The 115343-nt window shown below is 42.0% G+C and carries 104 protein-coding genes, 3 tRNA genes and 1 riboswitch (2 of these 108 only partly in view); of the genes, 61 read left to right on the plus strand and 46 right to left on the minus strand.

The features are described 5' to 3' along the window. Positions 1-723 carry the 5' portion of a glutamate--tRNA ligase gene (gltX, locus tag WKR92_RS08145; RefSeq protein WP_375557332.1) on the minus strand. The gene continues 807 nt to the left of window position 1, outside the view, so only the first 723 of its 1530 coding nucleotides appear in the window; the start codon lies at positions 721-723; the stop codon falls past the left edge of the window. A gap of 85 nt (positions 724-808) precedes the next feature. On the opposite strand from gltX, the gene WKR92_RS08150 reads away from it, so the two are divergent. The 3 genes from WKR92_RS08150 to WKR92_RS08160 all read left to right on the plus strand — a co-directional run bounded on the left by WKR92_RS08150 (position 809) and on the right by WKR92_RS08160 (position 4071). Beyond that, complete coding sequence (locus WKR92_RS08150) at positions 809-2044, plus strand: sensor histidine kinase (protein WP_375557333.1); 1236 nt, start codon at positions 809-811, stop codon at positions 2042-2044. Further along, on the plus strand, positions 2025-2531 hold the full coding sequence (locus tag WKR92_RS08155) for a DinB family protein (protein ID WP_375557334.1): 507 nt from the start codon (positions 2025-2027) through the stop codon (positions 2529-2531). The genes WKR92_RS08150 and WKR92_RS08155 overlap by 20 nt, the downstream gene beginning before the upstream one ends. A 244-nt stretch (positions 2532-2775) precedes the next feature. Beyond that, positions 2776-4071 (plus strand): sugar MFS transporter, encoded by a 1296-nt coding sequence (locus WKR92_RS08160; RefSeq protein WP_375557335.1) that lies wholly within the window; start codon positions 2776-2778, stop codon positions 4069-4071. A gap of 142 nt (positions 4072-4213) precedes the next feature. On the opposite strand, the gene WKR92_RS08165 is transcribed toward WKR92_RS08160, so the two are convergent. Further along, positions 4214-4411 (minus strand): hypothetical protein, encoded by a 198-nt coding sequence (locus WKR92_RS08165; RefSeq protein WP_375557336.1) that lies wholly within the window; start codon positions 4409-4411, stop codon positions 4214-4216. Positions 4412-4424: 13 nt separating this feature from the next. On the opposite strand from WKR92_RS08165, the gene ffh reads away from it, so the two are divergent. From ffh to WKR92_RS08180, 3 genes are all read left to right on the plus strand, one after another. Continuing rightward, positions 4425-5765: a signal recognition particle protein gene (ffh, locus tag WKR92_RS08170; protein ID WP_375557337.1), complete on the plus strand. Its 1341-nt coding sequence runs from the start codon at positions 4425-4427 to the stop codon at positions 5763-5765. A gap of 34 nt (positions 5766-5799) precedes the next feature. Then, positions 5800-7356 carry a YifB family Mg chelatase-like AAA ATPase gene (locus WKR92_RS08175; RefSeq protein ID WP_375557338.1) on the plus strand — a complete coding sequence of 519 codons (1557 nt, stop codon included), beginning with the start codon at positions 5800-5802 and terminating at the stop codon, positions 7354-7356. Between the two features lie 89 nt (positions 7357-7445). Beyond that, positions 7446-8438: an aspartate-semialdehyde dehydrogenase gene (locus WKR92_RS08180; RefSeq protein ID WP_375557339.1), complete on the plus strand. Its 993-nt coding sequence runs from the start codon at positions 7446-7448 to the stop codon at positions 8436-8438. A gap of 103 nt (positions 8439-8541) precedes the next feature. Here WKR92_RS08180 and WKR92_RS08185 read toward each other — a convergent pair whose 3' ends face one another. Continuing rightward, positions 8542-11046 carry a zinc-dependent metalloprotease gene (locus tag WKR92_RS08185; protein ID WP_375557340.1) on the minus strand — a complete coding sequence of 835 codons (2505 nt, stop codon included), beginning with the start codon at positions 11044-11046 and terminating at the stop codon, positions 8542-8544. Between the two features lie 180 nt (positions 11047-11226). Here WKR92_RS08185 and pyrH point away from each other — a divergent pair, with 180 nt between their 5' ends. Further along, positions 11227-11931, plus strand: coding sequence for a UMP kinase (gene pyrH / locus WKR92_RS08190; protein ID WP_375557341.1), 705 nt, complete (start codon positions 11227-11229; stop codon positions 11929-11931). Between the two features lie 45 nt (positions 11932-11976). Then, positions 11977-12540, plus strand: coding sequence for a ribosome recycling factor (gene frr, locus WKR92_RS08195; RefSeq protein ID WP_375557342.1), 564 nt, complete (start codon positions 11977-11979; stop codon positions 12538-12540). A 110-nt stretch (positions 12541-12650) separates the two neighbouring features. Here frr and metG read toward each other — a convergent pair whose 3' ends face one another. Further along, positions 12651-14723, minus strand: coding sequence for a methionine--tRNA ligase (metG, locus tag WKR92_RS08200; protein ID WP_375557343.1), 2073 nt, complete (start codon positions 14721-14723; stop codon positions 12651-12653). Positions 14724-14821: 98 nt separating this feature from the next. Between metG and WKR92_RS08205 the strand changes: the two genes are divergently transcribed. Both WKR92_RS08205 and WKR92_RS08210 read left to right on the plus strand, forming a co-directional pair. Further along, positions 14822-15718 carry a S66 peptidase family protein gene (locus WKR92_RS08205; RefSeq protein ID WP_375557344.1) on the plus strand — a complete coding sequence of 299 codons (897 nt, stop codon included), beginning with the start codon at positions 14822-14824 and terminating at the stop codon, positions 15716-15718. Position 15719: 1 nt separating this feature from the next. After that, entirely contained in the window at positions 15720-16130 is a 411-nt protein-coding gene (locus tag WKR92_RS08210) for a DoxX family protein (protein WP_375557345.1), read from the plus strand. 32 nt (positions 16131-16162) lie between these two features. Here the strand turns inward: WKR92_RS08210 and lipA are convergent, their stop codons facing one another. After that, the gene (gene lipA, locus WKR92_RS08215; RefSeq protein ID WP_375557346.1) at positions 16163-17044 is read right to left on the minus strand and encodes a lipoyl synthase; all 882 of its coding nucleotides are present in this window, start codon (positions 17042-17044) and stop codon (positions 16163-16165) included. 103 nt (positions 17045-17147) lie between these two features. Here lipA and WKR92_RS08220 point away from each other — a divergent pair, with 103 nt between their 5' ends. Further along, the gene (locus WKR92_RS08220) at positions 17148-17558 is read left to right on the plus strand and encodes an OsmC family protein (protein ID WP_375557347.1); all 411 of its coding nucleotides are present in this window, start codon (positions 17148-17150) and stop codon (positions 17556-17558) included. Here the strand turns inward: WKR92_RS08220 and WKR92_RS08225 are convergent. After that, entirely contained in the window at positions 17545-18312 is a 768-nt protein-coding gene (locus WKR92_RS08225; protein ID WP_375557348.1) for an MBL fold metallo-hydrolase, read from the minus strand. The two genes, WKR92_RS08220 and WKR92_RS08225, sit on opposite strands and share 14 nt — an antisense overlap. A 71-nt stretch (positions 18313-18383) precedes the next feature. Here WKR92_RS08225 and recJ point away from each other — a divergent pair, with 71 nt between their 5' ends. The 3 genes from recJ to WKR92_RS08240 are packed head-to-tail and all read left to right on the plus strand — an operon-like array spanning position 18384 to position 22390. Further along, entirely contained in the window at positions 18384-20108 is a 1725-nt protein-coding gene (gene recJ, locus WKR92_RS08230; RefSeq protein WP_375557349.1) for a single-stranded-DNA-specific exonuclease RecJ, read from the plus strand. An 11-nt stretch (positions 20109-20119) separates the two neighbouring features. Further along, positions 20120-20854: an LPS export ABC transporter ATP-binding protein gene (gene lptB / locus WKR92_RS08235; protein WP_375557350.1), complete on the plus strand. Its 735-nt coding sequence runs from the start codon at positions 20120-20122 to the stop codon at positions 20852-20854. Between the two features lie 9 nt (positions 20855-20863). Further along, positions 20864-22390, plus strand: coding sequence for a GH3 auxin-responsive promoter family protein (locus WKR92_RS08240; protein WP_375557351.1), 1527 nt, complete (start codon positions 20864-20866; stop codon positions 22388-22390). Between the two features lie 44 nt (positions 22391-22434). Here WKR92_RS08240 and WKR92_RS08245 read toward each other — a convergent pair whose 3' ends face one another. The 11 genes from WKR92_RS08245 to WKR92_RS08295 form a co-directional block, all read right to left on the minus strand. Continuing rightward, positions 22435-23502, minus strand: coding sequence for a TerC/Alx family metal homeostasis membrane protein (locus tag WKR92_RS08245; RefSeq protein WP_375557352.1), 1068 nt, complete (start codon positions 23500-23502; stop codon positions 22435-22437). Between the two features lie 4 nt (positions 23503-23506). Next, the gene (locus WKR92_RS08250; protein ID WP_375557353.1) at positions 23507-24478 is read right to left on the minus strand and encodes a polyprenyl synthetase family protein; all 972 of its coding nucleotides are present in this window, start codon (positions 24476-24478) and stop codon (positions 23507-23509) included. A gap of 109 nt (positions 24479-24587) precedes the next feature. Further along, on the minus strand, positions 24588-25187 hold the full coding sequence (locus WKR92_RS08255) for a chemotaxis protein CheB (RefSeq protein ID WP_375557354.1): 600 nt from the start codon (positions 25185-25187) through the stop codon (positions 24588-24590). After that, positions 25147-25974 (minus strand): CheR family methyltransferase, encoded by an 828-nt coding sequence (locus WKR92_RS08260; RefSeq protein ID WP_375557355.1) that lies wholly within the window; start codon positions 25972-25974, stop codon positions 25147-25149. The genes WKR92_RS08255 and WKR92_RS08260 overlap by 41 nt, the downstream gene beginning before the upstream one ends. Beyond that, a complete protein-coding gene (locus WKR92_RS08265; RefSeq protein ID WP_375557356.1) occupies positions 25952-26341 on the minus strand; it encodes a response regulator in 390 nt (129 codons plus the stop codon). Before WKR92_RS08265 ends, WKR92_RS08260 begins: the two co-directional genes overlap by 23 nt. Before the next feature lie 27 nt (positions 26342-26368). Then, a complete protein-coding gene (locus WKR92_RS08270; RefSeq protein WP_375557357.1) occupies positions 26369-30439 on the minus strand; it encodes a response regulator in 4071 nt (1356 codons plus the stop codon). Positions 30440-30441: 2 nt separating this feature from the next. Next, on the minus strand, positions 30442-31557 hold the full coding sequence (locus tag WKR92_RS08275) for a hybrid sensor histidine kinase/response regulator (protein WP_375557358.1): 1116 nt from the start codon (positions 31555-31557) through the stop codon (positions 30442-30444). 135 nt (positions 31558-31692) lie between these two features. Further along, positions 31693-32016, minus strand: coding sequence for a hypothetical protein (locus tag WKR92_RS08280; protein ID WP_375557359.1), 324 nt, complete (start codon positions 32014-32016; stop codon positions 31693-31695). A 73-nt stretch (positions 32017-32089) separates the two neighbouring features. Continuing rightward, positions 32090-33304 (minus strand): bifunctional 3,4-dihydroxy-2-butanone-4-phosphate synthase/GTP cyclohydrolase II, encoded by a 1215-nt coding sequence (locus WKR92_RS08285; RefSeq protein WP_375557360.1) that lies wholly within the window; start codon positions 33302-33304, stop codon positions 32090-32092. A gap of 68 nt (positions 33305-33372) precedes the next feature. Further along, a complete protein-coding gene (locus WKR92_RS08290; RefSeq protein ID WP_375557361.1) occupies positions 33373-34818 on the minus strand; it encodes an LptF/LptG family permease in 1446 nt (481 codons plus the stop codon). A gap of 25 nt (positions 34819-34843) precedes the next feature. Then, a complete protein-coding gene (locus WKR92_RS08295; RefSeq protein WP_375557362.1) occupies positions 34844-35221 on the minus strand; it encodes an START-like domain-containing protein in 378 nt (125 codons plus the stop codon). Positions 35222-35340: 119 nt separating this feature from the next. Here WKR92_RS08295 and WKR92_RS08300 point away from each other — a divergent pair. The 8 genes from WKR92_RS08300 (at position 35341) to WKR92_RS08335 (ending at position 40255) form a co-directional block, all read left to right on the plus strand. Then, positions 35341-35414: transfer RNA gene (locus WKR92_RS08300), tRNA-Met, on the plus strand. A 115-nt stretch (positions 35415-35529) separates the two neighbouring features. Next, complete coding sequence (locus WKR92_RS08305; RefSeq protein ID WP_375557363.1) at positions 35530-36066, plus strand: DNA-formamidopyrimidine glycosylase family protein; 537 nt, start codon at positions 35530-35532, stop codon at positions 36064-36066. A gap of 11 nt (positions 36067-36077) precedes the next feature. Further along, entirely contained in the window at positions 36078-36686 is a 609-nt protein-coding gene (locus tag WKR92_RS08310; RefSeq protein ID WP_375557364.1) for a hypothetical protein, read from the plus strand. Positions 36687-36783: 97 nt separating this feature from the next. Continuing rightward, positions 36784-37296: a hypothetical protein gene (locus WKR92_RS08315; protein ID WP_375557365.1), complete on the plus strand. Its 513-nt coding sequence runs from the start codon at positions 36784-36786 to the stop codon at positions 37294-37296. 97 nt (positions 37297-37393) lie between these two features. Further along, on the plus strand, positions 37394-38011 hold the full coding sequence (locus WKR92_RS08320; RefSeq protein WP_375557366.1) for a hypothetical protein: 618 nt from the start codon (positions 37394-37396) through the stop codon (positions 38009-38011). A gap of 564 nt (positions 38012-38575) precedes the next feature. Further along, a complete protein-coding gene (locus tag WKR92_RS08325) occupies positions 38576-39112 on the plus strand; it encodes a hypothetical protein (RefSeq protein ID WP_375557367.1) in 537 nt (178 codons plus the stop codon). 56 nt (positions 39113-39168) lie between these two features. After that, entirely contained in the window at positions 39169-39696 is a 528-nt protein-coding gene (locus tag WKR92_RS08330) for a hypothetical protein (RefSeq protein ID WP_375557368.1), read from the plus strand. A gap of 103 nt (positions 39697-39799) precedes the next feature. Then, complete coding sequence (locus tag WKR92_RS08335) at positions 39800-40255, plus strand: hypothetical protein (RefSeq protein WP_375557369.1); 456 nt, start codon at positions 39800-39802, stop codon at positions 40253-40255. A gap of 483 nt (positions 40256-40738) precedes the next feature. On the opposite strand, the gene WKR92_RS08340 is transcribed toward WKR92_RS08335, so the two are convergent. Next, a complete protein-coding gene (locus WKR92_RS08340) occupies positions 40739-41365 on the minus strand; it encodes a hypothetical protein (protein WP_375557370.1) in 627 nt (208 codons plus the stop codon). A 175-nt stretch (positions 41366-41540) separates the two neighbouring features. After that, a complete protein-coding gene (locus WKR92_RS08345) occupies positions 41541-41756 on the minus strand; it encodes a hypothetical protein (RefSeq protein WP_375557371.1) in 216 nt (71 codons plus the stop codon). A 105-nt stretch (positions 41757-41861) separates the two neighbouring features. Here WKR92_RS08345 and WKR92_RS08350 point away from each other — a divergent pair, with 105 nt between their 5' ends. Then, the gene (locus tag WKR92_RS08350; RefSeq protein WP_375557372.1) at positions 41862-42041 is read left to right on the plus strand and encodes a hypothetical protein; all 180 of its coding nucleotides are present in this window, start codon (positions 41862-41864) and stop codon (positions 42039-42041) included. Positions 42042-42069: 28 nt separating this feature from the next. Here the strand turns inward: WKR92_RS08350 and WKR92_RS08355 are convergent, their stop codons facing one another. Beyond that, positions 42070-42630, minus strand: coding sequence for an AAA family ATPase (locus WKR92_RS08355; RefSeq protein WP_375557968.1), 561 nt, complete (start codon positions 42628-42630; stop codon positions 42070-42072). Between the two features lie 123 nt (positions 42631-42753). Continuing rightward, entirely contained in the window at positions 42754-43572 is an 819-nt protein-coding gene (gene metQ, locus WKR92_RS08360) for a methionine ABC transporter substrate-binding lipoprotein MetQ (protein ID WP_375557373.1), read from the minus strand. Positions 43573-43791: 219 nt separating this feature from the next. Between metQ and WKR92_RS08365 the strand changes: the two genes are divergently transcribed. After that, positions 43792-45357, plus strand: a complete 1566-nt coding sequence (locus WKR92_RS08365; RefSeq protein WP_375557374.1) for a calcineurin-like phosphoesterase C-terminal domain-containing protein — start codon at positions 43792-43794, stop codon at positions 45355-45357. A gap of 12 nt (positions 45358-45369) precedes the next feature. Here WKR92_RS08365 and metI read toward each other — a convergent pair whose 3' ends face one another. Together metI and metN are read right to left on the minus strand one after the other, a co-directional pair. Continuing rightward, on the minus strand, positions 45370-46023 hold the full coding sequence (metI, locus tag WKR92_RS08370; RefSeq protein WP_375557375.1) for a methionine ABC transporter permease MetI: 654 nt from the start codon (positions 46021-46023) through the stop codon (positions 45370-45372). Beyond that, complete coding sequence (gene metN / locus WKR92_RS08375) at positions 46016-47047, minus strand: methionine ABC transporter ATP-binding protein MetN (RefSeq protein ID WP_375557376.1); 1032 nt, start codon at positions 47045-47047, stop codon at positions 46016-46018. The genes metI and metN overlap by 8 nt, the downstream gene beginning before the upstream one ends. 72 nt (positions 47048-47119) lie before the next feature. Between metN and rocD the strand changes: the two genes are divergently transcribed. Continuing rightward, positions 47120-48367 (plus strand): ornithine--oxo-acid transaminase, encoded by a 1248-nt coding sequence (gene rocD, locus WKR92_RS08380; protein ID WP_375557377.1) that lies wholly within the window; start codon positions 47120-47122, stop codon positions 48365-48367. 2 nt (positions 48368-48369) lie between these two features. On the opposite strand, the gene WKR92_RS08385 is transcribed toward rocD, so the two are convergent. After that, positions 48370-48972, minus strand: coding sequence for an RNA polymerase sigma factor (locus tag WKR92_RS08385; RefSeq protein ID WP_375557378.1), 603 nt, complete (start codon positions 48970-48972; stop codon positions 48370-48372). A 237-nt stretch (positions 48973-49209) separates the two neighbouring features. Between WKR92_RS08385 and uvrA the strand changes: the two genes are divergently transcribed. The 11 genes from uvrA (at position 49210) to WKR92_RS08440 (ending at position 61468) form a co-directional block, all read left to right on the plus strand. After that, positions 49210-52008, plus strand: a complete 2799-nt coding sequence (gene uvrA, locus WKR92_RS08390) for an excinuclease ABC subunit UvrA (protein ID WP_375557379.1) — start codon at positions 49210-49212, stop codon at positions 52006-52008. Between the two features lie 23 nt (positions 52009-52031). Then, positions 52032-52469 (plus strand): RrF2 family transcriptional regulator, encoded by a 438-nt coding sequence (locus WKR92_RS08395; protein ID WP_375557969.1) that lies wholly within the window; start codon positions 52032-52034, stop codon positions 52467-52469. A gap of 241 nt (positions 52470-52710) precedes the next feature. Next, complete coding sequence (locus tag WKR92_RS08400) at positions 52711-54816, plus strand: ferredoxin-like domain-containing protein (RefSeq protein ID WP_375557380.1); 2106 nt, start codon at positions 52711-52713, stop codon at positions 54814-54816. Position 54817: 1 nt separating this feature from the next. Next, complete coding sequence (gene cobA, locus WKR92_RS08405) at positions 54818-55582, plus strand: uroporphyrinogen-III C-methyltransferase (RefSeq protein WP_375557381.1); 765 nt, start codon at positions 54818-54820, stop codon at positions 55580-55582. After that, positions 55563-56225: a precorrin-2 dehydrogenase/sirohydrochlorin ferrochelatase family protein gene (locus WKR92_RS08410; protein ID WP_375557382.1), complete on the plus strand. Its 663-nt coding sequence runs from the start codon at positions 55563-55565 to the stop codon at positions 56223-56225. The genes cobA and WKR92_RS08410 overlap by 20 nt, the downstream gene beginning before the upstream one ends. Positions 56226-56227: 2 nt before the next feature. Further along, positions 56228-56938 (plus strand): phosphoadenylyl-sulfate reductase, encoded by a 711-nt coding sequence (locus WKR92_RS08415; protein ID WP_375557383.1) that lies wholly within the window; start codon positions 56228-56230, stop codon positions 56936-56938. Between the two features lie 42 nt (positions 56939-56980). Continuing rightward, positions 56981-57871: a sulfate adenylyltransferase subunit CysD gene (cysD, locus tag WKR92_RS08420; RefSeq protein ID WP_375557384.1), complete on the plus strand. Its 891-nt coding sequence runs from the start codon at positions 56981-56983 to the stop codon at positions 57869-57871. 21 nt (positions 57872-57892) lie between these two features. Continuing rightward, the gene (locus WKR92_RS08425; protein WP_375557385.1) at positions 57893-59134 is read left to right on the plus strand and encodes a sulfate adenylyltransferase subunit 1; all 1242 of its coding nucleotides are present in this window, start codon (positions 57893-57895) and stop codon (positions 59132-59134) included. A 127-nt stretch (positions 59135-59261) separates the two neighbouring features. Beyond that, positions 59262-60431 (plus strand): trans-sulfuration enzyme family protein, encoded by a 1170-nt coding sequence (locus WKR92_RS08430; RefSeq protein ID WP_375557386.1) that lies wholly within the window; start codon positions 59262-59264, stop codon positions 60429-60431. Between the two features lie 3 nt (positions 60432-60434). Then, on the plus strand, positions 60435-60851 hold the full coding sequence (locus tag WKR92_RS08435) for an OsmC family protein (RefSeq protein WP_375557387.1): 417 nt from the start codon (positions 60435-60437) through the stop codon (positions 60849-60851). Between the two features lie 86 nt (positions 60852-60937). Next, positions 60938-61468, plus strand: coding sequence for a YceI family protein (locus tag WKR92_RS08440; RefSeq protein ID WP_375557388.1), 531 nt, complete (start codon positions 60938-60940; stop codon positions 61466-61468). Positions 61469-61507: 39 nt separating this feature from the next. Here WKR92_RS08440 and WKR92_RS08445 read toward each other — a convergent pair whose 3' ends face one another. The 5 genes from WKR92_RS08445 to WKR92_RS08465 are packed head-to-tail and all read right to left on the minus strand — an operon-like array spanning position 61508 to position 65117. Next, positions 61508-62482, minus strand: a complete 975-nt coding sequence (locus WKR92_RS08445; RefSeq protein WP_375557389.1) for a bifunctional riboflavin kinase/FAD synthetase — start codon at positions 62480-62482, stop codon at positions 61508-61510. Further along, positions 62479-63195 carry a tRNA pseudouridine(55) synthase TruB gene (truB, locus tag WKR92_RS08450; RefSeq protein WP_375557390.1) on the minus strand — a complete coding sequence of 239 codons (717 nt, stop codon included), beginning with the start codon at positions 63193-63195 and terminating at the stop codon, positions 62479-62481. The genes WKR92_RS08445 and truB overlap by 4 nt, the downstream gene beginning before the upstream one ends. Position 63196: 1 nt before the next feature. Next, complete coding sequence (locus tag WKR92_RS08455) at positions 63197-63991, minus strand: undecaprenyl-diphosphate phosphatase (protein WP_375557391.1); 795 nt, start codon at positions 63989-63991, stop codon at positions 63197-63199. Positions 63992-63994: 3 nt separating this feature from the next. Then, positions 63995-64231, minus strand: a complete 237-nt coding sequence (locus WKR92_RS08460) for a DUF3098 domain-containing protein (protein ID WP_375557392.1) — start codon at positions 64229-64231, stop codon at positions 63995-63997. Positions 64232-64238: 7 nt separating this feature from the next. Continuing rightward, positions 64239-65117, minus strand: coding sequence for a cell division protein FtsX (locus WKR92_RS08465; RefSeq protein WP_375557393.1), 879 nt, complete (start codon positions 65115-65117; stop codon positions 64239-64241). A gap of 118 nt (positions 65118-65235) precedes the next feature. On the opposite strand from WKR92_RS08465, the gene leuS reads away from it, so the two are divergent. Both leuS and WKR92_RS08475 read left to right on the plus strand, forming a co-directional pair. Next, positions 65236-68016, plus strand: a complete 2781-nt coding sequence (gene leuS, locus WKR92_RS08470; protein ID WP_375557394.1) for a leucine--tRNA ligase — start codon at positions 65236-65238, stop codon at positions 68014-68016. 119 nt (positions 68017-68135) lie between these two features. Further along, on the plus strand, positions 68136-70583 hold the full coding sequence (locus tag WKR92_RS08475) for a TonB-dependent receptor domain-containing protein (protein WP_375557395.1): 2448 nt from the start codon (positions 68136-68138) through the stop codon (positions 70581-70583). Positions 70584-70662: 79 nt separating this feature from the next. Here the strand turns inward: WKR92_RS08475 and WKR92_RS08480 are convergent, their stop codons facing one another. Then, complete coding sequence (locus tag WKR92_RS08480; RefSeq protein WP_375557396.1) at positions 70663-71037, minus strand: GreA/GreB family elongation factor; 375 nt, start codon at positions 71035-71037, stop codon at positions 70663-70665. Positions 71038-71301: 264 nt separating this feature from the next. On the opposite strand from WKR92_RS08480, the gene WKR92_RS08485 reads away from it, so the two are divergent. From WKR92_RS08485 to WKR92_RS08500, 4 genes are all read left to right on the plus strand, one after another. Beyond that, positions 71302-72378 (plus strand): aminotransferase class V-fold PLP-dependent enzyme, encoded by a 1077-nt coding sequence (locus WKR92_RS08485; RefSeq protein WP_375557397.1) that lies wholly within the window; start codon positions 71302-71304, stop codon positions 72376-72378. A gap of 88 nt (positions 72379-72466) precedes the next feature. After that, a complete protein-coding gene (locus tag WKR92_RS08490; RefSeq protein WP_375557398.1) occupies positions 72467-73816 on the plus strand; it encodes a M16 family metallopeptidase in 1350 nt (449 codons plus the stop codon). A 19-nt stretch (positions 73817-73835) separates the two neighbouring features. Then, a complete protein-coding gene (locus WKR92_RS08495; RefSeq protein ID WP_375557399.1) occupies positions 73836-75662 on the plus strand; it encodes a M16 family metallopeptidase in 1827 nt (608 codons plus the stop codon). A gap of 20 nt (positions 75663-75682) precedes the next feature. After that, complete coding sequence (locus WKR92_RS08500; RefSeq protein WP_375557400.1) at positions 75683-75877, plus strand: LolA-like protein; 195 nt, start codon at positions 75683-75685, stop codon at positions 75875-75877. Between the two features lie 232 nt (positions 75878-76109). On the opposite strand, the gene WKR92_RS08505 is transcribed toward WKR92_RS08500, so the two are convergent. Next, positions 76110-76631: an NADPH-dependent FMN reductase gene (locus WKR92_RS08505; protein WP_375557401.1), complete on the minus strand. Its 522-nt coding sequence runs from the start codon at positions 76629-76631 to the stop codon at positions 76110-76112. Between the two features lie 178 nt (positions 76632-76809). Here WKR92_RS08505 and WKR92_RS08510 point away from each other — a divergent pair, with 178 nt between their 5' ends. From WKR92_RS08510 to lepB, 5 genes are all read left to right on the plus strand, one after another. Then, positions 76810-77610 carry a ParA family protein gene (locus tag WKR92_RS08510; protein WP_375557402.1) on the plus strand — a complete coding sequence of 267 codons (801 nt, stop codon included), beginning with the start codon at positions 76810-76812 and terminating at the stop codon, positions 77608-77610. Positions 77611-77612: 2 nt separating this feature from the next. Then, the gene (locus tag WKR92_RS08515; RefSeq protein WP_375557403.1) at positions 77613-78542 is read left to right on the plus strand and encodes a ParB/RepB/Spo0J family partition protein; all 930 of its coding nucleotides are present in this window, start codon (positions 77613-77615) and stop codon (positions 78540-78542) included. A 4-nt stretch (positions 78543-78546) separates the two neighbouring features. Continuing rightward, complete coding sequence (locus WKR92_RS08520; protein ID WP_375557404.1) at positions 78547-79239, plus strand: DUF5683 domain-containing protein; 693 nt, start codon at positions 78547-78549, stop codon at positions 79237-79239. Between the two features lie 64 nt (positions 79240-79303). Beyond that, positions 79304-80047 carry a 4-hydroxy-tetrahydrodipicolinate reductase gene (gene dapB / locus WKR92_RS08525; protein WP_375557405.1) on the plus strand — a complete coding sequence of 248 codons (744 nt, stop codon included), beginning with the start codon at positions 79304-79306 and terminating at the stop codon, positions 80045-80047. Positions 80048-80065: 18 nt separating this feature from the next. Continuing rightward, positions 80066-81484, plus strand: a complete 1419-nt coding sequence (gene lepB, locus WKR92_RS08530; protein WP_375557406.1) for a signal peptidase I — start codon at positions 80066-80068, stop codon at positions 81482-81484. Here the strand turns inward: lepB and WKR92_RS08535 are convergent. From WKR92_RS08535 to metH, 3 genes are read right to left on the minus strand one after another with little or no spacing between them, the layout of a single operon-like run. Continuing rightward, positions 81468-82568 (minus strand): Ldh family oxidoreductase, encoded by a 1101-nt coding sequence (locus WKR92_RS08535; protein WP_375557407.1) that lies wholly within the window; start codon positions 82566-82568, stop codon positions 81468-81470. The two genes, lepB and WKR92_RS08535, sit on opposite strands and share 17 nt — an antisense overlap. Positions 82569-82593: 25 nt before the next feature. Continuing rightward, positions 82594-83553 carry a methylenetetrahydrofolate reductase [NAD(P)H] gene (gene metF, locus WKR92_RS08540; protein WP_375557408.1) on the minus strand — a complete coding sequence of 320 codons (960 nt, stop codon included), beginning with the start codon at positions 83551-83553 and terminating at the stop codon, positions 82594-82596. Positions 83554-83579: 26 nt separating this feature from the next. After that, the gene (gene metH / locus WKR92_RS08545) at positions 83580-87275 is read right to left on the minus strand and encodes a methionine synthase (protein WP_375557409.1); all 3696 of its coding nucleotides are present in this window, start codon (positions 87273-87275) and stop codon (positions 83580-83582) included. A 91-nt stretch (positions 87276-87366) separates the two neighbouring features. Next, a riboswitch (SAM riboswitch) is annotated at positions 87367-87473 on the minus strand. Between the two features lie 134 nt (positions 87474-87607). On the opposite strand from metH, the gene WKR92_RS08550 reads away from it, so the two are divergent. Next, positions 87608-88771 (plus strand): formylglycine-generating enzyme family protein, encoded by a 1164-nt coding sequence (locus WKR92_RS08550; RefSeq protein WP_375557410.1) that lies wholly within the window; start codon positions 87608-87610, stop codon positions 88769-88771. Here WKR92_RS08550 and WKR92_RS08555 read toward each other — a convergent pair. After that, positions 88746-89321 (minus strand): DUF4833 domain-containing protein, encoded by a 576-nt coding sequence (locus WKR92_RS08555; RefSeq protein WP_375557411.1) that lies wholly within the window; start codon positions 89319-89321, stop codon positions 88746-88748. The genes WKR92_RS08550 and WKR92_RS08555 overlap by 26 nt on opposite strands. Before the next feature lie 12 nt (positions 89322-89333). Continuing rightward, the gene (locus tag WKR92_RS08560) at positions 89334-89900 is read right to left on the minus strand and encodes a hypothetical protein (RefSeq protein WP_375557412.1); all 567 of its coding nucleotides are present in this window, start codon (positions 89898-89900) and stop codon (positions 89334-89336) included. Positions 89901-90044: 144 nt separating this feature from the next. Between WKR92_RS08560 and WKR92_RS08565 the strand changes: the two genes are divergently transcribed. Beyond that, positions 90045-91664: a S41 family peptidase gene (locus WKR92_RS08565; protein WP_375557413.1), complete on the plus strand. Its 1620-nt coding sequence runs from the start codon at positions 90045-90047 to the stop codon at positions 91662-91664. Here WKR92_RS08565 and der read toward each other — a convergent pair whose 3' ends face one another. From der to WKR92_RS08590, 5 genes are all read right to left on the minus strand, one after another. Further along, the gene (gene der, locus WKR92_RS08570) at positions 91665-92966 is read right to left on the minus strand and encodes a ribosome biogenesis GTPase Der (RefSeq protein ID WP_375557414.1); all 1302 of its coding nucleotides are present in this window, start codon (positions 92964-92966) and stop codon (positions 91665-91667) included. 88 nt (positions 92967-93054) lie between these two features. Beyond that, positions 93055-93744, minus strand: a complete 690-nt coding sequence (locus tag WKR92_RS08575) for an SIMPL domain-containing protein (RefSeq protein ID WP_375557415.1) — start codon at positions 93742-93744, stop codon at positions 93055-93057. 52 nt (positions 93745-93796) lie between these two features. Next, the gene (locus tag WKR92_RS08580) at positions 93797-95260 is read right to left on the minus strand and encodes an efflux transporter outer membrane subunit (RefSeq protein WP_375557416.1); all 1464 of its coding nucleotides are present in this window, start codon (positions 95258-95260) and stop codon (positions 93797-93799) included. Continuing rightward, entirely contained in the window at positions 95253-98405 is a 3153-nt protein-coding gene (locus WKR92_RS08585; RefSeq protein WP_375557417.1) for an efflux RND transporter permease subunit, read from the minus strand. Before WKR92_RS08585 ends, WKR92_RS08580 begins: the two co-directional genes overlap by 8 nt. Before the next feature lie 65 nt (positions 98406-98470). Further along, complete coding sequence (locus tag WKR92_RS08590; RefSeq protein WP_375557418.1) at positions 98471-99634, minus strand: efflux RND transporter periplasmic adaptor subunit; 1164 nt, start codon at positions 99632-99634, stop codon at positions 98471-98473. A 239-nt stretch (positions 99635-99873) separates the two neighbouring features. Here WKR92_RS08590 and WKR92_RS08595 point away from each other — a divergent pair, with 239 nt between their 5' ends. Both WKR92_RS08595 and WKR92_RS08600 read left to right on the plus strand, forming a co-directional pair. Then, entirely contained in the window at positions 99874-100929 is a 1056-nt protein-coding gene (locus WKR92_RS08595) for a sugar phosphate isomerase/epimerase family protein (protein WP_375557419.1), read from the plus strand. Between the two features lie 50 nt (positions 100930-100979). After that, entirely contained in the window at positions 100980-102431 is a 1452-nt protein-coding gene (locus WKR92_RS08600) for an amino acid permease (RefSeq protein WP_375557420.1), read from the plus strand. A 67-nt stretch (positions 102432-102498) separates the two neighbouring features. Here the strand turns inward: WKR92_RS08600 and WKR92_RS08605 are convergent. Further along, positions 102499-102571: transfer RNA gene (locus WKR92_RS08605), tRNA-Met, on the minus strand. A gap of 189 nt (positions 102572-102760) precedes the next feature. On the opposite strand from WKR92_RS08605, the gene era reads away from it, so the two are divergent. After that, positions 102761-103639: a GTPase Era gene (gene era, locus WKR92_RS08610; protein WP_375557421.1), complete on the plus strand. Its 879-nt coding sequence runs from the start codon at positions 102761-102763 to the stop codon at positions 103637-103639. On the opposite strand, the gene WKR92_RS08615 is transcribed toward era, so the two are convergent. Then, entirely contained in the window at positions 103613-105277 is a 1665-nt protein-coding gene (locus WKR92_RS08615) for a L,D-transpeptidase family protein (protein ID WP_375557422.1), read from the minus strand. The two genes, era and WKR92_RS08615, sit on opposite strands and share 27 nt — an antisense overlap. 171 nt (positions 105278-105448) lie before the next feature. Between WKR92_RS08615 and WKR92_RS08620 the strand changes: the two genes are divergently transcribed. The 5 genes from WKR92_RS08620 (at position 105449) to WKR92_RS08640 (ending at position 110010) form a co-directional block, all read left to right on the plus strand. Then, positions 105449-105520 (plus strand) — tRNA-Glu (locus WKR92_RS08620). 512 nt (positions 105521-106032) lie between these two features. Further along, complete coding sequence (proC, locus tag WKR92_RS08625) at positions 106033-106863, plus strand: pyrroline-5-carboxylate reductase (protein ID WP_375557423.1); 831 nt, start codon at positions 106033-106035, stop codon at positions 106861-106863. Then, complete coding sequence (proB, locus tag WKR92_RS08630; protein WP_375557424.1) at positions 106796-107653, plus strand: glutamate 5-kinase; 858 nt, start codon at positions 106796-106798, stop codon at positions 107651-107653. The genes proC and proB overlap by 68 nt, the downstream gene beginning before the upstream one ends. A 10-nt stretch (positions 107654-107663) precedes the next feature. Beyond that, on the plus strand, positions 107664-108860 hold the full coding sequence (locus tag WKR92_RS08635; RefSeq protein WP_375557425.1) for a glutamate-5-semialdehyde dehydrogenase: 1197 nt from the start codon (positions 107664-107666) through the stop codon (positions 108858-108860). Between the two features lie 34 nt (positions 108861-108894). Next, positions 108895-110010, plus strand: coding sequence for an NAD(P)-binding domain-containing protein (locus tag WKR92_RS08640; protein WP_375557426.1), 1116 nt, complete (start codon positions 108895-108897; stop codon positions 110008-110010). Between the two features lie 4 nt (positions 110011-110014). On the opposite strand, the gene WKR92_RS08645 is transcribed toward WKR92_RS08640, so the two are convergent. The 3 genes from WKR92_RS08645 to WKR92_RS08655 are packed head-to-tail and all read right to left on the minus strand — an operon-like array spanning position 110015 to position 112495. Further along, entirely contained in the window at positions 110015-111289 is a 1275-nt protein-coding gene (locus WKR92_RS08645) for an SGNH/GDSL hydrolase family protein (protein ID WP_375557427.1), read from the minus strand. A 29-nt stretch (positions 111290-111318) separates the two neighbouring features. Next, positions 111319-111825, minus strand: coding sequence for a GNAT family N-acetyltransferase (locus WKR92_RS08650; RefSeq protein WP_375557428.1), 507 nt, complete (start codon positions 111823-111825; stop codon positions 111319-111321). A gap of 22 nt (positions 111826-111847) precedes the next feature. Continuing rightward, entirely contained in the window at positions 111848-112495 is a 648-nt protein-coding gene (locus WKR92_RS08655) for an NAD(P)H-binding protein (RefSeq protein WP_375557429.1), read from the minus strand. Positions 112496-112636: 141 nt separating this feature from the next. Between WKR92_RS08655 and WKR92_RS08660 the strand changes: the two genes are divergently transcribed. The 4 genes from WKR92_RS08660 to WKR92_RS08675 form a co-directional block, all read left to right on the plus strand. Then, positions 112637-113257, plus strand: coding sequence for a trimeric intracellular cation channel family protein (locus WKR92_RS08660; RefSeq protein WP_375557430.1), 621 nt, complete (start codon positions 112637-112639; stop codon positions 113255-113257). A gap of 182 nt (positions 113258-113439) precedes the next feature. Beyond that, entirely contained in the window at positions 113440-114369 is a 930-nt protein-coding gene (locus WKR92_RS08665) for a GlxA family transcriptional regulator (RefSeq protein ID WP_375557431.1), read from the plus strand. Positions 114370-114584: 215 nt separating this feature from the next. Continuing rightward, positions 114585-115160 carry a YceI family protein gene (locus tag WKR92_RS08670; protein WP_375557432.1) on the plus strand — a complete coding sequence of 192 codons (576 nt, stop codon included), beginning with the start codon at positions 114585-114587 and terminating at the stop codon, positions 115158-115160. 142 nt (positions 115161-115302) lie between these two features. Then, a protein-coding gene (locus WKR92_RS08675; RefSeq protein ID WP_375557433.1) for a metallophosphoesterase family protein crosses the window boundary here: on the plus strand, positions 115303-115343 show its 5' portion. Its footprint extends 1183 nt past the window's final position; the window shows 41 of its 1224 coding nt (coding positions 1-41); its start codon is at positions 115303-115305; the stop codon falls past the right edge of the window.

Genomic DNA, 115343 nt, shown 5'->3' on the forward strand with positions numbered 1-115343 from the left:
TTGCTTCCAGCCCAGATACTCCCATAACAGGATATGGACAGGTGCCGATGGTAGCCATTCCTCTCCGCGAAAAATATGACTAATCTTCATTAGGTAGTCATCCACAACGACAGCCAAGTGGTAAGTCGGCATGTTGTCTGCTTTGAGTAAGACCTTGTCGTCTACCAAATTAGTTTCAAAAGTAACAACGCCTCGGATCATATCGGTAAACTGGATTGTCTCGTCTGCTGGTATTTTGATTCTAATCACATGAGGCGTCCCTTTCTCCAATAGCGCTTGCACTTCGGCTTCAGGGAGACTCAATGAATTCTTCATTTTCATCCTTGTCGAATGACCGTAGGTAAAGTTGGGTGATTGTTCACGCGCAGCTTCCAGCTCTTCAGGAAGATCAAAAGCATAATAAGCCTTCCCTTCGCTAACCAGCTTCTCCGCATAAGCTCGATACGAAGCTTTTCGTTCACTTTGTCTATAAGGGCCAAATTCACCTTCCTTGAGCGGACTCTCATCCGGATGAATACCACACCACTTTAAGCAGTCATGGATATAGTCCTCAGCACCCTCTACAAAACGGGTCTGATCTGTGTCTTCAACGCGCAAAATGAAATCGCCACCGTTTTTCTTAGCAAAGAGGTAATTGAATAAAGCTGTACGTACTCCTCCTAAATGTAGTCCGCCTGTCGGACTTGGTGCAAAACGAACCCTAACTTTTCTATTTTCATTCATGATACAAAGATAAAAAATTGACGGCGGGATTCGTTGAATCCTCCATCTTTTCATATAAATATGTATTTTGGCTAAAACTTTGTCAATGAACCCTTACAGAAATAACCAACGATGGAAGTTTGCGCTACTGATTTTTGCAGCTCTCATTGCTGGCACCTCCTTGGTCTATACAAATTACCTAGTTAAGAATTTATCGGAAACAGAACGCACCAAGGCAGAGGTATGGGCAATGAGTACCCGGAACATTTTTAATATGCCGGATATCAACGATGAGTTCACCACCTTTATTTATGCAGTTCGTGATAGCCTCTCTATGCCGGCTATTATTGCAGACGAACAGGATAGCATCATCTATTGGAAAGGACTAGATACTGCTCGTACTAATATCAATATTGAGGATGAATTAATGATGGAAGGGCGGACAGGTCCGGTTTATGATCCGGAGTATTTCCGTGATCAACTAGAGATCATGAAAGAGCAGCATCCACCGATTATTGTTGAACTCTACAGCGGTGAGTCTTGGTATATCTATTATAAAGATTCCCTTCTACTAACGCAGCTAAGGATATTTCCTTATATACAGTTGAGTTTGATTGCGGTCTTTCTGATTATCGCTTATACTGTTTTTAATTCTATACGAAAATCGGAACAAAACCAAGTTTGGCTGGGAATGGCAAAAGAGGCTGCTCATCAATTGGGTACACCGATTTCGTCACTGATGGCCTGGGTAGAACTTATTAAAACCAAGTTCAATGCAGATAATGACCCGTTGATTGATGAAATGGAAACGGACGTTAAACGTTTGGAAATTGTTGCCGACCGTTTTTCTAAAATTGGCTCCAAGCCTGTTTTAGAGCCACACAAGCTCTATGAGGTAGCGAAGAACTTTGTCGATTATTTTAAAATCAGAATTAGTCAAAAAATAGAATTTGAGGTCAAAGGTGATAGAGAGGTGGAGGCCATGCTAAATGTGCCCCTGTTTGATTGGGTATTAGAAAATATATTGAAGAATGCCGCAAATGCCATTGAGTCAGAGGGGAAGATCGAATTGGAGATTATTGAAAACATTGCGAAAGAACAGATTTTTATCGACATTAGTGACACAGGAAAGGGAATCCCTCGTTCAAAATTTGATGCCGTATTTCAACCTGGGTTCACAACTAGAAAGAGAGGGTGGGGGCTGGGACTGTCATTAACAAAAAGAATGGTCGAGAACTACCACAACGGCCATATTTTTATTAAAGATTCCGAAATAGGTAAAGGGACAACCTTTCGAATTATATTAAAAAGTAGTTTAATTTATGAACCCGCTAAAATCTGATGAATTTCCGGCCGAATGGACCAAGTATATTGATACGGTTACCAGTGATTGTTTAGAGAGTCTTCGGGGACAGCTTGAAACCTTTCCGGCATTTTTGAGAAGCATTCCAGCAGGCAAATCAGAATATGCCTATGCGGAAGACAAGTGGAATATTAAGGAAGTAGTAGGGCATGTTTTGGACACCGAGCGAATTATGGCATATCGGGTTCTTTGTTTTGCAAGAAACGACACAAAAGAACTCCCCGGTTTTGATCAAGACGTGTATGTAGAGAACGGATACTTTAGTTCATTTAGTTTAGAGCATTACGCGGAAGAATTTATTCAAATGAGAACAGCTAATCTTATGTTTTTTGAGTCCCTACGTGACAATGCCTTATTAAGAAGTGGACTTGCCGGAGGGCGACTGATGAGTGTGCGAGCACTGCTGTTTATGATTGCGGGGCATTTAAATCACCATAGAACGATCATTCAAGAGCGATATCTGTGAGTCTTCCGAATTTCTGAAATAAAAATGTTAAAATATAAAACTAATAAATCACAGCTTTGTTACTAATATATCAGTCAAAGCCAATCGGTTTTGTGATAAGGTTTAGGTTTGGAATGCCCCGTTGCGATATCGGGGCATTTCTATGTTAGCGGCTTATGTCTTTCTTAAATCATTTTTTCTTTTTTTAACAGATTAATTTTATTAGTCTTGTATCTGAAAATTTTAAACTGTAAAAAATCGTCTAATGGTTCAAGAAAATTTATCTGGTCACGCCCCGAAGCAGGGAATTAATCCGATTGTGATTATCGGGGCCCTCTTCTTTATTTTTGGATTCGTTACTTGGTTAAATTCCTTGCTAATTCCTTATCTGGAAATCGCCTGTGAACTGACCAAGTTTCAATCATTCTTTGTGACCTTCGCCTTCTATATCGCTTATTTGGTGATGGCGCCAATTTCAACACGGGTTCTCAACAAATTTGGCTTTAAGAATGGAATGTCTGTGGCTCTGATCGTTATGGCAGTCGGCGCCGTTTTGTTTATTCCTGCAGCAATGACAAGGATCTATGGCTTGTTCTTGCTTGGTTTGTTCATCATGGGTAGTGGATTAGCCATTCTTCAAACTGCTTCAAACCCGTATATTACCATCGTAGGTCCACCCGAAAGTGCTGCTAAACGGATCAGTATCATGGGGATCTGTAATAAACTGGCAGGTGCTGCTGCACCTATTATTTTAGGTATATTCTTGCATTTAGAAAGCGCTGATCAGCTCAATAATGATGTTGCTAGCATGGCTGACGCTGACCGTATAGCTGCTTTAGACGCTATGGCTTTGCGGGTTATACCCCCTTATATCGGTATAATTGCGGTTCTGTTATTGCTCGCATTTTGGGTATATAAGTCTGGCTTACCGGAGGTGGATACAGATGAAGAAGACGAAGCTTTGGCATCGAGTAATTCTAGTAAAAAGAGTGTGTTTGATTTCCCGCATGTGATTTTAGGTGTCATCACGCTTTTCTTATATGTAGGTGTGGAAGTAATAGCTGGTGATACAATTATTAGCTACGGCGCCTCCCAGGGTATTGCACTTGGAACTGCGAAGTATTTCACTACAGGAACTATGGTGGCTATGGTTGTGGGTTATCTGATCGGTATCGTCACGATTCCAAAATACATTAAACAGGAAAACGCATTGCGACTTTGTGCTATCTTGGGCGTGCTGTTTACTTTAGGCGCGATCTTTACTGATGGCTTCATTTCCGTAGGCTTTATCGCACTCTTAGGGTTAGCCAACTCCCTAATGTGGCCGGCTATCTGGCCATTGGCTCTTGCGGGTGTTGGGCGCTTTACGAAAGCAGCTTCGTCCTTACTCGTAATGGGTATCGCCGGTGGAGCAGTAGTTCCATTATTCTACGGTGCATTAGCTGACTACTGGAACCCTCAGTCGGCTTACTGGATTGCTGTACCGTGCTATCTGTTTATCTTATACTATGCGGTAGCAGGTCATAATGTTGGGAGAAAAAGCAAAGAAATAAAATTTTAAATCATTAGGAAGCGTTTAAAGAACGCCTCCTTCCATCCTAGAATCCTCAGAAAGTCATACTTTCTGAGGATTTTTTGAATTATAAAATGCCAGCAGACAGGGTTTACGCATATCAATGAACAGGAGTTACATGTAACTCGTTTTAGGCCATTGAGCGGATATTGGCAATAGCCATGCTAATAGGTCCCGATTTTCGGCCGGATATTGGGGGGCAATAGGGAGTGAATTGATAACCAATTGGTAGTTGTCCCGACCAAGTCCCTAATCCGTTTTTTTGCAAAAACAGGGTTATAATGGGTTCTCCTGCATGATAAAGATTTTTTCTATCTTTGTGTTCCAAAATACAACTCTTTATGTTTGAGAATTTACAGGACAAGTTAGACAGAGCATTTAAAGTTCTAAAAGGCCAAGGCAGTATATCTGAAATAAACGTTGCGGAAACCATTAAGGAAATCCGTAAGGCTTTGTTAGACGCTGACGTAAACTATAAAACGGCAAAAGCTTTTACGGATGAGGTGAAAGAAAAAGCCTTAGGACAAAACGTATTAACCAGCGTTTCTCCGGGTCAGTTGTTGACGAAGATCATGAACGATGAACTGGCCCTGTTAATGGGAGGCACGGTGACGGAGCTGGAGCTAACCGGTAATCCAACCGTTATCCTCATCGCTGGTTTGAACGGTGCTGGTAAGACTACCTTCTCTGGCAAACTTGCTAATTTCTTAAAGACTCAAAAGGGTAAAAAACCTCTATTGGTTGCTGGCGACGTTTACCGACCTGCTGCGATCGATCAGCTTCAGGTTCTCGGTGAACAGATTGGTGTTCCTGTGTATGCTAATCTTGAATCAAAAGATCCAATTGCCATTGCTGAAGAAGGCGTTGCGGAAGCTAAGCGTAATGGAAATAGTGTTGTTATTATTGATACGGCTGGTCGCTTAGCAATCGATGAAGCGTTGATGACTGAGATATCAGCCGTAAGAGATGCTACCAAACCACACGAAATTCTATTTGTGGTTGATGCTATGACTGGTCAAGATGCCGTCAACACGGCGAAGATATTCAACGAGCGGCTTGATTACACCGGCGTTGTATTGACCAAGCTCGATGGTGATACAAGAGGTGGTGCCGCACTGTCTATTAAGTCGGTTGTCAATAAGCCTATCAAGTTCATCGGTACAGGTGAGAAGATGGAAGCGCTTGATGTGTTTCATCCAGATCGGATGGCTTCCCGTATTTTGGGAATGGGTGACGTAATCTCGTTAGTAGAGCGCGCTCAGCAGCAATTTGATGAAGAAAAGGCAGCTCAGCTTCAAAAGAAAATACGCAAGAATAAATTTGACTTTAACGACTTTATTAGTCAAATCCAGCAAATCAAGAAGATGGGTAATATGAAGGATTTGATGGGAATGATTCCAGGTGCTGGAAAGGCGATGAAGGATATTGAGATTGAAGATGATGCGTTTAAGCCTATCGAGGCAATTATTCATTCGATGACGCCGTACGAGCGTGAAAATCCAGATGTGATCAACCAATCGCGACGTCAACGGATAGCAAAAGGTGCGGGCACAGATCTTCAGGAAGTAAACAAGTTGATGAAGCAATTTAACGATATGAGGAAGGTGATGAAGCAGTTCTCAAATCCGGCAGCTGCAGCGAAGCTTATGAAGAATATGCCGAAGATGCCATTTGGCAAATAAATAGCAATTCATTTTTTTAGAGAGGGTATTTGCAATGCTTGTGAAAACACATGCTAGTTCCGTCTATGGAATCGAGTCTACGACGGTGACGGTTGAAGTTAAGGTAACTGCGGGCACGAAATATTATATTGTCGGTTTGCCTGATAATGCGATCAAAGAAAGTCTTCAACGCATAGAGAGTGCCATTCAATCTGCAAACTATCGGATGCCACGACAGAAGATCGTAGTGAACCTGGCACCGGCAGATATCCGGAAGGAGGGTTCGGCTTACGATCTGGCGATAGCGTTGGGTATCCTAGGCGCGTCCGGACAGATCCAGATAGAAAAGTTATCGAAATTTATCATTCTGGGCGAGCTTTCGTTGGATGGCGGTGTACAGCAGATTAAGGGTGCTTTGCCTATAGCCGTACAGGCGAGAAATGAAGTCTATGAAGGGCTAATACTCCCGAAAGGAAATGCAAGAGAAGCTGCCATCGTCGACGGAATAAAGGTCTATGGAGTTGAAAATATAAGTGAAGTTATTGCTTTTATTGATGGAAGGGAGGAGCTTGAGCCGACCTTGGTAGATACACGCGCAGAATTTCATAATAACATCAATAACTATGAATTCGATTTCGCAGATGTAAGCGGACAGTTGAATATCAAACGGGCTTTAGAAATAGCGGCGGCCGGTGGTCATAATGTTATTTTGATTGGGCCCCCTGGTTCTGGTAAGACCATGTTGGCAAAGAGGTTGCCAACAATCTTACCACCTCTTAATCTACGGGAATCATTGGAGACTACTAAGATTCATTCAGTAGGAGGATATCTGGCAGCGTCAGATTCGCTGATGACGATTCGTCCTTTTCGCGATCCGCATCATAGCATCAGCGATGCCGCGTTGGTTGGCGGAGGTGCAAATCCTCAGCCCGGAGAGATCTCATTAGCTCATAATGGAGTTTTGTTCTTAGATGAACTGCCAGAATTTAAGCGATCGGTACTTGAGGTAATGCGACAACCGCTGGAGGAACGTAAGATTACGATTTCTCGTGCTAAGCTAACGGTCGATTATCCCGCTAGCTTTATGTTGGTCGCGGCCATGAATCCTTGCCCTTGTGGTTATTATAACCATCCCGACAAAGACTGCATCTGCCCACCTGGTGTAGTTCAAAAGTATTTAAGTAGGGTTTCCGGACCCTTGTTAGATCGTATCGACCTTCATATTGAGGTGACTCCTGTTAACTATGATGAACTGAGCAATGGTGTGCAAGGGGAAAAGAGTGAGAGGATCAGAAAGCGGGTGATTAAAGCACGACAAATTCAAGCAGAACGTTTTTCGAGGAAGAAGCAAAATGTGGACACGGAGGATATTCACAGTAATGCGCAGATGAGAGTGAAGATGGTGAGAGAAGTGTGTGAAATATCGGAGGAGGGGAAGAAGCTATTACAAACTGCGATGGAGCGACTAAGCCTTTCTGCACGTGCATACGACAGGATTTTGAAGGTTGCGCGGACGATTGCAGATTTGGATGCGAGCAAGGACATTCGCACCGAACATTTAGCGGAAGCGATCCAATATCGTTCACTTGATAGAGAAAATTGGTCAGGATAGTAATAAAATAACTATATATTTGTATAATTGCTCAGTTATACTCGTTATGACTGTTTAATTTATAAATTATTTAAGTAAAATTAGAAAAAATGAAAATTGCCGTTGTTGGAGCCACTGGACTAGTAGGCTCCATGATTTTAAGGGTCTTGGAAGAGAGGAACTTTCCTCTCAATGAGTTGATTCCCGTTGCTTCAGAAAGAAGTAAGGGTAAGGAAATCACTTTCAACGGTTCGAAATATAAGGTGGTTACACCCGATGAGGCAATTGCATTAAAGCCTGATATTGCACTCTTTTCTGCTGGTGGTGCAACCTCGACGGAATATGCGCCGAAATTTGCAGAGGCTGGTACGGTTGTGGTCGATAACTCATCGGCATGGCGTATGGATCCGGACAAGAAGTTAGTCGTGCCGGAGGTCAACGCTTCTGTTCTAAGTTCGGACGATAAAATTATCGCTAACCCAAATTGTTCGACCATACAGATGGTTGTTGTGTTAAAGCCACTCCATGAAAAGTATAAAATAAAAAGGGTTGTCGTGTCGACCTATCAGTCGGTTACCGGAACGGGTGTTAAAGCTGTAGATCAGCTTAATAACGAGCGTGCCGGTATTGAGGGTGAAAAAGCATATCCGTATAAAATAGATTTAAATGTGATTCCTCAAATTGATGTGTTCATGGATAATGGATATACCAAAGAGGAGATGAAAATGATTCAGGAAACAAATAAAATCATGGGTGACGACTCTATTAAAGTTACCGCTACGACCGTTCGTATACCGGTGATGGGCGGGCATTCGGAATCCTTGAATATTGAATTCGAAAACGATTTTGATTTGGCTGAATTACGCGGTATTTTGGCTAAGCAAGATGGTGTGACCGTGGTAGATGATCCAGCTAATTTAAAATACCCGATGCCTTTAGATGCTCATGATAAAGATGAGATCCTCGTGGGAAGGATCCGTCGCGACGAGACGCAAGATAACACGTTGAACTTGTGGGTTGTTGCCGATAATTTACGTAAAGGCGCGGCGACCAACGCTGTTCAGATCGCAGAATACCTGCTCAAAGAGAAAATAGTATCCTAATAGGATGAGCACTTGCTCTAAATTAATATAAGCTAAATAATAAAGGCGCTCCCATTTGGAAGCGCCTTTATTATTTAGCTTATATTGTGTTGTGATCGTATGATTAACCTTCAGGGTTTAGTGCTGCAGAAATTCTTTTCTCCAAATCTCTGAAGTGATAACCGGTAACATTTCTACCAGAAGCAGCCGATCCTACCTTGCGCTGTAACTCTGCGAGATGACCTCGAGCGATACTCGTAATATCAGATTCAGTGGGATCAATGTTTATCCGGCCATAGCTTCCTGTTCTTTCTTTTGGAGGCGATAGCAGTTCGATCAGACTGGATACATAGGCCTTTTGCAGATTCCTTTTATAAATGTCGGAGCTTCTTAAATTGCTCCAGATACCCTGCTCTAATCCATTAAACAAGTCTTCTACACCGAATGCGTTTGCGTCCTGAATTTCAGCTTTAATCAGCTTGTCTAGCGTTCCGGCAGAAAGAAGACGCGTTACTACACGCTGCTGCACAGCTCCGATGCGGTCCACTGGATCTTGACCAATACGATTGTAGATAGAATAATCTATCAACCATTCAGGTGTTGTGAAGATGTTCGCGTTCAGGAAGTCGATCGCTCTCTGTTGTTTCTCGGCCGGAACCAACTCATATACCGGTCCCTCTTGTTCTACCGTCTTCGGTGTTTCGTAAATACCGGCGATGTTTTTAGTAACATGGCCTGCGTAGCGATTAAATTGCGTTACTACTTCACCATAAAGCTCTTCCAGGTTATCATATCCTTTGTTAGCCGTTGATGTCCACTCCATCAGATTAGGGACAATCCGCTGTAGATTTTTGATGCCGTACTCACTGGCCAACATGGAGTCGTCGCCCAAGTCTTCACTCTGCGAACGAGGGTCATCTGGATTAGATTCAGTTCCAAACCAGTATTTCGGATCTCCGGCTTTCGCTAGGATCCATTGGTTCAATGTGGGGGTTTCAGCATCTCTGCTCTTAGCCTCTGGAATGAGTTTATAGCCCCATTCAATCGCCCATTTATCGTAATAATTGATCTTAGGATACAAGTCGGATCCGCTGATTCCGTCGCCTGGTTGAGCGATGTAGTTAAAACGTGCATAATCCATAATCGACGGTGCTACGCCATGTTCTTTCACGAACTGAGCACTCCGAAGGCTGTCGACCGGATAAGCGGCGCTGGAACCAAAGTTGTGACGCAGACCCAATGTGTGACCCACTTCATGAGATGATACAAAGCGCACCAAATCGCCCATTAAGTCATCATCAAATTCCATTTTTCTTGCCCGTGGATCGTTAGGAGAAGCTTGAATAAAATACCAATTTCTAAGCAGCGTCATGACACTATGGTACCAATTGATATGGCTCTCCAAGATTTCGCCGGAGCGAGGGTCGTTTACATGCGGGCCACTTGCATTCGGAATAGAGGATGGTTTATAAACGATCGCTGAATAGCGAGCGTCTTCTAGCGACCATTCAGGATCTTCTTCTTTCGTAGGTGCCCGTTTTCCTACAATCGCGTTTTTAAAGCCAGCTTGTTCGAAAGCTGCTTGCCAGTCGTTTACCCCGGCAATTAAATGATCAACCCATTTCTCTGGGGTGGCGGGATCTATATAGAATACAATTTGTTTTTTGGGCTCTACCAGCTCTCCGCGCTTGTATTTTTCGATATCTTCTTCTTTAGGCTCTAGTCTCCATCTGGTAATCAATGATTTATGCTCGACGCCTTGCGGGTTCAAGTCAAAGTCGGTATACCGAACGGTGAAGTAGCCAACACGAGAGTCAAAATACCTTCCTTGCATAGGAACCTTCGGAAGAAGGACCATAGACGTGTTGAGTTCTAGCGTAGCTGTACCGCTTGACATGGCAGCAGCGGCAGCACCAGATACGCCAGGAGGCGCTGTGCGACCGTAGGTTTTAACAGTTTTAATTTCTGTGTTGGTTGGGAATGTTTTGACAGTGTCGATATAAGACATGTCTTTTTTGATAGATCCTAAACGTAGAACCTGCTTGTAGCGTGGACTGAAAAAGAAAATATCGTTGTCATCGTTAATGAATGAGGTCATGTCGACAATGACGCTTTCTTTGTCAGGGCCAAATGCCACAACGTCAAAAGCCGCCGCTATCGGCTGAATATTTGACTTCATCACTGTTGTATACATTGCTTGTGTGCTGTCTTTCGAGCGCTCTGAGAACGATATACGTTTCATAAACACCTTGTTATTCGGTCCTTTTTCGTAGCGGATTACATTTTCATTAATTTGGTCGCCGGCATATCCAGAGAAGCCACTTCTTAGGTCGACACCGCTGCGTGATATCCGGTTAACAACGATGATATCACGGCCCATAATACTATCGGGAATTTCAAAGAAATATTTCTCATCTTGGTTGTAAATTGTGAAAAGTCCTTTTTGTCCCTTTTCAGCATCTTTAATGAATTTTTCAAACGATTTCGGTTCTTTCTTATCGTCTTTTTTCTTGGTGGAGTCTGACTCCGCGGTTGTGGGTTTTTCTTTTGGTTTTTGGGCAAACACGAATGGCGAACTTGAAAGCATGACAAATGCCAAGGCCGCCGCATACAGTATGGTTTTTTTCATTTGAATATAATTTGTAATAGTTCTACATAAATAGGAATTTTTATTGGATAAAAGAACCTTTTCATACGTAAAAAAACAGCTATACAGAAGAATGTGTAAAGTTAATCCGTCTGAATTAAAAAAATGGCTTACCTTTGATGTCTGAATAGCAATATTTCTTCAACATTCAGAACTCTAATAATGAAATACAAACGCATTTTACTAAAGCTTAGCGGAGAAGCCCTTATGGGTGAGAAAAATTATGGGATTGATATCGATCGAGTTGCTCAGTATGCAAAAGACATAAGAAAGGTACATGATGAAGGAGTAGAAATAGCGATCGTTATCGGTGGTGGAAATATCTATCGTGGATTAAGCGCTGAGAAATCAGGTATGGATAGGGTCCAAGCTGACTATATGGGAATGTTGGCTACGGTTATAAACTCGATGGCATTACAAGATGCATTGGAGAAGGTTGATATCAAAACTCGCTTGCTTACAGCAATAAAAATGGAACAAATCTGTGAACCTTTTATTCGCAGACGGGCCGTGCGCCATCTTGAAAAAGGGAGAGTGGTGATTTTTGGTGCAGGTACAGGCAATCCTTATTTCACAACAGATACTGCTGCATCTCTTCGTGCTATTGAGATCAATGCTGATGTTGTACTGAAAGGTACGCGTGTAGACGGAATTTATACCGCTGATCCTTTAAAAGATCCGACAGCTACCCGCTTTGACGAGTTAAGCTTCCAAGATGTATATGATCGTGGCTTGAATGTTATGGATATGACTGCGTTTACACTTTGCCAAGAAAATAAGTTGCCGATCATCGTCTTTGACATGAATAAAGAGGGCAATCTGATGAAATTGACAAAAGGAGAAGATATAGGAACCTTGGTTCGATAATTTAGATACAGAAAAAATTGTATTTTTGATTTAAATAAAATATCCATGAACGACCTTATAAAATTACAACTTGACGATACTGCTGAAAATATGGAAAAGGCTGTATCATTTACAGAGAATGAACTGACAAAGATACGTGCTGGTAAAGCAATGCCTTCGATGTTGGATGGGATATCTGTTGAGTACTATGGGGCATCGACTCCGTTGGCACAGGTGTCGACCATTTCCACTCCTGACGCAAGGACATTGGTTGTGCAACCTTGGGAGAAAGCTATATTAAAAGATATCGAAAAGGCGATTATAGATTCAAATATTGGATTAAATCCGCAAAACGATGGAAACGTGATCCGTCTTCTCATACCACCATTAACCGAGGAAAGAAGAAGAGACTTGGTGAAAAAAGTAAAGGATGAAGCAGAGAAAGGTCGCGTTGCGGTCCGAAACCTTCGGAAAGATGCTAATGAGCAGATTCGGAAATTAAAAAATGACGGACTGTCTGAGGATGAAATGAAAGATGGAGAAGGTGAGATTCAAAAGCTCACTGATTCCTTTATTCAGAAAGTAGATAAACTTGCGGAATTAAAAGAGCAAGATATTATGACGGTTTAAGCCGAATGTTATACAAGATTAAAAAAAAGATGTAGGGCTAATTCTACATCTTTTTTTATGTTTAATCCTCAGTGCGGGATAACGATGAGCGCTGTACTATCTTAGACAGTTTATCGAATTGTGCTACCGGGACTAAGCTTGCTTGTCGGAGCCACAAACGAAAGTTTGCCCTGTTCGTCCTCAGCCATGAGGATCATGCCTTGTGATTCGATACCTTTTATTTTACGAGCTTCGAGGTTGAGAAGAACCGACACTTGTTGCCCAATAATATCTTCTGGTTTGAAGAACTCGGCGATCCCTGAAACGATTGTCCTCCGGTCTAAGCCCGTGTCTACAGTTAATTTTAATAGCTTTTTGGTTTTGGCAACTTTTTCTGCAGCAACAATTTCACCGCTTCGAATATCCATTGCCGTGAAGCTATCAAATGTAATAGCCGGTTTTTCAGGTATCGATTTGCTTTCGCTTTGCTGGTTTTCAATCTTTGCCTGCGCTAATTTATTTAATTGAAACTCTACTTGTTCGTCTGTTATTTTTTCAAACAGAAGTTGCGTCTCAGCTAATTGGTGGCCGATCGGTAATAGATCAACCTTTCCGCCTTTGTTCCATTCTTGTTGTTCTTGATTCAACATAGAAAATAGCTTTCTCGCAGTGAACGGCAAGAATGGTAGAGCGAAAATAGCGAGGTTTGAAGCGATTTGCAGGCCGATATTAAGTACGGTTTTTACACGTTCTTCGTCGGTTTTGATAAGCTTCCATGGCTCCTCGTCCGCTAAGTATTTATTTCCAAGGCGTGCCGCATTCATGAAGTGAGATAGAGCTTCGCGAAACCGGTAGGCATTGATTGCCTTCTCTATTTTTGCCGGATAGCTCGACAATTCATCCAGTACCCTTTTGTCGTTTTCGGTAAATGCGGAACCTTCCAACAGCTTGCCGTCGAAATATTTATGAGAAAGTACCATGACGCGATTCACAAAGTTTCCAAAGATTGCAACGAGTTCATTGTTCACGCGTGCCTGGAAATCTTTCCAAGTAAACTCACTATCAGATGTTTCGGGCAAAATGGAGGTTAATACATAACGCAGTTCATCTTCTTTGCTCGGGAACTCCTCGAGGTACTCATGAAGCCATACAGCATGGTTTCTTGACGTAGAGAGCTTGTCGCCTTCCAAATTTAAGAACTCATTGGCCGGGATATTTTCCGGTAAGATGTAGCCACCATGCGCCTTTAAGATCGCGGGGAAAATAATACAATGGAAAACGATGTTATCCTTCCCGATAAAATGAATCAGGTGTGAATTATTTTCAGGCTTATCTTGTACTTTCCAATATCTCTCCCAATCCTTCCCTTGATCTAAAGCCCACTGCTTGCTAGCTGAAATATAGCCGATGGGGGCATCGAGCCAGACATAGAGCTTTTTCCCTTTCGCTTCATCTAACGGAACGTCTACACCCCAATCCAGATCTCTCGTCATGGAACGAGCTTGAAGTCCAGAGTTTAACCAAGAGCTGCACTGACCGTAAACATTCGATTTTAGGATGTCTTTCTTCCCCTTTAGCAACCACTCCTCAAGGAATGACTGATATTTATCAAGCGGTAAATACCAATGCTTTGTCTCTTTAAGGATCGGCTTTTCACCGCTTAATGTTGAAACCGGATTGATAAGGTCGGTCGGATTAAGAGACGTGCCGCATTTTTCACATTGATCTCCATAGGCACCGTCATGATGACAATTGGGACAGGTACCGATAATATAGCGGTCGGCTAAAAATTGATTGTATTTTTCATCATAAAATTGTTCAGATTCTTTTTCAATGAACTCACCTTTATGATATAGATTTAAGAAAAACTCTTGAGACAGTTCATGGTGTATCGGCGCGGAGGTCCGGTGATAGATATCAAAACCGATACCCAGCCTTTTGAAGCTCTCCATAATTTGAGCGTGGTACTGATCAACAATTTCCTGAGGAGTCTTACCTTCTTTTTTTGCTTTGATGGTAATCGCTGCACCGTGCTCATCGGATCCGCAAACATGCAAAACATCGTGATTATTTAATCGTTGGAAGCGGGCAAAAATATCAGCAGGAATATAAGCACCGGCCAAATGGCCGATGTGAAGTGGTCCATTGGCATACGGTAATGCCGAAGTTATCGTGAATCTTTTAGTTTCTTGTGCGTTATGCATTTTTTCGATATATTTTCAAATATGCAAAAGAAAGAGGCTGCAATATTTGCTATTTGTACAAAGATAATTCAATTTGCGGTTTCTAAAACCATTATCGTATGAAAGTACCACCTTATTTAAAAAAAGGAGATAAGATTGCCATCGTAGCACCTGCGGGAAGAATTAATATGGACTTGACCGAGGTTGTTAAATTATTTGAATCATGGGGTTTGAAAGTTGTAATCGGAGAATCGGTTACCTCATCCTTTCATCAGTTTGCAGGTGACGACCAATTGAGGGCGAAAGACTTTCAAGCGATGCTCGATGATGATACTGTGAAGGCTATCATTGCAGCTCGGGGTGGCTATGGAACAGTTCGCATAATTGATGAGTTGGATTTCTCTAATTTCAAGGCTCATCCAAAATGGGTTGTGGGCTACAGCGACATAACGGTACTGCATTGCCATATACAGACCCTATTCGGCGTGCCGACCATACATGGCCCTATGCCCTTAAATTTTCCGGATGCGACTGATTCCTCTTTGCAAAGTCTGCATGGTGCTCTGTTTGGCAATGAGGTCCATTATGAATATACCAGTACGTCAGCCCTTGTTCCCGGGACGGCTGAAGGGATTTTGACGGGTGGCAACTTAGCGCTATTAGCAAATATCGTCGGGTCCGTGTCTGAATCAGACTATACTGATAAGGTTTTATTTATTGAAGACGTCTCCGAGTATTATTATTCGGTCGACCGGATGATGCGTTTATTGAAACGTGCGGGGAGGCTGAAAAATATTCGAGGCCTGATTGTCGGTGGTTTTACCGACTTGAAAGACAGTGACCCCTCTTTTGGGTTTAGCGCATTAGAAATTATTCTAGATGTCATTAAAGAGTATGACTATCCGGTAGCTACCGATTTTCCTGCCGGACATATTGATAATAATCAGTCGTTAGTTTTTGGTAAAAAAGTATCTTTGAGTGTACAAGGAAAGCGAGTTCACTTAAAATATATATAATATGGCAGCATTATCTTCATTGGGTAAATACAAGGACTTCGGCCTTTTGATTACTCGAATTGGCTTAGGTTTATCATTTATATTTCTACATGGTTACCCAAAATTATCAGGTGGACTTGAAACTTGGACAGCTGTTGGCTCAGCGATGAACAATGTCGGTATCGATTTCTATCCGGCTGTTTGGGGATTTCTAGCAGGCTTCACAGAGGCTGTAGGCGGCCTTCTTCTTTTATTAGGATTATTTTATCGCCCAGCATGTCTGTTCTTAGCTTTTACGATGCTGGTAGCAGGCATGAATCATCTTGCGATGGGTGAGGGGTTGACTGGTGCCGCACATGCATTCGAACTGCTAGTTGTATTTGTAGGATTGATGTTTGTGGGGCCAGGAAAATATAGTGTTGATAAGCGATAGATAAGAATACTATACTATCGCTTATCAATATATTATTGCATATCAAATAGGTGCTTCTCAGCATGGTATGATGAACGCACCAAGGGTCCGCTTTCAACATATTTAAACCCGATTTCCAAGCCAATTTCTTGGAACATCTTAAATTTCTCAGGAGTAACCCATTCTACCACAGGATGGTGGTTTTTTGTCGGTTGAAGGTATTGACCCAAGGTAAGTACGTGGACTCCAACATTGTATAAATCGGTCATTGCTTCAATTACGTCTTCTTCGGTTTCGCCGAAGCCTAACATGATACCCGATTTCGTTCTTAACCCAGCTTCGGAGATTCTTCTTAAGCACTCAAGGCTACGATCGTATTTTGCTTGGATACGTACTTCCCGGGTTAGCCTGCGAACGGTTTCCAGGTTATGTGATACGACCTCTGGTCTTACTTCAAGGACACGCTCAAGGTTCTCCCAATGGCCTTTGAAGTCGGGAATCAGAGTTTCTAAAGTAGTGCCCGGGCTTTCTCGGCGAATGGCTTTGACGGTTTCCGCCCAGATGGTTGAACCCCCATCTTTCAAGTCGTCACGGTCGACCGAAGTAATTACACAATGCTTTACTTCCATTAACCGGACAGATTCAGCTACGCGATTGGGTTCATCCGTATCGACAGCTAACGGGCGGCCAGTAGCTACAGCACAGAATGAACAAGATCGTGTACAGATATTTCCTAAAATCATAAAGGTAGCAGTACCTGCACCCCAGCACTCACCCATATTAGGGCAATTGCCGCTTTCACAAATGGTGTGAAGCTTATGGGTGTCAACTAGACTCCGAACATGACGATATTCTTTGCCAACAGGTAATTTTACGCGTAACCAATCTGGTTTGCGCTGTAATTCATTTGACGAAATAACAGGAAGTTCAATCATAGTACAAAGTTAAAGATAAAATTGTAATTTAGGGTCATGATTAAAGCCGACGTACCAACCGTTTGCACCTAATATTACATCAACATTACATCAAAGCTAAATTATGGCAACTATTAAAAATGAATACTTGGGGGAATTGCGCACTCGAGCGACACATTTAAAATCTGGAAACTCATTAATTACCGATGCTCCATTAGATAATCAGGGCAAAGGAGAGGCTTTTTCTCCATCCGATTTATTGGCGACCGCCTTGGGAAGTTGTATGCTGACCATCATGGGTATTGCTGCCCGTGAACATCAAATTGATTTAGAGCAAGTGGAATTAGAAACGACAAAGGTCATGGCCGAAAATCCACGAAGGGTATCCCGGTTAGATATTGTATTCAACTTTCCTAAAGGGCAGCAATATTCTGAGAAAGAAAAGGCCATCTTAGAAAAGGCGGCAAAAACCTGTCCTGTATACTATAGCATTCATGCAGATATAGAAAAGAACCTCCAATTTAATTGGTTATAGGTAAAATTCGGAAGCTGTCTTCTTTTTTAGCAATTTTAGCAATAGCGTTCTCATCTGCGTGATAGAAAAGGCAAGTCCAATTCTCTTCTGCAGCTTGTGTAGCATATTGTTCTCTCAGTTCCATGGCTTTATGACCGTCATAGTCATATTTGGCTGCGAACCGGCGTAAGGCTTGTTCCGGCTCAGGCCATTCATCACCACCATAGAACAGGTGCTGTCCTTCACTGACGATGTGGAACACTTGATGAAAAGGACTGTGAGCGCCACTCAGTTCATAGCTGATAGCTGAATTAAGTTGCCCGTCGCCTTCAACAAAATGGATATGTCCACTTCGCTGTAGGGTGTCGAAGATTTCAGTTTTGTAGGAAGATTTTGTGTTACTATAGGCCTCTTCCCATTCAGTACGTTGGATGACATATTCGGCATTCGGGAAGCTTAGGCTGCCGGTTTCGGTATCCACCATGCCAGATGCATGATCTTGATGGAGATGTGACATCAAAACCAAGGTGACATCTTCCGGTTCGTATCCTAGCTTTCGGATATTTTCATGGATCACCATTTTTCCATCGTGAGCGAAACCCAAACCAGAGTCGATTACGATCAACTCGTCTTCTAGCTCAACCAAGAAAGGCTGAACGTTGATAAAAAGTGAGCCTTTGCGATCCTTCTTGTCATCGGTTTTTGGATCGAATGGAATGAATTTTTTATCCACTCCTACTGAATATGAGCCCTCATCTAATGCATATACCTTCATGTCTTGTCTGTTTGATACGTTGTGATTACGACGAGTATAACGTATATTTACCAAATTGTAAGCACAAATATATGCAAAAAAGATGGGTCGAAAAGCCACAGCAGCATTCTGAACAGGTTAGAAACTTATCTAATTCACTCAACATCAATTCGGTTTTAGCCAGCTTGCTGGTTAAACGTGGCATTCATAGCTATCAGGATGCTGAAAATTTCTTTTGTCCCGATCTAGCTCGCTTGTATGATCCTTTTTTAATGAGGGATATGGATAAAGCTGTATCTCGAATCATATCTGCATTTGAGAAGGGAGAAAAGATACTGGTTTATGGAGACTATGACGTAGACGGGACAACGGCTGTGACCTTGGTTTTTAGTTTTTTAAACGAGTTGGCACCCACATATATTGATTATTATATTCCCGATCGTTATGATGAAGGATATGGAGTATCAAAGAAAGGCATAGACCATGCTTGCTCCAACAGCTGCTCATTAATTATTGCACTCGATTGCGGTATTAAGGCAAATGAGCTTGTCGAGTACAGTAATCATAAGGGCATCGATTTTATAATAGCAGATCATCATACTCCGGGTGCTGTGTTGCCTGCAGCCTATGCAGTATTAGATCCTAAACGTACTGATTGTAACTACCCTTTCTCTGAGCTATCAGGGTGTGGAATTGGTTTTAAGTTAGTCCATGGACTGGCTATAAAACTAGGATTACCATTGGAGCGGATCTATCGCTATTTAGATCTGCTTGCCGTCAGTATTGCTGCTGATATGGTGCCGATAATTGATGAAAATCGGATCCTGTCATTTCACGGGTTGAAGAAGTTAAATAGTGACCCATGCCCAGGATTAAGGGCTTTGATTGATCTGAGATCGGGAAAAACGGAACTTTCTTCTACTGATTTGGTCTTTCATATCGGACCTAGGATTAATGCTGCCGGAAGGATTAAGCATGCGAAAGCCGCTGTAGAACTATTGATTTCAACAGATCCCTACCGGGCTTCTGAATTAAGCAAAGAAATAGACATTCATAACATCGAGCGTAAGACATTCGATACACAGATAACAGAAGAGGCGCTAAGCATGATTACTGAGAACCCTGAAATGAAGCGACGGAAAACGACGGTCGTTTTTCAGCCGGAGTGGCACAAAGGTGTTATTGGTATCGTCGCTTCGCGGTTGATTGAGAAATTTTATCGACCGACCATCGTACTTACGCAATCCAACGGGCTCATTACAGGCTCTGCGCGCTCGGTATTTGGCTTTGATTTATATACTGCGTTAAGTCAGTGCAGTGAGTTATTCGAACAGTTCGGAGGTCATAAGTATGCGGCAGGTCTGACGATGAAAGCGGACAATGTTGCCGCGCTTCAGGAACGTTTTGAGCAGGTGGTAGCCGCCACAATCCCAGATGTGTTGCTCACCCCAGAGTTGATGATCGACGAGGAACTCTGTCTAGCCGATATTGATGGGAAATTTTTTAGGATATTGAATCGATTTTCACCTTTCGGACAAGAGAATGAGTTGCCGGTATTTCTCAGTAGGAACGTCCGGGTAGCAGAATCTCCGAGGGTTGTGGGTAAAAATCACCTCAAAATATGCGTATCTCAAGGTGGTTCGGCAGTATATGATGGTATCGGTTTCGGTTTATCGCATTTAGGTTCACTTGTAACCAGAGGCTCGTCTATTGATATTTGCTATACGCTTGAAGAGAACAACTGGCGCGGCGTAAGGCGCATCCAGTTGAATATTAAGGATATTAGATTGGCTGAAGAGCTTGTATCGTCGACATAAAGTATTGATAAATGATATTAAAAGCAGAACATTTAGTAAAAAAATACAAACAAAGGAAGGTGGTCGATGACGTGTCCTTCCATGTGGAACAAGGTGAAATTGTTGGTCTTTTGGGACCCAATGGAGCTGGGAAAACCACTTCATTCTACATGATCGTGGGACTGATTAAGCCAACAGAGGGCAAGGTGTATTTGGATGAACAAGAAATAACCGGAGACCCGATGTATAGAAGAGCACAGAAAGGTATCGGTTACTTGGCTCAAGAGGCTTCGGTCTTTAGGAAACTGTCTGTAGAGGACAATATCCTTGCGGTCTTGGAAATTCACTATAAGGATAAAGAAGAACGTAAAGAAAAACTGGAAGAGCTAATCAATGAGTTTAGTCTAAATAAGGTACGTAAGAACCGTGGCGACTTACTCTCCGGAGGCGAGCGGCGGCGGACAGAAATTGCGCGTGCTCTGGCTGCTAACCCGAATTTCATTTTGCTTGACGAGCCTTTTGCGGGTGTTGATCCAATTGCCGTGGAAGAGATTCAAACCATCGTCCATAAATTGAAGCATAGAAATATTGGTATTCTAATCACCGACCATAATGTTCAAGAAACACTATCTATTACAGATAGAGCCTATTTACTGACTGAAGGTAAAATTATGCTGACGGGCACACCGCCTGAGATCGCAGTAAATGAAATGGCAAGAAAGTTTTACCTAGGCCAGAATTTTGAATTGAAAATTAAAAAACGTTAACGATCTAGTATGGCAGCATTTGTTAATTCCATTCTAAAATGGATCATGAAAAAGCGTGTACATCAGATAGAACTTTTTAAACAATACCCGGACGAAGTACAAGAAGAATGGCTCCAGGATCTCGTCAAAACAGCGCAGGCTACCGAGTGGGGGAAGAAATATGGCTATGAGTCGATTAGTACAGTCGACGATTTCAAGGACCGTATACCTATTCAGGATTATGATTCCATAAAACCTTATATAGAACGGATGATGAATGGTGAGCAGAATATTCTGTGGCCGTCTACCATTAAGTGGTTTGCAAAGTCTTCAGGAACAACATCCGATAGAAGCAAATACATTCCGGTAAGTCAGGAGGCACTCGAAGAGTGCCATTATGCGGGTGGTAAAGACCTGCTAAGTATTTATTGTTTGAATTGTCCGGACAATAACCTGTTTGAGGGGAAAGGACTGGTACTCGGCGGAAGCCATCAGATTAATGCTCTTGGAAAAACATCTTCTGGCGATCTCTCGGCTATTATTGTTCAAAACTTGCCCTTTTGGGCGGAATATCATCGCTTTCCTGATATTGAACTAACGTTAAATCCTAATTTTGAAGAGAAAATAGAAAAGATTGCACATTTAGGTCTTACAGAAAATATAACGAGTCTATCAGGAGTGCCAACCTGGAATGTGGTTTTGGCAAAGAGGATGCTTGAAATTTCCGGGAAGTCTAACCTGCTGGAAATTTGGCCCAATCTTGAATTCTATTTTCATGGAGGTGTCAGCTTTAAACCCTACCGTGAACAGTTTAGGCAATTGATTCCGTCAGATAATATGTATTATCTCGAGAATTACAATGCGTCTGAAGGCTATTTTGCTATTCAAGATTTGCCTGACTCAGATGAGATGCTACTGATGCTCGACTATGGTATTTATTATGAATTTATGCCTATGGAAAATCTTCATGATGAGCATCCTAAAACCCTGACCCTGTCTGAAGTAGAGCTGAATAAAAATTATGCGATTATTATTTCTACCAATGCCGGGCTCTGGCGTTATATGATAGGGGATACGATACGGTTTACCTCACTCTATCCGTTCCGAATTCAAGTCAGTGGGCGTACCAAACAATATATTAATGTCTTTGGAGAAGAGTTGATTGTGGACAACGCGGAAGATGGTATCAGCGAAGCCTGTAAACAAACCGGCGCCATCGTAAAAGATTACACAGCTGGTCCCGTTTATTTCGACGGAACGGAAGCAGGGGCGCATGAATGGATTGTAGAGCTCGCCAAAGAGCCTAGCAGTCGCGCCGAGTTTATCACAGCACTTGACGAGTCACTTCGTAAAATAAATTCTGATTATGATGCCAAGCGATTTAACAATCTTGCTCTAAAGGAGCCGATTGTTCATTTTGCTAAGGAGGGAACTTTTTATAAATGGATGAAAGGACGGGGTAAATTAGGCGGCCAAAACAAGGTGCCTCGCTTATCAAATGATAGATCATTTATCGATCCGATTATCCAAATGCTGAAGAACGACACAGGTTCCTAAGCGCACGGATGTCCATTCGCTTAGGAATTTATTAGATTCTAAAATTATTCTCCGGCAGCTTCTTTCTTTGGAAAGACCAAGGATAAGATAACACTGCCTGCTAAGATTCCTAAGATGATGATCAACGAATGCATGGTCGTAAATCCGATAGCAGCTAACTGTCCATGTAATAGCATCTTAGCGCCGATAAAGATTAGTAAGAACGATAGTCCTGCTTTCAAGTAATGGAATTTGTGAATAATATTTACTAATAAGAAGAACATCGACCGAAGCCCTAGAATTGCAAAGATATTCGAGAAGAAAACAATATAAGGGTCTTGCGTTACAGAGAATATGGCAGGTATCGAGTCTACAGCAAAAATTATATCAGTCGACTCAATCATCAGCAGGACGAGAAACAAGGGTGTGATGAAGGTTTTCCCATCTATTTTGTGAAAGAAATTACCATTAACAAAGCCTGGTGTGACCGAGAAATGCTTAGATGCAAAGCGTACAATCCGATTCTCTTGCGGATCCATCGTTTCTTCCTGATTACGGTTGATAAACATCATAATCCCCGTGTAGACCAAGAAAGCACCGAATACGTAAAGTATCCAATCGAAACGACTAATTAGGGCAGCACCAATAAAGATAAATACGAAGCGGAAAAATACTGCTCCTAATATACCCCACACCAATACTTTGTGATAATGCTTCGGGTCGACACCAAACGAGCTGAATATCAATACCATTACAAATATATTGTCTACTGAGAGTGCGTATTCGACGACATACCCAGTGAGGTACTCTAATGCCAAGTTATTGTTATAGACCTGAATGCTTGCTGCCAAATCGCCAGGAATAAGCGTGATATCATGCATGTGCTTTTCCGTGACTTCCATCAACGTTTCGAAATCATGCACGCTGTGTAGCTCGTTGCCCCATATCCGTAAAAGGACGTAAAATGCGAGAGCAAAGAAAACCCAAATGGAGCTCATAATAGCTGCCGCTTTAAAGCTGACAACCTCGTTCTTTTTACTGAAAATGCCTAAATCCAAGGCAAGCATCAAAGCAATAAAGATTAGAAATCCGCCAAAGAAAAGAAATTCGTTCGTGAGAAAGGAAGTATCCATTTGTTTATTTTTTTCGTTCTGTTGTAAATTTTACCAATTGTTCCAGTCCCATTCTATATGCGCTTTCTGGAAAAGTATAAAGTATATTAAAGGCTTCTTCTTGATATTCCATCATTTTTTCTTTTGCATAACTCAACCCACCACTGCCTTTAACATAGTCAATAACCTCACGAACACGTTTTGCATCCTCGTTGTGGTTTTTTACTAAATTAATAAAATATCTTTTTTCTGTTTTAGATGATTTTTTTAAGGCGTAAATTAACGGAAGTGTTAGTTTTTTTTCTTTAATATCATTACCGACCGGTTTTCCAACGTCATCAACTCCAAAATCAAAAAGATCATCTTTGATCTGAAATGCGATACCTATTTTTTCGCCCAGTGTATGCATGCGATTGATCACATCGTCGTCCGTAGTCACAGAAGCAGCTCCGCACGCACAGCAAGATGCGATCAATGAAGCTGTTTTTTTTCTTATCACCTCGAAATACACGGCTTCGTCAATATCTAACCTCCGTGCTTTTTCCATTTGCAAAAGCTCACCTTCGCTCATGTGTTCAACCGCTTCTGAGACAATCTTAAGAAGCTTAAAGTCGTCGTTCCGGATTGAAAGCGATAGACCCCGAGCCAAAAGATAGTCGCCTACCAATACTGCTACTTTATTCTTCCACAATGCGTTAACGGAAAAGAATCCGCGTCTTTCGTTCGAATTATCGACAACGTCGTCATGTACCAACGTAGCCGTGTGTAGTAGCTCAACAAGTGACGCCCCTCGGTGGGTAGCCTCACAGATATCGCCGCAAGTACCAGCAGAAAAGAAGACAAACATGGGTCTTATCTGTTTCCCTTTTCTTTTAACAATGTAATGGGTAATCCGATCTAACAAAGGAACGGAGCTCTCCATAGATTGTTTGAACTTGTCTTCAAATAAATCAAGCTGTTCCGCTATCGGCTTTTTTATCTCATCAAGTTTCAACATGCATGTTGGTGACGGGTGAAAAATTTCAGCACAAACATACTAATTTTTAACTTATTTGTCGGCCGCCGATCGACAGAAAAAGAAGGTAGAAACGGATCGTATCGTTGGATCACGAAGCTGTCTGTGAATTGATGAACTGCGCGATTTGGTCAGGTGTTGCGATTTGGTCTATTAAATTCTTGGCGATAGCTTGTGCAGGCATATAGGGGATCTGGCATGTTACAGGATCTTGCGCAATGCAGTAGCCTCCGCGAAGTTTTATAGATTGCATACCTGTTACTCCGTCAGCGTTTGCACCGGACAGTAGCACGCCAACTAGCTTTTCTTGGTAAGTATCTGCAGCGCTTTGAAAGGTAAGGTCAATACTCGGTCTAGAGAAATTAATTTTCTCAGATATATCAAGAGAGAACGACAGATTTTTCTCGATAAATAGATGATAATCGGCTGCCGCTAGATACACGACTCCCTGCAAAATAGGCTCTTTGTCCTCTGCTTCTTTTACTTGGAGCGGGCATTTTGAGCCCAGTAATTCCACCAAAAAGTCAGGTTCTTGAACAGCTTTGCGATGGAAAATGATTACGATTGATAGCCGAAGGTCCTTTTTCAGCTGGGGTAAAATATCCAGCACGACCTGCAGGCTTCCTGCTGAGCCGCCAATAACGACCATATCAGTGGTCATGTTTCCTCCATATTTTTTGTTTGGGGTCAACTTGCCGATAACGATCAGAAATATTAGCAAAACGTAGCGTCTCCTTCGTTCCAAGTGCCAAGTAACCTAGATTCTCCAAGCTTTTGTCCATCAAGTCGAAGACACGCGATTGGAGGTGCGTATTAAAATAGATTAATACATTTCGGCAGCTGATCAACTGAAAAGAGTTGAAAGAGGAGTCTGAGACAAGGTTGTGTGTTGAGAACACTATTTTTTTACGAAGCCGTTCCTTAAAGATCATCACATCATAATTTGCTGTATAGTATGATGAAAAATCTTGATAGCCTCCGCCCCGCAAATAATTTTCCGAATATTGTTTAATTAATTTTACCGGAAATATACCCGATTTCGCTTTCTCTAATACACGCGGATTCAGATCAGTGGCGTAGATCAGGCTTTTGTCCAATAAATTTGCTTCCTCTAAGAGGATGGCAATTGAATAGGCTTCTTCTCCAGATGCACATCCGGCAATCCAGACCCTGATAAAAGGATAGGTGCCCAATGTCGGTATGATGTCAGACCGCAGATACTTAAAGAAGTCCGCATCGCGGAACATCTCGGTTACATTCACGGTTATCTCTTCAATAAAGCGACGTAGATAAAACGGATCGTGAACTAACCGATACCTCATTTCAGCGAAACTTGGAAATTTATCAATGGATACTAAACGATTAAGGCGCCGTTTCATAGAAGCTCTGCTATAATCTGAAAAATCATAGCCATGCTCCTTATGTAGATCGATTAGAAGAGTTTCGACGTCCTCATCATTCACTGTCTGTAATTCCATTACCCAACTGCTGATTAATTTTATGTATCAATAAATCGACGTCGACTGGTTTCGCTAAATAATCAGCAGCGCCTGCAGCGAGGCACTTTTCCCGATCTCCCGTCATGGCCTGAGCCGTTACAGCAATTATAGGTATATCTAACAGTTTTTCTTCCGCTTTGATCAGACTGATTGCTTCGTATCCATCCATCTCAGGCATCATCATATCCATTAAAACTATGCCAATTTTGTCATTTTTAATCAGTTGACCAATGCCTTCTTTGGCAGATTGTGCGGTTAAGCAAGTAAAACCGCGCGATTTGAGCACTGCACATAATGCGAAAATATTCTTCGCATCGTCATCAATTACTAAAATTTGAGGCTTCATAAAGGAGTTAAAGCTTAGGTTTATTTGTTACGGGTACAACCATACTCTCAACAGAGAAATTAGCTGGTCAATATCCACCGGTTTAGAAATATAATCAGAAGCGCCTGCCCGAATGCATTTCTCCCTGTCTCCAACCATCGCCTTTGCCGTCACCGCTAAGATAGGTAAGTTGCTTATTTTCGGGTTCTTACGAATCCGTGTCGTCGTTTCATAGCCATCCATTTGTGGCATCATCATGTCCATTAATATAATATCTACCTGATCTATATTTGCTTCCAGAACGTCCAGAGCTTCTTTCCCATCATTAGCTGTTAAAACATTCATGTTAAAATGCTCCAGAGCTTTGGTTAATGAGAAAATATTCCGAATGTCGTCATCAGCAATCAGTACCGTTTTTCCAGCTAAAATTTCATTAAACCGCCCCGTACTATTGGTTGGTTTCTTTATACCCTCCGTTTCTTTATTTTCTTCCACGAGATGTAAAAATAAGGTAACTTCGTCAAGAATTCGTTGATATGAATGTGCGGTTTTAACTACAATCGAGTCTGCATACTGTTTTATTTTCTGCTCTTCAATCCGCGACAGGTTTTTGCCTGTAAATACGATAATTGGTAGGTTATCGAGCCCTGGGTTGTCCTTGACCGCCTCCAAGGTCTTATAACCGATCTCATCGGGAATACCCATGTCCAATATCACACAGTCAACATCCTCTTTTTGCAGTGTTTCAACTCCCGTCTTTATTTCGCCTTTTATCTCCGACTTGACATTGAAAGTACTTAAATATTGTGCTAGCGCTTCCGCATGTTTCGAGTTCTCTTCAATGATCAAAACCTTCTTCGACCCGCGTTCAAGCGCTTTTTCCAGCTTCTTGAAGATCTCATTCATCTGTTCAAATGCAACTGGCTTATTGATGAAATCAATTGCTCCTTTTTTCAAGCTTTCTTTTCTGATCTCATAAGAAGACATCATATGAACAGGAATATGTCGAGTTTTCGGGTTTTCTTTTAATTCTTTCATTACCTGCCAACCGTCTTTTACTGGCAACTGCAAGTCCAGAAGAATCGCTTGGGGGTTGTATCTGAATGCCATCTCTATTCCTTGGTCGCCTCGGACCGCTACGAGCCCTTTGTAACCCTTTTTCTGAGTAAACGAAAGAAGCGATTTGGCAAAGGCTGTATCATCTTCGATTATAAGGATAACATTATCATCCTTTTTTATACTTTTTCGGTCATCAGGCACATCCTCAGGTATTACAGAAGCAATAAATGTTTGCTCATCATTTTCGCTTGCTACCTCTCCATGGCTATCCTCCGGAGCCTCATCACTTATAACCTCAGTAGTCGGCATTTCATTAGGTTCGTTGGCGAATTCTTCATCTACACTTTCCTCATTTACCGGCTCCCGGCCGTCAATCGGTACAGATAATATAAACTCACTTCCGACAGACTCTTTACTTGAAACTGTCAAGTTTCCTCCTAATAGTCGCGCCAATTCTCGGCTAATTGCGAGCCCTAGACCAGTTCCCCCATACATCCTTCTGGTTGACCCATCAGCTTGTTGAAATGCGCCGAAAATGTGTTCCTGTTTATCAGGCGCGATGCCAATACCGCTGTCCTTAACAGAGAATTTTACATAACCAGCTTGCGTTTTGTCTTGTGTAACATCTAGATGAATAAATCCCTTCGTCGTGAATTTTAACGCATTTGATAATAAGTTCTTTAGAATCTGTTCTAGTCGCAGTCTATCGGTAGTTATCGCTTCCGGGACGTCCTTTCCAATGCTAAACTGCAAATCAAGCTGTTTTTCATTAGCAAGGGGAGTAAACAAAGACCGCATAGATGTGACTACTTCATGAATAGGTTCAGGCTTAAATTCGACCGCCATTTTACCTGCCTCAATTTTAGAAAGATCTAATATTTCATCAATTAACGACAATAAACTTTTCCCAGAATTTTGAATCACATGGGCATACTCTACCTGATCTTTATTTAAATTATTGTCGCCATTCTCGCTTAGTAAACGGGAAAGCAACAGGATTGAATTGAGCGGTGTTCTCAGTTCATGCGACATGTTCGCCAGGAATTCCGATTTATAACGAGTGCTCAGTTCGAGCTCTTCTGCCTTCTTCTGTATTTCCAAGTTCCGGTCGATGATAATCTGGTTTCTGTCCTCCAACAAATTACTTCGTTCTTCCAGTTCTTGATTAGCTTGCAATAGCTCCTCCTGTTGAACTTTCAGCTCCTCTTCCGATGCCTGTAGTTTCTGTGCTTGTGCTTCCAGCTCTGTGTTCAGGTTCTCAAGTTCGCTATGTTGAGTTTGCAGTTCTTCCGTTTGTGTTTGTGTTTCCTCTAGCAGCTCTTGCAAACGTGACCGCGACTTCATAGATTGAATCGTACTCGCTATATTCCCACCTACTTGCCTCAAGAAGCTTCCAGTTCCGGGATGGAGGTCATTAAAGGATGCGATCTCGATCACCCCCTCAATCTCCCCACCTTGAATGAGCGGCAACATAATCAAATGTTTCGGCTGTGATTCACCTAAGCTGCTACCTATTGTTAAGTAATCATCTGGAACCGAGTCGATAATTACCGGCTTTTTATTTTCCGTAGCCTTCCCCAAACGGTTTTGGCCAATTTTAACCAGTCGTGGTAGCTTTTTTTCATTTAAGATAGCGTAGCTAGATTGCAGCTCCAGTGTATTTGAGTAATTGTGTAGATAAATTGTACCGACTTCAGCGCCCAGATAATCCACCAAGGTGGACAATACCAGCTCACAGCTCTCGTCGATCCTCTTCTGGCCTATTAAGACACCGTTGATCGTTGAGAGCCCCGTTTGTATCCAAATTTCTTTTTCGTTTGCTTCCGAGAAATCTTTTAGCGAATTTCTCATTCGCATGATGGCATGTCCTAGATCATCTTTTTTACTACGGGGCTGAAAATCGACATCAAAATTATTCTCACCAATCGCTCTAGCCGCTACTTCTATTTTTTTGTTATTTCGGTCTATCTGCAAGAAAGAACTTGCTAAGCTTCCGAATGCATCTTTCGGGAAACGTGGTAGTTTTATATCCGTTTCTCCTTTGGCCATTCTTCCTGCAGCTATCCGAAGATAATTCACTTGATTCGTTGTTGACCTAACAAAATATACGATTAACAAGATCGCGAGCAGGGCGGCAATGCCACTAATGGCCACTAATGTCCGTTGTATGGTAATCGCATGGTTATAATAATCGTTCGTTTCCTGGCGCACTTCACCTAACAAGGATTCCTGTAAGCCCCTTAGTTCGTCTACGCTTGTAGCTGATAGTCGCCACCAGTCTTCGCTTGAATAATCTTCTGAAATCGAATTCCTCATTAAGAGTTCATCAAAGAACATTAGCATGGGCCCCAACCCGCCTTCCTCTCGGAGTTGCGTGTATCGGTCAACAATAGACTGGTCGTTGTTGCTCAGCAGCTCTGTTTCTAATGATTGATACAGTCTGTAATTTTGTGCGAAACTATTTCTAAGATCCACTCCGTCAACGAGTGACAAATAAACCCGTAGTCTCAGCCTATCAAGTATATTAGTCATATGGGACAAGGTGCTGCTAGCCACAATCTTACTATCCGATCGCTCCTTAATCTGTGGATTGTCACTTCTCAGTGTGTTATTACTTTGCAGCTGATCAATAATCAGCTGGTAGTTGTCTATCACCTCAGTTGTTGATATCTGAGCACTGTCAATCTGAAGTCGCCAAGATTTCAGGTCGTCAACGAAAGAATATTCCAGTAGTTCATTTGCATTGCCCGACACGGCACTTGCCGACAAGCCCTGAATCGCCTGATCAACACTGGTTCTATAAGTTTCCAGGTTCTGATTGGCACCCCTGCCTACAAGCTTACTCACGCTAAACCGGCGTTCCAAGTAAATACTGTTCGTCAATTTATTTGACGCCATTGTTAGTTCCAGGCGCTTTATAAAATTGTTAGTCGTTTCATTCCGTACCCGTCGCTCATTTCGTATGAAAAAAAATGCCACGATCAATACCGCGATGGGAATTCCTGTACTTAGAATCAGTTTGTTGTTGAATGGTATCCGATTAAACAGTTTTTTCATCATTCTTAATTAATAGTCTTCATTGGTAGCGTAAAGATAAAGGTTGACCCTTCACCGAGCGTGCTTTCTACGCTGCACTTTCCTCCATGTCTTTCGATAATCTCTTGACAAATAAACAACCCAATTCCAAGTCCCTGGAATCGATGCGATGTCTCTTCAACTCGGAAAAACTTTTCAAAAAGTTGTTCCTGTAATTCTTGAGATATGCCAATTCCATAATCCCTCACGCGAACTTCAAGAAAATTATCTTCGATAATTGTTTCTACTTCAAGAGTTTTGTTTTCGGGCGAGTATTTTACACCATTCGTTAAATAATTAATAAGCACCTGTTCAATTCGCATTTCGTCCCCTAGGTACATAGTGTTCACGGACCCGATCCTTTTTATCTCATACTCAGGGTATACCTGTTGAATGTTATCGATTGCATTATTCAGCATATCTTCGAATGAAAAGGGTCTGATATCGAATTTCATCTTGCCACTTTCCATTTTCGAGATGTCCAGAAGATCAGATACCAGGTCGCCCAATTTATTTATTTGCTGACTTACCTTCTGAATGTATGGTGTGAGCTCCTCGTCGCCTTTTCGTTGAATAAGTCGTTCAAGAAGCTGGACATAACCACGGATACTCGTCAGTGGCGTTTTCAGTTCATGGCTGGCGATACTAATAAACTCGTCTTTCTTTTTTTCCAGCTCCTTGCGTGCTTCAATCTCTTTTTTCAGGGTTTTCTGAACTTTTTTCAATTCATTCGTCTGTTCGAATAAGCGTTTGAAAGTCTTAACCTTTAATAACAGAATATCAGGATCAAATGGTTTGGTGATGTAATCCACACCTCCCGCACGATAGCCGCGCGTAATAAATTCCTTGTCGATATTGACAGCTGATAGGAATAGGATAGGGGTGTCTTTTGCTTTACTATAATCCAAGACGGTTTCGGCCACTTCAAAACCGTCCATTCCCGGCATCTGTACATCCAGGATGATGAGTGAATACACCGTCTTAAGCACTTTTTTCAAAGCCTCTTCTCCAGAAGATGCCTCTTCCACTTCAAAATCATTATGTTCTAAGAAGCTACGTAGTGAGATCAGATTCTCTTGTTTATCATCAACAATTAAAATCATAAAGTAGAGTTAAGAAATTGAAAAAGCATCGGTTTTTAAATTGCGATAACAATTTTACGAAAAAGGCATGACAAAAAGAAAGGGACAATCATGTTGCCCCTTTCTTTTATGAGATAAACCTGGTTTACAGGCGTACTATAAAATTAGGATAAGTAATAAAATGATGATGATAATAGCACCTACTGAAAGATACACACCGCGTTCACCAAATGCTCGAGCTTCTTTATTCATATCACGGAGTTCTTGACGAAGCGCTTTCCGTTCGGCTCGGGTTAGTTCGGACTTGTCTATTTCCTTAATCTCTTTCACACGCTGACGCATCTCATTCATGCGAATTTCGATTTCCTCATCGGTGTACGTTTTAGCAGGCACATCATCAGCTGGCATAGCTGATACTGTTGGGCCGAAAGTAAATGCCAACATCATTAATGTTAGCATCAGGTAGATTTTGACTTTCATAATGAATCAATTTAAGTAAATAATAAAGCTTTACTCTATAAAATAGAATTGCCTCGTATTTGTTTTTAATTCATTAAATATTTTTCATAATGGAATGTCCAAGCTTATCGCGTTTCGTGCGTAGATAAAGCTCGTTGTGCTTGTTGGATTCGATCTCAATTGGCACGTTTTCAACGACTTCCAGCCCATACCCGATCATTCCTGCTCGTTTCTTCGGGTTGTTAGTCATCAGGCGCATTTTTGTCACCCCCAAGTTCCTTAAGATCTGCGCACCGATACCATAATCACGTTGATCTGCTTTGAAACCGAGCTTTAGATTAGCGTCAACAGTATCCAATCCATTTTCCTGTAAATTGTAGGCCCTCAGCTTATTAATCAGACCGATTCCTCTGCCTTCTTGGTTCATATACACAATAACTCCTTTCCCCTCTTTTTCAATCATCTCCATGGCTCTATGAAGTTGCGGTCCACAATCACAACGGCATGAGCCAAAGATGTCGCCCGTAACGCAAGAGCTATGAACACGCACCAAAATAGGCTCATCTGGCTCCCATGATCCTTTAATTAGTGCTACATGCTGTTCCCCAGTATTTTTTTGAGTGTAGGCAGATAGCTCAAATTCGCCATATTCCGTTGGTAACTTTACCGAAACTTCTTTTGTTATCAGTGAATCTTTATGCAGGCGATATTCGATAAGATCTTCAATTGAAATAATCTTCAAGTCAAATTTCTTCGCAATCGGCATCAAGTCGGGTAGCCGGGCCATCTCTCCGTCCTCTTTGAGAATCTCGACCAAGACACCAGCCGGCTCAAAACCAGCCAATCTCGCTAAATCTACCGCCGCTTCCGTATGCCCCGTGCGCCTCAAAACACCGCCATCTTTTGCCATTAGAGGAAAAATATGACCTGGTCGGCCAAGTTCCTCAGGCGTCGTTTCGGGGTTCGTTAATGCTTTGATCGTTTTTGAACGGTCTGAGGCTGAGATGCCCGTTGTACAGCCGTGACCTACCAAGTCAATCGATACCGTGAAGTTCGTTTCATAGGCGGCCGTATTTTTTCCCACCATTAGATCAAGCTTTAGCTCTTTGCATCGCTCTTCCGTTAGCGGCGCACAAATAAGCCCACGACCATGTGTAGCCATAAAGTTAACTACTTCCGGCGTCGCATTAGCTGCTGCAGTTACAAAGTCCCCTTCATTTTCGCGGTCTTCATCATCTACAACAATGATAACTTTACCGGCTTTTATATCTTCAATCGCTTCTTCGATTGTATTCAACTGAATTGCCATAAATCAATAGGATAGAATTTTTTACAAAGGTACTGTTTATACGGCGGTTTCCGATAATCCGTATGTCATTATGCAGCGCCGCGTTTAAAGGGCTTTTGGATTCTTCCCAAAAGTTTTTTTCCGATCGTTTTATACTGTTCAATATCAAATAAGGCAGAGTCGGTAGCAGCTTTATACGTTAGGAAAACGCCCAGTGGCGCCAGTACGATAATTGCCGTCCACATTCCCAGCGTTGTGTCTATATTTCCTTCACGAGCCGATTTCTCCGCTAAAGTCGAGATGACATAATAAATCAGGAAGAAGATTATAGCCATCACCACAGGCAGTCCCAAGCCACCCTTTCTGATAATCGCCCCCAGTGGTGCTCCAATCGAAAAGAAGACCAAACAGACCACTGACAGGGTGAATTTTCGTTGGTATTCCATTAGGTAGCGCCGAATCGATGTGCTTATTTCCGCATCGGCCGTTGCTTTCAGGTTCAATACGTCCTGTATATATCGGACCTGGTTGCTCGCTTCCGTTACCGCTTGTGTTTTACTTTCCTCGGGGATGATCTCCAGGGTGCTGTTTTGAAAGGTCACGGGGTTCGTGCTCTCAATCTTCACTGGTTGGTATTTATTGTAGACACGGTAGTAAGGCAGAATTTCCTTAATGACCGTATTCCTCAAACTATCGTTGTAATTTTGAATAGAATCAGCATAATAATCGAGTTGACGCAGATTCAGCATGGCGTAATGACTTTTAAACAGGTTCTCGTCTGTTCTCGTCATTTGAAAAGCGGACATATCAAAGCGCTGTTCCGTCTGTTCAAAATAATACCTAGTAAATAATTGTCTGGGGTTATATACCTTCGAGCCCGATTGCTCCTCATATCTCACACCATTTTTCAACTCCAAGATCATGTAATCAGGATCCGGCGCATCGTACATTTTTCCTTCTTCTGCCAAGAGGACATTCGTTCCCGAAGACCCCTTCGCATGTTCATAGATCGTCAAATCATACAGGCGCGTTCCGTCGTCACTCTTATCCATTGCGCGGATAGAATAATTGGGGATACTATTATTGAAAACTCCTTCAGTGATCAGGAAATCAGCTTTTTTCTGCCGTACATCATACAAGAGAGAACCCATTTTCAGATTTGCTATGGGGAGCATGTAGTCGCTGAAAAAGAAAGCTCCGGTGCTAAATAGCATGACAAAGACGATCAGTGGCATCATCGCTTTCCGGAGTGATATTCCCGCCGCTTTGATGGCTACCAACTCATAACTTTCCCCTAAGTTCCCGAAGGTCATGATCGATGAAAGCAACATAGAAAGGGGCAGGGCCATTGCCACGTTCGTTGCCGATGCATACCACAATAGTTGCATGATAACATACCACTCGAAACCTTTTCCAATCAGATCATCGATGTATTTAAACAGAAAAAGCATCAAAAGCACAAACATTACGATAAAAAACGTAACGATAAATGGCTTTATAAATGCCTTTAGTACAAGTACGTGAACCTTTTTCACGCTACAAAGATACTGAAATTATTATTTAAGCACCCAATACACTCGACAGGTAATCGATTGAGTTATCCCATATTAGTTTTCGATCTTCCAAGTTCTCTTCCTTCACAAAATCTGTCACCGCAAGAGCTACATCATTTGTAAGTTCATCCTGAACAATTTCCAATTCAAAATAATAAGGTTCGTCATCAATCCATTTATAGCGAACTGACTTGTTCTCCTTGACGTTGATTAACTTAGCTCTCTTGCTATCCTCATGCCATTGGAATGTATATATATTGTCTCGTATAGTCACTTCATCTGCAAACCATTGGGCAAGCGCGTTTGGTTCGTTCAAGAACGAAAACAGTATTTTTGGCGATGATTTTATCTCATATTCCAATTGTATTTTTACTTTTTCAGGCATATTCTTTTAGTTGTTGATCATTGGTAATTTCCGCTTAAAAATATTCATTTTAAACTTTTTTTCTAAAGAAAAGGAAATTAAACTATATTTGCAAACCGAAAAATATAACCATTCAAATTGGCGGGGTAGCTCAGATGGTTAGAGCGCAGGATTCATAACCCTGAGGTCGGCAGTTCGATTCTGCTCCCCGCTACAGCAAGCAGATACCACCGTATCTGCTTTTTTTGTATTTACGCTTTTCCTAAAACTATCCGGCCGAGTAAATAGTTACTATTTACACTATGTATCTGTGTTAATTTTTCTTTACCATGCCCGAAGGACCCAGTATCGTTATTGCTAAAGAGCAGATCGCTCCGTTTATAGGGAAAAAAGTCCTTGCCGTCAGTGGCAACTCGAAAACTGACATTCAAAGGTTAGAAGGTAAACAGCTCATCGATGTGCGGACCTGGGGTAAACATCTTTTATTATGTTTCGACGGCTTTATTTTCCGAATTCACTTCCTTCTTTTTGGTACCTATCGCATAAATGAAAGCAAGACAACACCATTACGATTGGGCCTCGTTTTTACAAACGGTGAGCTTAATTTCTATACTGTTTCAATAAAAATGTACAACGGACCCAGCTGGAATGGAACCCAGCATGGGATGATTCACTCTGGCAAGGTGATTGCTGTTGATGGATCGGGCAGCGCTACGATGATAAGCAGTAAAATGGGCGAGTATAATGTAATTCCCCATCATCCCAGAGATATTCCAGTTAGTTATGGTCCTACAGAACCAAGCTATAATTTTGGAGGTACAGAATACCCATCACGGGTTTATTATAGAAAAAATGAAAGTAATTAAATATTTGTATTATGAAATATGCCCTAATCATCGCATTGCTCTTTTCATCCCAATTGGGTTATTCGCAAACCCCTGAAGAGCAAAACGCAAAGGACTTGCGCGAATTGGAAGAGTGGAAAAAGAAACAGGAGTTAATCCTCTCACGGCAGCCTGGTGATCCTATTGCGAGAGACTTACGCGCACTAGCTGCTAGTAAACGCACCTATGAAAGGTTCACGTTGCGCGCCAAGTCCAGACCATCTGAATTTTCCGCCAAAAAGAAAGAAGCCTATGAGGCCTACGTTAATCAGGCGAAGAAAATTAAGGATAACCCTAAAATATATTTAAATTATATTGAACGTCAATTAAAAAACCCCGAACTTATAGAAGGTCCACCCTTGCCGTACAATTATTTTGAAGCGATCGGACTTATGGTCAACACCAAGTACTATCTGATCACGAGACGTGACCTCTATCTGGTCATCAAATATAGTTTGTTTGAACGAGGTATGGATCTTTTGCCGGAGAAACTCGATGGTATCCCGCTGATCGACCGACCTAAAAATATCAGTCCCCATGCGGAACTTCAAACGATCGAGGAAGCCGAAAGAGGCCTGCCCGCCGGAAGTTTGAAGAATTGATATACTAGCGACTTAAGCGACTTGCGTTTCTTTAGGGATCACAACCCTATTGTGGAAATTCACCAGAATGAACATCTAAATAGTAACGGATGTTCATATGAAACATTTAATATATTCAACCTGCTTTCTCTTTCTTTGTGTCTCGGCATCTGCTCAAGAGAAATTCGTCGAGGGAGATATGACCGTTTATGGAAAGACTTTTGAGGTGTTCTTTCTTAAAGATTTTGATGCCATAGTGGTTGATAGTAGCTTGCCGGTCTATAAAGATGGTTACCCGAAGCCTCAAGGGCCGTCTCGACCTCTCACTATCCGGAAGGGCGATATGAAAGTAGACACACTGGTCGACCGTAACATTATCTATGATGTTTTGGGTGATAAGTTGACTGCGCTACAAGCGAATGGAGATTGGGTATCGATCGATTACGTTTTTGGGCACGATGGAAATGTTTTGGATATTTCATCTTATAGTCTTCCGAAAAACACCCTTATTACTCCGAAAGAGGTAGCATTGATTGACAAACTTTTGCGCGAGGAAGTCAAAGCAGTTTTTAAAGGCCGAGAATATCTCAACTGGCCGGTGATTTTTTATGGTAGAGAGATTCGGTTTTGATGTCAAACGGGGAAATTCCGTAGTCTGCGCCGCCTTCGGATACTGGGTGAAAATATTTAACTTTATTTACTGCTAGCTAATTAAGACCAACAACGAAATGAAAATAACTACTCTTTTACTCATAACGCTCTCGACAATATGCCAAGCACAGCCCGTAATCGATATTGACACAAAAGGTCATATTCAAGACCGGTTCGTAGCTAAATATAATCCTGAGTATGCTCTGTTCAATCATCTAGGAGCTGGCTTGATACATAAAGAGGGGCAATGGACGTTGGTGAGGGTTTGGGACGAACAAGTTCTTGGGTTAAGCGAAGGGATGAAAAAGGAGATGAAGCTTCTAGAGCATCTTATTGCTGACAATCTTGCACATCAAATATTGACAGAGTTGGCTCCCGAGACCCTCTTTTCGATCGGGCAGGATCGTTTGGATAAGCTGCCAGAAAGTTGCAAAGGCGAACCTGGAAAAAAGCAAGGTATCGCTGGTCGGATATCTGATGCAGCAACAATAACTATTTGGGGATACAGTTCCGGAACTCAGAAGAAGATCCAATTCTATGCAGCCGATTTTTATTACAATACCTGTTATCCCTATCAGCCTGAATTTAAAATATTAGAACCCTTATTGAATACATTCGAAGTATTGGAAAAATATGTCAATGAGGTCGGTAATGCTGAAGATCGAGAAGTTGCCCACCGAAACCTCTATCGTTAGCCAATCACTTTATGGAAATTGAGCCTATTTGCATCACAGTTATTGCTAGTCGGTTAAAAACCAATACTATCAGGAGATGTTAACGCGAAAGATCTTATTTATTTTAGTAGCTGCCGGAGTCGCACCAATTATACTATCGTTCAGATGGCTTCCCAACGTATATGACGCATTGATCCACCAAAAATATGGGTATTACGACTATCAAATAGAAATGTTGGGCCGATATCTTTATTTAGTGTACGGACAGTTTTTTATGCCGTTTTTTATCTTTTTTTTAATTTTTATCTTTATCGTTTTACAATTAATCAAGGATTCCTATCTCAAAAACGGGAGATATCACGTGCTTACATTTTTTCGTAAATGGATAATATTAACAGCGATCGTCCTTGGCTGGATTGTTTTTTTGGGCACGTTTTCCAATATCTGGTGGGATCCGATATATAAAAATCTTATATACATAGTATTTGCTGGCGGATTCAGCATAATATTTACAACATTTTTTCATTTCACATTGGACCGGTTTCAAAATCGTGAGGCATGACTGAACTATTTTACACGATGCATATGAGAACCATAATAAAGCTATTCCCAGCCTGTTCGGTTGTAGCCCTGCTACTATTATACCAATCAGGTTATTCGCAGCCCAAAGATTCAATTAAAAATGATCTTCTAATTTTAGCTGCAGCCAAATACAAGTACGAGAAATTCAAGAAGATCGAAGAGTCCAATAAAACAGCTGAATCCCTGACTAAAAAGAAAGAAGCCTACGAAGCATATGTTAATCAAACTAGGAAAATCAAGAACAATCCCGAGATATATTTAAATTACATTGAACGTGAACTACATAATCCGGCTCTTTCAGCGGGTCCCCGTTTACCGTACAATTATTTTGAAACCTACCTGCCTTTTAATCCAGACTATTACCTTGTAACCAAACGGGATTTTTATTTAGTAGTCAAATTCAGTTTGTTTGACAGGGATATGGATATATTGCCGGAGAAACTGGATGGTATTCCGCTAATCGACCGGCCTGATGATATTAGTCCACACGCAAAACCGCAAACGCTGGAGGATATAATTCGCGAACCGGCAGACCACTAGCCAGCCCATTTGTGGAAATTGATACCTTTTTCCATCCTTATAGTGAATAACGTGACATGAAGAACATTGAAAAATCAGCAATAATCTTGACGGTAAGCATTATCCTGTGTTTGACAGCCACGGCACAGGACAACTTCTCAGAAGGGAAATATACGGTGGACGGCCGGATATTTGAAACGACGTTTTCTGACATTTATGCTAACCGCATGACAGTGGATTCAAAACTCCCACAATATAAGGAGGGTTACCCCTGGCCCGAAGGACCGAACCTGCCTTTGATGGTACTACGCAGTGATATGAAAGTGGATACCGTTATCGACCGGAAAATCATTTATGAAGTGCTCGAGGATAAACTGGAAAACCTAAAAGCAAACGGTGAAGAACTCACTGTTCGTTATGCTTTTGGGCCCGATGGTGATGTCGTAGATATATCTTCGTTCAGCCTTGCTAGAAACACGCTCATCACTCCCCAAGAGCTGGCATTGATCGACAAACGGCTGCGTAAGGAGGTCAGGGCTTCCTTCAAAGGGCCGGACTACCGCAATTGGAAAGTGATTCCTTTTGTCAGGGAACTTCACTTTTGAGATCGAACGAAAAAACTGTACAATCTGCACCTGCTTCGTATACTGGATGAAAATATTTAACTTTAGTTGTCATTAGCTAATTAAGAATCGGTTAACATTTCCTATGTTATTCAGAAAAATATTGTTGAATCTACTCGCAGCTTGCCTGGTCCCGATTGTCCTGTCTCTTCTTTCGTTGCCCGACCTGTACAATGCGGTTTTCCACCAGCAATACGAATATTATGACTTCCAAATAGAATCGTTGGATAGGTATCTTTATCTAAAGTACGGACAAGTTTTTATACCACTTCTTATAATCTCTTTAATCTTTTTCTTCTTTCCTTTCCAATTAATCAAAGATATATACCGTAGAGACGGGAATAGCGAAATGCTTACGTTCTTCCGGAAATGGTTATTGTTAACATTGATTATTCTCGCGTCGATTGTGTTTTTTGGAAGCATCTTTAATATATGGTGGGACCCTTTGTATAAAAATCTTGTTTATATCCCGTTTGCAGCTGGTTTTGGTCTGATCTTCACAACATTTTTTCATTACACATTGGATCGGTACCAAGAATGAAAAGACTGATAACTATGAAAATAATTTACAAAGTAGTCTATTACCTCACGATTGTGTTTAGTTTTCTTATTCTCGCACTTTATCTCACAGCGCCCTTTGGTGGAGTAAAAACTATTTTTTATGCAATTGAGGAAGGGTTCTTTTCTAAGGCATTTGGTGAAGGTTGGTTCCTCCATAAATTGGGTCAATTCCTTGCAGGATTATTTTTTTTGACCTGTGTTTTTTGCATTCTACTTCCAGTTACAAAATATAAACAAGGCACCAAATACAAAATGGGTTTTGTCTTTTTCGTTATTTTAATAAGCATAGCTCTAATACCAAAGTTTATAGCATTTATAATTAATTCCTAAACGTACCGGCTCGTGATTCAGGTGCATAATAAGGCTATCAAGGTGGTTTAAACCTGATTGTGGAAATGTTTCAGAGAACTTAAATCAGACGAGTAAGCGATATCTGTTTTGGGGACTTGATCTCTTAGATTAATTACCTACTGACCTGAAATGTGCCATATTGTCCTTCGTCCTCAAATAGATACGCAAAAACCGGGCGGGGTTCTGCGATAGCAAGGTATTCGCCATCAAAAGGTGTTCCCAATCGCACCTTTAGGTTGAATAGTCGTTGATGAGGAATAAAATAGTAGTCTGGAAAATACTTTCTTAATAACCCTAAAATAGCCTCCAAGTCTTTTTCTTTGCCTTCTGCTATTTGTTCCTCCAAAGAAAGTACCGTTGTTCCCACATAGTTGTTTTTATGTTTCACATAGCTTGCATAGTAGATCGTATAATAGTTAACCAGAAGAGAAATATTAACGTTAAGATGCAGAATATGCTCTAGACTTGCATAATCTTTATTTGCTAAGTGGATTGTAAATGAGTAGTTTGGGACAGGGTGCTCATGATTTGTTGAAATAAAGTATCCTTTGAGTTTTTTTGTAAGTTCAAGTTCAAAATTCTTTACCTTTGAAGGTAAGGGGTGTTTCTGCGCTATTAGCTCGTTTAAATGTTTAAAGCCGGGATATTGTATGTTCGTCAGATTAAATCCTACCGGATAATATCGATAAACTGCCTGAATTAAACAATAACTTGGGTCTTTGTTGTCGATGATAAACATGTGAGGTTGTTAAAATGGTCAATTTATGCAGGCCTTTTGTTAAAGATAATGATTTCAGGAGTTACTTTTAAAAATTATGATTTATTTTCAGCTTTATGATACATATTATGTAATCTCTTATACGGCAGTTATAGTTGCTTCGGTTTTACTTGTTTTCATTATTATTGGCTTATATTTAATAATAAAAAAATATAAGACTTAACTCCAAACTACCTCCTTTTAGGTTTTTCAATGCTGCCTTCTTAGTTTCTCCGAAAGGACCCCGTTCAAACAGCCGTTTGAATACGAGCGTAACGGAGGTGTCAGCCAGCGACCACGGGAACATGTAGAACAAGTCCTGAACAAGACTCGGAAAGAACCCAGATAGATTCAGGATAGACCTTTCCCGCATTAGTGTCGCATTTGCAACTTTCGCACACTATAGTCCACCATGATTTGGTAAATATGAAGCGGAGGTCCATATTGGGGTTTTACTAACACTTCAAATTCGATTTTTATGGCTATTGTAGACAAATATGGTATGGTTTGCGGATTGGTAGGTGAATTGGCGTATCGGGTGGTAAATCGTAAAGGGGTGCTTCAAACACGGCCCAAGACTCGGAAGCCGTCGGGAAAGACTCTTATTGAAAATAAGCAATTTGCAGACGGTTCGAAGTTGAGCGTCGGCTTTCTCTAATTCCAAAGAAGCAAATCCGGTCGGTATTCTAGGGATGTGGAGATTGTAAGAGCCATTTCCAGGTGGGCAAAATCTGTATATGAACCCCGTCGATGGTTATGTCTTCTTCCTCTTCAGCGGTGAGAATCAGGCCTTCGGTGACTTGGCAATAGCTCGCAGCTTTGAGCAAACCCTTGATCTCCCGTTGACGGGTATCTGGACTGGAGAGTGTCCAACTGACCTGTATGGGTAATGCAGTTCCGCCTTCTTCATAGACGATGAAGTCACACTCGCTGGATGGTTCTGTGTAATAGTAAATATTGTTATTATAGAAGCGTTCCCATCCGGACGCTGCTTGTACCTCATCGAAGAAGAACCGGCACTCGTCTAATGAGTCAGCAGGATGGAGCTCTTTCCACGACTGGAGTAATAAGTCAAGATTCTGCGAGTTAAATTGGAGACGCTCATCTTCAAAGTTAAAGTAAAGAATGTTCGCTGGTGAAATTTCGTGCTGTTTCCTAAGCTCGTCCATTGCGAGGAACATAACGGAAGTTTTACCAACACGCCGAGGGCCGATGATCGCTTGAATTTTCTCAAGTTGAAGTGAAATTTCGGTGTGGCGGGTCCTTAGGTTTTTTGCTAGGTCTCTTTCTTGGTTCTGAACCTATATTTCTTTGATAACTTCCTTCATATCATAATGAATATACAAACAATCGTTATGATAAAGACAATTCTACCATCCTTTGATAGCACCGCCTTGGAATTGTTCTTCTGCGGCGGCTTCTACTTCGGGTGATTGATAGGCTTTGACGAAGTTCTTTACTTTTTCGGAGTCTTTGTTATCTTGGCGAGAGACGATCAGGTTCACATAGGGTGAATCTTTGTCTTCTACAAAGATACCATCACGATAGGCCGATAGGCCTACTTGGGCGGCAAAGGTATTGTTGATGATGGCAACGGTTACGTTTTGATCATCCAGAGCACGGGTTAGTTGCGGTGCCTCGAGCTCCAGTATTTCTAAATTTTTTGGGTTGTCGACAATGTCGGCCAATGTAGGTAGTAGGCCAACGCCCTCCTTAAGTTTTATAAGACCGTTGTCTTCCATCAGTAAAAGGGCACGGCCACCATTGGTGCGGTCGTTCGGGATGATGATGGTGCTGCCGCCTTTTAACTCATCAAGGCTTTTAATTTTTTTGGAATAACCCGCAAGTGGATAAACGAAGGTGTTCCCTACGATGGCTAGGTTGTAGCCGCGTTGTTCGGCCTGAACATCTAAGTAGGGTTTGTTCTGGAAAGCATTGGCATCAATGTCTCCTTGCTGAAGGGCTTCGTTGGGCATAACATAATCGTTGAACTGCACGAGCTCTACCTCTAAGCCGTATTGTTCTTTGGCTACTTCCTTAGCTACTTTAGCAATTTCATATTCCGGGCCGCTCTGAACACCTACACGGATGTGGTTAGGATCGTCCGGAGCGCTGTTTCCACCGCAGCTCAGTAGGCCGATGGTAGTAAATAGTATGATGATGACTGATGTAAAAGCTTGTGTTTTCATGATGCAAGTATAAAATATGGTGCAAATATAAAATAATACGGGTAGGGATTCTAGTGACCTATGTTTAAGTTGTTCCTTAACATTCCCGTAATAATAAGGAGATATAGCGATGCTACTTTTGTCTGGCAGGCGAATTGGGGATGAGGAATAAGTTGTAAGCTTTTTTTGAGCAAAAAGAACTATATTCGAAATAAGAAGAAACATAACAAAAATAAATCCATGAAAAAACACATTACCATTTGTACAATCGGTCTTTTATTTATCTCATTAAGCTCATTTGCGCAAGATGTAGCGAAGGGGGTTGTTTTTGAAGATTTAAATAAGAATGGAGTTAAAGAACGAAGAGAAAAAGGCATTGCCGGGGTTTCGGTAACGAATGGGGTTCAGGTGGTTCAAACGGATCACAAAGGAAGGTATGAGTTGCCCGTTGGCAATGATCATATCATTTCGGTGATTAAACCAGCAGATTATACTGTTCCTGTAAATGAAGATCAGCTCCCGCAGTTTTTTTATATCCATAAGCCTCAGGGATCACCGGAATTGGAATATGCAGGTGTAGCGCCGACGGGCGATCTGCCGAAGTCGGTCGACTTCCCTCTGGTGAAGGACGAGGTGGGAGAAGATTTTAAAATGATCTTGTTTGGGGACCCTCAGGTGTATACCGAAGAAGAGGTCGCTTTTTATAAGAGTGTGGTCGTGAAAGAGCTGCAAGGTGTTGAAGGTTATGAATTTGGTATGAGTCTGGGTGACCTCGTTGGTAACCGCCCGGATTTGTTTAACCCGTATATTGCGGCAACGAAAGAGATGGCTACCCCTTGGTATAATGTAATGGGTAACCATGATATTAATTTCGATGTAGAAGTGGATTCGCTTTCTGATGAATCGTATGAAGCGCATTTCGGTCCGGCTAACTATGCTTTTAATTATGGCAAGGTGCACTTTATCGTCTTGGATGATATTATTTATCCAGATCCAAGAGATGGGAAAGGCTATTGGGGTGGTTTGAATGAAGGGCAATTGGCGTTTATTGAAAATGATCTGCGCTTTGTGCCAAAAGACCACCTGATCGTATTGGCTTTCCATATCCCAATCTCCAATGCCAACGGTTTTAATCCGGAATCTCGTGAGCGTTTGTTTGCATTGTTAAAAGATTTTCCGCATACGCTGTCTCTATCAGCACATACGCATAGGCAGTCGCATTTCTTTATGGGTGAGGACTTGGGCTGGCAACAGAAAGAGCCACATCACCATTTTAATGCGGGAACCATGTCGGGTAACTGGTATAGCGGGCGACTGAATGAAGACGGGGTGCCGGTTTCAATGATGTCTGATGGAACGCCGAAGGGTTATGGATTCATTAATTTTGACGGAAATGAATATGTGATTGATTATAAGGTAGTGGGTGAACCGGCTGAGCATCAGATCGGAATTTATTCGCCGAAAGTTACGGCTGCCGGGATTAAAGGGTCGATCAGTATTTATGCTAACTTCTACATGGGTGGAAAGGATGATGAGGTGATGATACGTGTGGGTGAGGGTGACTGGAAACGGATGAATCGGGTAGAGGAGTATGACCCAACTTTTATTGCTGAACGGGTGTTATGGGATTTGACGGAAGATGTTATTGAAGGAAGGAAGCCTGGAAACCCAAGTATCAGTAATCACCTTTGGAAGTATAACCTTGCTAACAGTAAGCTGGAAAAAGGGATCTACCCCATTGAGGTGAAAGCGACTGATATGTTTGGAAGAACCTTTACGGAGAAAAGTTCGATCCGAGTGGAATAAAAGTGAAGATGATTATCGATGGTCGAAGTGTTTGGATAGTTTATCACCAATAAACTGGATGATGAATACTAAAACGACCAATGCTACCAGTACGGTATTCATGATGACAACATCATAACCAACATAACCGTATTGGTAGCCTATTTGTCCGAGGCCACCAGCGCCTACGGCACCGCCCATGGCTGAATAACCCACCAGTGCAATCAGCGATATGCTAGCTGAATTGATGATAGAAGGGAGCGCTTCGGGCAACAGTACTTTGCGTACAATTTGCATAGGGGTAGCGCCCATTGATCGTGCGGCCTCGACTAATCCGTTGGGTACCTCGATCAAGCTGTTTTCAACCATCCGGGCAATAAATGGCGCAATGCCAATACTTAAAGGTACGAGTGCGGCTTGGACACCAATGGAGGTTCCTACCACCATTCGGGTAAAGGGAATCATCCAAACAATGAGGATGATAAAGGGGATGGCGCGAAAAATATTGACGATGGTGGAGATGGTATGATTGAATTTCTGGCTTTCGAGGATCTGACCGCGCCGGGTGAGAAAAAGCAGAATGCCGGTCGGCAAGCCCATAGCAAAGCCGAAAAAACCGGATACAAAGGTCATAACAATGGTTTCCCACGTGCCTTCTAAAAGTAAATATATCATGGATTCAGACATAGCCTAATACCTCCACTTGAATGTGTTTGCTCTCATAATAGTTGATAGCTTTTTCAATGTTTTCCGGTGTCCCGCTTACTTCGACGACCATGGCGCCGAACTTAACATCACCAGCATACTCAATCTGTGCGAAGACAATGTTATTGTCTAACTGGAACGCCCGGCTGACTTCTGACATAACGGGGTCGTCGACTGAGTCGCCTGTAAATTCCAGTTTTAACAGCGGTTTAGTGCCCTGATAAGCGGGATCATCCAGTTTCTCTTGGTATTCCTTGGGGATGTTGACTTTCAGTGTCGATGATATAAACTGTTTGGTTAATGCTGACTTCGGGTGGGCAAAGATATCGCTAACGGTACCTTGTTCGATAAGTTTGCCATTGCTGATGACCGCTACTTCATCGCAGATGCTTTTTACAACATCCATTTCGTGTGTGATGAGAAGGATAGTGATGCCGAACTGCTGGTTGATGTCTTTTAAAAGCTGAAGAATGGATTCGGTGGTTGCTGGGTCGAGCGCACTAGTTGCTTCGTCACAAAGAAGCACGCGTGGTTTGCTCGCCAAGGTTCTGGCAATGGCTACCCGCTGCTTTTGTCCGCCGGACAGATTGGCCGGATACTCGTCTTGTTTGTCTTCAAGGCCCACAAGTTTGAGTAAGTCGCCTACCTGTTCTCTGATTTCAGCTTTCGGGCGGTTGTCCAACTCTAAAGGGAATGCGATATTTTCGAATACAGTCCGCGAAGAAAGTAGATTAAAATGTTGAAAGATCATGCCGATCTGTCGACGCTCTTTAGCCAACCTGGAGGAAGAAAGCTTCATCAGGTCGATGCCATTGACTTTTACTTCGCCGGAATCGGGTCTTTCGAGCAGATTTACGCAGCGGATTAAGGTGCTCTTTCCAGCTCCTGAAGCACCGATGACGCCAAATACTTTACCTTGGGGAACTTCAAGGCTGACTCCATCAAGAGCCGTGATGACATGCCGTTTCTGATGAAATTGTTTACTTATATTTTCGAGCTTGATCATATCGCGACGCAAAAGTAAGGAAAATCGGGTACTGTTTTAAAAATTAGTAAATTGCAAAAAATCAGAAAGAGTATGGCATTTTTTAAAGAAGTAGACTCGTCTAAAGAGTTCATCGAATTAGAGGATAAATACGGAGCACATAATTATCATCCACTACCGGTTGTGTTGAGTAAAGGCGAGGGTGTCTTTGTATGGGATGTGGAAGGTAAAAAATATTATGATTTTCTGTCGGCTTACTCTGCGGTAAATCAAGGTCATTGTCATCCGAAGATTATTGGAGCGATGATGGAACAGGCAAAAAAGTTGACCTTGACTTCGCGAGCGTTTTTTAACGACAAACTGGGGCCGTATGAGAAGTTTGTTACGGAATACTTTGGCTTCGACAAGGTTTTACCCATGAACACGGGCGCAGAGGCGGTGGAAACTGCTTTGAAAATTTGCCGGAAATGGGCCTATGAGAAAAAGAAAATTGAAGAAGGGCAGGCGCAGATTATTGTGTGTGAGAATAACTTTCATGGTCGCACGACAACGGTCATATCTTTTTCGAACGATGAAAATGCTCGTCAACACTTTGGTCCCTATACGCCAGGATTTATAAAAATTCCTTATGATGATATTCATGCTTTGGAAAAGACACTGGAAGAGCAACCGAATGTAGCGGGTTTTCTAGTAGAACCTATCCAAGGTGAGGCGGGCGTTTATGTACCGACGGAAGGCTATTTGAAACGTGCGAAGGAACTGTGCGAACAGCATAACGTCTTGTTTATTGCTGATGAAGTACAAACGGGCATTGCAAGGACTGGGAAACGACTGGCGGTAGATCATGAAGATGTGAAGCCGGATGTGTTGATTTTAGGCAAGGCGATTTCCGGTGGCGTTTATCCGGTATCGGCTGTGTTGGCGAACGACTCGATTATGGAGGTGATTAAGCCAGGACAGCATGGTTCTACTTTTGGGGGGAATCCGGTTGCCGCTGCCGTAGCCGTTGCCGCTCTGGAGGTTGTTGAAGAAGAGAACTTGGCAAAGAATGCGGAACGCCTGGGTCAGTTGCTGCGGGAGAAACTTAATGATTACATTATCGAAAGTAGCCTGGTGAGTCTGGTCCGTGGTAAAGGCCTGCTGAATGCTATTGTCATCAACGATACGGAAGAAAGTGATACGGCCTACAATATTTGTCTGGCACTGAGGGATAATGGTTTGTTAGCTAAGCCAACGCATGGTAATATTATCCGCTTTGCCCCTCCCTTGGTGATTACGGAAGAGCAGCTGTTGGACTGTGCCCGGATCATTGTAGAGACCCTGAAGACGTTCGAGAAATAATATTATACCCGCGCGTTTGCTGTTAAGCTGAGCGACATCTCTTGGGGGTTCATCATTTTTCGCAGGTTATTGATAGCATAACGCATGCGGCCCAAGGCTGTGTTGATGCTTACGTCGGTGACTTCGGCAATATCGCGAAAGCTCATCTCTCCATAATGACGCATAATCAATACTTCCTTTTGTGTATCAGGAAGACGATGGATTAACGACCGTAAATCTTGGTATGTTTGTTCTCTTAACAAGCGGTCTTCAATGTTTTCATTATAAAAGTGTAGAACGTCGAAGATGTCAAATCCTTCATTGTTAGTGATGATCGGTGTCCGTTTTTCCTTGCGGAAATAGTCGATGACCAGGTTGTGGGCAATGCGAACAACCCATGGCAGAAACTTCCCTTCTTCGTTGTACTTCCCTTTTTTTAGGGTCTTGATTACTTTGATAAAGGTGTCCTGAAAAAGATCTTCAGCGAGATGGCTGTCTTTAACCAATAAAAAGATGGACGTATATATTCTTGCCTTATGACGGTTGATTAATTCCTCTAACCCTTTTTCATTGCCACGGAGGTAAAGGTGGATAAGTTGTTGATCAGTCTGCGAATGTAGATTCATACTACTTATTGTTCTTTTTGTTGTTAAAAAGTAAAATAAAGTAGTAGTCTGTTTCAGTATAGTATCTGTTATTAACTCTTTTGCAGCAGAACGGCCAAATCGTTAACAATCCAAAAAAAGACATTTTTTTTAATATAACAAAGAATAATTGTTAAAATAATAGGTTGTGCTACATAATAGTTATTTTTGTAGCAATCGGTCGGCCGACGCTGATCGTTTTCCGAATCAGGTAATTTTATGACTTTAAATACATTAGAAAACCCCAAATCTCATGTGCAAATCAAGGGTGCGCGGGTTCATAATCTTAAAAATATAGACGTATCGTTCCCCAAAAATAGACTTGTTGTGGTGACAGGGATGTCGGGATCGGGTAAGTCTTCATTAGCTTTTGATACACTGTATGCAGAAGGGCGCAGGCGATACATTGAAAGCCTTTCATCCTATGCTCGGCAGTTTATGGGACGAATGAATAAGCCGGAGGTGGATTATATCAAAGGGATTGCTCCGGCGATAGCTATTGAACAAAAGGTTATTACTAGTAATCCGAGGTCGACTGTCGGAACTTCGACAGAGATTTACGACTACCTGAAACTGTTGTTTGCCAGAATAGGGAAGACGATATCGCCGATATCGGGTGAAGAGGTAACGAAGGATACAGTTAGCTCGGTTGTGAACTTTATGATGTCGCTGCCGGAAGATACGGTGTTGACTGTTTTTAGCCCGCTAGTTCCGCATAACGAACGGACCTTAAAGGAGGAACTTTCCGTGCTCTTGCAAAAAGGTTACATCCGGATTAAATGGAAAGGGGAAATAGTAAAGGTTGAAGAACTGCTAGAGGATAAAAAACTTCCGAATAAGAAGGTTGGCCTTGACGATATCGCTGTGGTAGTCGACCGCATCCGCGTCGACGGTGAGGAGGAAACGATGAGCCGGATGGCTGATTCGGTGCAAACGGCATTCTTTGAAGGAAAAGGGAAGTGTACGGTTGAGGCTGATGGGAAGGAGTATGAATTCAGTGATTTGTTTGAGCGGGATGGGATGAGCTTTGAAGAGCCAAGTCCTAATTTCTTCAGCTTTAATAATCCCTACGGTGCATGTCCTCGCTGTGAGGGCTATGGCAAGGTGATCGGTATTGACCCGGATCTGGTCGTGCCGGACAAAAGTAAATCGGTTTACGACGGAGCCATTGCTCCTTGGCGTGGTGTGAAGATGGGCGCTTGGTTGAAGAAAATGGTCGACAATGCGCTGAAATTCGATTTTCCAATCCATCGAGCTTATGAAGACTTAACTGAAGAGCAAAAGGAGCTTTTATGGACAGGGAATAAATACTTTAAAGGATTAAATGCTTTTTTCAAAGATCTGGAGGAACATACCTATAAAATACAGTACCGGGTGATGTTGTCCCGCTATCGGGGGAAAACAGATTGTCCGGAATGCATGGGGTCGCGTTTGCGGAAAGATGCTGCCTATGTGAAGATTGATGGGATGTCAATCATTGACCTGGTATTATTGCCGATCGATCGGATTCTGGCTTTTTTCGATAAACTGGAACTTTCTGAGACTGATGGTAAGATTGCAAAGCGACTGCTCATTGAGATTACGAATCGCTTACGTTTTCTGATGAATGTAGGTTTGTCTTACTTAACATTAAATCGTTTGTCAAATACCCTTTCCGGAGGGGAGTCACAGCGCATTAATCTGGCAACCTCATTGGGTAGTTCATTGGTGGGTTCAATATATGTGCTGGATGAACCTAGCATCGGCCTGCACCCGAGGGATACGAATCAGTTGATTTCTGTTTTAAAATCCCTCCGCGATGTTGGTAATACAGTCGTGGTAGTAGAACACGAGCAGGAGATGATGGAGGCAGCAGATTATATCATTGATATCGGACCTGAAGCAGGTTCTCTTGGAGGGGAGTTGGTTTATGCGGGCGACTATGATGGGATCATTCAGTCGGACGAAAGTTATACAGGACGCTATTTGAGCGGTAGAGAAGAAATAGAGATCCCTTCGTTCCGACGGAAATGGAATGCCTCTGTTCAGGTAAATGGCGCCCGGCAGAATAACCTAAAGAATATTGATGTTAAATTTCCACTGAACGTGTTTACGGTGGTAACCGGCGTGTCAGGGTCTGGAAAAACCTCCTTGGTTAAGCAGATATTATACCCGGCCTTGCAGAAGGTGATCGGCGGGTATGCTAATGAGAAAACAGGTTTGTTTAACGAGCTTAGCGGTGACTATAAAATGGTGGAACGGGTGGAACTGGTTGATCAGAACCCTATTGGTCGCTCGTCCCGATCGAATCCGGTAACTTATGTGAAAGCTTGGGATGAGATCAGAGCTCTTTATGCGAGTTTGCCGGCGGCGAAGGCGATGGGGCTAAAACCGGCTTCCTTTTCATTTAATGTGGAAGGCGGACGCTGTGATGTTTGTCAGGGTGAAGGTGAAATTAAGGTCGAGATGCAGTTTATTGCGGATATTTTCCTGCCATGTGAAGCTTGTGATGGTAAGCGCTTTAAACAACATGTTATTGATGTTGCCTATAAAGATAAATCGGTTAGCGATGTGCTAGATTTGACAATTGATGAGGCGCTGGAGTTTTTTAAGGAGCAACCGAAGATCATGGCGAAATTGCAGCCATTGTCCGACGTAGGTTTAGGTTATGTTAAACTGGGGCAGTCGTCAAATACTCTTTCGGGTGGTGAGGCGCAGCGGATCAAGTTGGCTTCTTTTCTCGTCAAGGGTAATCAATGCAAAAATGCGGTGTTTATTTTTGATGAGCCGACCACGGGCTTGCACTTTCACGATATCAAAAAATTGTTGAAGTCGTTTAACGCTCTGTTAGAACAAGGCAACACGATATTAGTGATTGAGCATAATATGGATGTGATTAAATCTGCTGATTGGATCATCGATATTGGTCCAGAGGGTGGTGAAAGAGGAGGTTCCGTGGTATATGAGGGAGTTCCTGAAAATATTGTAAATTGCAAAGAGTCGTATACTGGGCAATACTTAGCCCCTTATTTTAAGTAAAGAAGAAAGGAATCAGAATGAGTATGTTAACAAAGAAGTCCAAGTATGGGATTAAAGCTTTAATCTTCCTTGGAAAGAATTATGGGAAGGAACCTGTGCAGATTATGAAGATTGCGACAGAGGAACAGATTCCGAAAAAATTCTTAGAGCAGATTCTGATCGAACTCCGTAACGCTGGTTTACTATACAGTATAAAAGGAGCTAAAGGGGGCTATAGTCTGAATAAGGACCCGAAAGATATACGCATGACCCAGGTGATCCGGTTATTGGATGGGCCGATTGCTCTATTGCCTTGTGTGAGTCTGAACTTTTACCGGAAATGCGATGAGTGTATTTCTGAAGAAATCTGCGGTATACGAGACACCTTTGCCGATGTTCGAGATGCTATGTTGCAAATTTTAAATGACACTAGTATCGCCGATATGATTGAGCGAGAAGACACCAGAATGCAGAACCTTTAATTTTATTTAACTGATATTCAGTACTTTAATTATTAGTTTCGCTTTTATTTAAATAAAGTATACTAAATACATAGGAATTATGTATATATTTGAATTATGAAAATTGCGAACATGAATTCATGGCTTAATATGATGTGTCTTCTTTGATGCAAGGCTCAGGCATGAATGAATATGTTGTATATAAATTTTGGCGGGCCTCTTTCAGTTAAGGGCCTTTTTTTTTGAACTATAATTTTGGCAAATGTTAAGTTTTCGTACTGAATTAGAAAATCCGGTTGTAGAGAAGGAAATTATTGAACTAGACAGGAAAATTCGCATGTTCCGAGGTGGGGAGCTCAATGATGATAAGTTTAAAAGCCTCCGATTGGCCCGAGGGATTTATGGACAGAGGCAACCCGGTGTTCAAATGGTACGAATCAAACTTCCGTTTGGTCAAGCCAGTTTTAAGCAATTATTGAAGATTTCAGATGTCTCGGATGAGTATGCAATTAAGAACCTCCACTTGACAACAAGACAGGATATTCAGATTCACTTTGTTAGTTTAGATCGCACTCCGGAGCTTTGGGCTGAGTTGGCAGAAGATGATATTACACTTCGGGAAGCTTGTGGGAATACGGTTCGGAACGTAACCGCATCGCCTGAAGCTGGAATCGATAAAGATGAGCCTTTTGATGTATCTCCTTATGCCCGGGAAATGTTTGAGTACTTAGTTAGAAATCCTATTTGTCAGGAACTGGGTCGGAAATTCAAATTAGGTTTCTCGTCGAGCGAAAAGGATTCAGCCTTTGCATATATTCACGATATCGGTTTTGTGCCACAGGTGCGGACGGTGAACGGAGTTGAGGAACGCGGGTTTCGGGTTATGTTAGGCGGCGGCTTAGGCGCGCAACCGATGGTTGGCTTCTTAGTACACGATTTCTTGCATGAGGATCAAATTATTCCTTTTGCAGAGGCTGCAATTCGTGTGTTTGGCCGCCTCGGCGAACGGAACAATCGCAATAAGGCGCGCTTTAAATATGTAATTCAGAAGATGGGTCTTGAGGCTGTGATGGAATTGATCGAGGAGGAGTATCCTGCATTAAAATCCAAGACCTATAAGATTGACCGCGACAAGGTCAAGGCACCAACCTTGCCTTCATATGAAGGTGTTGTTCCCGAAAAAGTTGACGATCCATTAGCTTATGAAATATGGCGTAAGACGAATGTGCATGAACAGAAACAGGAAGGCTATTTCTCGGTATATGTGAAAGTGCCAACCGGAGATATTAGCACGAAAAAGGCCCGCATCCTCATAGCGGGCCTGAGAGGATATGCGGCTGATGAGGTTCGGGTAACACAAAATCAGGGTCTTTTATTAAAATATATTAAGGAAGAAGGTTTGCCACATGTGTACAATGTATTGCGTGAAATAGATTTAGCCTCTCCGGGCTTTGATAGTGTAGCAGATATTACCACTTGTCCGGGTACCGATACCTGTAACCTGGGTATTTCAAATAGCACGGAAATGGCTCGTGTATTGGAGAATTTGATTTTCACGGAATATTTTGACTTGATTTATAACCGGGACCTGAAAATCAAAATTAGTGGATGCATGAATTCATGTGGGCAACATAGTTTGGCTCATATCGGATTCCACGGTAGCTCGTTGAAGGCCGGCAAGTCGGTTGTGCCAGCAGCACAGGTAATGTTGGGCGGAGCAAAACTGGGAGGTGGTTTTGGCCGCGCTGCCGATCGGGTAATCAAGGTTCCATCAAAACGGGTGGAGCATGTGCTAAGAGCACTAATCGATGATTATCAGGCAAACGCTTCAGATGGAGAGCTTTATCACGATTATTATGATCGTCAGACAAAAGATTATTTTTACAGACTTTTAAAACCTTTAGCAGATATTGCCAGTATTACGGAGGATGAGTTTGTGGACTGGGGTCAGAAAGGAAACTATCAAAAGGAAATCGGTATTGGTGAATGTGCAGGGGTGATTATTGATTTGGTGGCGACTTTATTATATGAGACCGAAGAGAAACTAGCGTGGGCGAAAGAAAGCTTTGAAAATAAGGCATGGTCAGACGCAGTTTTTCATGCCTATAGCGTATTCATTAGTGGAGCGAAGGCACTGCTGTTAGATAAAGGGTTAAATGGCAATTCGCATGTGTCTATTATCGACGGTTTTGAAGAGAATTTTGTAGATACGGGTGAGTTTCCGCTGAGGGACAGCTTCTCAAATATAGTCCTTCAGATCAAGTCGAACGATCCGTCACAAGAATTCGCTACTTCCTATTTGAAAGAAGCGGAAGAGTTTTATCAGGCAATTTCTCAAGTAAGGGATCTTGCTAGCATTACAGATTAGAATGACAAAAACGTCGAAAATAACGCTGGTTGGAGCCGGTCCGGGAGGGACAGACTTGATTAGTCTTCGGGGCTTAAAGGCCTTGGCGAAAGCGGATGTAGTATTATATGATGCTTTAGTCGATGAGGAATTGCTCCAATATTGTCCGCAGGCGGTTCACAAGATATTTGTAGGTAAAAGAGCAAGTAATCATGCTTACCGTCAGACTGAAATCAATCAGATGCTGGTCGATTTTGCTTTGTCGCACGGTCATGTTGTGCGATTGAAAGGGGGCGACCCATTTGTTTTCGGTCGTGGTTTTGAAGAGATTGATTTTGCTAAGAAGTTTGATATCCCAACGGAGGTAGTTCCGGGTATATCGAGTGCCATTGGTGTGCCGGGTCTTCTGGGAATCCCGATCACAAATAGAGGGACTACCGAAAGCTTTTGGGTGATTACGGGAACAACAACGAAGGGTGAAATTTCTCACGATGTGTATAGTGCTGCTAAGACGTCGGCGACCGTGGTGATTCTTATGGGAGTACGAAAATTGTCTGAAATTGTAGCGATTTATAAAGCTGAGGGAAAGGATGATCTCCCCATCGCGATCATACAAAATGGTGCGATGCCGAATGAGAAAATAGTGTTGGGTGATATCCGTTCAATTGAAAAAAAAGCGGAAGAATTGTATATTGGCTCGCCCGCTGTGATCGTAGTCGGAAATGTGGTAGCTTTGCACGAAGCTTACCAAGAAAAAATAAATAATAATGAGCTTGTTCATGTCTGAAACAGCGAAAAATAAGAGGACAGAAGTAGAGTCGAATGATCTCTTTCCTGTGTTTTTGAAACTTCAGAATTTTCACACCTTGTTGGTTGGTGCGGGGAATGTCGGCTTGGAAAAGCTCACCGCTTTAGTAAATAATTCGCCGCACGCTCATATTCGAGTTGTTGCTACCCGGATATCGGCCGATTTTCAAGAGCTTGCAGATCGTTTCCCCAATGTAGTAATTGCTGAAAGACCTTTTCAGGAAGATGATCTGGACGGGATGACCTTTGCCGTTTTGGCGACAGATAATCATCTTTTGCACCGCTATATTTATGAGTTGGCTAAAGAGAGAGGAATCTTACTTAACGTTGCTGATACACCGAATTTATGTGATGTTTATTTGGGATCGATTGTAAAAAAAGGGAATCTTAAGATTGGGATATCTACCAATGGTAAGTCTCCTACTCTTGCTAAGCGGCTTAGAGAAGTGTTGAACGACGGTCTGCCAGAGGAAATCGACGAGATATTGGATGATTTGAGCGCCATTCGAGAATCGCTGAAGGGAGATTTCTCGTATAAGGTTAAGAAGTTAAATGAATTGACGGCAAGCCTGGTTGCCCAAAAGCTTGATAATATTGACGGTGAGTCGTCAAAAATAAAATAGATATGAGCAAAATAGAACATGTCGAAGAATTGATCAAGGGAAAAGACCCTCAGGAAGCATTAAGGCTTCTAGCAGAAAACTTTAGAGGCGAGATTGTTTTTTCAACAAGTTTTGGTTGGGAAGATCAGGTGATTACAGACATGATTTTTTCGAACGATCTGTCCATTGATGTTTTTACGCTTGATACAGGGAGACTGTTTAAGGAAACCTATTCTGTTTGGAACCGGGTGCGAGAGCGGTATAAGAAGAACATACTGGTTTATTACCCAGATCGTGTTAAATTAGAAAAAATGCTAGGTGAGAAGGGACCAAATAGCTTTTACGAATCTGTAGAAAACAGGAAGGAATGCTGTGGAATCCGGAAGGTGGAACCTCTAAATAGAGCTTTGAAGGGAATGAAGATTTGGGTTACTGGTATTCGGGCAGATCAATCGGTTAATCGGGAACAGATGAATTGGGTAGAATGGGATGATGTACATCAGTTGATAAAGGTTCATCCGCTTTTCTTTTGGACCCTAGATGAGGTAAAAGATTATGTCCGAGAGCATAATGTGCCTTACAATTCTCTTCATGATCGAGGTTTTCCTAGTATCGGCTGTGCACCCTGTACACGGGCTGTGCAACCTGGCGAAGATTTTCGTGCCGGAAGATGGTGGTGGGAAGATCAAAGTAAAAAGGAGTGTGGCTTGCATATTACCAGTGAGGCATCATAAACGAACAACCATATAGCAAATAAAAAAGTAGATATAGAAAGAATGGATTATTTAGATCATTTAGAGGCGGAGGCAATTTCAATTCTGCGGGAAGTAGCAGGCCAGTTTGAAAAACCGGCCCTTTTGTTCTCGGGTGGAAAAGATTCAATTACCCTGGTGCACTTGGCAAAAAAAGCATTCAGGCCGGGTAAGTTTCCGTTTCCCTTAGTGCATATTGATACGGGACATAATTTTCCCGAGACGATTGAATTCCGTGACAAGTTGATTGCAGACTTGGGAGAGCGATTGGTGGTAGGCTTGGTGCAGGACGCTATTGACGAAGGAAGGGCGGTGGAGCAAAAAGGCAAGAATGCTAGTAGAAATCCGCTGCAAACGGTTACTCTTTTGGAAACGATCGAAAAGAATCAGTTTGATGCATGTATCGGCGGTGCCCGTAGAGATGAAGAAAAAGCTCGTGCAAAGGAGCGAATCTTTTCAGTACGGGATGAATTTGGTCAGTGGGACCCGAAAAGACAGCGTCCAGAACTTTGGAATATTTTTAATGGACGTATTCAGAAAGGTGAAAATGTTCGTGTTTTCCCCATAAGTAATTGGACGGAACTGGATGTGTGGAATTATATAAAAAGGGAGAACATAGAGATCCCGTCGCTGTATTTTGCGCATGAACGCGACTGTATTCTAAGAAATGGTCAGTGGATGACTGCTGATCCAAGTTTGAATATGGATCACGAGGATCAGGTAGTTAGGAAGAACGTTCGTTTTCGTACAATTGGTGATATGACCTGTACTGCCGCGGTCGAATCAGATAAAGATGATATCGATGGAGTCATTGAAGAAATAAGCAGTTCAAGAATCTCTGAACGAGGTGCACGGATGGACGACAAAGTTTCCGAAGCTGCGATGGAAGACAGAAAAAAAGGCGGATATTTTTAGAATTAAGATAAAGAGAGTACAATGGATATATTAAAATTCATAACAGCGGGAAGTGTTGATGATGGTAAAAGCACCTTGATTGGTCGTTTGCTTTATGATACTGATTCCATATTGGAGGATCAGCTAGAGGCTATTCGAAATGCCAACCGTAAGAATGATGACGGGACGGTTGATTTAGCTATTTTGACGGATGGTTTAAAAGCAGAACGAGAACAAGGTATTACGATTGATGTTGCTTATAAGTATTTTCAGACGGATAAACGGAAGTTTATCATTGCAGATACACCGGGTCATATTCAATATACCCGAAATATGGTTACAGGTGCTTCGGGGGCAGATTTGGCCATTATACTGATCGATGCGAGGAAAGGTGTTATTGAACAGACAATCCGGCATACCTTCTTGGTATCGCTTCTGCAGATACAGCATGTGTTGGTTTGTGTCAATAAAATGGATATGGTTGACTATGATCAACTTGCCTTTGATAAGATTAAAGACGATTATTTGCGCTTCTCTGAGAAGCTGTCGATTCCGTCGATCGACTTTATCCCGGTTAGCGCCTTGAGAGGCGATAATATCGTGGATAAATCCACTAACATGTCGTGGTATAACGGACCTTCATTGCTTCACTTCCTGGAAACGGTCGAAGTAGAAAAAGGGAAGGCTAGCAATGTGGGCCGCTTTCCTGTACAGTGGGTTGTGAGACCACAAACGGATGAACTCCATGATTATAGAGGATATGCAGGAAGGATTGTGGGTGGCGAATTCAACGTAGGAGACGAGGTGGTTTCATTACCTTCGGGTTTCCGTACTTCTATCACGCATATTGAGCTGAACAACGAGCAACTGGAAACAGCAGCTGAGGGGCAATCGGTTATTTTAAGGTTGAAAGATGACTTGGATATCAGTCGCGGTGACTTAATCGTGTCGGCAAATGGTGAAAGCCCAAATTTGACGAAGGATATAGAAGCGTCAATCTGTTGGATGGACGTACGCCCCTTAGATCTTTCACAGACTTATTTACTTCAGGTCAATAGCAAGGTGTCTCGTGTTAAAGTACGAGATGTTCATCATAAAATTAATATTAACACCCTAGACGAAGTCGAGGCGGATAGCTTTGGGTTGAATGATATCGGTCGCGTCTCCTTACGATCCGCCGACGAGCTTGCTATTGATTCGTATGTCAATAATAAAGCTACGGGCGGTGCCATTCTAATTGACAGCCGAACCAATCTTACGGTGGGAGCTTTGATGTTCGACTGATTTTAACAAAGCTTACGAAAACTTCGAAAATTCCCTTGTAGATTTAATGTTTTCATTAAATTTGAATGAATATAAACAGATCGTTTAGCAAAGGTGCTTGGCGGTCTGTTTATTAGAATCAACTTGAATGAAAGAAGAAAGTAGGCTTATTAGAGAACAATTCCCGCGTTCTCAAAATCGGGAACATTCGGTTCCCATGTATTTAACTTCTAGTTTTATCTTCGATGACGCAGAGCAGTGCCGAGCGATATTCGCGAATGAACAGGAAGGAATCATTTACTCCAGATATTCGAATCCGAATACCTCAGAGTTCGTTAACAAAGTTTGTGCAATGGAAATAGCGGAAGCAGGTCTGGCTTTTTCTTCGGGAATGGCTGCTGTATTCGCTTCTTTCGCTGCGCTACTGAAAAATGGAGATCATGTGGTTTCTTCGCGGGCGATTTTCGGTTCAACACACCAGCTCTTTACCGAGTTGTTTCCGAGATGGGGGATTACACACACTTATGTGGACGCTACTAAACCAGAGCAATGGGAAGATGCCATTCAGGATAATACAAAAATGATTTTCTTAGAAACGCCTTCTAACCCCGGTTTGGAACTGGTTGATCTAGAGTGGTTAGGATCATTCAAACAGAAATATCCGCATATTATTTTGAGTATCGATAATTGTTTTGCAACTCCATACCTTCAGAAGCCAACACAATATGGTTTCGATCTTGTAAGCCATTCGGCAACGAAATATATCGACGGTCAGGGAAGAGTTTTGGGCGGTGTTGTTGTGGGAAGAAAAGATTTGATTGACGAGATGATGTTTTTTATCCGTCATACAGGTCCTGCCATGTCCCCGTTCAACGCTTGGGTTCTGTCAAAAAGTATTGAAACATTGCCTTTGCGAATGGATAGGCACTGCAGCAATGCGCTTGCTGTAGCCGAGGCACTGGAAGCTCATGAGGAAGTTGAATCCGTGCGTTATCCTTTTTTACCGTCGCATCCGCAATATGAGCTTGCTAAGAAACAGATGAGGTTGGGTGGAGGAATTGTTACCTTTGTGGTGAAGGGCGGATATGAGCGCGCGAAGCGGTTTATGGATGCCATGGAGATGATCTTGATTACGTCAAATCTGGGGGATTCTAGAACGATCGCGACACACCCCGCTTCGACAACACATTCGAAGCTAAAAGAGGAAGAACGCCTTAATTTGGGGATTCTTCCCGGAACGATACGTATATCCGTGGGATTAGAGGATATCGATGATATTAGAGACGATGTATTGCAAGCATTGGAAAAAAGCAAATAGGTTATGGAAGTTAATTTGAAAAGAGTAAATAAGGCCGTTCATTTTGAAGCTTCAGCGTCAAGTTCACCCGTAACGGTGCATATTGATGGTTCTCCGGACATCGGCGGTGAAGGGAATGGAGTGAGACCAATGGAGCTGGTATTAATGGCTTTGGGATCTTGTAGTGTGCTGGATCTGTTAAGTATCTTAAAGAAGCAGAGGCAACAGGTGGATGATGTGAAGATTAAGGTGACGGGTAACCGAAGAGAGGCTATCCCCAATGTTTTTACAGACATCCATATTGAATTTTTCCTGATTGGGGACATTGACCAAGCTAAAGCTGAGAAGGCCGCTGAACTGGCAGTTAAGAAATACTGCTCAGTTCATGATATGCTCGCTGACGGCGGTATCGAGATAAGCTACGGGATTCAATTAAATTAAACAAAAACTCAGTCTTTCTGTTTGTGTTTATGAAGATTACATCGGCATGAACCGATGTGTATTTGATTAAATTTAATTGATTTCTTATGGCAACTAAATGGGTTCTTGACCCCACACATTCGGAGGTTAATTTTAAAGTAAAACATCTCGTAATATCAACTGTATCGGGTCGTTTCCGTTCTTTCGATGGTACAGTAGAAAGCAATGACGATTCAGACTTCGAGTCAGCAAAGGTTGCTTTCTCAATTGACGCAGCCAGCATTGATACCAATCAGCAGCAGCGGGACGACCATCTTCGGTCGGGCGACTTCTTTGATGCGGAAACCTACTCATCTATAAGCTTTGTGTCAACTTCTGTGAAATCCGTGGGAGACAACGAGTATATTATTGAAGGTGATTTGACCATAAAAGACGTCACGAAGAAGGTTGAACTGAAGGCCGAATACGGTGGGAGTGTTACGGATGCTTATGGCAATTTTAAAGTAGGATTTGAGGTAACAGGCAAAATCAATCGTAAGGACTTTGGCTTAGAATGGAACGCGGTTACGGAAGCAGGCTCCGTTGTCGTGGGGGATCGGATTAACATTCAAGCTTCTGTACAGTTTGTGAAGCAATAAAATCCTTTTTGCTAAACTGTATTTCTAGCAATTTAAGATCTAGCAATTTAAGAGTTCGCGTATTCTTCGTTCATCTTCCTGGATCTGCTTGATCATATCCTCAAGGATGTCAAAGCGAATGTCATGTCTGATAAAATGAAGGAATTTCACTTGCAGTGATTTACCGTATAGGTTTTCATTGAAGTCGAATAGGTGAACTTCAATACTGCGCGTAATGCCATTTACCGTTGGGCGAGTGCCGATATATCCCATCCCTTTGAACGTTGCCGTATGATCATGACTTTGAAAGACACCTTCCTTCACTTGGATATCATCAACAATACTGACTTCGACAGCATAGATACCATAAGCCGGAATAAGCTTATAGTTTTCTTCGATATGTAAATTAGCAGTCGGATATCCGATATCGCGACCAATCTGTTTGCCCATGACCACAGATCCAGTCAATTCATACGGGTAGCCGAGGTAGTTATTGGCAATCTCTATTTGTCCTTTGATGAGTGCTTCGCGTATTTTCGTTGAAGATACGGTCACCTCATTGATGTCTTGTTCGGAAATTTCCTGTACACTATATCCATATAGAGATGAATAAGCTAAAAGGTCGGTTAACGAGCCGGTGCGATCTTTCCCGAAACGGTGATCGTAGCCGATAACGATTTTACTAAGACCAATTTTACTCACCAATACATCTCGGATATAGTCTTCCGGACTCTGTAATGAAAATTCGCGTGTGAAAGGTGTAATGATGAGATGATCTAATCCACTAGCTGCAAGGTGACGAGCTTTTTCCTCGATGGTACTAATCAATCGTAAGCTATCATCTTCCGGATGAAGGATCATCCTTGGGTGAGGAAAGAAAGTGAGCATAACCGTTTCTCCCTTAATATCTTTAGCACTTTCCTGTAAGCTAGCCAATATTTTCTGGTGTCCAATGTGTACGCCATCGAAAGTCCCGATAGTGACAACAGCATTGTCGATAGGTATAAAATCTTCTATATTCTTATAGATTTTCATATCTCTTTCACCTTATTTTCTCGAATATGATTTACCAATTCCATTACGCCATATGCATCTTGAACCAAAAAATCACCACTTCTTGTGCGTCTTAGAGAGTGTAGATAAGCACCGCTGTGGAGTGCGCGACCTAAGTCGTGTGCGAGCGATCGTATATACGTTCCCTTACTGCACACCACCTTAAAGCTAATTAATGGGAGTGTAATATCGGTAATTTCGAACGAATTTATAATGACAGTCCGTGGTCTGCGCTCAACTTCTTCACCCCGTCGTGCCTTTTCGTACAAGCGTTCGCCGCCGATTTTAATCGCAGAATGCGACGGTGGATATTGTTGTATTTCGCCGATAAACTGCTTTGAAGCTTCTTTTATTTGCTCCGGTGTGATATTGCTAATATCAAATTCTTGATCTATCTCTGTCTCGAGATCATAAGAAGGTGTCGTGGCGCCCAAGTGGATCGTGCCCGTATATTCTTTCTCCTGCGCTTGTAGCTGGTCGATTGTTTTCGTTTTTTTTCCGGTACAAAGAACCAACAAGCCCGTTGCTAGCGGATCTAAGGTTCCCGCATGGCCTACCTTGATTTTGAGCGGTTTAATGGAGTTTCGTATCTTCCCAACAACGTCAAAACTGGTCCACCGTAATGGTTTATCAATTAATAATACCTCGCCCGCCTGAAAATCAAAGTCAGGAAACTTCGTTTGCTCTGAATGCATGTTAAACTACGCTTAAGCTCTGTCCGCTTAATAATAAAACAATAATGACTAACCCTACAATAATCCGATACCAGCCAAATAGTTTAAATCCGTGTTTCGTTAAGAACCCTATAAATGATCGGATCGCTATGATCGCTACGACAAAGCCCACAATATTTCCAATAACCAGGATATTAACTTCGTCGGATGTCAGCTGACCGCCGTCCATGAAATAGTCGATCAACTTTTTGCCGGTTGCCCCGAACATGGTGGGAACCGCCAAGAAAAAAGAAAACTCTGCAGCAGACTTTCTGCTTAGCTTTTCTGCCATACCACCGACGATACTGGCACCTGATCGTGAGGTTCCAGGAATCATCGCTAAACACTGGTATAAACCGATTCTAAATGCTTTGGCATATGATATATCATCTGAGTCGTCAATTTTAGGTTTGTTGAACCATTTGTCAACAAAAAGCAGAACTACCCCTCCGATAACTAATGATATGGCTACAGTCATCGGGCTTTCGAGCATGGTGTCTATGAGATCGCTGAAAACTAATCCTAAGACCGCAGCCGGCAAGAATGCTACAAAAAGCTTGTAATAAAAATCGAGTGATTTAAAAAATCGCTTGAAGTAAAGAACAACCACCGAAAGAATGGTTCCGAGCTGGATTGCCACGGTAAATAATTTTACAAAAGGTGTTGATTCCATCCCAAGCAGAGAAGTGGCAATAATCATGTGACCGGTAGAAGAGACCGGTAAAAACTCAGTCAGCCCTTCAACGATGGCTAAGACTAAGGCTTCAAATAAACTCATACTTTAATCGCGTTTGGGTTTTTTTAGGATGGCTACAAAGCCAAGGGCAAAACCAGCTATGACTACAATGGGAGCCAGGGTGATTTTCGTAAAACTATATATATCCGTAGTGCCGGACATGAGAATAAATCCGATAAGAATGACGATTATGCTGGCAATCATTAATTGATAATTAATCTTGCCAAATACCATTCCGCTGACTTTGTTTTTTGCTTGAGAATCTTTGATGTTTTGAGCCATAATGATCTTATCTATATAAGTCGTTCATTCTTAATCTTAAATATTTTGATACAGCAAAATAGGTGCTTAATCCCGATATAAGGATGCCAAGTATAACAATGCCGATGAATATTAATGCAAATTCAAAATAGTTCCGCAAGATAACAAGTTCGGGAATCTGTTGTTGGCCAAAATATAATACCAATAACAACATAATAATAGCGATGATGGCACCAAGGAGACCGTGCACAATACCGTAGCCAATAAACGGACTTCGGATGAAACTTTTTGTAGCTCCTACCATCTGCATGCTTTTAATAAGGAAACGCTGTGAATACACTGCCAAGCGTATCGTGTTGTTGATCAGAGCAACCGCAATAATAAGCAAGATGCACGCGAAGCCAAGTATGATTAAACCAATGATGCGGATGTTTTTATTAACCATATCAATCAATGACTCCTGGTACACGACCTCTTGGATCATTGGATTTTCTGACAAATTCTCGGTAAATACATCGATGCTATCTTTATTTGCATATTCCGCTTTAAGGTATACATCAATAGACGATAGTAAGGGGTTATATCCTAAAAACTCTACAAAATCTTCCCCAAGATCCTGTTGCAGATTTCTTGCGGCTAATTCTTTACTGATATATTGAGTTTTCAGTACATATTTGTCTGCGTTGATTTCTTTTTGCAGATTAAGTACTTCTGCTTCTTTGGCATCGCCATTGACAATAACGTTTAAAACAATATTCTCTTTAACGTAATTGGAAAGGTTTTTTGCATGAACTAATATGAGGCCTAGTAAACCGGTCATGAGCAATACCAGAGCAATACTGATAACAGTAGAAATATAAACTGATTTTGTTTTTTTGGATGTGGTACTTACTTCAAACTCTTCCATATCACAGATTTAAAATGCGAAATTAACTAAATGATGTGAGAAAAAGACAATCCATGTATAAAAACTATCAATGCCATAAAAAAATTCTATTTTTGCCACTAAAGGAAAATGCAATAGAATGGATTACCAATTTAACGAAATAGAACATAAATGGCAAAAATTTTGGGCTGCCAACAAAACTTTTAAAGTAGATAATACGTCAGAAAAACCAAAATATTATGTATTAGATATGTTTCCTTATCCATCGGGAGCAGGCTTGCACGTTGGACATCCTCTTGGTTATATTGCCTCAGATGTGTACAGTAGATATAAGCGACTTCAAGGCTATAATGTATTGCATCCAATGGGTTATGACTCCTTTGGGCTGCCGGCAGAACAATATGCCATTCAAACGGGACAGCATCCTGCTGTTACAACCGAGCAAAATATCAACCGCTACCGGGTTCAACTGGATAAAATTGGTTTTTCATTCGACTGGAGTAGAGAGGTTCGGACGAGCGATCCGAATTACTACAAGTGGACGCAGTGGATTTTTATGCAGTTATTTGATTCTTGGTACAATAAGAAGAATGATAAAGCAGAGCCGATTAAATCGCTTATTGAGCACTTCGAGAAACACGGTAGCGAAGATATTGATGCGGTGGCCGACGAAAATACAAACAACTTTAAAGCCGAAGAATGGAACGCATTCACGGATGAAGAAAAGCAACGCGAGCTTTTAAAATATCGATTGGTGTATTTGAGAGAGAGCACTGTTAATTGGTGTGCTGCGTTGGGGACAGTTTTGGCGAACGATGAGGTTGTAGGAGGTGTTTCTGAACGTGGTGGTTATCCGGTTGAGCAAAAGAAGATGATGCAGTGGAGCATGCGTATCACCGCTTATGCAGAACGCCTGCTGCAAGGTTTGGAGACAGTCGACTGGCCGGAGCCTCTCATTGAAATTCAGCGTAATTGGATCGGGAAAAGTGTGGGAGCGTCTGTAAAATTTGATACTGAAACCGGAAAGGAGATCGAAGTGTTCACAACACGTGTGGATACGATTTACGGTACAAGCTTTCTGGTTTTAGCGCCGGAGCATGAATGGGTGGAAGAGTTGACAACAGATGAGCAGCGAGATGAAATAACCTGCTACTTAGATGCGACCAAGAAAAAGTCGGAATTAGAACGGATGGCCGATACGAAGACGGTTTCTGGTGCTTTTACGGGAAGCTATGCGATACATCCTCTGTCGGGCGAACGTGTTCCAATATGGATAGCCGACTATGTTCTTGCAAGTTATGGGACTGGTGCAGTTATGGCTGTGCCTTCAGGTGATCAACGAGATTATCTATTTGCAAAGCATTTCAATTTGCCCATTGTGCCTATCCATGATCAGCAGGATATTGAAGAAGAGGCTGATCCGTCCAAAACGGGTCGCTATATCAACTCAGACATTATCAATGGGATGACCTATGATGAAGCCGTGCCATTATTGCTTTCTAAGTTAGAGAAACTTGGCAAAGGACGGAAAAGGATAAACTATCGGATGAGAGACGCGATTTTCGGTAGACAACGCTACTGGGGAGAGCCTGTGCCCGTATACTTTAAAGATGGCTTGCCGCAGTTGATTGATGAAAAGGATTTGCCACTTGTTTTGCCAGAAGTAGATCAGTATCTGCCAACTGAAACAGGGGAGCCGCCTTTGGCCCGTGCGAAAGACTGGAAGTACCGGTCGACCTACGATTACGAATGGAGTACGATGCCTGGGTGGGCTGGCTCTAGCTGGTATTGGTATCGGTATATGGATGCAAATAATAACGACGAGTTTGTGTCTAAAGATGCTGTGAACTATTGGAGGGCTGTTGACCTTTATATAGGCGGATCCGAACATGGTACAGGACATCTGCTTTACAGTCGTTTTTGGAACAAGTTTTTAAAGGACCGTGGTTATGTGCCAGAAGAAGAGCCTTTTAAAAAGCTGATTAACCAGGGGATGATTCAGGGACGTTCAAATTTTGTTTACCGAATTGTAGATGAAGACGGAAAAGGAACAAACCGCTTTGTCTCTCACGGCTTAAAAGATCAATATAAAGTAACACCTATTCATGTTGACGTAAATATTGTTGTAAATGACATCTTGAATATAGAAAAATTCAGAGCGTCACGCAAAGAATATCAGGATGCAGAGTTGATATTGGAAGGGGGAAAATACTACTGTGGGCATGAGGTTGAGAAAATGTCTAAATCCAAATTCAACGTTGTAAGTCCTGACGATATTATTGCGACTTATGGTGCTGATACCTTAAGGATGTATGAAATGTTTTTAGGACCCTTGGAGCAGAGTAAACCGTGGAATACGAATGGAATTGAAGGTGTGTTTAAGTTTCTACGGAAGTTTTGGAAGCTCTTTCATGATTCAGAGTTTAATTTTGCAGTTTCGGATGAGAAGGCGAGTCCTGCCGAGCTAAAGGCCTTACATAAAATTATCAAGAAGGTGCAAGAAGACATTGATCGCTTCTCATTTAATACTTCTATTTCCGCATTTATGATCTGCGTTAATGAGTTAACCGACCTTAAATGCAATAAACGTGATGTTTTGCAAGAGCTATGTATTGTGCTATCTCCTTATGCTCCACATATTACCGAGGAATTGTGGGAAAAATTAGGAAATCAGGCAGGCTCACTGAGTTTTGCAAATTATCCTACGTTTAATCCTCAGTATCTAGTCGAAAATGAATTTGAATACCCGGTTTCGGTGAACGGAAAAGTTCGTACGAAAATTACGTTCTCGTTGGATCTTGAAAATTCAGAAATTGAAAGACAAAGTCTCGAAAATGAGGATATTCAGCGTTATACTGAAGGAAAGACTCCTAAAAAGATAATTATCGTAAAGGGTAGAATTATTAACATCGTGGTGTAATCTTTAGGGTGTAAATCTATTTCATATGTGCTTGTAACGTACTTGTTGCTTTGTTTTCGATGACAAGATGTAACAATCGCTCGCTCAAAGAGACTAATTGAGCAAAGAGAAACACACACATGAAAAGAATACTACTATTTTCCCTGTTTGCGATATGGGGCCTACACGTGAATGCTCAGACAAAAGGAGCGGTAAAAGGATCTGTTATTGATTCGGCTACCAATCTTCCTGTCGATTATGCAACCATAGCATTATTTGCGGAAGGTAAAGAAGTTAGCACAAATGGAGCTTTAGCTGATGATAAAGGGTTGTTTACGATTACCGAGGTGCCCGTTGGAACCTATCGCGTTGTGGTGAACTTCCTAGGTTATGTAGAACGAACCATACCGACCATCGAGGTTACAGCTGGGACAGTTGATCTAGGCAAGATCTTGTTAACTCCATCAGCTACGCAATTGTCCGCAGTTGACGTTGTCGGCGAAAAACCGTTAATCGAGAATAAAATTGACCGACTGGTTTATAATGCAGAGCAGGATGTAACCTCCGCAGGTGGAAACGCTACTGATGTCTTAAGAAAAGTGCCTTTATTGTCGGTTGACATGGACGGTAATGTCTCCCTTCGCGGTGACCAGAACGTAAAGATCTTAATCAATGGAAAGCCTTCTGGAGCGATGTCTAATAATGTTGGCGACGCACTGAAGATGATTCCCGCCGATCAAATTGCCAATGTTGAAGTGATTACGAGTCCCTCAGCGAAATATGATGCAGAAGGAACGTCAGGAATTATCAATATCGTCACCAAGAAAAAGAACATCGTGGGCGTTAGCGGTTCGTTGAATGCCGGGATTGGAACCAGGCAAAATAATTCAAATGGAAATATCAACCTACGGAAAGGTAAATTTGGAGTAACGGCAAACGCTGGAGCTCATTGGTCGTGGCCGCAAACTACGACGATTGGCTTTACACAAATTGACAATTCGGGGACAACCACATTAATGCAGAATGGATCTAGCGAAGCTCAGCGTCTTGGCGGACGGGGATCCATTGGTGTAGATTATGATCTAGACGACAATAACCTTTTTAATACGACTTTCTCACTGAATAAGTTCAGCATGGATATGGAGGGGGTGTCTACATCTACCTACCTGAACAGCCCGAATCTGGTGAGTAATTCTGATCAAGATAGAGGCTTCAATGGTTTCGATTGGTCGCTCGGTTATACCCATAAATTCGAAAAGCCAAAACAAGAGCTATCGGTTGTAGGTCAGTTTTCTAGAAATAAAAATAATACCGACTATTCAACCCTTTATACAGAAGGCAACCGCTTCAGTGAGCTCGGTGTAAATGATGGAATCAATGATGAGTTGACCATGCAGATTGACTATGCTCATCCTTTTGGCGAAAAAGCGACACTTGAAGTCGGAGCAAAAACGATTTTACGTGATATCAGCAGTTTGTCCGATATACGCGAACTTATTGATGGTTCTTATGTATTAAACCCGAGCCGTTCTTACGATTATAGCTACGATCAGGACGTGGCGGCAGGTTATGCTTCATTGAACTATACGATTAGCGAAAAATATCAGTTGATGGCTGGTGTGCGAGCCGAACATACCAAATTAAATGGCGAGTCTGTGGCAAGCTTTGATGCTTTCGAGAATGATTATTTAAATATACTGCCGAGTGCGGTTATCTCCCGTAAGCTCGGTGCTATGTCAAGTTTGAAATTGAGCTATAATCAGCGGATTCAACGCCCTAGCTTGTTCTACTTGAATCCGTTCAGAAATACATCTGATCCGATTAATCAAAGCGAAGGTAATCCAGAATTGAAGCCTGAGCTATCACACAACTTTGAGTTGGGTTACTCAACATTCATTCAAGGCGGAACGGTCCTAAACGCATCGGTTTATTATCGGTTGACGAATGATGTGATTGAGAGTTTGGTTAAGACTATCGATAATCCGGACAATGCAGATCAGCCTATTGTGTTACAGACCTTTGATAACATCGGTCAGAATAGATCGTTCGGAACAAACTTATTTGCATCGGTTTCTCCGATAAGGAATCTGACCTTGCGTACAAACTTGAATCTTTATACCTATGATATTGACGCTAGTGGTGTCAGTGGCAACTTAAGTACAGAAACTGATGAGACGCATTTTATGTATCGAGCCTTTGTTAGTGGAACCTATAATATTGCTAGCAGTGGTTTTATTGCGGAGACGTTTTTTATGCTTAATTCGCCAAGACGGACTTTCCAAGGGACGAATCCATCGTTTAGTATGTGGAGTGTAGGGTTTAAGAAGGAGCTATTTGATAAAAAAGCCAGTATCGGTGTGAATATCATTGATCCATTTAATGAAAACAAATTCTTCGATTCGGAAATCTTTACGCCTGACTATACGCAAAAATCAAGTGTAGGCGTGCCTTTCCGTTCATTCGGCATTACTTTTAGCTGGAACTTCGGAAAAATGGACTTTAACCAGACTAAGAAGAGAAGACGTGGCATTAGCAACGATGATCAAAAGCAAGGAGAGAGTCAACAAGGACAAGGAATGCCGCAATAATATTGCATGAGTATTAAAGTCAAAAAAGGCAGTGATTATAAAATCTCTGCCTTTTTTCTTGATGAAGTCTTTTTTTGATTTATGGATTTTTCACTTCTAATATTTTATAAGTGCGAACACCTACAGGCATTTTCCATTCTACTTCGTCACCAATTTTGAAACCGATGAGCGCTGAGCCGATCGGCGTTAGAAATGATATTTTTTGCTGTTTCATATCAGCTTGAGCGGGCTCTACAATTGTAACCGTTGTTTTAACTTTGCTCTGTTGATCCTGAATGGTTACTTGCGAGTTAATCCTAACTCGGTCGGCCGGTACTTTATCCTTTTTTACAACTTCAGCCCTGCTCAACTCATATGCGAGAGACATCGGGTTGTCGGGGTTAGGGGTAACGTGGTTTCTTAAAATGTTGTAGTCTTCTTCACTTAATACTACATTGTTATTTTTTGTTTCCATGAGTGCTGTTCTAATAATTATTAAAAAAATCGACAGAAAATTTAATAAAAAATGTTTGAGTCTATGAATACGTGCTGGCTAGCCTGTATTTACAAAATGAGGAATTTCATGAAACAGGGATATCGCAGCTTCGAACTTCGACAGCGATCCAGTGGACAATATGAGATATTCTGTTTCATTTTCCCAAACATAATAAATAAATCATAAAACAGCAATAAACTTTTTTTGTTCGTTTTTCTTCTCGAGAATTAAGTATTTTTATTGATGATGAAAAAATTATTCCCTATTCTTTCCCACCAAACCTATGTCGACACGGCGAGTTCATGCATCCTGACGAGCGATTTGCACGCTTGGCGACAACAACACGAGGCCGATTTCCTTGCCAATGGCAGTCAGTTCCGGACAGAACAAGGACCGTTTATTGAGTCAGTGCGAGCGGTTGTCAAAGCTTTTTTCAATGCTAAACATGCTTTTTTAGTGCCGAACTTCTCTTTAGCCTTCAATGCGTTTTTGGAGACGTGTTCGACCGACGAACGTTTTTTACTAATGGAAGGTGAGTACCCGTCTATCTCACATCCCATCGAAGCTCGCGGCTTCGAAACTACTATCTTAGAGGTGGACGAGAACGTTGAGCAACGTATCTATCAGGCTGTAAAGAAGTACAGGCCGTCAGTTTTTGCATTTAGTATCGTGCAGTATATCAATGGGTTTGCATTGAGCCTGGATTTTATAAAGCAGTTGAAAAAAGATTTCCCAGAACTGTTATTGGTGGCCGACGGAACTCAGTATTGTGGAGCGGGTACATTGGATTTTGATGATAGCGGGCTCGATGTGTTGGCTGGTAGCGGTTATAAGTGGTTGCTTGCCGGTTATGGCAATGGTTATATTCTGATGAACGACTCGGTCTACAACGGGATATGCAAAAGTCTCGAAAACGTAAAAATTTCAGCGGAATTCAAAGCTCGTGATAAAGATGCCATATCTGCACATTTTGAGCCTGGACACTTGGATACGTTGAATTTCGGTTCTTTGAAGCAATCGCTTTTATTTTTGGATTCACTGGGAATGAACTTCATTGAAACTCAAATTGCAAATTTGTCAATGCAAGCTAAAGACGCATTTGTTGAATTAGACTTGTTGGACGATTTGCTTGTTAAACGAAACGAGGTTTCCAGTATTTTTAACATCAAAGGTGATCGTATTCTGTTTGAAGCATTACAGAAAGAGAAAATTATTTGTATCCCTCGAGGCGACGGTATTCGAATTTCTTTTCATTTTTTTAATACGAAGGACGATTTAGATAAAATATTGCAAGTAATTAAAAGAAATATTTCTAGATAGTGAATAATTCACGCGGATGTAACAAACACCCTGCATGTTGGTCTAAAATGTGTATTTTGCACATGCCTAAAAAATAAAGATTGATTAAATGAAGAAAAAATTACTAGGTTATGCCTTAGGGATTATATTCCTTGGCGCAGGTCTGAGCGCCCACGCTCAAAATGAAATAGAGTTTAAGGAATTTAAACTGGATAATGGCCTGAACGTCATTATGCACCAAGATAATTCTACACCAATTGTAGCCGTATCGGTCCTATATCATGTCGGTTCAAAAAATGAAGATCCGGAACGTACAGGCTTTGCCCACTTCTTTGAACATCTACTGTTTGAAGGAACGGAAAATATCGAGCGTGGTGAGTATATGAAGAAAATACAAGCCATTGGGGGAACTTTAAATGCCTTTACTTCCAGTGACCAAACCTATTATTATGAAGTTGTACCATCTAACCATCTGGAAACAGCTTTGTACATGGAAAGCGAACGTATGTTGCACGCTAAAATTGATACGATAGGTGTCAATACACAACGTGAAGTTGTAAAAGAGGAGCGGAGACAACGTTACGAAAACCAGCCTTATGGTACCATTCTGCCAGAAGTGTTAAAGCGAGCCTATCATGTTCACCCGTATCAATGGCCACCGATAGGTTCGATGGATCACTTGAACGCAGCGAAGCTAGGTGAGTTTATTGATTTTTATAAGACATTCTACGTGCCAAACAATGCAGTACTGAGTATTGCAGGTGACCTCGATTATGGACAAACGGAGGAGTGGGTTCGGAAATATTTTTCTGAGGTTCCTAAGGGGACAAAAGAAATTCCGCGTCCATCGGTAACAGAGCCAAAACGGAACAGTGAGATCAGGGATATTGTGTATGATAACATTCAGTTACCGGCCGTTATTGAGGCTTATAATCTCCCTCCCAAAAATCATCCTGATGCGTATGCGCTGGATATGTTGTCGACCTACCTAACTGGTGGTAAAAGTTCTTTGATGACAAAGGAGATCGTTGACAAGCAGCAAAAAGCATTGGCAGTGATGGCGATTCCGCTAACGTTGGAAGACGGCGGCGTGTTTTTGTTATACGGCATAGCCAATATGGGTATTGACGCAGATTCATTGGAGGCCAGTATCGATAAGGAAATTGAACGAGTTAAAGCAGAAGGTGTTTCGGAGAAGGATTTCCAAAAGCTACTAGCTCAGGTTGAAAATGCGGTTGTTTCGCAAAACGCATCCGTTGCCGGTATTGCTCAAAATCTAGCAGAAAGTAAAGTCTATTTCGGTGATGCTGATGAGGTGAATCATCAAATGGAGAAATACAATCAGGTGAAACGAGAGGATTTACAACGAGTAGCGAAGCAGTATTTTGACAAAAACGGACGCGTTGTTCTACACTATTTGCCGAAATCGGCTCAAGCTCAGGAAGAAGCTAAAAATTAAGAAATTTAAAATGCATACAATGAAAACGATAAGTTTATATATATTCTTTTTTCTGATTATCTCCGGAACTGCCTTCGCTCAGGTAGACCGTAGTCAGTACCCAGAACCCGGGCCAGCGCCGACTATCAACATTGGTGACGCAGAAACATTCACATTGCCAAATGGATTAAAAGTATTTGTGGTAGAAAATCATAAGCTGCCGCGCGTAACCTTTTCATTGGTATTGGATCGCGATCCGATTTTAGAAGGTGAAAAAGCAGGTTACATAGGTATGGTCGGCGATCTGATGATGGCCGGTACGGAGGAGTTAAGCAAAGAGCAACTCGATGAAGCGATCGACCAGATTGGCGCGCGGATTTATGTGTCTTCGTCCTCTGCAAGCGCTTCGTCATTAACGAAACATCAGGATCGTCTATTAGAATTGTTCTCAGCGGTTTTGTTCAAACCCAGCTTTCCGCAGGATGAACTGGATAAAATCAAAAAACAAACCATCTCTGGTTTAGCTGCGGCGAAAGATGATCCGAATGCTATTGCTTCAGTGGTAGAGTCGGCCGTAATGTATGGCAAGGATCACCCTTATGGAGAAGCAGCTACGGAAGAGACAGTTGCTAGTGTGGAAGTAGCAGATATAAAAAATTATTACAATACATATTTTAAACCAAATATCGGCTACCTAGCGATTGTTGGTGATATTACAAAAGGCGACGCTGAGAAATTAGTTAAGAAATACTTCAGTTCTTGGGAGAAAGGTGAGGTGCCTACCCACGAATGGGAGACTGTAAAAGGTCCTGCTTCAAATCAAGTAATTTTAGTCGACCGCCCAAGCAGCGTTCAATCGTTGATTTCGGTAAGCTATCCAATAGAAATGCAGCATAACGATCCGAATCGTATACCGGCCAGCTTGATGTCGTATGTATTAGGCGGCGGTTCTTCATCTCGACTTTTTCTGAACTTGAGAGAAGATAAGGGTTATACCTACGGCGCCTACTCTTCGTTGAGCCCCGATGAAATTGTAGGTTCATTCTCAGCAAATGCGAGTGTCCGGACGGAAGTGACGGATAGCGCTGCATATCAGTTTTTCTATGAATTGGATCGTTTAGCAGATAAGACGATTACCGAAGAAGAGTTGAATGCGGCGAAGGCATATTTGACCGGAAGCTTTGGTCGTTCCCTAGAAAGCCCTTCTACAATTGCAAGCTTTGCACTGAATACGGAAATTTATGACCTACCGAAAGACTATTACAAAAACTATTTGAAAAATCTGGATGCCGTAAGTGTCTCAAAAGCGAACGACATAACGTCCAAATATATCAGACCGGATAATGCTTATTTAATCATCGTTGGTAATGTAGCTGAGTTCGAAGATCAAATGGCTCAGTTCGGAGAAGTTAAAAGATACACGAAAGAAGGTTATCCTGAAGAGAAGAAAGCTGTTAATGCGGACGTGACTGCTGAAGGTGTTGTTGCAGACTATATTGAAAGTATTGGTGGTTCAGAGAAACTTCAGTCGGTGAAATCTCTCCGTCAAACGGGTGAGGCTGAGTTTCAAGGGATGATGATTTCGCAAGAGGCCGTAGTTGATAAAGACAGAAAGATGTTGGTGCAGCGTACCATGATGGGTGGTCAAGAAGTATCGAAGGTGAAAACCACTCAAGAGAAAACAATAGCATCGGCTATGGGACAAGAGCATGAAATGCCTGCAGAGATGCATGCAGCAATGAAGAACTCATTGTTGATTTTTCCTGAGTTAAGCTACAAAGAACGCGGCGTTAAGTTGACTCTCGACGGGATTACACAAATCAATGGGAAAGATGCCTATAAATTATCGTTGAAGACGGATCTGTAAAGACAGTTGAATATTTTGACGTGGAAAGCGGACTGAAAGTTAAGACAGAAAGTGCAACTGCAGGCGAAATCGAATACCTAGCTTACAAAGAGTTTGATGGTGTGAAGATCCCGACGACGCTTAGCGTAAAAACACCGCAATTGCCAGCGGCTATGCAAATGACTATGACGAATGTTGAGGTAAATCCTACGTTAACTGATGCGGATTTTGAATAGTCAGGCATAGTTTAGATCAAATGATCATAAACAATGTTTAAATCCTTTATTGATAAAGCCCAGGAGGTACTTCTCCTGGGCTTTATCAATAGGACTTGTTTTACCGTACTAGCTATTGTATTTCTATTGACTCCCTATTTTGTCCGTTGGAAGGGCCTGAAACAGCCGTTCCATGGCTCGTGATTTGATAAAGACCTTTGTGAAATGTCGAAGAAGTTCTTTCCTCGTTTTATCAAAAGCCAGCGAAAGCTTCGATTTGCATTTGTGTAAACTTCACTGTGTCTTCTTTGAAGAGATCTCCATGTTCATCAAGTTCTTGGCGGATATAAGGAATATGAATCTTGAGTGGCATAACATGCATCTGCACATAATGACATACACCCGTGAAATGATCAACACCTCGAATATTCCCGTACTTGCCGCTAGAATGACCCACTAAAGCCGCTTTTTTGTGATAAAAGCTTGCCGGGAACTCACATGCATCAATAAAAAGCTTTAGAGAGCCGGGATAGCTCCCGTTGTATTCTGGGATGACGAATAGGAATTTCTCGGTTGCATTAACGATACTGAGAATTTTTGCAAAATCACTACTTCTGGCACCATATAAATCGGATACCAATAAGTTCGGCGGTAAATCTTCTAAAGAGAGCAGGGTGCTTTCTACACCTAGTTTTGTCAGTTGCTTTTGATAGTAGAGAGCTAATTTAAGGGTATTGCTATTGGGTCTGTTAGTTCCAGAAATGATTGTAATCATATTATCAATTGTGTATAACATAAGCGCTAAGAAAAGAACTTAAAATTTTAATTTTTGTATCTTAGCGAAATAATAATTGCTATTAAAGCGAAGTTAATCATATTAGCTTGCTTTATGTATCGGTTTGAATATTTTTGACCTGGAAACATATTAAGTCATTGTAGGGAAATTCTTATTTATGGGTAAAATCATCGCATTAGCCAATCAGAAAGGTGGGGTCGGAAAGACGACTTCTTCAATAAATTTAGCTGCTAGTTTGGCTGTATTGGAATACCGAACCTTGTTGGTCGACGCCGATCCGCAGGCGAATTCTACATCGGGGATTGGTTACGATCCGCGTACGATTAAGAATAGTATCTACGAGTGTATTGTTAATGATATTCCCGCTTCAGAGGCTATTTGTTCTACAGAGACACCTAATTTAGATCTTCTGCCGGCTCATATTGACCTTGTCGGAGCCGAGATAGAGATGATTAATTTGTCAGACCGTGAATATAAGATGAAGGCTATCTTGGATCAGGTCAAGGACGAATACGACTTTATTATTATCGATTGCTCTCCGTCGCTTGGTTTAATTACGATTAATGCATTGACCGCAGCTAACTCGGTAATTATACCTGTTCAATGTGAATATTTTGCACTTGAAGGGCTCGGGAAGCTTTTAAATACAATTAAGATTGTACAAAACCGACTGAATGTTGATTTGGAAATTGAAGGAATCTTATTAACCATGTATGATGTGAGACTAAGACTTTCCAATCAGGTAGTAGAAGAGGTACGCTCACATTTTAACGAGCTGGTATTTGATACCATTATTCAGCGGAATACGCGACTAAGCGAAGCGCCGAGCTTTGGGGTGTCGGTCATCATGCACGATGCTAACTCCAAGGGCGCGATAAATTACCTGAATCTAGCGAGGGAAGTTTTACTGAAGAATGGCTTAAAAAAGGTGAAGGATCAATCAAAGGTGGTTAATTAATTATGGCACAGCAAAGAAAAACTGGATTAGGTAAAGGACTGAGTGCGTTGTTGAATGATGGTGACGATCTAAGGCAAGAATCGAATGAGCGATCAGCTTCTACGGAATATGAGTCGCAAAACTCTGCTAGGAGTGGAGTGACTGGCTCGATCGGGCATGTAAATATTTCAGAAATCGAGATCAATCCGTTTCAACCGAGGACGGATTTTGATGCGACCGCTTTAGAGGAGCTTGCAGAGTCGATTAAGTTGCAGGGTTTGATACAACCGATCACTGTGCGAAAGATCTCGTCTAATTCGTATCAGTTGATATCAGGTGAAAGGAGACTGCGTGCATCTAAGCTTGCGGGGTTGACGAGCATACCAGCCTATATAAGAACAGCCGATGATCAGCAGATGCTGGAAATGGCTCTGATCGAAAATATTCAACGTGAGAACCTAAATGCTATTGAAGTGGCACTTAGTTTTCAGCGGATGATTGATGAATGTAATCTGCGTCAAGATGAACTTGGCGAACGTGTTAGTAAAAATCGGTCGACGGTTACTAATTACCTGCGTTTGTTAAAACTACCACCAAGTATTCAAGCTTCAATTCGTGATAACCAAATCAGCATGGGGCATGCGCGAGCGTTAATAAGTGTGCCGGAAGTCGAAAAGCAGCTCTATATTCATCAAGAGATATTGAGTAAGGGACTCTCAGTCCGTAAGGTAGAAGAATTAGTCCGCTCTTTGCAGGAACAAAAGCCGCCCACCAGTAAAAAGAAAGCAAACGAACATTCGTTTCAGTACCGAAAAATAGAGGATGATCTGGCTACCAAATTTGCTACGCGTGTGAAGCTAAATGTAAATGCTGATAAGAAAAAAGGATCTATTCAGATTCCATTTAATTCTGAAGACGACCTGAACCGTATTCTGGAACTATTAGACTGGTAAAATAATGCGTTATGGTCTAGCATTTTTTGTTCTGCTTGTGTTTTCAATGGCTGATTTGCAAGCGCAAACACCTGACTCCTTACGTCAGGAAGCGGTAGAACGTATTTCTGCAGATACGTTAAATATGCAGGATACAACCAATTTGCCGACCGATGAAAACGTGAAAAAATCAAAAACCAAAAAAGTCAAAGAAGAGGAGCCTTTTGTTTATAAAGACTCTACTCGTTTGGCATTGGAGCGTATGACTCGTGTGGCTGTTACCCGTTCTGCGATCATTCCCGGTTGGGGCCAGCTAACCAACAAACGTTGGTGGAAAGTGCCCATTATTTATGGTGGAATCGTCGGTTTAGTTCTAACCTACGATTTTAATCAAACAAATTATAAGGAAATGTTGTCGGAGGCCCAGTATCGAATTACCCATAATGGACAGTATTTGCATGAGGAATATGCTCGGGCTAATCAGGAGTGGGTTATTCAGGCAAAGGATTTCTATCGCCGGAATCGAGATCTGACGATTTTAGTTGGACTCGGTCTTTATGCGCTCAATTTGGTGGATGCTTATGTGGACGCGAAAATGTTCAGGTATGATATTGACGATGACTTGAGCTTTCGTATCGATCCTTTTGTTCAGCAATCCGGTCTTTATGCTAGTAGCACACCAACATTTGGTTTTAAGTTGGCCGTGACAATTCCTTAATGTTTTAATTTTAGAAAAAAGATAATATCGTATATTGCGATTATTAATCAAGTCGATATAGATTATGAACATTGCGCTAATCGGGTATGGAAAAATGGGACAGATCATCGAAAGGGTCGCTCATGATAGAAATCACGAAATTGTACTCATCATTGATGAAAATAATCGAAACGAAATTGGCGTTGAAGACTTACGACAGGCCGACGTAGCTATCGACTTCAGTACACCTGATTCTGTACTGGCCAATATAGATCTTTGTTTTGAAGCCAAAGTTCCTGTGGTTGTCGGTACAACCGGTTGGTATGATAAGGTTGATGAAATCAGAGCGACTTGTCTGGCTGGTAACAATTCATTGCTTTATGGGTCTAATTTTAGTGTTGGTGTAAATATTTTCTTTTATATCAATAGGTTATTGGCCAAAGCCATGCAGCCATATAAGCAATATGATGTACAGGTTGAAGAGATCCATCATACGCAAAAGCTGGATGCGCCCAGCGGAACGGCCATTTCTATTGCCGAAGGTATTATTGAAAACAACGAAGAAAAAAAGAGTTGGATAAATAATATTGTAGGAGAGGAAGGGGAGGTTATCCCTAAAAAAGATGAGCTTTTGATTGAATCGCTCAGACTTGAAGACGTGCCGGGAACGCATACGGTGCTTTATAGCTCGGAAGTTGACCAGATTGAATTTAAGCACACAGCTCATAGTCGATCAGGTTTTGCTCTGGGTGCGGTTATTGCTGCAGAGTGGCTGCAACACAAAAATGGGTTTTTCAACGTGAAAGAAATGTTTAATTTCGATCTTTAAAAAAATAACACAATATACATGAGCTATATAATTTGTATCATTCTCCTCATTCTTGTCCATTTCGGATTATGGAAGATGTTTGTGAAAGCAGGGAGACCTGGATGGGAATCACTTATACCATTTTACCGCGAATATATTATTACCAAATTGACAGGTCGTCCTGCTTGGTTGGTGGCTCTTCTACTTATCCCAATAGTGAATGTTTTCGTCGCGATTACAATCTATATCGATTTTGTAAAAAGTTTTGGGAAGTGTTCATTTTTAGAACATGCAGGAACGATATTGCTCCCTTTTGTAGTCTTTCCATTGTGGGGTACGGATACGGCAACTACGTATTGGGGACGATCTCATACTGCGGAATTTAAGGAGAAGTATCCGTATAAAAAGACGGTGACCAGGGAATGGGCCGATGCTATTATATTTGCAGTTGTAGCAGCGACTTTGATTCGTGGTTTTTTAATCGAGGCGTATATGATTCCGACGGGATCGATGGAGAAAAGTCTTTTGGTTGGAGATTTTATTTTCGTCAGCAAAGTGAACTATGGTCCTCGCATACCGATGACGCCGGTGGCATTTCCGTTTTCTCATCATACATTACCAACAGGAGGGAAGGCTTATTGGGAAGGGATTCAGTTAGATTATAAACGCCTTCCTGGCTTCGAAGAGATTGAAAGAAACGATGTCGTGGTCTTCAATTATCCGCCTGATGGGCAGCCTCCGCTAAGTCGCCCGGTAGATAAGAGGGAAAACTACATTAAGCGATGCATTGCTATTCCAGGTGATTCGCTTCGAATTATCGATTCAAAAGTATATGTTAATGGTCAGGAAGAAGTAAATCCTCCTGAAAGTCAAACCAGTTACTATGTAAAGACAAACGGCACCGATCTTAATCCTCAGACCCTATTTGATATGCGAATTGAAGGATTACGTCAGTCGGAAACCGAGTATGTATTTACGATGACCGCTAAGCAGGCTGAAACAGTGTCTTCTTGGACGAATGTTGAAGCGGTGAAGGCAAATATCGCACCGATGGGCGCATTTGACGGGCAAGTATTTCCACATGACCCAGATTTCCAATGGAATGTCGATAATTATGGACCAATCGTTGTGCCCGAGAAAGGTTGGACCGTCAAGTTGGATAGCACCACAGTTCCTTTATATGAGGCGATTATTACTGACTATGAAGGCAATACTTTTGAGCAGCGAGCTGACGGCTATTACATCAATTCAGAAAAGGCTGACAGCTATACATTCCAAATGGATTACTATTGGATGATGGGGGACAATAGACACAGTTCTGCAGATTCACGTTTATGGGGCTTTGTGCCGGAGGATCATATCGTTGGTAAAGCCCTCTTTGTCTGGTTAAGCCTCGATGAGGTTGGAAGCTTTTTTGACAAAATCCGTTGGAATCGGATCTTTATGAAAATTGAATAGCTTGGATATTAAATCGTTCGGCTAAAGAATTTAAATCTTCGACAACCGCATCAACTAAAGGGATGCCCTCCGTGCGGTTAATCCGTTCTGCTAGCTCTTCGGGCTCCCCGGGGATGATTACTGGTTGACTTTCATTGGTTCGCTCGGCTTTTTTAAAGCGGTCTATCCACTGATCTATATTGCGTTTATAGTCATCTACCGGTCGAAATCCATCTACCCGCCATGCGCCTAGGAAATGACCAAGACCTTCGCCGGGTTGATCATCAGCCGGATCTAGAAATGAAACAAAAGGTGGTGCCCAAGGGCCATAGCTGGCACCGGAGAGTACAGCCGAAAATATGTCGACCGCAGAACTCAGGCCAAAGCCTTTGTGGCTACCATGGTCGCGATCTCCTCCTAAAGGCAATAATGATCCTCCTTCTTTCAATTCACCGGCATCCCGCGAATCAGCACCATTTTTATCTTGTACCCACCCCGACGGTATTGATAAGTTCTTTCTTTGCGCTACCTCCAGCTTTCCGTTGGCTGCAGTGGAAGTGGCCATATCGACTACTATTGGCGGATATTTACCGGCGGGGAATGTATAACAGATCGGGTTGGTGCCGAGCATCCGTTCTTTCGAAAATGTAGGTGCGACCAGTGGACTCGCATTGGTCATTGCCATGCCGATCATGTCATTATTAACAGCCATCAGCGCATGATAGCCCGCGATGCCAAAATGATTGGAATTCTTTACGGACACCCATCCTGAGCCAACGTTCTCGGCTTTCTCTAGCGCAATCTTCATGGCGAAAGGAGCAACAACCAAACCCAAGCCTGCATCGCCGTCGATCGTAGCAGTACTAGGCGTTTCATGTACGATTCTGATCGTGGGACGCGAATTAATCCGCCCTTTGTCCCACAATCTGACATAACCTATCAATCTTGCCACACCATGTGAATCAATTCCCCGGAGATCAGCTTTTAACAGAACATCGGCCGCAAGTGTCGCATCTTCCTCTGAGCATCCCATTGATAAGAACACATCCTGTGTGAATTTTCGAAGCTTTTGTTCTTCGATCCGTTTTATCTTATTTTCGCTCACGTTTTAAACGTTAATTTTTTTTTAATTAGAATACGGCTTCTGCTACCCGCTTAGTCGGTTCCGGATTTCCCATGGTATAAAAATGTAGAACCGGTGCACCCATTTTTATCAATTCCTTACTCTGATTAATGAGCCATTCTATCCCAAGCTCCTTAACTTCTTTCTCTGATTTACATGCTCGGACGGCTTCACTCAGCTCCAGTGGAAAATCGAGATGAAAAGTCTTCGGCAAAGATATAAGTTGTTTCGAACTCGTAATAGGTTTCAAGCCGGGAATAATAGGCACGTGGATATCATACTCGCGACATTTCTCAACGAATTTCCGATATTTCTCATTGTCGAAAAACATTTGAGTAACGATAAAGTCAGCTCCCAGATCAATTTTTTTCTTTAGATACTTAAAGTCCGTCTCCAAGTTTGGAGACTCAAAATGCTTTTCAGGATAACCCGCCACGCCGATACAAAATGAATTTTGATCAGTAGCCACATCGATATTCTCATGTAAATACTTTCCATGGTTCATATCCACAACATGTTGCAATAAATCTGACGCATATTCATGTCCGCCCGGTGTAGGATAGAATGTTTTTTCTGTTTGTCTCGGATCGCCTCGAAGAACCAATACATTGTCAATACCCAAGAATTGGAGATCGATTAGAGCATTCTCTGTTTCTTCTTTGGTAAAGCCACCGCAAATTAAATGTGGTACGGCGTCAACCTTATATTTGCTCATAATAGCGGCGCAGATGGCAACTGTGCCGGGTCGTTTCCGATAGGCTACTTTTTGCAACAAGCCCCCAGGCTGTTCCTTGTATATATAATCCTCACGATGATAGGTGACATCAATAAAAGGAGGGTTAAACTCCATTAGAGGATCGATGGTATTATATATGTTCCGGATACTTTGCCCTTTAATTGGCGGAAGGAGCTCGAAAGAGAATAAGGTTTTCCCTTTCGCATTTTGGATATGTTCAGTTATTTTCATGAATGTTCTGATATAAGGTTAGCTTATTAATAGGCTAAATTCGGAGCAAGCCATTTTTCAGTTAGCTCAAGTGTTGCTTTTTTGCGCACTGCATAATCTTCTACTTGATCTTTCGCGATTTTACCTAAGCCGAAATAACGCGAATTCGGATGTGAGAAATAGAAGCCACTTACGGCGGCTGTTGGGAACATGGCAAAACTATCTGTTAGATAAATTCCTGTTGTCGCTTCCGCATTCAGCAAGTCAAATAGGGTTCTTTTTTCGGTATGGTCAGGGCAAGCCGGATAGCCCGGAGCAGGACGGATACCGTCGTATTTTTCCTTAATTAACTCTTCATTGGTGAAATCCTCTTCATTAGAATATCCCCAAAATTCTTTCCGTACCATTTCATGCATTTTTTCGGCGAAAGCCTCCGCAAATCGGTCGGCCAATGCTTTTACCATGATCGCATTGTAGTCGTCGTGGTTTCTTTCATATTCTTTGACGAGGTCGTCGCAACCGATACCACTGGTAACAGCGAATCCTCCCCAATAGTCTGCACGTCCACTGTCCTTTGGTGCGATAAAATCTGATAATGCATAGTGAGGTTCGCCTGGAACCTTTTCCGATTGTTGCCTTAGCGTGTGAACGGTAGCCAGGACTTCTGTTCGCGTATCATCGGTATAAAGTTCGATATCATCACCAACGTTGTTAGCCGGCCAAAAGCCGATGACACCGTTTGCCGTCAGCAGCTTGTTGTCGACCAGATTTCTGAGCATGCTCTTCGCGTCTTCAAATAATTTAGTAGCTTCAACACCTACCACTTTATCGGTTAGTATTCTTGGATAGCGGCCCCGTAGTTCCCAGGTATGGAAAAATGGGGTCCAGTCGATATAAGGCTCAAGCTCTTCAAAAGAGAAGTTCTCAAAAACTTTCGTGCCGAGGAACTTGGGCTTAGGCGGTATGTAGTCCATCCAATCGGTTTGGAACCTGTTTTTTCTTGCGTCTTCGATTGTGACATATCGTTTGTCGGACCGCTTACGAAGATGTGCTTCACGGGTTCTCGTATAATCTTCCTGAATACCTTTAATGTATTCATCCCGGTTCGTTTCGTTGAGTAGATTGGTACAAACTCCGACGCTCCTAGAAGCGTCTAGAACGTGAACGGTTGGACCCGAATAGTTTGGCGCTATTTTAACAGCCGTATGGATCCTCGAGGTTGTCGCACCGCCGATAATAAGCGGTATACTTATACCATTTCGGTCGGCCTCCTTTCCAAAGTTAGCCATCTCATCCAAGGACGGAGTGATAAGCCCGCTTAAGCCGATAATATCTGCTTTTTGAGCAATAGCCTCATCAATTATCTTTTGCGCAGGCACCATGACGCCAAGATCAATTACTTCGAAATTATTGCAAGCAAGAACTACCGCTACGATATTCTTGCCAATATCATGAACATCTCCTTTAACCGTGGCCATGACGATTTTCCCTGCATTTTTCCGTTCCGATTGCCCTTTGTTTTTAAGTTTCTCAGCCTCAATAAAAGGAAGTAGATAAGCTACTGCTTTTTTCATTACGCGCGCAGATTTGACAACTTGTGGTAAAAACATTTTACCGGAACCGAACAGGTCACCAACGATATTCATTCCGTCCATTAATGGACCTTCGATAACTTCAAGTGGCGCGTCGTAAGCTAAGCGAGCTTCCTCAACATCCTCGTCAAGATAATCGATGATACCTTTTACGAGAGCATGAGACAGGCGTTCTTGAACGGTGCCATTTCTCCATTCTTGAGTCTTTTCGACAGTTTTTCCTTTACCCTTAATGGTTTCTGCGAAATCGACCATTCGCTCGGTTGCGTCTTCACGGCGATTAAGAAGTACATCTTCTACATACTGAAGGAGGGTAGGATCTATTTCCTCATATACTTCCAGCATTCCCGCATTAACAATCCCCATATCCAAACCCGCTTTAATGGCGTGAAACAAAAAGGCAGAATGCATAGCTTCCCTGACGACGTTATTCCCTCTGAACGAAAAAGAAATATTACTGACACCACCACTAACGTGAACGAGAGGCAGATTTTCTTTGATCCATTTCGTAGCTTTAATAAAATCTACTGCATAGTTATTATGCTCATCTAGTCCAGTTGCAATTGTCAATATATTCGGATCAAAGATGATGTCCTGCGGAGGAAAGCCGATCGATACGAGCAAGTTGTATGAACGTTCACAAATTTCCTTTCTTCTTTCGAAGGTATCGGCCTGACCCGTTTCATCAAATGCCATGACGACGACGGCGGCACCATAATCCATCACTTCACGCGCATGAGCAAGGAATTCTGCTTCTCCTTCTTTCAAGGATATTGAATTGACAATACCTTTGCCTTGAAGGCATTGGAGTCCTTCTCGGATTACTGACCATCTGGAGGAATCGATCATGATAGGAAGCTTGGCGATGTCCGGTTCAGAAGCGATTAAGTTTAAAAACTTAACCATTGCTTTTTCCGAGTCGAGCATACCTTCGTCCATGTTAACATCGATGATCTGCGCTCCGCCTTCCACTTGTTGTCGTGCAATGGCGAGCGCCTCCTCATATTTGTCGTTTAAAATAAGCTTGGAGAATTTCGGTGAACCCGTAATATTGGTTCTTTCGCCGATATTTACAAATAATGTATCTGGCTGTACCGTCACCGCTTCTAAACCGCTGAGACGTAAATGGGGCTCAGGAGAAGCTGTTTTCCGTGGTTTCCCTTTGCTCGCCTTTTCTACAATACATGAAATATGTTCCGGCGTAGTGCCGCAGCAGCCACCTACGATATTAACAAAGCCACTCTCAATAAAATCTTCCAAGAGATGAGCCGTGTCATGTGCTTGCTCATCATATTCGCCAAATTCGTTTGGCAATCCCGCGTTCGGGTAAGCAGATACGAAAAACGGCGCTTTCTCTGCGAGTTCAGCAATATGAGGTCTCATCTCCTTAGCACCTAAGGCACAGTTCAATCCGATACTCAGGGGATTGGCATGGCTAAGCGAATTTAAAAATGCCTCCACAGTTTGTCCGGAAAGAGTTCGTCCGCTGGCGTCCGTTATAGTTCCGGAAATCATAATCTCTAACTGCGAATCATCCTTTAGCTTGCCCTCGCCCTTGAGCTCCTTTTCATATTTTTTAATGGCGTAAATAGCTGCTTTAGCATTGAGAGTGTCAAAAATTGTTTCGATAAGCAAAACATCGACACCGCCGTCTACCAGACCGCGTACTTGTTCGTAATAGGCTTCAACTAGATCGTTGAAAGTGACAGCCCTGAACCCCGGGTCGTTTACATCCGGTGAAAGCGAGGCCGTCCTGTTTGTAGGACCGACTGCCCCGGCGACAAAACGCGGCTTTGTGGGGTCTGCTTCCGTGAATTTAATGGCCGCGCGCTTTGCGATTTTAGCCCCCTCAAAGTTGAGCTCATATACCAGGTCTTCCATCTTATAGTCGGCCATCGATATTCTTTGGGAGCTAAATGTATTTGTTTCTATGATATCCGCACCGGCCTTTAGGTATTCTTCGTGGATTTGACCAATAATTTCAGGCTGTGTTATATTTAATAGATCATTGTTTCCTTGGACATCACATGAATGTTCTGCAAATCGTTCCCCACGGAACGATGTTTCGTCCAATTTATGGTGCTGAATCATCGTGCCCATGGCGCCATCAATCACTAAAATCCGCTGTCGTAATGCTTCTCTAATATCCATATTCCTAATAAAATCCTTAAGTATCAAGTATTTAAGGGTAAAAAAGTAAAATGCTTATTTATTAGAGAAAGAGCAGGAAGGAATATTCCGCGGCTTATCTTTCCTGATATATCTAGAATCAGGTAGAATGTAGCACCTTGTAAATACAGGTTGCCAAGACTTCTTCGGGTCTAATCCCTCCATCTTTCTCTATAAGCATCACAAAGGTGCTAAATTTTTTTGAGAATTTTCAATATTAAAGGAAGGGTGTTTGGATATCGTTAATAAAGTAGAGATATAGTTAAGTATTTTTGTTATTTTGGTCATCCTAAGAATTTATTGTGAGGATTATTATGATAAGAGCAAGACAGGCATTTTTATATCTTTTCGTCATATTGCTATTGATTGGCTGCAACCAAGGCGCTAAAAAAGATGGGGAACAAGCTGGTTTGCAAGATAGTATGGAAATGACGCATGATCATGCCGTGGCGGGACACGATCATGACCAGTGTGTTTCTGACGGAATGCCGTCGAGGGCCGTCGCTATTGCGAACTCCACACCGGTTGTAAAGGGTCTTGGCTCTGACAACGCCAATATGGTTTATGTATCGGGAGGTACATTTACCATGGGCTCTAAAGAGTTTACAGATAGCCAGCCTCTCCACGAGGTTAGTTTAGATGGCTTTTGGATTGATGAGCATGAAGTAACTAACAGGCAATTTTCACGCTTTGTGCAGGCTACAGGTTATCAGACGGTGGCAGAGCGACCGTTAGATCCAAAGGACTTTCCGACGGTGCCGCTTGATCTTTTGGTGCCCGGATCGGCAGTATTTACACCACCCGGTAAGCAGGCATCCCTTAATGATTATACAAACTGGTGGGCTTATGTGGCAGGTGCCAGTTGGCGCCAACCTGAGGGCCCGGGGAGTAGTATTGAAGGTAGAGAAGATCATCCGGTGGTTCACATAGCTTATGAGGATGCAGAAGCCTATGCAACTTGGGCAGGTAAACGGTTGCCAACTGAGGCTGAGTGGGAGTATGCGGCACGTTCGATGAATGGTAATAGCAAATACTATTGGGGTAATACACTTAAGCCGGGTGGTGATTGGGTCGCCAATATTTATCAAGGAAACTTTCCGATGACTGATAGTGGCGCTGACGGATATGTAGGCACTGCTCCGGTTAAGTCTTATCAGCCCAATGGTCTGGGAATCTATGATCTGGATGGCAATGTCTGGGAGTGGTGTTCAGATTTTTATAGACCCGATTATTATAAAGCCAGTCCAGCTGAAAACCCGAAAGGTCCTAGTGACAGTTATGATCCGGCAGAGCCTAATATGGTAAAGAGAGTTCAACGAGGCGGATCATTCCTTTGTAACGATCAGTATTGTGAGCGATACATCGCTGGTAGTAGGGGGAAAGGTGAAGTTAGTAGTGCTAGTAATAATCTCGGGTTTCGATGTGTTAGTGATGATCCACCACCAGAAAGAATTATTTCGGAGAAAAACGCTGGCTAACTTTCGATTTTGTTAAGGGGTCATATCCCAGTACTTCGATATACCGGACATTTGGTTTGAAATATGAACCGCCATCGATCCGAACAAAAATACGTTCCAGAACAATCTCCTTATTGTCTATCGCCGTATAGGCTTGGTACTTGTCCTTTTGTGAGTTGAATTTGACCGAAATTTCCAGGTCTTTATACGCCTGGAGTCGAATATCAAATGACCGATCACCCGTTTTTGTATGATGGACACCATAGGCAAACTTACGTTGTATAAAGCTTAAATCGGTGCGCTTTCCACCTTCCGCGTAGCGAATCCAGTGGGCTTTAACAGGTTGATCTTCATCAATTTTCCCGTCTTCCATGTTCAATGTATAAATAACCGTGTTGGTATTGGGATCTCGCTGAAGGTAAAAGAGTTGCTTTTCTTCTTTAGGAACAGGTAGCTCAGCTTTGTCTACCAGCTTGTCGATAGCGCCATCACCTTTGTCTTGAGCGTAGTTCTCTTCTACGATTACTATTGAACCAATGCAAATAAGTAGAGAAAAGACGATTATTTTCATAAATATATAAATTTAGGTCAATCTGTTCGCAATATTCGCCTCAATAGTATGATATAATTGAGCAGGCTTCAGGACTCGCCAGTTTAAGTCATCAAAATTCCCGCCAAAATTGATGAAGTAATCTATATCCGCGTGTTTGAACTCCTCGATGACATGTGGCCTAAAATTTACCCCAACAATCCAGCCGTCGTCCATATCTTGAAACCATTCTTCATAATAACTATCATCGGAACTATGGAAATTGAGGATGTTCTCGCCAATTAGTATAAACTTCTTAATATCATCCGCTAACATCAGGTCGATTACTTCACGTTTCAACAACATAATATCATTGTCGATTGTATCGTTCCATTCGCCAATCATTTCTATGATGGCATAGTTGTTCTCGTAATCAGCGTAGAGTATTTTTATGTATAAAGTGTCCGATCCGAAGTGGTCCCATTGGGGATGCAACAGAAAGTTGTAGACCTTTTTATCGTATTCAAATTCACTGTATTCTTGATTAAAAAACGGAGAACGTTCGTCTTCTGATGATATATAGTCATCTCTCCAGCGGTAAAATGGTTCAATTTCGTGCATATTTAAAGATACTAAAATATGATGCGAGTCAACAGCGAATAGAAAAATTAATTAATATCTTGAAAACTCATATTATTATTTGTGGTAGTCCACCTTTTTTATTAAACTATACAGAAGAAACGCTATTTTTGTTTGATTTCATCTATGCAAAATTCGACTAGAAAAAACTTGTTATTTGCCCTTGCCTATGCGGTTGTCTTGGCAATAGGTATACTTCTGGGTCAGAATTATGCAGATGAAAATCAGACCGTGGGCAATAATAGTTTTATTCCTCTCGGATTAACCGACAAGACCGGGAAGGTTCAGAAAACCCTGCAATTAATACAAGAACGCTACGTCGAAAAAGTCGTGTTGGACACACTCCAAGATGCGGCGATAATGGAGATGCTTACGCGGTTGGACCCACATTCAAGCTACCTAGCTCCACGTCAGGCTAGAGCCGTTGCAGAAAACCTTTCAGGTTCGTTTGATGGTATTGGGATCGAGTATTTTTCGGTCAATGATACATTGATTGTTACTGGGATGGTAAGCGGTGGTCCTGCAGAAGAAGCCGGTATATTACGTGGCGATAAATTAATATGGGTTAATGATTCGCTGATTGCTGGTGTAAATCGTAGTCGTCAAGAAATATCCGATTTGGTTCGAGGCAAACGCGGAACATCGTTAAACGTATGGATCAGTCGCGAAGGTAAGGAAATCGAGAGTCCGATTCAGATTAAACGAGATAAGATCCATATCAGTACAATTGATGCGGCCTACATGATTCGACCTCTTACCGCTTATATCAAAATAAAACGTTTCGGTGAACATACATCGGAAGAGTTTGAAGCGGCATTAGAAGGTTTAAAGTTAAACGGATTCGATAAGTTGATTCTCGATTTACGAGACAATGGTGGCGGTTACTTTTATTCGGCGCTGGCAGTGGCAGATCAATTCTTCCCAGCAGACAATCTACTTGTTTATACAGATGGTGCGAATGAGGAGCGCACGGACTATTATTCGACAGCTAACGGCGTTTATGAAGACGGTGAGCTGGTTGTACTGATTAATGAGAATTCTGCTTCGTCAAGTGAAATCGTGGCCGGAGCCGTTCAGGATCTTCAACGCGGCACAGTCATTGGTCGTAGATCCTATGGAAAGGGATTGGTCCAAGAACAATTTGACTTTGGAGATGGCTCTGCTCTGAATTTGACGGTTGCAAAATATTATACACCTTCGGGTAGGAGTATCCAGAAACCTTACAGAGAAGGTAAGGTCAATTATTTCAATGAACTGCATCAAAGGTTTTTAAGTGGTGAGTTGACCAGTCAGTCGATTCAGCAGACTGATTCCATTAGTCCTGATGGCGATGTTTACGAAAACGGTTCAGGTAAATTGATAACGGTTTCAGGAGGAATTATGCCAGATATTTACGTTCCCTTAGACACGACGGGACTTACACCGTTTTATCATACAGTTCAAGAACGAGATTTGATTCGAAATTTTATTTATCACCGACTTATTGACACTCCCCCTTCCTTTGCTATAGAAAATTTTATAGAAGATTACGACATTTCAAATGCCGTCTACAGGGAGTTTATTCAATTTGCCCGAAAGGAAGATGTTTCATTTAGCATCACCGAATCAAATCTTTCACGCGATATCATTGAAGGTGATATGAAGGCCATCCTGGGGAAATATTTCTTTGGAAACGAGGCTTGGTTCAAAGTGCGAAACCATCAAGACCCCAATATCTTGAGAAGCCTACAGGTTTTGAATGATTAATTATTTTTGTCTAAAAAATATATCAATGGGAACCCCTTCGAACCCAAAATGTTCCCGTAATTTATTTTCAATAAATCGCTTGTATGGATCCTTTACATATTGCGGTAAATTACAGAAGAATGCAAACATGGGTGACCGTCCGTTAATCTGTGTTACGTATTTGATCTTTATATATTTGCCTTTCGTAGCAGGAGGTGGATAGCTCTGAATAATAGGGAGCATGACGTCATTCAACTTCGAAGTGGAAATCTTCTTTGTTTTATTTTCGTAGACATTTCCGGCAGTTTCCACTACTTTCATGATACGCTGCTTCTCGGTTACCGATGTGAAAATAATGGGCACATCGACAAATGGAGCAATCTTTTCTCGTATTTGTGTTTCAAACTCTTTCGTGCTCTTATGATCCTTTTCAATGAGATCCCATTTGTTTACGATAATGACGATTCCCTTTTTATTCTTTTGAGCTAAGTGGAAAATATTAATATCTTGGGATTCTATACCCTCCGTAGCGTCCAACATAAGCAGGACAACATCCGCTTCTTCTAACGCTTTAATTGTTCTCATTACAGAGTAAAACTCGATGTCTTCTCTGACTTTACCCTTTTTCCTCAGTCCAGCCGTGTCAATCAGCAGGAATTCATGACCAAACTGATTATAATGAATCGCTATCGAATCTCGTGTGGTACCTGCATTTGGAGTGACAATATTCCTTACTTCGCCGACCAACGCATTAGTTAAGGAAGATTTTCCAACATTGGGTCTACCAACGATGGCATATTTTGGAAGTGTGCTTTCTTCTTCGGGCAGATCTTCAAAGTGCTTTACTACTTCATCAAGAAGTTCCCCTGTGCCAGAGCCTGTCATGGAAGAGATATTATAAATTTCGCCCAAGCCCAGGCTGTAGAACGTTGCAGCTTCGATATGTAAATTTGTATTGTCTACCTTATTAACAACAACGAATACTGGTTTTTTGGATCGTCTGAGCAAGTTAGCAATCTCGTCATCAAGATCTGTGATGCCTGTGGTTACATCTACCATAAAAAGAATCACAGACGCCTCATCAATGGCGATCAGAACCTGCTCACGTATGGCTGCTTCATAAATATCATCTGAGCCATGGACATAGCCACCTGTATCAATTACTGTAAAAGTCTTACCAATCCATTCTCCCTGTCCATAATGGCGATCGCGAGTTACGCCACTAAAATCGTCGACGATAGCTTTTCGGCTTTCAGTTAAACGATTGTAAAACGTTGATTTCCCAACATTTGGGCGGCCTACGATTGCGATGATATTTGACATATATGTTAAATGAAAAAGTCTGTATCTTTCTTTCGGCAAAGATACAGAAAAGAAAGATACAGACCGACTATAGTAAGAATTGCTTTTGTTATTTCATTAAAAAACTTACGGTTACTCGTGCATCAACTTCAATTTCTCCGGTAGCGATCGGATCTTGCATGCTAGAATCGGCTTCCGATTTGTACGCCATCATCATCGGTCGTGGCGACCCAACTTGCGAGCTGGTGTTATCATGAATAGTGAATGCAGGACCCACGGATTGGCCGAGTGCCCCCGCTAGGATGGCTGCTTTTTGCTTTGCATCCAACATAGCTTCCATACGGGCTTCGTCCTGAAGTTGTTCTAAATTGGAAGCCTTGAATTCAATATTTTGAATATTGTTTACCCCAAGGTCTACAAGACCGCTGATTAAATCTGTCAACTTATTTAAATCGCTCACGTGTACATTGATCGACTGTTGTGCCCTGAACATAGGAACGGGCTCTTTGTCCTTTACATATTCCTTATAAGGGTTTACATTCACACGCGTTGTTCTTATGTCTTTTGCATCGATGGATGAAGTCTTTAGAAAGGAAATCGCTTTTGCAACTATTGCGTCATTCTCTTTTTTTGCTTCCTGAAGGTCTTTGTGCTCGGTGACAATGGCAAAATTAACCTCTGCCTCGTCGGGTGCAATCTTGATGGTGTGCTCTCCGTTTACCGTGACTAGTGGCCTTTCTTGGGCAAATCCTGTCGACATAATTGTTAATAGAATTAATGTAGCTATTGTATTCTTCATGATTGTTTTTTCATGATTTCGACAATAATTATGCCTAATACGAACACATTGACTAATTCATATCCTGTTTGCTTTGCCATCCACCACCTAAAGCCCGATAAAGATCGACCCGAGCGAGCAACAATTGTTGTTTTAAACTAACTAGCTCCAATTCACTGTCGATGGCGGTTTTCTGTGCATTAATTATTTCCAGGTAGGTCGCACGTCCCGCTTTGAACAGTAAATCTGACTGCTTGATTCCTAGTTGAGCTACTTTTACGCGCTCTATCGTTATGTCATGCTCTTCTCGTAATTTTTCAAGGGTTATCAACGAATTCGTAATTTCATTAATAGCCGTTAATACGTCTTCTTGAAAATCTAGCTCTGCTTTATCACGCTCAAGCTTGGCAACCTCGAAATCTGTTTTAAGCTTTCGTCGGCTAAAAATTGGCTGAGTGATACTTCCGATAATCCCTCCGAAAAGTGAACCTGGGATACTTACCCAGTTGGATGGTAGCATGCTTAGTACACCTCCGGTTGCATCGATCGTTAAACTAGGATAGCGGTAAGCCTGTGCCACGCCTACCTCTGCATTGGCCGCTCTGAGTGCTAGTTCAGACGCACGTACATCGGGACGGTTGGTTACCATGTATAACGGTACACCAGCTGAAATGGAGTTTTCCAAAAAGTCCTCAAGCTTTCCCGAACGATCAACGCTGTCCGGCATTTGCCCGGCTAAAGCACGTAAAGCATTTTCTTGGATCGCAAGTTCCCGCTCAAGTTGTGGGATTAAGGACTGTGCGGACAAACGCTGTGAGCGCGTTTGTTGAATCGCTAACGAGGTTGTTTTTCCCGCATCGTATTGTAGTTGGATAATCCGTAACGTACTGTCCGTTAAGCGCAGATTTCGGTTCGCAACTTCCAATTGCGCATCGAGCATCAAAAGATTATAATAACCTTGGGCTATTTCTGCTACCAATTGTGTTTGGATTAGCTTCCTAGCCTCGTGTGTTTGCAGATAGCTGGCAGCTGCGCTCTCATTCTGTCGTCTGATTTTCCCCCATATATCGAGTTCCCAGCTGAGACTAACTCCTGACGAGTGTTGGGGTGTATAGGTATACATGTTTTTAGGAGGTTCTTTCCCTTTTTCTTCATACCACTTCTGCGTTGGACCTGAATAGAAATTCTCCGAACGAAAATCTCGATCTATCGTTGCTATATTACCATTGATTTCGGGTAAGAATTGAGCTCTGGCTTCGCGGTTGATTTGATCAGCGATTGCTATATTTTTCATAGCACGCTGAATATCGTAATTGTATACGATTGCTGTATCGATTAATGCCAGAAGAGTAGAGTCTTTAAAGAACTCATCCCAAGGGATATCTCCGATACTTATCGTATCAGCCGTTGCAGGGCCGTTTCGATACGAATCTGGTAAATTTAAGTCTGGTCGCTGATAGTCCTTGCCGATCCGACAAGCACTCAGTGTGACCAGTAAGCAGATCATTACAAAGAATATATTGCGTAATTTATTCATCTTCTTCCTCCTCGTCAGCGAATTTTAGCTTAATTTTTTCATCTAATTGTTGAAATATTAAATACAATACCGGGATAATAAATATGCCCAACACAACACCGAATAGCATTCCGCCAGCTGCACTGACACTAATCGAGTGATTTCCCTGTGCCGATGGCCCAACGGTCCACATCAATGGAATTAAACCCGCGACGAAAGCCAATGAAGTCATGAGAATCGGTCGAAGACGAAGCCGTGCACCTTCTTTGGCTGCATCAAATATGCTCGATCCCATTCTTCTTCTCTGAACCGCGAACTCTACGATCAGAATCGCATTTTTTGCTAGTAAGCCAATCAGCATGATCAAACCTACTTGTACATAAATGTTGTTTTCTAATCCCACTAAATTTACGCCACTATATACACCCACCAGGCCTACTGGCACAGAGAGGATAATAGCCAAAGGTAAAATATAGCTCTCAAACTGAATAGCGAGTAGGAAATAGACAAATAGGATGCTTAGTGCGAAAATCAAAAAGACCTCGCCGCCTGATTCTTTTTCTTCTAAACTCATTCCGGTCCATTCGTAACTATAATTAGCAGCAAGTGACTCATTGGCAACTTCTTCTATTGCGGCCATAGCCTCTCCGGTACTGTAACCTGAAGCAGGGGTGGCATTGATGGCTATCGCGTTAAATAAGTTGTAACGGTTTACGGTTTCCGGCCCCAATACGCGTTTCAATTTTATCAATGTATTAGCCGGGACCATATCCCCAGATTTATTTCGGACAAAAATCGACTTAAATGATTCCGGATCATTTGTAAATTGTGGATCTGCCTGCATGTATACACGGTATTGACGCCCAAAGCGTGTGAAATCCCCCGCTTGAGATCTGCTATAATAACCACGTATCGAGGTCATTAACGCTTTTGCGTCGACACCAAGAGCCTGAGCTTTCACATAATCGATATCTAGCTCATATTGTGGAAAATTTGCTTTAAACGGAGTAAAAGCATCCTCGATTTCTGGACGTTTAAGAACCTCGGCGATAAACTCATCCGCTACTTTACTGAATTCAAGAAATGGGCCGCCAAGACGATCTTGTAATACAAACTCCAATCCGCTAAAATCTCCAAAGCCCTGAACAGTTGGTCTCCCGTATACGCTAAATGATGCCTCGTGAATAGTGGACAGCTCGTTTCGTAACGTATCCATAAACTCGTTTATATCCTTGAGATCACCGCGGTCGCCATAGTCTTTTAAATTAATATAGCCAACTGCAAACGCTGAACTGGCATTCCCATCTATTGCGTTATAGCCTGAAATTGTCGTCATGCCATCTAGCTCGTCGCGTTGTTTTATAACGCTATCTGCCTTGCGCAGGACTTCTGTTGTTCGTGCTAATGAAGCTCCCGGTGGCATGGCCATCGAGAACGTGACAAAACTGTCATCTTCAGCAGGAATGAAGCTCGCTGGGGTTTTGGCCATCAAAAAGACACCAATAGATGTAATGACAACTAGACCCAGTACACTCAACCCTTTGCGTGTCATTAAGAAATCTAGTGACTTAACATAACGGTTGGTTAAACGCTCAAACGCATCATTAAATGCTTTGAAGAACTTGGTAATAAACCTGTTGAATTTACTCTCCTTGCGGGGCTTATTTTTCTTCCTTTTAAGGAGCATCATACATAGAACCGGGCTGAGCGTAAGTGCAGTTATAGCTGATATTAAGATAGCTGTTGCTAACGTGTACGCAAATTGCTGATAAAAGATGCCAGACGGACCAGACATGAGACCAACAGGAAGAAAAACCGCTGCCATGACCATGGTAATCGATAGGATAGCGCCTGTAATTTCACTCATAGCCGCGGCGGTTGCCTTTCGAGGACTCATACCTCCCTCCATTTTTTGATGGACTGCCTCGACGACGACAATAGCATCATCTACCACAATACCAATGGCAAGTACTAAGGCAAATAACGTAAGTACGTTGATTGAAAATCCAAATAAAAGTAGGAAGAAGAATGTTCCCACAAGTGAAACCGGAATAGCAATTGCCGGAATTAATGTTGATCTGAAGTCTTGCAGGAAAATGAATACAATCAGGAATACAAGCAAAAAAGCCTCAATTAGTGTGTGTTGTACTTGTGAAACAGATTCATCAATCTGTTCCCGCACGCTATAAGTAATATCATATTTAATTCCATTAGGAAAGGTCCCTTGTAGTCTATCTAATACTTTTCGAACCTCTTTGTCGATTTCTACTGCGTTTGAACCACTCGTTTGAACAACGTTCATTGTTAAACCGGGCATGCCGTTTACTTCGTTATCACTTCCGACGTTTGAGGCTCCAAACTCGATTCTGGCAACGTCCTTCAGATAGAGGACACTACCATCTTCATTAGTCCTGATAACTAGATTTTCGTAATCTTCTGGATTGCTGAATCGACCCTGATGTTTAAGTACAGTCTCGAAAACCTCATCGGATGATTCACCAAATTTCCCCGGAGCGATTTCAAAGTTCTGACTTTTAATGGCTGCTGTAATATCCTGTGGAACCAACCCATACAGTGCTAATTTCTCTGGATTTAACCAGGTTCGCATAGAATAGTTTCTAGCCCCGATCCGACTTACTTCTGCGACGCCGGATACTCTTAACAGTTCACGGATAATATTAATGGAAGCATAGGCCTGCAAAAATGTTTCATCGTAAATCTGCTCCGGGTGATCGCTAAACAGGTTAATGGTCATGATGACCCCGCTTTGTTTTGGCATAACGGTAATCCCTGATTCATTTACCTCTGCGGGAATATTGCTAGCTGCCTTCGATACGCGGGTCTGGACATTTACGGCCGCTTGGTCGGGATTAGTACCAGGTTCAAAGAAAACTGTTATGTTCCCTGAACCCTTATTACTTGCGCTCGATCGCATGTAAGTCATATGGTTCACGCCGTTAATAGCTTCTTCAAGTGGAAGAAGAGTACTTTCTGCCACGGTCTCAGCATTCGCACCCGGGTATGAAAGCGATACGCTGACGCTTGGGGGGGCGATCTCTGGAAATCTTGTAACAGGCAACTGCAACATGCCGACTATTCCCAAGATAACCAACAATATAGATATAACAGTAGCCATGACTGGCCTACTCATGATTGTCTTTATCATTCTTTCTTGTTTTAGACTAATAAATACCTAGTCTTGACATCGTTTGCGCGATCGTCATTAAGGAATTAAATGCTATTTGCGTTTTGTAACTGAGGGTCGATAATCATCCCTTCTTCTAATTTATCTAACCCTGATGTTACCACCTTGTCGTTTGGTTTTAGACCTTTGGTTACGATATAGTTAGACCCACTCGTGCCATCAACTTCGATCGCTTGCATCTTAAGGGAATTATTATCTTCTACTACATAGACATATCGAATGTCTTGCAGTTCAAGAACGGCTACTTGAGGGACAAGTAGCGAACCCGGTTTTAATTCTTCCATTTTTAATGTGCCGGTATTACCGTGCCGTAATATATTATCGGGATTTGGGAAGGTAGCTCGCAGCGATATTGCCCCTGTGGTGCTGTTAACTTGGCCGTCCACGGCGTCTACGATTCCTCGTTCTTTATATTCGCTACCATCCGCCAAAATCAGCCGGACATAAGGAATTAACGAAGTGTTATTTCTAATGTCCGTTGAATCTCCTTCACGGCCTTTCTTCGTAAAATAGAGGAAATCCGATTCGCTCATTGCAAAGTAAACATAGACTTCCCTCGTGTCAGACAAGATCGTTAAGGGTTGCGAATCTCCTTTACCCACCAGGTTGCCGATCCGTTTCGGTATACGACCTATATAGCCGCTTGTGGGGGCTTTGATATTGGTAAAATCAAGATTTATTTTTGCAGTTGCTACAGCTGCTGCTGCTTTTGCGACTGAAGCGGAGGCTACCTCCTTGTTAGATTGAGCAGTTTTCAATTGCACATCCGAGATCACTTCATTCTCAACAAGAGGTTCTAAGCTCTCGACCTCCAACTGGGCGTTCTCTTCTTTTGCTTTCTCAACTCGGGCTTCGGCTGCTGCATTTTTTAGAGCTTCTTGATATGGGGATGCATTAATTTTGAATAAATTTTGTCCCTCCTCAACATATGAACCCTCGTCGACATAGATTTTTTCAAGAATCCCCTCAACTTGTGGACGAATCTCCACATTCACTTTGCCTTCAATAGTTCCCAGGTAATCTTTGACGGTGACGGCTGTTCCCGTATCTATCTGATATACCGGCAGTGTTAGAAGTCGTTTATCTGCATCAGATGCTTTCGAATTACATGCGGGTAGCATGAACGCGGACAAGCCGGTAAATGCACTGATTATTAGAGCATTTCTGATTGCTCTTAGGTTTGTGTTCATAAAATTAACTTTTGTTCTAGTAGCTGTATTATCTATTTTGCGTACGTTGTTTTTTATTTAAATGCAAATTTGTTTTTATTATTTCTTCAGCCTTTTATATACATGATTAGTGCCATTTTTAATTTTGAATGAGTTTTATTTTTAAAGTTTTTTAGAATATCTTCCCTGTAGAGCCCTTTTTGATTATAAATTATTACTTTTAGGTCAATTAACTAATACATCTATTATAATTTGAAAAAATGCAGACAATTAAAGGACCTGGTATATTTTTAGCACAATTTTTAGGAGACAACCCACCGTTTGATAATTTAGAATCTATTTGCAAGTGGGCTAAAAGTATCGGTTTTGAAGGTGTTCAGATCCCCACATGGGCAAATGGATATTTTGATTTGAAGCTTGCAGCGGAGAACGTTGATTATGCACAGCAAATTAAAGGACAGATTAACGAGTGGGGGCTGTCAATAACCGAACTGAGTACGCATTTACAGGGCCAGTTAGTCGCAGTACATCCGGCCTATGATGAGATGTTTGATGGTTTTGCTCCCGCTGAATATCATAAAAAACCTAAAGCAAGAACAGAATGGGCTATTCAGCAATTGAAATATGCGGCCAAGGCCTCCAGGAATCTTGGTTTGGATGCTGTTGCTACGTTTAGTGGTGCGCTGCTGTGGCACACTGTCTATCCGTGGCCACAACGTCCAGCTGGCCTTGTAGATACTGGATTTAATGAGTTAGCTAAGCGTTGGTTGCCTATTCTAAACGAATATGAAGAATATGGAGTCGATCTATGTTACGAAATACATCCTGGCGAAGACCTGCATGATGGAGTAAGCTACGAGCGTTTTCTGTCGAAAGTTGACAACCACGCAAGGGCCTGTTTACTTTATGATCCGTCACACTTTGTATTACAGGGCATGGATTACCTAACCTATATCGATCATTACCACGAACGTATAAAAATGTTTCATGTGAAAGATGCAGAGTTTAATCCAACTGGTAAGCAAGGGGTATATGGTGGATATTCAGATTGGATAGATCGTGCTGGACGTTTTCGCTCATTAGGTGACGGACAGGTCGACTTCAAAGCGATTTTCAGCAAGCTAGCTGGATATGATTTCAAGAGCTGGGCGGTGATGGAATGGGAGTGTGCGATTAAACATCCTGAACAAGGTGCTATCGAGGGAGCGAAATTTATTGCTGATCATATTATTCGTGTTACGGATAAAGCTTTCGATGATTTCGCTTCAACGGGAAGCGATGAGGCTTTTAATCGCAAAATCCTAGGTTTAGATTAACCCTAATGCCTTAATTCTACAGATAGTTAACTTTTGTCTGAATAAACACATTGGAAAAAAACAAAGAATCTCAATCCGCCAATCGCGAGTTAAAAAGGGGATTGCTTAATAGGCATATTCAATTAATCGCTCTTGGCGGTGCTATTGGTACTGGTTTGTTTTTGGGGATCGGTCCAGCCGCAGTCCTAGCAGGCCCATCAGTTATACTAGGTTATGCAGTAGCCGGAATTGTAGCTTTTTTAATCATGCGACAATTGGGTGAAATGGTTGTTCAGGAGCCCGTAGCTGGCAGCTTCAGTCATTTTGCTTATCGTTATTGGGGGAAGTTTCCTGGCTTTGCGTCTGGTTGGAATTACTGGATACTTTACATTCTGGTGAGTATGGCAGAGCTTACCGCCATTGGTGTGTATGTGCAGTTCTGGTGGCCCGAAATCCCGTTATGGGTTTCGAGTCTTTTCTTTTTTTTCGTTATAAATGCGCTGAACTTAGCGTCCGTAAAGATATACGGAGAAGCGGAATTTTGGTTTTCTATTGTCAAAGTTGTCGCTATTATCGCGATGATCGTTTTTGGAGTTTACCTGTTGCTTAGCGGTGCAGGAGGGGAGCGAGCTAGTATTACAAATCTTTGGAACGACGGCGGAATGTTTCCTAAGGGATTGTTCTCCACAGGTGCGGAAGGGAATTATCAAGGCCTACTTTCAGCCATGGCATTTATTATGTTTTCTTTTGGCGGACTGGAACTCATCGGTATCACGGCTGCTGAAGCGGAAAATCCTGAAAAGAATATACCAAAAGCCACCAATCAGGTAATTTACCGGATTTTGATATTTTATATCGGCGCCTTAATCATTCTTTTCTCTCTTTCTCCTTGGCGGGAGATTACCACAGGAAGTAGTCCTTTTGTAGCCGTGTTTGATACTCTGAAGGGCTTTGAATTTACCCTGTTTGGAGAAACTTTCTATTTTACGAGTATCATAGCGAATGCGTTAAATATTATTGTATTAACCGCCGCTTTGTCGGTATACAACAGCAGTGTTTATTCAAATAGTCGGATGCTTTACGGCTTGGCGAAACAAGGGAATGCTCCGTCGGCATTATCAAAACTCAGTAAAAGCCATGTGCCTGTTAGGGCAATTCTGGTTTCTGCATTTTTCGCTGCTATCTGCATCGTCATTAATAAAATAATGCCGGAACAAGCGTTAGAAATATTGATGTCCCTAACGGTCTCTGCATTGGTTATCAATTGGTTTATTATCAGCATAACGCATCTGTATTTCAGGAAAGCGAAGATAAAGGAGGGAGTCCGCCCAAAGTTCTCTGTGTTTTGGTATCCATTTACCAATTACTTTTGCATTGTATTTTTACTTTCAATGCTCGGAATCATCTGGGTTACGGGAATGAAGACTTCAATTGAATTGATCCCTGTCTGGTTAATACTTCTCTACGTAAGCTATCGGGTTATGAAAACAAGTAAGGAGTCCGCAAGTAAAGAGTCCGCATAGTGAGCTAAAGAATCCGCAATAAAAAAAAGCCTTGCAAGTTGTTGTTAACATCTTACAAGGCTCTAGGTAGCGGGGACACGACTCGAACGTGTGACCTTCGGGTTATGAGCCCGACGAGCTACCAACTGCTCCACCCCGCACTGTATTTTTATATTTTATTAACTTTTCTCTCGCAGAAAAGACAATGTTCTTTGTTTTAATGGACTGCAAATATAGGGTTTTTTGCAGTACTATGCAAAAATAAATTTGAATAATTAATTATTTCCTTTGCGTCCACGTCTAGCAAAATTATATTTTGTTTCTTTGTAAGCACGTAAAACCCCAATAGCATGGCGCATAAAGCAGGATTTGTAAGTTTGGTCGGTAAACCCAATGCAGGAAAGTCGACCTTGATGAATACATTGGTTGGAGAAAAAATGTCAATCATAACCCCTAAGGCGCAAACCACTCGTCATCGTATCTTGGGAATTGTCAATGGACCTGATTATCAAATCGTGTTTTCCGATACCCCGGGGATGATCAAGCCGAATTACGACTTGCAAGAGTCTATGATGAATTTTGTACAAGGTTCATTGATTGATGCCGATTTGATTCTTCTGGTAACCGACATTAATGAGCGTTATGATGAGAGTGAAATGATTGAGCGAATTAAAAAAGCAGATGTACCCGTAGCAGTTTTGATTAATAAAATTGACAAGTCGACCGAAGAATGGGTAAATAAGAAAATCGACTTTTGGCAAGAAACGTTGAATCCCACAGCTGTTTTTGCCATATCCGCTACATTAGGGCATAATATCCAAGCGGTTCAGCAATTTATTTTGGAAAACCTTCCAGAACATCCGCCATATTATGATAAGGACACGCTTACTGATAAATCGGAACGCTTTTTTGTTTCGGAGATCATCCGTGAAAAAGTTTTCAAACTTTTTGAAAAGGAGATACCATACAGCGCTGAAGTCATCGTTAATTCCTTTAAAGAAGAAGAGCGTATCGTTCGGATCAGTGCGGAGATTATTGTCGAAAGAGATTCACAAAAGAATATTATTATCGGCAAAGGGGGGACGATGATCAAGAAGGTCGGCACCTATGCCCGGCAAGACATTGAGGAGTTTTTGCAGAAAAAAGTATTTCTAGAATTATTTGTCAAGGTCATTGCCGATTGGCGGACGAAAAAGAACTATTTAAAGCGTTTCGGGTACGACCATTAAATAGTCTGCGAGCCGGTCATCACGATTATAGATGTCCTTACGGAAATTAATTTGCCCCTGCCTATCTACGAATGCGGTGAAGTAGGTGATAAACACCGGGACCGGCTTTTCTAACGTAACATATTTCTCTTTTCCGCTATGCATAGCTTGGTCGATTGCTTCATTAGTCCACGCCGTATCTTTCCTTAGAAGAAATTGCGCCAACTTCTCGGGTTCACTCACACGAACACAGCCGTGACTAAATGCCCTAGAACTTTGGGAAAACAAGGACTTCGCTGGTGTGTCGTGTAGATAGATATTGTAAGAGTTGGGAAATAGAAACTTTACCAGGCCTAAGGAGTTGCTTGGTCCCGGTTTTTGACGAATTACCGGTAGACCTCCCCGGCGACCGGTTATTTCCATATTGTTCTGACGTAAGTAGTTCGGATTCCTATTCATAGCCGGTACTATTTCGTTTTTTACGATACTGGCTGGTACATTCCAATACGGACTGAAAACTACGTATTTAAGATCGCCGGCGAAAGTTACAGTTTCATGAAGTGTTTTCCCTACCACAACATTCGTACTCCACAATAGACTATCCGCATGATATACATGCAATTTGAACTCGGGAATATTAACCGCTAAATAATCCTCTTGAAGACTTAGTGGAAGCCAGCGACATCTTTCCATGTTAATCATAATCTGTTTGATGCGGTCTTTGGGGCTTATATTGAGTGTCGATATGGTCCCCTTGCCAATCACGCCGTCCGCCGTTAAGCCTAGTCTTGTTTGATAATGCTGAACGGCTTGAAATAATTCTTCGTCGAAGATTAACGAATTTTCATCACCATGAAAATCACCCAATAATTTCATCCGTTTTTTTATCGTTGAAATTAGGGTGGATGAATCTTGAAGTTTGTATGAAGTTCTATCTAACTCGATGGGTGGCCATTCAGGATGCTGATCGTCAAGCTCACGAAATTTTGCCAAATAGGCTTTTAGAAGTTCATATTGCCGGTAAACCGGCTCTTTAATTTCATTAATTTCTTTTGAGCCCGAAGCGAGCAAACTGTCTAAAAATTGATTATATGAGACTTTTTTTCGAGGCAAATACCATTTTAATGATTTCGAGGTGGCCTCATCCATTCCGCTCCATGCTAACTGAGCAAAATTAAAATACTGGGCGGTGAGCATAAGCTCCAAATCTAAATTGAGCTGCTCAGTTCCTTCATTGCTTCTCGTTTCCAGTAGGAGGGAGTCGAGCTCCTTCTTGTATGGCGGCGTGTTGAATACTCCTTCGTCCTTTAAGTTGGACACTCGAGCAACTAAATTTCCAGCCTGTTCAATCAATCCCTGCCCGTCGAACCATGCATAATTATAATCTCGATTCTGATAAAAGAAGATCAGATTTGAGTCCAACGAAGTAAAAAGTGGATACTCTGACAAAAACGAGTCGATGGCAGTCGAGTCAAATTGAATGATCTTTTGTTCACTGAAGTTGCCCGGGATCGTCTCATTCCAACTTTTGATCGCTTGGACCGAATCCTGCACTTCCTTGGCCTGATCGTCATTGCGACTAGAACTATCACAAGCGCTAAGACCGGCGACTAACAGAACCGCTAAGACGTTAGAAAAATATCGATAGAGATACATCATTGACGAAATAATATTCTTGGCTTTCCACTTCTCACACAGTTGAAGATACGATATATTCAACTATGATTTGAAAATGCTCATCAAAAAAATATTTTATTTTTTGATTATTGATGGAAAGGATTATCTTTGCATTCCGAAAATAGGAGATCCTATTGATTACGGAATATTATTGGCCCGTTCGTCTAGGGGTTAGGACGCCAGATTTTCATTCTGGAAACAGGGGTTCGATTCCCCTACGGGCTACAGAGACAGAAGTCAAAAGAACTTACAAGATCAAAAAACCGCCTTTAATGTGATAAAAGGCGGTTTTCGTTTTATTAGGATTCTTCGAATTCACCCATACTCAACAAGAGGAATCCGTAAAGTGCCTCCGATACGTTGGTATCCGCCCGAATATTACAGGCAACCGTTATCATTATTAATCTTTTCCAAAATCAAGCGGTCACTGACTTTGTGTTTTTTATGAGCTGAAGAACGCAAAGATAAGATTCCAGATGCCCGACGAGCACTGTAACATTTTGTGACAATATTGCAGTGTCCATGAACTATTATTCTTAACTGCCATATTTGCGGCATCTTCTTGATAAACTAGTGTTGAGCGGAGATAGCCTCCCTTTTAACGTGCCATCTAGCTTGATTATTTAAGAATTATTGGTGTATAAACTAACAATATGGCAAACATTGGCACGCTCGCATGAAGCTTGTGGCTAAGAGAGCAACTAGTAAAATTGTTATTTTAATAAAAGAAAAAAGAAATGAACGTACTTGTAATTGGAGGCGGTAACATGGGAATGACATATGCGGAAGCGATCGCCAAGTCCAATTTTTTAACAGCTGGAAGTCTAATGATTATTGATCAAAGCAAAGAAAAGCGTGATGAGCTACGTGCGACTGGCCTTTTCGAAGTTCACGATCAACTAGATACTTGCTTGTCACGAGCCGATGTGGTTTTGATAGCCGTAAAACCAGTACACGCCGCAGCTCTCATGAAAGAAATGAAACCTTTGATTTCTACAGAACAGCTGTTTGTGTCTATTATGGCTGGCGTAACCATCGACACGATCAAGCAGGGTTTAGACGCTGTGAAGGTAGTACGGGCTATGCCTAATCTACCAGCACAGGTAGGGTTGGGAATGACATCCTTCACAGGTTCAGATGAGGTATCTCGACTGGAGCTTGCTGCGATCGAGCAGTTACTCGATACAACCGGGCGCTCAATTAATCTAACTTCTGAATCTGAGATTGATGCTTCAACGGGAATATCAGGAAGTGGCCCGGCATATATTTTTTATTTTATGCAGGCAATGATGGATGCCGCGCTAAAGATGGGCTTTGATCAGCACGACGCACGTCTTTTGGTAGGACAGACATTTGCTGGTGCTGTAGAGTTGTTTAATGAGTCAACACTAAGTCCTGAAGATTGGATGGAAAGGGTTGCTTCTAAAGGTGGTACTACCCGTGCCGCACTAGACTCGATGGATGAGAACAATGTCAATGCGTTGATCCAAGAAGCTGCGTATGCAGCATTCCGCCGGGCGGAGGAACTGGGGAAACAGACAAAAGGAACGGAGGCTAAGGATGGATAGACAATCGTCTACAGGATCACCGATACGACGGGTCGTGATCAAAATTGGAACCCATGTTATTACGAATAAAGACAACCGTATTTCCGGTAAAATACTGTCGAAGCTTGTGGAACAGATTGCTTATCTTTATGAGCATGACATACATGCGGTGTTAGTGTCCTCGGGTTCCGTGATAGCGGGGAAAGAAGTTATGGGAGATCAGTTGAAAGCAACTGATAAAATTACCCGGAGACAGGTTTTCTCTGCTGTAGGGCAACCGCGAATGATGCGACACTATTATAACTTGTTTCATCATCATGGAATGCGCTGTGCTCAGGTGTTAGCAACCAAGCGTGATTTCGATTTAGGAAAACACCGTGACAATATGGTTAACTGTTATGAGGGTTTGTTAGCCGAAGGGGTCATACCCATTGCGAACGAAGATGATGCTGTATCGTTATCTATGTCGACCTTTACGGATAATGATGAACTAGCAAGCTTGGTAGCCGAATTGATCCATGCAGATATGTTGATCTTACTAACGGATACAGACGGACTGTTTAATGGGCATCCTGACGACGTAGAAAGTGAGCTGATCCCACATCTTAACGTGGACGATGAAGTTGAGCAATACGTCAAGCAGTCGAATAAAGGAGAGGCAGAAGGGCGCGGCGGTATGGCATCCAAACTACGGGTGGCTAAAGAAACAGCGCGGCGGAATATACCAACATTCATCGCTAATGGTAAAAAAGACAATATTATTACGGATATTGTCTATGGTAAAACAACGGGTACTAAAATTACCCGATAATAATAAAATAATGGAGCTATTAACTACTTCTGAAAAAAACAGTGTACTATCTTCCATGATAAGCATCATCGATGATAGTCGCGACTTAATATTGAGTGCAAATCAACAAGATCTTGATGCCTTTGGGCAGGATGATCAGGCATTATATGATCGTCTTGTTGTTGACAGCTCGAAGGTAGACGATATGATTAAGGCTGTCCAAGTTGTAATGGATCAGCCCGATCCGATTGGTCGCGTACGGTCATCGGGCGTACTAGACAATGGACTGCGTATTGAGAACAAAACTGCACCCTTTGGTACCATTCTAATTATTTATGAATCACGTCCCGATGTAACCATTGAAGCTGCGGTATTGGCTTTTAAAGCTAACAATAAAATCTTGTTGAAAGGTGGTAAAGAAGCGGTGCATACCAACCGTGTGCTCGTAGACTGCTGGCATCAAGCGCTCTCAGATAATGGATTCAGCAAAGACTGGATCCAGCTGATTACTTTGGATCGTGAAGCAACACGAGAGTTTCTGAAAAATCCTCCGGAAGCGATTGACCTGATTGTTCCTCGGGGTGGAGAGAAGCTGATTCGTTTTGTTAAGGAGCATGCAACATGTGCTGTATTGGTGAGCGGAAGGGGTAATAATTTTGCCTATATCGCTTCGGATGCCGATTGGGAGCTTGTGTTACCTGTAATCATCAATGCTAAAATGGATAAGATAAGTGCTTGTAATGCCTTGGATAAAATATTGATTGATGAGTCAACGCCCGACCTGCAAGCTAAACTGCAGCGATTGGATGCGGCTTTGCGCGAACAATCGGTGGAAATGTTAGCAGACAGTTCATTGCTAAAGCTTTTGACCGATGCAGCGCCGATCGCCGACGAGTCTGTTTGGTATGAGGAGTTTCTAGCCCCGAAAATCTGCTTCGGCGTGGTCGATGGATTAGAAACAGCTATTGACAAAATCAACCAGTATAGCGGTGGGCATTCAAATACGATTTTAACTGCTGATAAGCAAAAAGCCGATACCTTTATGGAACAGGTGGACAGTGCTGCTGTATATCATAATGCGTCTACGCGATTCACGGATGGTGGGGCTATGGGAGTCGGCGCTGAATTAGCGATCAGCACGGACAAGCTACATCATCGAGGCCCTCTCGGATTAGAGCAGTTGGTGACCAATAAGTATTATGTATACGGAGATGGACAGGTGAGATAAGTAAAGTCTCATTTTTACTTGGTATTTGGCTAGCATGGCTTCAAGAACAGATAACGTACGTTCAGCTTCACGTCTGATATATAAAACAGGCATTGTAGTGATTGGTGCCGGGCAGGCTGGTTTGTCGTCTGCATATCATTTAAAAAATATGGGATTACAGCAGGGACGAGATTTTATTGTCTTTGACGAATCTCCCAATCCGGGCGGCGCTTGGCAATACCGCTGGCCATCGTTGACACTGAGCACCGTTAATGGAATCCATGATTTGCCGGGAATGTCTTTTGCTGATACTGTTTCAGATCAGTTTGCACCAGAAGTCCATGCCAATGTAGCCGTACCGAGGTATTTCGAGTGTTATGAGAAGACCTTTGAACTATCGGTATATAGACCGGTGAAAGTTAAAGTGGTCTGCGAACGAGACGAGCGCCTTCGGGTTGAGACTGATAAAGGTTTTTTCTCGGCTCAGGGGATTATCAATGCAACCGGTACCTGGGATAAACCCTATATACCCAACTATCCGGGTGCCGAACGTTTTAAGGGAGGGCAATTGCATACCCGAGACTATAAAGAAGCAGAAGATTTTAGAGGGAAGCATGTGCTGATTGTAGGTGGGGGTATATCTGCGATTCAGTTATTGGATGAAATTTCACAAATTACGAAGACAACTTGGGTTACTCGCCGGCCGCCGGAATTCAACGAAGGTCCTTTTGATGCAGAACGAGGAAGGGAAGCTGTGGCGATGGTAGAAGATCGTGTTCGTCGCGGTTTGCCGGCCAATTCGGTTGTTTCTGTAACTGGTTTGCCAGTGACACCCACAATTATCGCCATGCGTAAGCGTGGCGTTTTAAATCGCCAGCCCATGTTCTCTGAAATTACAGAGACGGGTGTCCGTTGGGAAGATGGACACAGTCTGGATGTGGATATTATTCTTTGGTGTACGGGATTTCGAGGTTCTTTAGATCATTTAATGCCTTTGATGATAAAGGAGCCTAGCGGTGGCATTATGATGGATGGACGGTTGGCTACCCGGGTTGCAAAGGATCACCGTATTCATCTTGTAGGCTATGGCCCCTCTGCTTCAACGATTGGAGCGAACCGTGCCGGACGAGCAGCCGCACAGGAACTTACGAGATATTTAGGAATAAAGTAGATAATCACTGATGCGCAATGGTGTTCAGGCTTTGAGCTAGATTCACATAGGGGGCCTCGGCATTTTTTTCGTCTAATGGCGCGTAGAGCTCAAGGCTGGATTTCAATAAGGGTCCGTCGGCTATCTGATTGATCTCGTCTTGGTTCATTCCCGAACGATAAAACAACCAGTCTTTATAAGCAACCCGTTTTGGAATCTTCGATCCTCCAATTTGAATTTCGAGGGGAGCGAGTTTTTCATGAACGGTTCCTTGCAGCATGCTATCTATGTATAATAAGGTGATACCCTTTGCATAATAGTGCGTTAATGTCAGCGTATGCCACTGATCATCGTTTACGACAGCTCCTTGGATCGTATTTGCTCTAGGAGAGGAGTAAGTTATATCGCCTCTGTTATTGATTTTTACAGTTCCGCTTCCGTTATGATTATTCGGACCACCCGACTCAAAGGTTAGTATTTGGCCTGCTTTATTCGCTTTAAAACTAATGGACGTTGTAAAAGAGTGAACAATGTTTTCTGGAGTGAACGTAAGCAACTTTGTTTTTTGCCCACGATTTTTCATGGGAAGATACGAGCCCTTCACCCTTACTGGTAAAGGTTTACCAGCTTCCAACGCATCAAATAATGATGGAACAATGGTATAGGCCATCTCAAGGTGTCCCGAGTCGTTCGGATGCGCTCCGTCTGCCCAGTAGCCATCCATCCAGTGCCCAGCAAGATCGTCGATAGCACCAAGAAGGTTAATACTCCGCACATCCCATCGATGGATTAATAAGTTCATTTGCTTGATAAACTGGTAGTCATGTTCGTTATAATCGTTTCGGGTATAGCTGTTCGTAACAACCGGTACATAGCCATCAGACCGTGCTTTTTCGATCAGTATTTTCATGTTCTTTTCAAACTGATCAAAGACCGGCTTTCCGTGTTCGTGAATACCCTCGTTCCCTAATGCGAGTGCAAATACGACGTAGTGACCTTTTTGGGGTAGGAGATCTTTCTCGTAGCGTTTTAATACCTTTACGGTATTGTCTCCACCTATACTAATGTTTACCGTTTCCCATTGGGTGTCCGAAGCAGATGAGCGCTTTTGAAGAATGTCTGTGAATATACTTGTGTAGCCATGCTGATTAGTTGCTCCTTCTCCCTTTGGTACTGAGGAGCCGAAATAAATTATTTTTTTCGTATTCGTAATACCTTGTTCTTCTTGGCCAAATGCATTGGCTGTAAAGAAAAATAACAGGATACAAACTAACGATTTGAGTAGTTGCTTAGGCTTCATGCTCCAAATTTATTAAAATTAGATCCGCTTCAAATTCGCTTTTCGTAGCAAAAAAACCGCAATGACGGATCAGTATGTTTCTTTAAGTTAATTGTTCCGCTATACTCGTATCCTAACTTGGGGAAAAGAGCTTGAGTAGCCTTATTTTCGCTATTGGTATCCACACGTAAAATATGAATGCCTCGTTGCTTTGCGAGTTCTTCGGCATGGTTCATCATGAGTTTTGCTAGTCCCGCTCCTTGAAGATCTGGATCAACCGCGAGGCGATGAGTTACGATAGCTTCCTCTGTAATGTCCCAGCCCGCATCAACATATTCAGGGCTCTGTTCATCAGTAATCGCAATGACACCCACAAGACATGAGTCTTTGAGGCCCACCCATAGTTGATTTTTATCGATATCTTCTTGGAAAACTTCTGGATTAGGATATTCATCTGACCATTGAAAGTTGCCGTTTGACCGCATAAGGGGGACAACCTTTTTGACAATCCTCATGATGTCTTTAATGTCATTCGTTTTGGCTTTCCTAATTTCCATTAAGCAAACTTAGATAAATATTCTAGCTCTTCGAAAGGGTTTTTATCTCCTTCAGACTTACAACTTTAAAGATTTCTTGAAAAGTGAAATAAGCATTGATCATCGCACGTGCCAGCCGACTTGTTGAGATAGCAGCATAATTCTTTAAGATGCCGATGCCATTTAATGACCTGAGTGCTTTGACCATCCATTTTTCTCCTGTTCGAGTACTGTTAGGTCTGTCGATTGCACCGGGTTGGATAATGATAAGATTGTCAAACCCCAATGCTTTTACACTCTCTTCTAGCGATCCCTTCATCTTGTTGTAAAAAATCATGGATTTGCTGTCGGCACCAGCAGCTGATAATAGTACGAATGAACGGATCCCATTTTCCTTCGCAATAGCAGCAAATTTTAATTGATAATCATGGTCGACACGCCATTGTTCAGCTTTGCCGCCGGCATCTTTCAATGTTGTTCCTAAGCAGGAGAAAGCTACATCGCCTTGTACTAGTTCCTGATGTTGTTCTAATGTGTCAAAATCGACGATGACCTCCTTTAGTTTGATATGGCCGCCAAAGAATGGTCGTCTTACCAAGGCAACTATCTCGTCAAACTTAGGATCGTCTAATAATTGCTTTACTAGTTCTCGCCCTGTTGCACCAGTTCCTCCAATTACGATTGCTTTCATTCTTTAAAAATACATAAAAAGAATTGTACTTGAAATCTTCAACTACATAAGCTGATTCCTTACATAATTTTCGTTGATACAGATAAGTATTGCTATTTTTAGAGAAATTCAAGAGACAAGGCATTGCATCATATGACGCAAATGACAAATGAAATTTACATTATTTTGGATCTGATTGGGACCTTCGTGTTCGCAGTCAGTGGGGCAGTTGCCGCACGTCAACGTGGATTAGACGTATTTGGTATTTTTGCTATCGCCTTTACGACGGCGTGCGGAGGTGGGATTATCCGTGACTTGTGTATTGGTGCGATACCGCCTACTGGCTTAACTCATTTGCCCTATTTATTGACCGCCTTAGCGGCTGCCGTTATCAGCATGGCTTTTTACTCGTGGGTCAATATCTTAAATCATCCCGTTCTTATTTTTGATGCTGTAGGCTTGTCTGTCTTTGCCATTGCGGGAACTCGAAAGGTATTGGCCTTCGGCTTTAATTACGAAATGGCTATACTACTAGGCATTACGACGGCTGTCGGCGGTGGAGTGCTGAGAGATGTGTTATTAGGTCGCGTTCCCGTGATCCTGAGGCGGGAAATCTATGCATCAGCGGCAATGGTGGGGGCGGCAATCGTTGTTTTCGGGAGTCATATGAGCTATGATATTAACATCACTTCGGCTATCGCATTATTTATTTGCTTTGGAATGCGATTTATGGGGCTTCATTACCATTGGAACCTACCAACGTTCGGAATAAGAAAAAAGTAATTATAAGTGTCATCATTCGTTGGCTTCTTACGTTATAGTAAATGATTATATTTGTTGAAAGCTTCGATTATGAAATTCTTTGATCGAAACCTAAGTATGAAATCATGATACATGTGTCTTTGTTATTACCCAAAGGAGATACGAGCATTAGTAATTTGGAGGCAACCTTCAAAATGTTCACAATGGCGAATTCGTTCTTAATTGAGCAAGGTGGGGAGCCTAAGTTTAAAGTAGAGCTGATTGCGGCAAGTGATGAGCGCCGTATAAGCAATGGAATATTTACTGTTTCTCCTGATAAAATGATTTCCGACGTTATCCAAACCGACTTAATTATCATTCCCGCGATTCATGGTGATTATCGTCAAGTTGTAAAGAATAATGCGGATTTCGTGCCTTGGATTCTGGAACAATATAAAAGGGGCGCAGAAGTAGCTAGCCTCTGCATTGGTGCTTTCCTATTGGCTAGTACCGGACTTTTGAATGGTAAACGTTGCACAACGCATTGGATGGCCAGCGAAGAGTTTCAAGAAATGTTTCCTCAAGTAGAGTTGCTGAATGAAAAAATTATTACAGATGAAAATGGGATCTATACTAGTGGCGGTGCATATTCCTCCCTTAACCTAAATCTGTATCTAATAGAAAAACTTGCCGGTAGAAAAATAGCTATTCTACAATCGAAGGTTTTCGAGATTGATATTGACCGTACGAGTCAGTCTCCATTTATGATCTTTTCAGGGCAAAAAAGTCACAATGACGAAGGTGTATTGAAAGCGCAGGAGTATATTGAAGGAAATTATCAAGACAAGATTACGATTGAGATGTTATGCAACAGGCTGGCTATCGGACGTAGGACGTTTGAGCGGAGATTCAAAAAGGCTACTGGTAATACGGTTGTTGAATATGCCCAGCGTGTTAAAATGGAGGTGGCGAAAAAACAGTTTGAAGGGGGCATGCCCAATGTTAATGAAGTTATGTTTCAAGTAGGTTACTCTGATTCCAAGGCATTTCGAGAAGTGTTTAAGAAGTTTGCCGGCATGTCTCCCGTCGACTATCGAAATAAGTATCGAGAGCTAAAGCAGACTAGTCCCAATGTGCGTGTTAGCTTGCAGTAATCATTTCGATCCGTATTCATATTTATTAACATAGGTTAAGTACACATTTTTCTTTAGTAGCTACCTTTGTGCATGATCATACAAAGAGTTGATCGCCAGTTGGATTTTTGATTGACTGGCAAACAACGACGAGTGTATTTTGTTTCGAATATTGACTATAGACCAAAGTGCCTCATCAACGATATTTAATTAGGTAAACAATAAAAAAAAGAAAAATGAAAAAAGTAACACTATTCTTAGCATTCCTATTTGTGTCAGTAGGTGTGTTCGCGCAAACGACATGGACAGCTGATCCATATCATTCTAAATTAGGTTTTGAAGTGACCCACTTGGGGATCGCTGATGTTCCCGGACACTTCGGAGAATATGATGTAACCATCACGTCGTCGAAGGACGATTTTAGCGATGCCGTAGTTGAGTTGACTGTTCAGACAAAATCAGTTGATACTCGCGTTGGACAAAGAGACGATCATTTAAGAAGTGCTGACTTCTTCAACGTAGAAAAGTTTCCTACAATGACGTTTAAGAGCACATCAATTAAAAAAGCGGGTAAAAATAAATACACCCTAAAAGGTGATCTTACATTGGTTGGAGTAACAAAACCAGTGACTATGACCATGCTGTATCGTGGAACTACTGAAAATCCAAATGCGAATGGTGCGCCAGTTGCAGGTATTCAGATAACAGGTGAAATTAAGCGTTCTGATTTCAATATGGGGTCTGGCTTCCCTGCACCTATGATTAGTGATGAGGTAACTATCAAAGCTGACGGTGAATTTGGTCATAAATAATCGTCTAATAGATATTTGAGTTCTTGAAGACAGACCCATTTGAGGTCTGTCTTTTTTATGATCGGATTATTTCTTCTCCTTCTTTCATTTAGCTATTTCAATAAAAATCCGTTATTTTACGTGTCGAGGTTAGAGAAAAAACATGAAAATTCTTCACACAGCAGATTGGCATTTAGGGAAGCG

Source organism: Albibacterium profundi (genome assembly GCF_042159835.1).
In the GTDB taxonomy this organism is placed as follows: domain Bacteria; phylum Bacteroidota; class Bacteroidia; order Sphingobacteriales; family Sphingobacteriaceae; genus Albibacterium; species Albibacterium profundi.

Bases quoted from the DNA above. Each gene is read 5' to 3' on its own strand.
- WKR92_RS08150 (WP_375557333.1), top strand. From the start codon at position 809: ATGAACCCTTACAGAAATAACCAACGATGGAAGTTTGCGCTACTGATT.
- WKR92_RS08155 (WP_375557334.1), top strand. From the start codon at position 2,025: ATGAACCCGCTAAAATCTGATGAATTTCCGGCCGAATGGACCAAGTAT.
- WKR92_RS08160 (WP_375557335.1), top strand. From the start codon at position 2,776: ATGGTTCAAGAAAATTTATCTGGTCACGCCCCGAAGCAGGGAATTAAT.
- ffh (WP_375557337.1), top strand. From the start codon at position 4,425: ATGTTTGAGAATTTACAGGACAAGTTAGACAGAGCATTTAAAGTTCTA.
- WKR92_RS08175 (WP_375557338.1), top strand. From the start codon at position 5,800: ATGCTTGTGAAAACACATGCTAGTTCCGTCTATGGAATCGAGTCTACG.
- WKR92_RS08180 (WP_375557339.1), top strand. From the start codon at position 7,446: ATGAAAATTGCCGTTGTTGGAGCCACTGGACTAGTAGGCTCCATGATT.
- WKR92_RS08185 (WP_375557340.1), bottom strand. From the start codon at position 11,046: ATGAAAAAAACCATACTGTATGCGGCGGCCTTGGCATTTGTCATGCTT.
- pyrH (WP_375557341.1), top strand. From the start codon at position 11,227: ATGAAATACAAACGCATTTTACTAAAGCTTAGCGGAGAAGCCCTTATG.
- frr (WP_375557342.1), top strand. From the start codon at position 11,977: ATGAACGACCTTATAAAATTACAACTTGACGATACTGCTGAAAATATG.
- metG (WP_375557343.1), bottom strand. From the start codon at position 14,723: ATGCATAACGCACAAGAAACTAAAAGATTCACGATAACTTCGGCATTA.
- WKR92_RS08205 (WP_375557344.1), top strand. From the start codon at position 14,822: ATGAAAGTACCACCTTATTTAAAAAAAGGAGATAAGATTGCCATCGTA.
- WKR92_RS08210 (WP_375557345.1), top strand. From the start codon at position 15,720: ATGGCAGCATTATCTTCATTGGGTAAATACAAGGACTTCGGCCTTTTG.
- lipA (WP_375557346.1), bottom strand. From the start codon at position 17,044: ATGATTGAACTTCCTGTTATTTCGTCAAATGAATTACAGCGCAAACCA.
- WKR92_RS08220 (WP_375557347.1), top strand. From the start codon at position 17,148: ATGGCAACTATTAAAAATGAATACTTGGGGGAATTGCGCACTCGAGCG.
- WKR92_RS08225 (WP_375557348.1), bottom strand. From the start codon at position 18,312: ATGAAGGTATATGCATTAGATGAGGGCTCATATTCAGTAGGAGTGGAT.
- recJ (WP_375557349.1), top strand. From the start codon at position 18,384: ATGCAAAAAAGATGGGTCGAAAAGCCACAGCAGCATTCTGAACAGGTT.
- lptB (WP_375557350.1), top strand. From the start codon at position 20,120: ATGATATTAAAAGCAGAACATTTAGTAAAAAAATACAAACAAAGGAAG.
- WKR92_RS08240 (WP_375557351.1), top strand. From the start codon at position 20,864: ATGGCAGCATTTGTTAATTCCATTCTAAAATGGATCATGAAAAAGCGT.
- WKR92_RS08245 (WP_375557352.1), bottom strand. From the start codon at position 23,502: ATGGATACTTCCTTTCTCACGAACGAATTTCTTTTCTTTGGCGGATTT.
- WKR92_RS08250 (WP_375557353.1), bottom strand. From the start codon at position 24,478: ATGTTGAAACTTGATGAGATAAAAAAGCCGATAGCGGAACAGCTTGAT.
- WKR92_RS08260 (WP_375557355.1), bottom strand. From the start codon at position 25,974: ATGGAATTACAGACAGTGAATGATGAGGACGTCGAAACTCTTCTAATC.
- WKR92_RS08265 (WP_375557356.1), bottom strand. From the start codon at position 26,341: ATGAAGCCTCAAATTTTAGTAATTGATGACGATGCGAAGAATATTTTC.
- WKR92_RS08270 (WP_375557357.1), bottom strand. From the start codon at position 30,439: ATGATGAAAAAACTGTTTAATCGGATACCATTCAACAACAAACTGATT.
- WKR92_RS08275 (WP_375557358.1), bottom strand. From the start codon at position 31,557: ATGATTTTAATTGTTGATGATAAACAAGAGAATCTGATCTCACTACGT.
- WKR92_RS08280 (WP_375557359.1), bottom strand. From the start codon at position 32,016: ATGAAAGTCAAAATCTACCTGATGCTAACATTAATGATGTTGGCATTT.
- WKR92_RS08285 (WP_375557360.1), bottom strand. From the start codon at position 33,304: ATGGCAATTCAGTTGAATACAATCGAAGAAGCGATTGAAGATATAAAA.
- WKR92_RS08295 (WP_375557362.1), bottom strand. From the start codon at position 35,221: ATGCCTGAAAAAGTAAAAATACAATTGGAATATGAGATAAAATCATCG.
- WKR92_RS08305 (WP_375557363.1), top strand. From the start codon at position 35,530: ATGCCCGAAGGACCCAGTATCGTTATTGCTAAAGAGCAGATCGCTCCG.
- WKR92_RS08310 (WP_375557364.1), top strand. From the start codon at position 36,078: ATGAAATATGCCCTAATCATCGCATTGCTCTTTTCATCCCAATTGGGT.
- WKR92_RS08315 (WP_375557365.1), top strand. From the start codon at position 36,784: ATGAAACATTTAATATATTCAACCTGCTTTCTCTTTCTTTGTGTCTCG.
- WKR92_RS08320 (WP_375557366.1), top strand. From the start codon at position 37,394: ATGAAAATAACTACTCTTTTACTCATAACGCTCTCGACAATATGCCAA.
- WKR92_RS08325 (WP_375557367.1), top strand. From the start codon at position 38,576: ATGAGAACCATAATAAAGCTATTCCCAGCCTGTTCGGTTGTAGCCCTG.
- WKR92_RS08330 (WP_375557368.1), top strand. From the start codon at position 39,169: ATGAAGAACATTGAAAAATCAGCAATAATCTTGACGGTAAGCATTATC.
- WKR92_RS08335 (WP_375557369.1), top strand. From the start codon at position 39,800: ATGTTATTCAGAAAAATATTGTTGAATCTACTCGCAGCTTGCCTGGTC.
- WKR92_RS08340 (WP_375557370.1), bottom strand. From the start codon at position 41,365: ATGTTTATCATCGACAACAAAGACCCAAGTTATTGTTTAATTCAGGCA.
- WKR92_RS08345 (WP_375557371.1), bottom strand. From the start codon at position 41,756: ATGCGGGAAAGGTCTATCCTGAATCTATCTGGGTTCTTTCCGAGTCTT.
- WKR92_RS08350 (WP_375557372.1), top strand. From the start codon at position 41,862: ATGGCTATTGTAGACAAATATGGTATGGTTTGCGGATTGGTAGGTGAA.
- metQ (WP_375557373.1), bottom strand. From the start codon at position 43,572: ATGAAAACACAAGCTTTTACATCAGTCATCATCATACTATTTACTACC.
- WKR92_RS08365 (WP_375557374.1), top strand. From the start codon at position 43,792: ATGAAAAAACACATTACCATTTGTACAATCGGTCTTTTATTTATCTCA.
- metI (WP_375557375.1), bottom strand. From the start codon at position 46,023: ATGTCTGAATCCATGATATATTTACTTTTAGAAGGCACGTGGGAAACC.
- metN (WP_375557376.1), bottom strand. From the start codon at position 47,047: ATGATCAAGCTCGAAAATATAAGTAAACAATTTCATCAGAAACGGCAT.
- rocD (WP_375557377.1), top strand. From the start codon at position 47,120: ATGGCATTTTTTAAAGAAGTAGACTCGTCTAAAGAGTTCATCGAATTA.
- WKR92_RS08385 (WP_375557378.1), bottom strand. From the start codon at position 48,972: ATGAATCTACATTCGCAGACTGATCAACAACTTATCCACCTTTACCTC.
- uvrA (WP_375557379.1), top strand. From the start codon at position 49,210: ATGACTTTAAATACATTAGAAAACCCCAAATCTCATGTGCAAATCAAG.
- WKR92_RS08395 (WP_375557969.1), top strand. From the start codon at position 52,032: ATGTTAACAAAGAAGTCCAAGTATGGGATTAAAGCTTTAATCTTCCTT.
- WKR92_RS08400 (WP_375557380.1), top strand. From the start codon at position 52,711: ATGTTAAGTTTTCGTACTGAATTAGAAAATCCGGTTGTAGAGAAGGAA.
- cobA (WP_375557381.1), top strand. From the start codon at position 54,818: ATGACAAAAACGTCGAAAATAACGCTGGTTGGAGCCGGTCCGGGAGGG.
- WKR92_RS08410 (WP_375557382.1), top strand. From the start codon at position 55,563: ATGAGCTTGTTCATGTCTGAAACAGCGAAAAATAAGAGGACAGAAGTA.
- WKR92_RS08415 (WP_375557383.1), top strand. From the start codon at position 56,228: ATGAGCAAAATAGAACATGTCGAAGAATTGATCAAGGGAAAAGACCCT.
- cysD (WP_375557384.1), top strand. From the start codon at position 56,981: ATGGATTATTTAGATCATTTAGAGGCGGAGGCAATTTCAATTCTGCGG.
- WKR92_RS08425 (WP_375557385.1), top strand. From the start codon at position 57,893: ATGGATATATTAAAATTCATAACAGCGGGAAGTGTTGATGATGGTAAA.
- WKR92_RS08430 (WP_375557386.1), top strand. From the start codon at position 59,262: ATGAAAGAAGAAAGTAGGCTTATTAGAGAACAATTCCCGCGTTCTCAA.
- WKR92_RS08435 (WP_375557387.1), top strand. From the start codon at position 60,435: ATGGAAGTTAATTTGAAAAGAGTAAATAAGGCCGTTCATTTTGAAGCT.
- WKR92_RS08440 (WP_375557388.1), top strand. From the start codon at position 60,938: ATGGCAACTAAATGGGTTCTTGACCCCACACATTCGGAGGTTAATTTT.
- WKR92_RS08445 (WP_375557389.1), bottom strand. From the start codon at position 62,482: ATGAAAATCTATAAGAATATAGAAGATTTTATACCTATCGACAATGCT.
- truB (WP_375557390.1), bottom strand. From the start codon at position 63,195: ATGCATTCAGAGCAAACGAAGTTTCCTGACTTTGATTTTCAGGCGGGC.
- WKR92_RS08455 (WP_375557391.1), bottom strand. From the start codon at position 63,991: ATGAGTTTATTTGAAGCCTTAGTCTTAGCCATCGTTGAAGGGCTGACT.
- WKR92_RS08460 (WP_375557392.1), bottom strand. From the start codon at position 64,231: ATGGCTCAAAACATCAAAGATTCTCAAGCAAAAAACAAAGTCAGCGGA.
- WKR92_RS08465 (WP_375557393.1), bottom strand. From the start codon at position 65,117: ATGGAAGAGTTTGAAGTAAGTACCACATCCAAAAAAACAAAATCAGTT.
- leuS (WP_375557394.1), top strand. From the start codon at position 65,236: ATGGATTACCAATTTAACGAAATAGAACATAAATGGCAAAAATTTTGG.
- WKR92_RS08475 (WP_375557395.1), top strand. From the start codon at position 68,136: ATGAAAAGAATACTACTATTTTCCCTGTTTGCGATATGGGGCCTACAC.
- WKR92_RS08480 (WP_375557396.1), bottom strand. From the start codon at position 71,037: ATGGAAACAAAAAATAACAATGTAGTATTAAGTGAAGAAGACTACAAC.
- WKR92_RS08485 (WP_375557397.1), top strand. From the start codon at position 71,302: ATGATGAAAAAATTATTCCCTATTCTTTCCCACCAAACCTATGTCGAC.
- WKR92_RS08490 (WP_375557398.1), top strand. From the start codon at position 72,467: ATGAAGAAAAAATTACTAGGTTATGCCTTAGGGATTATATTCCTTGGC.
- WKR92_RS08495 (WP_375557399.1), top strand. From the start codon at position 73,836: ATGAAAACGATAAGTTTATATATATTCTTTTTTCTGATTATCTCCGGA.
- WKR92_RS08505 (WP_375557401.1), bottom strand. From the start codon at position 76,631: ATGATTACAATCATTTCTGGAACTAACAGACCCAATAGCAATACCCTT.
- WKR92_RS08510 (WP_375557402.1), top strand. From the start codon at position 76,810: ATGGGTAAAATCATCGCATTAGCCAATCAGAAAGGTGGGGTCGGAAAG.
- WKR92_RS08515 (WP_375557403.1), top strand. From the start codon at position 77,613: ATGGCACAGCAAAGAAAAACTGGATTAGGTAAAGGACTGAGTGCGTTG.
- WKR92_RS08520 (WP_375557404.1), top strand. From the start codon at position 78,547: ATGCGTTATGGTCTAGCATTTTTTGTTCTGCTTGTGTTTTCAATGGCT.
- dapB (WP_375557405.1), top strand. From the start codon at position 79,304: ATGAACATTGCGCTAATCGGGTATGGAAAAATGGGACAGATCATCGAA.
- lepB (WP_375557406.1), top strand. From the start codon at position 80,066: ATGAGCTATATAATTTGTATCATTCTCCTCATTCTTGTCCATTTCGGA.
- metF (WP_375557408.1), bottom strand. From the start codon at position 83,553: ATGAAAATAACTGAACATATCCAAAATGCGAAAGGGAAAACCTTATTC.
- metH (WP_375557409.1), bottom strand. From the start codon at position 87,275: ATGGATATTAGAGAAGCATTACGACAGCGGATTTTAGTGATTGATGGC.
- WKR92_RS08550 (WP_375557410.1), top strand. From the start codon at position 87,608: ATGATAAGAGCAAGACAGGCATTTTTATATCTTTTCGTCATATTGCTA.
- WKR92_RS08555 (WP_375557411.1), bottom strand. From the start codon at position 89,321: ATGAAAATAATCGTCTTTTCTCTACTTATTTGCATTGGTTCAATAGTA.
- WKR92_RS08560 (WP_375557412.1), bottom strand. From the start codon at position 89,900: ATGCACGAAATTGAACCATTTTACCGCTGGAGAGATGACTATATATCA.
- WKR92_RS08565 (WP_375557413.1), top strand. From the start codon at position 90,045: ATGCAAAATTCGACTAGAAAAAACTTGTTATTTGCCCTTGCCTATGCG.
- der (WP_375557414.1), bottom strand. From the start codon at position 92,966: ATGTCAAATATCATCGCAATCGTAGGCCGCCCAAATGTTGGGAAATCA.
- WKR92_RS08575 (WP_375557415.1), bottom strand. From the start codon at position 93,744: ATGAAGAATACAATAGCTACATTAATTCTATTAACAATTATGTCGACA.
- WKR92_RS08580 (WP_375557416.1), bottom strand. From the start codon at position 95,260: ATGAATAAATTACGCAATATATTCTTTGTAATGATCTGCTTACTGGTC.
- WKR92_RS08585 (WP_375557417.1), bottom strand. From the start codon at position 98,405: ATGATAAAGACAATCATGAGTAGGCCAGTCATGGCTACTGTTATATCT.
- WKR92_RS08590 (WP_375557418.1), bottom strand. From the start codon at position 99,634: ATGAACACAAACCTAAGAGCAATCAGAAATGCTCTAATAATCAGTGCA.
- WKR92_RS08595 (WP_375557419.1), top strand. From the start codon at position 99,874: ATGCAGACAATTAAAGGACCTGGTATATTTTTAGCACAATTTTTAGGA.
- era (WP_375557421.1), top strand. From the start codon at position 102,761: ATGGCGCATAAAGCAGGATTTGTAAGTTTGGTCGGTAAACCCAATGCA.
- WKR92_RS08615 (WP_375557422.1), bottom strand. From the start codon at position 105,277: ATGATGTATCTCTATCGATATTTTTCTAACGTCTTAGCGGTTCTGTTA.
- proC (WP_375557423.1), top strand. From the start codon at position 106,033: ATGAACGTACTTGTAATTGGAGGCGGTAACATGGGAATGACATATGCG.
- proB (WP_375557424.1), top strand. From the start codon at position 106,796: ATGCAGCATTCCGCCGGGCGGAGGAACTGGGGAAACAGACAAAAGGAA.
- WKR92_RS08635 (WP_375557425.1), top strand. From the start codon at position 107,664: ATGGAGCTATTAACTACTTCTGAAAAAAACAGTGTACTATCTTCCATG.
- WKR92_RS08640 (WP_375557426.1), top strand. From the start codon at position 108,895: ATGGCTTCAAGAACAGATAACGTACGTTCAGCTTCACGTCTGATATAT.
- WKR92_RS08645 (WP_375557427.1), bottom strand. From the start codon at position 111,289: ATGAAGCCTAAGCAACTACTCAAATCGTTAGTTTGTATCCTGTTATTT.
- WKR92_RS08650 (WP_375557428.1), bottom strand. From the start codon at position 111,825: ATGGAAATTAGGAAAGCCAAAACGAATGACATTAAAGACATCATGAGG.
- WKR92_RS08655 (WP_375557429.1), bottom strand. From the start codon at position 112,495: ATGAAAGCAATCGTAATTGGAGGAACTGGTGCAACAGGGCGAGAACTA.
- WKR92_RS08660 (WP_375557430.1), top strand. From the start codon at position 112,637: ATGACAAATGAAATTTACATTATTTTGGATCTGATTGGGACCTTCGTG.
- WKR92_RS08665 (WP_375557431.1), top strand. From the start codon at position 113,440: ATGGCGAATTCGTTCTTAATTGAGCAAGGTGGGGAGCCTAAGTTTAAA.
- WKR92_RS08670 (WP_375557432.1), top strand. From the start codon at position 114,585: ATGAAAAAAGTAACACTATTCTTAGCATTCCTATTTGTGTCAGTAGGT.